Below are 112,913 nucleotides of genomic sequence, written 5' to 3' on the forward strand. Positions count from 1 at the left end.
GGATCCGGTGGTCGACGCGCTGCGCTGGGCGAGTGCGGCCGGGGCGGCCTGCGCCCGCCGGCCGGGCGCGTCCACCGCCATCCCGACCCGGGACGAGATCGACGAGTTGTCCGCCACGACCTACGGAGCGGCACGGTGAACCTGGATCCGAACTTCAACCCGTACGTGCCCCGGCCGATCGACCTGCCGACCGGGGTGCCGTTGGCCCCGGACGCCGACCTGTCCGTGCTGGACGAGGTGAAGATCTTCGCCGCCCCGGAAGATCCGGCGCAGTGGCCCGCGTGGCGGGACCGGATCACCGCGTGGCGTACCGACGCCCGCGCCCGGATCGGCTACGACGGCAGCCACTACGACGAGATCGCCGGCGACTGTTTCAGCGTCTGCCTGGCCTGGCTGTGGGACGAGAAACTGTACGACCACGAGCGGGGCGTCTTCACCGTCGAGGAGTTCCTCGCCGAGGCGGAACGCGACTTCGGTGGTTTCGACGGGGTGGTGCTCTGGCACGCGTACCCGGTGATCGGGCTGGACGACCGTAACCAGTTCGACTACTACCGGCAGGTGCCGGAACTGCCCGCCGTGGTCGCGGCCTTCCAGGACCGGGGCGTACGCGTCTTCGTCGACTACAACCCGTGGGACACCGGTACCCGGCGGGAACCGCGTACCGACGCCGAGGCGGTCGCCGAACTGGCCGGTCGGCTCGGTGTGGACGGTGTCTTCCTGGACACCCTCAAGGAGGGCGCGGGCGAGCTGCGCAAGGCGCTCGACGCGGTACGGCCGGGGATGGTGCTGGAGGGTGAGTCCCGGGTGCCGCTGGCCCGCATCGCCGACCACGGCATGTCCTGGGCGCAGTGGTTCGCCGACTCGACGGTTCCCGGGGTGCTGCGGGCCAAGTGGTTCGAACGGCGGCACATGCTGCACCACACCCGGCGGTGGAACCGTAGCCACCTGGACGAGCTGCACTCCGCCTGGCTCAACGGCGTCGGCATGCTGGTCTGGGAGAGCGTCTTCGGCGTGTGGGTCGGCTGGAACGACCGGGACCGGGCTGTGCTGCGGGCGATGCGCCGGGTGCAGGCCAGCCACGCCGACTGGCTCCGCTCCGAGGACTGGGTGCCGCTGGCCGACCACCCGGGCGCGGACACGCCGGTCCACGCCTCCCGCTGGACGTACCAGGGTCAACCACTGTGGACGGTCGTCAACCGGGGCACGGCCTACGACGGCCCCTGGCTGGTCACCGATGCCCGCCCCGGCCACCGGTTCGTCGACCTGATCACCGGTGCCGAGCTCACCATGACAGCGCTGGCCGACGGCCGGGTGGCGGTCGGTGGCGCACTCCCGGCCGGTGGCATCGCCGCAGTGCTGGCGACGACCGGGCCGACGGTGGATCGGCACGAACCGGCGACCGGTGACCCGAGCTTCCCGGCCCGGGAGGCGGTCCGGACACCCGTGCCGGTCGTGCCCCGGACCGACGTACCGGAAGGGATGGTGGCGGTCGACGGCGGGCGACGGGACCTGGTGGTGCGCTACCGGGTACGGGAGACCGGCCTGTACGGGGAAGCGCCGTACGTGGACGAGTGGAAGCCGCTGCCGCCCCGGCTGCACGGCACCGGCACCCGGCACCGGACCGTGTCGCTCGGCCGGTTCGCCATCGACACCCACGAGGTGACCAACGCCCAGTTCGCGGCGTTCCTGGCCGCCACCGGACACCGGCCGGTACGCCCCGAGCGGTTCACCGGCGGGCAGGGGCCGGCCGACGCGCCGGTCACGTACGTCGAGTTGGCCGACGCGCGGGCGTACGCCGCCTGGGCCGGGCTGCGGCTGCCCACCGAGGACGAGTGGCAGGTCGCCGCCGAGGCGGGACTGATCCAGCGGCGTGACCCGCTGGTGTGGAACCTGACCGAGAGCGAGCACAGCGACGGACGTACCCGGTTCGTGATCCTCAAGGGTGGCATGGACTACCGGGCCGACGGCTCGGACTGGTACTTCGACGGCGGCCCACAGCCGCCGGAGGTCAGCACGAAACTGCTGCTGCTCGGTGCGGGACTGACCCGTTCCCCCTCGATCGGCTTCCGCTGCGCGGCCGACCTTTCCGCCCTCGATTCGGAGGTGGGACCAGCATGATCGCCCCGTTCGCCGATTCCGGCGACACCGCCCCGAGCGTCGGCGACACCGCCCCGAGCGTCGGCGACACCGCCCCGAGCGTCGGCGCCGCCGGCCTGAGCGCCGGCTCCGGCCCTGGCCCGCTGCACGGGGTCAGGGTGGTCGAGTTGGCCACCCTCTTCGCCGGCCCGCTGGCAGCCGCGTTCCTCGGTGACTTCGGGGCCGACGTGGTCAAGGTCGAGCACCCGGCCAAGCCGGACCCGTCCCGGGGACACGGCCCCGCAAAGGACGGGATCGGGCTTTGGTGGAAGGTACTCGGCCGCAACAAGCGCACCGTCACCGCCAACCTCTCCGATCCGGCGGGCGCGGAGCTGCTACACCGGCTGATCGCCGACGCCGACGTGCTGGTGGAGAACTTTCGACCGGGCACCCTGGAACGTTGGGGGATCGGCCCGGCGGAGTTGCACGCCGTCAACCCCCGGCTGGTGATCGCCCGGATCAGCGGCTTCGGCCAGGTCGGGCCGTACGCCCGCCGGCCCGGGTTCGGCACGCTGGCCGAGGCGATGAGCGGCTTCGCCGCCGCCACCGGTGAGCCGGACGGTCCGCCCACGCTGCCACCGTTCGGGCTGGCCGACTCGGTGACCGCGTTGGCCACCGCGTACGCGGTCATGCTGGCCCTGCGTGGTCGGGACCTGACCGGGGTGGGGCAGGTGGTCGACCTGGCCATCATCGAGCCGATCATGGCCATGCTCGGCCCGCAGATCACCTGGTACGACCAGCTCGGCTACGTCCAGCCCCGACTGGGTAACCGGTCGAACAACAACGCGCCGCGCAACGCGTACCGGTGTGCCGACGGGCGCTGGGTGGCGGTCTCCACCAGTGCGCAGAGCATCGCCGAACGGGTGCTGCGGCTGGTCGGCCGCCCCGAACTGATCGACGAACCGTGGTTCGCCACCGGCAGCGGCCGGGCCGCACACGCCGACGTACTCGACGCGGCGGTGGGGGCCTGGGTGGCGAAGCGGGACCGGGACGAGGTGGTGGCCGCGTTCGAGGAGGCGCAGGCGGCGGTCGCGCCGGTCTACGACGTACGGGACATCCTGGCCGACCCGCAGTACGCGGCGCTGGAGACCGCCGTCACCGTCCCGGACGAGGAACTCGGCGAGGTACGGATGCAGAACGTGCCGTTCCGGATGTCGGCGACGCCGGGGCGGATCCGGCATGCGGGTCGCCGGCACGGCCAAGACACCGAGGCGGTGCTGACCGAACTCGGCCTGACCGCCGACGAGATCACCGCCCTGCGTGACCGGGGCGTCATCTGATGACCGAAGTCCCGCCCGGCGTGGCTGCGGTCGTCCCGCCGACCGTTTCGTTGACCTGGCTCTACGTGCCCGGTGACCGGCCGGACCGGTTCGCCAAGGCGGTCGACTCCGGGGCCGACGTGGTCATCCTCGACCTGGAGGACGCGGTGGCGGCCGGTCGCAAGGCGTACGCCCGCGACGCCGTCGCCGAGTTCGTCTCGTCGGCGCACCGGGTGCCGGTGCAGGTACGCGTCAACGAGCTGACCGGCCCGGACCTGCCGGCCGACCTTGCGGCGGTGGCCGGTCGACCCGGCGTGGCCGGGCTGCGCCTGCCCAAGGTGGAGTCCCCGGTCGACGTGGTGACGGTGGCCGGCGAGTTGCCCGGCACCCCACTGCATCCGCTGATCGAGTCGGCGGTCGGGCTGGAGGCGGCGTACGGGATAGCCAGCGCGCACCCGACGGTGGCCTCGCTCGGGCTGGGCGAGGCGGACCTGCGCTCCGATCTCGGGGTGACCGGCGAGGACGGCCTGCTCTGGGCACGTGGCCGGGTCGTGGTGGCGGCCCGCGCCGCCGCCCTGCCGCCGCCGGCCATGTCGGTGTACGCCAACGTCACCGACCTCGACGGGCTGGCCGCCTCCTGCCGGGCCGGTCGCCGGCTCGGCTTCATCGGCCGGGCCGCCATCCACCCCCGTCAACTCCCGGTGATCGCCGAAGCCTTCCGACCGTCACCGGATGAGGTCGACCGGGCCCGGGAACTGCTGGCCGCCGTCGCCGAGGCCCAGGTCCGTGACTCGGGCACCGTGGTACTCCCCGACGGCCGGTTCGCCGACCGGGCGATGGTGGCCGCCGCCCGACGTACCGTCTCCCTCAGCCTCGCCCCATCATCCCCGTCATCAGGGGGCGGCGGATGTCGTACCTGAGTGGAACGATCCCGTGGGCGGATCCGGAGGCTCGGTCCTGCCGGCCGCCCGGTCGATCGGGACGAACAGGAGACATCTGTGGCGAACAGTGACGGGGTGCACGAGCGGGCAGCGGTACCCGAGGACCTGAGTCGGTTCTTCGTCGAGCGGGCCAACGCGGGGAACGTCGACGGACTGGTGGCGCTCTACACGCCGGACGCGGTGTTGGCCGGCCCGGGCGGACAGGTCGCCACCGGCAGCGAGGAGATCCGTCAGGTGTACGAGCGTCTGCTTGCTGACCGCCCCAAGTTCACACCCGGGCAGCAGCGGCCAGCGTTGCGGAACGGCGACCTGGCGCTCACCTCGACCCGACTGGTTGACGGCGGCGCCACCGCCGAGGTGGCCCGCCGCCAGCCCGACGGCACCTGGTTGTGGGTGCTCGACGAGCCCAACGTTCTCGCCTAGCGGGCAGCGGGTCCGGGAGCGTACGGGTTCCGGACGACATGGACGGACAGCCGGCCGGTGTTGCCGCCAGCGGCGATGAATTGTCCGTCGGCGGAGAAGACGACCCGTCGGGTGTCCCCGGTCGCCGATGGCGGCAGCTGGCCGGGCAGAAGTTCCTGGGTGGCGGCATTCCGCAGTTCGATGCCACCGCGTTTCCCGATCGCCAACAGGGTCCCGTCCGGTGAGTAGGTCCACGAATAGCAGGTGCCCCACCGGTCGGTGCGGTACGGATCGTGGATCGCCCAGGCCAACACACCCGATTCGACGGACATCGCCCCGGGTCCTTCGGCGTATCCGGCGTCGGCAACGACGAACCGTTCCGTCGGATCGAAGCCGATGTTGTCCAGGCCGAGACCGCTGGCACTACGGTCGAAGGCGAATGGAAAGCGTCCGCTCCACAGCTTCTCTCCGGTGTCGACCTGCCAGATCTCGGTTTCGAGTTGCTGGTAGCCGAGTACCAGTAGCCGTCCGGACCGGGACAGTGCGCCCGCCTGGCACTCCGGCCGGCCCTGCGTCGGCACCTCCAGCAGGGGATTGCCTGCGGCGTCGAGCACCCGGACGACATCTTCCGCGTCGAAGGCCAGCAGCCGCTTCCTGGCTCGGTCCCAGGACGGCTGTACGCGGAACGGGTTGAACCGCGTGCTCCTGTGCTGCTGGTAGGAGGCGATGACCCGGCTGGCTCCGGTGTCCAGGTCGAGGTGCCGGGTCTCCCCGTCGACGGTGAAGACGAGGCCCTGGCCATCGCCGTCGAAGAGCACCGTATGGATGAACGACTGTTCGCTGGTGGCCGGCTCGGTGTGGATTAGTCGCCGCTGCCCGGTCCAGACGTCGATCAGGTGGATCTCGGCGCCGTACCCCTGGTGGAGCACCGTGCCGACGGCCAGTGTGTGGCCGTCGGGGTGCAGGTCGAACGCATCGGAGGCGTAGCGGTTCGGCACTGCGCACTGCATGACGATCTCGCCGGTGGCGACCTCGTCAGGTTCGCGCAGGAGCACGAATCCCTCCTGCATCCGGCGTGCGGATTCCCGCTCCAGCGCCACGCGTGCGTTGGACTCCGAGGCGTACGTCTTTCCGCTGTGCCGGGGTTTGCCGCTGCCGGCCCAGCTGGCCCGGTCGAACCTCGTCCCATCCACCGACAGCCGTACGTACCTCGGCTTGGGCGGGTCCGGGTGCACCAGTGTGATCTCGTCCTGTAGCACCCGGGCAAGCTAGCCGAGACGTCGGACAGAAATGGGGGCGACCGTCACTCCTCGGGCAGGACCACCGCCTGGGCGGCTATCACCCGTTCCCCGTCGAAGGTCAGTGCCGGGGATCCGTACAACTGGTAGCCATCGGCGAGAGCCTGGCTCACCCGTTGACAGAAGGCCGCGTCGTCCGGGCCGGTCAGCAGGCGGTAGCGCAGCCGCTGTTGCGGATTCTCGTCGGTCACGACCCGACGGTATCCCTCGGTGCACCGCCGGCCCAACCCTTGGTTGATGGTGCACTGGAGAATCGGGGGCCAGGCCCGCCGTACGACCCCGGTCATTCGGCGCTCTCGTCCGGGCAGGACTCCCCGATAGGTCGATGCCGATCGAATATATGATCGTGCCCCTCTGCGGACCTCCGGATCACCCTCGGTCTGCGGAAGACCGGGTTAGAAGTCCGGCTGCCCGGACCCGGGCGGCAGGCTGAGGCTGATCCCGGCGGGAGATCGGTTCAACGAACTGGAGTTTGAGGTGCGACGTTTTTTGATGGCTGCCACGACCGTTGTGGCGCTGACCCTGGGGGTTGCTGGTTGTGGCACTGACGAGGAGAAGCCAGCCGACTCACCGGCTGCCGCTCCGACGACAGCAGCAGCAGCGGCTACGCCAGATGTGAAGGCCGCGACGACGGCTGCCTGCACGGAGGCGGTGCCCCTGGGTGAGACCACTGCTGCCGCCTTCAAGGCTGAGTTCAGCAAGATCCTTGAGGTGGCGATGACTGGCGACGAGGCGAAGGCCAACAAGATGGAGGCTGACCTCCGGGCCAAGCTCAAGGCTTGGTCGGACAAGCTGACGGCGCTGGCCGCTGGGTCGATCGAGCCTGAGGTGAAGGCTGCGTTCACCGCGGGGGCGGCGGAGATCGTGGCGCTCAACAGCCCGGATGACAACACGCCGGTTAACACCGTGACCAAGAAGTTCGCCGACATCGCGCAGAAGGTCAAGACGGCCTGCGCTGCCTGACAGCGATACCCGTAGGGCGAGGCAGCCCACCCCTGGTACGGCCGACTGTGATCGGTCGTACCGGGGGTGGCACGTGGCCTGCGGCTTGTCGTACGGCTGGGACAGAATGACCGGGGACGGCGAGCGAAGGAGTCGGTCGATGCCGAGGACGCACAGCTACGAGTTGACCGTGGACTGGACCGGGGCCGGGGACGCCGGCACCATCAACTACCGCGCCTACGGTCGGGACCACGAGATCAGCGCGCCGGGGCTGCCGCCGATTCCGGGCACCGCCGACCCGATGTTCCGGGGTGATCCGACCCGGTGGAATCCGGAACAGTTGCTCGTCGCCTCGCTGTCGCAGTGCCACCTGCTGTCGTACCTGAGCCTCTGTGCCCGGGGCGGCGTGGTGGTGACCGGTTATGTCGACAACCCGGTCGGCACGATGGAAGAGACCCCGGACGGTGGTGGACACTTCACCGAGGTCGTACTGCGTCCGCAGGTTACCGTCGCAGCCGAGGACCAGGTGGAGAAGGCGACCGCGCTGCACGAGACCGCACACCAGCTCTGTTTCATCGCCAACTCGGTCAGTTTCCCGGTACGCAACGAGCCGGTCATTCTGGTCGCGACCACAGAAGCCGCTGATTGAGTACGTCGGGGCCGTCACGGTATCTCGCTGTGCCGTCCGGTCGGCCGCAAGGGCTTGCGAGGCTGGTAGAAGGTCTCCGAGAGGTCCCAGATGACGAAGGTCGGGCCGGGATGGTTGTCCGGCCCGACCTTCTAACCAGATCAACTTCCGTTCATGATTACTCTGATCTTTGCGGGGTCGAGGATGGTGCCGGAAAAGACCTGCACGTCGTCGATGACACCTGCGAAGAAGCTGCCCTGGGTGTCCATGTACTTGTATCTGCCGATGCTGACGGGGCCGGTGGCGACGATGCCGGCTGGTACAACCTTGGCTCCCTCAAGGTTCCCGTTTACGAAGAGCATCATCTGCGACGTGCCCGCATCCCAGGAGCCGCAGACGTGCGTCCAGGTGTCGGCGGCAACCACCGTGGTGGACTCGACTGAGCTGTAGACGTTGTCGGCGTATGAGATGTCGAACTCCCATTTGTTGCTTGGACTGGTGCGCAGCCAGAAGCCGCTGGACCTGGTGCCCTCCTGGCTGACGACTGCGCGATAGGTGAGGTTGGCGACATTGTCGAGCTTTGCCCAGGCGCAGACCGTGTAGCCGGTTGTGGTGTTGATGGCGTTGGGTGCGGTTGCGTAGCTGCCCGTGCCGTTGAACGTTAGACCCTCGCCGTTCTTGCCGGGGGCGCCGGTGGTCGCGCCGACGAGTGTCAGGTTGCGGTTGTTGCCAGAGGCGTCAATGTTCGGTCCGCTGGCGGCGTCGAACTTCCAGTGGCCGGCGGGAGTGGTCTCGCGGGCGATTTGACCTGCTTCGGTGCCGTTGAGGGCGACGTCGTAGACCTGAACATCATCGATTCCGCCGGTCCACCAGTTTCCTGATGTCGCTGGTGCTGAGAACGCCTTTCCGATCTGGAATGGGCCGGTGCCGCTCCACGCGTCCGGACGGCTGCTTGCTCCACGCAAGACGCCGTTTACGTAGAGCTTGAGCTGTTGGGCGTCTGCGTCGTATACACCGACCAGGTGTGTCCATACCCCGAGCCGGGGAGCGATGGTGTCCTTGGCAGCCCAGTAGCTGACGGTTCCAGTGCTGTCGGCCGAGGGAACGACAAAGGCCCAGGAGTTGAAGGCCTTGCTGTATTGCAGGTAGAAGGCGGAGAGATGCTGGCCGTCCTGGCTGGCGATGGTCTGGTAGGTGGTGGTGTTGTCCAGCTTGACCCAGGCGGCCACTGAATAGCTACGACTTGTTTCGACAATCGAGCGTCCGGCGGTGGCGTAGTCGTTGGTGCCGTCGAATTGGAGGGCCTTGGTGCCAACGACATGACCGTTGTTGTTCCATGCTGGGCCCGAGAGAGAGGCCGGGTAGGAGTCGCCAGCATCGGCCAGGACGGTGCCGTTGCCCTCGTCGATCCGCCAATGAGCGGTCGCTGGACGGGCGGTGGTGGCAGTGGCGTTGCCCCGTATCGTGGCCTGCCCGAATCCGGTGCCGGTGTTGGGGAAGGTCCAGAGTTCCCGGTTTCCGGCCTGACAGCAGTCGACGATGGCAGCAAGGTCGATAGATCCGTTGCCGTCGAAGTCGCCGGTCGAGAATTGCACGGTTCGACGCCAGTCCCAGCCGTCACTGCTTCCGGTGTCGCTGTCCCACCAGGTCGTTGGGGTTGCGAAGGTACTGCCGGCTGCTGTGAGGACCTTGATGGTGGTCTTGGCGCCGTGGTTGTACATAGCGATGATGTCGTCGGCAGCGGTGCCGTCGAGGTTTGCTACGGCGTACTTGGCGGCGGACCCGACGTATGCCTCGGGGTCAGTGTCCGTGTCGCTGTCCCACCACTGACTACCGGCGTCGAACGTGCTTCCGGTGGAGGTGTGGACCCGGAGGGTGGTGCGTGTTCCCGTGCTGTCCTGGGCCACGGCGATGTCGGTCTTGCCGTCTCCGTTGAAGTCTCCGGCGAGTGTCCTGGTGTTGGACCAGGTGTAGGTGCCGGCTGGTTGTGCGTACCAGGTGGCTGCGGGGCTGAACGAGGTGCCGGTAGAGGTGTAGACATATGTGGTCCAGCCACCGGCGCGGTCGTTGACGATTGCGGCGGCGTCGTCGATACCGTCTCCGTTGAAGTCTCCGGCGAGTACCCGGGCGTCGCCGAGCAGCCAGGTCCCAGCAGCGAGCTCCGGCCAGTCGGCCCGGAACTGATTGGTGTCGGAGCGCAGGTTGAACAGTCGTACCTGCCCGTCTCGGTCCTGGCGGAACATCGCCGTGTCGGTGCGTCCATCGTTGTCGAAGTCACCGGTTACGGTCTTGATGCTGCCTGCGGCGTGTCGACCGTTGATGCCACTGTCCCAGTTGATGACGGGCGCATGGAAGGCGCTGGTTGAGGACAGGAACGTCCAGGCAGCGGTACGCCCATCGCCCATGTCCAGTACGGCAGTGACGTCCGCTTTTCCGTCACCGTTGACGTCACCCTGCATGTTGGCGACGGTATTCGCGGAGACAGAAGCAGTAAGAGTACGCGGTCCAGTGACCTCAGCCCGTTCGTTGCCTGCCTTGTCGACGGCCTTGACCCAGAGGTTCGCCGTAGGGGGCCTCGGACGGCTCGGATTGGTCCAGAGGGTAATTGGGACGGTGGCATTGCCGGTGTCGTCAGCAGGCACCCATAGGCTGACGGTGTCGTCGAAGCCGTACCGGTAGCCGGCAATGTCGTCATCGCCAACGGCGGGATTGATCGTGACAGTGCCAATGGTTCCCGCAGCGATCCCCTCGGCACCGTCCGGGTAGTCAGTGGAGGAGATTGTTGGGGTGCCGGGGTCGGTGGCGTCGATGATGAAGTGGCATTTGCCGGTGTACGGACCGTAGGCGCCACCGGTGTCACGGGCGCGTGCCTGGTAGTAGTAGTTGGTGTTCAGTCCAAGGGCGGTGCTGGGCAGGGTGGGCCAGGTGATGACTCCTCCGGCGGGGATGGTGGCGGAGACCACCGGGCCGTATACGACGCTGTCGTCTGCGGTCTTTCGGATTTCGAGATAGCCGGTGAGGTTGTTGGCGTCGGCATCGGAGAGCCCAGCGGTGAAGGTCGGTGTCTTCATGCTCTCGGGCAGCCGGGCGGGATTTGTCACACTGCCGCAGGGGGTTGGCGGATAGGTGGTCAACTCGGTCGGCACGCCGGGGGCGGTGTTCCACTCCACAGTCAGCTTCGCAGTCTGCGGGTGGAACTTCTTCCACTGCTGCGTGGTGCCCTCGTCAGGTGCCCGAAGCCCGAAGGTGAGCTGGTTGCTGGTTCCACCGGCAGCGGCTGATACGGCATTGGTCAAGGCTGTGCTGGCGAAGTCCATGGGCATGTCGGGCTCTCCGCACGATGACCCGTTGGCATGGCCGGATGCCGTTGCCAGCTTGGTTCGCCACTTGTTGGTGTCAGTTACCGAGTTCTTCCAGGTCACGGAGGCCGACCGGGAAATGTTGTCGGTGTGGTAAAGATCGACTGGCGTGCTGGTCGTGCACTGGTAGGAATGGTTGAGCGTGATTGCGAAGGTCGCCTTCGTGACGATCTTTCCGCGGATGGCAGCGATGCTGAACAGGAAGTACGACCGGTAGGTCACTCCTTCGCCTAGGCCCACCTTGGCGCCGTCGTCGCGGTCGTAGTTCCAGTACGACTGGGTTGGGTAGTTCTTGGATATGTGGGTCCAGTCGTACGAGGCGATCGGTGTTGAGCTCGGGTCGAGATACAAGGGCCATTGGACATCCGGGTTCGAGAGCAGTGCTTGGTCCGGGATGACTGTCATAGCCCCCGGGGAAAGCTGAACGTCCATCGGGGCTATGTACTTCGGCTGGGGATCTTCACGGGTCAGGCCCTCGATGCGCTCAAGCTTTGTGAGCGTCGGGGCCACCGGGGTGTCCCACATGAGGGGGGTGTCTGTGGCGAAGACACCGGTGCCAGAGCTGTCGACCGCGTTGACTCCGCCATCAGGGCGAGCCGAGAGTGTGAGACCGGTGGTGGTTACCCCGAACGTGATGGAGTTCAGCGCTGGATTGGCGGCGGCGGCGGGAGTCTTTACGACCAGCCGCTCGTGATATCCCCCCGCTGGGTCGGCGATCACCTGCAGGTCCACGTCCGGCAGCACATTGGCGTAGATGGCGGTGCTGCCGAGGAGGCTTGGGGTGGGAAGGGGGGTCGGCCACGTCAATGACAGGCTCTTACTGCCCTTGCTCACCGTGACCAGTGGTCCGCTTCCGCCTGCAGATATCTTCAGCTCGCCCGGGGTTGCGATCGGGCTGATGGTGCCATCAGGGTTGACTTGTAGCGTGGGGTCGATGTCGACCCAGGTTTCGCCCTTTCTGACATGGATGGGTTGTGCGAAGTTCTCTGTGGAGAACGTTCCGGTCGGGTTCGCGAACAGCCTGCTGTCCTCGGTTCTCTTCTGAAGCACCTCCACCGGTTGACCGGTGCGGATTGCCTCGGCGGTGGCATCGGCGAGGATGGTTATCTCATCGCGCCGGTCCTCTTCGCCAGCGGGTGGTGGCGTGGCCGCTGCCGGTATGGATTGGGGGAGCGAACCAAGCGCTCCAACCGCGAGAGCCAAGGCGAGACCAGCTGCGCCGACGCGTCGGCGGTGCTGGCGTAAGTGCCTTGGAGGGGGCAGGGGGACGGACACGAGGGGTGCCTCCACAGTACGAGGGAACAGGGCGGACAGCGGATCGTATGGATGCGTGTGCCCTCAGTCAAGATCTTGAAATCGAAGATCTTGTCCCTGACGATGATTGTCCCGTCACCCTGCTCGACCACCCCGGTCCGTCTTCTGTGGAGGCACGATGCCGACCCGGCATACTCGCCGTTCACCTCGCTGGTCCGTACGCCAGTGGGTGCCAGCCCGGCTCCGGCGGGCCCGTGCGCTGTCACTCCTGATGGTGATCACGCTGACCACCCTGGGCCTGGGGCAACTACCGGCATCTGCCGCTGACCTGCACAGGCCATCACGGTCGGCACCGAAGGAGCCGTCGGTGTCGGGGACGAAGATGAAACTCCGGGCGGCACCGCCCAACCCTGCGGAGCAGGCTGCCGTACGCGGAGTGCGTGAGGTTGTGTGGCCTGCGGCGTCCTCCAACGACGTGGACCTGGCAGCGCAGCAATCGGCTCGGTCCGGTGTGGGACGGGTGCGTGCTGGGGATTCGCCGGTGTCGGTGGGGGTGGCTACCCGACGGGACGCCCGACTGACGGATGACGTCGCAGAACCTCGCCGGGTGCGGGTACAGGTCCTTGACCGCGCGGCGACGGCGAGGGCCAAGTCGGACGGGCTGCTGTTACGGGTGCAGCGCACCGATGCCGGTCGGTCGAGCGACCGGGTGTCGTTGCAGGTCGACTACAAGTCCTTTGGGCATGCCTACGGGGGAGATTGGGCTGCTCGCCTGCGTCTGGTGGAGTTGCCTGACTGTGCGTTGACCACGCCGGACCGCACTGAATGCCAGGGCCGCCCGGTTCCGACCAGTAACGACACCGTGGCTGGTCGGCTGGTCGCGGACGTTGACGTGAAGACGGACAGCGCGACCACCTACGCGGTGACTGCCGCCGCCTCTGGTGCATCAGGGTCGTACGCGGCGACGCCGTTGTCGCCCTCGGCGACCTGGTCACATGGCGGTTCGTCTGGAGACTTCAGTTGGTCGTACCCGTTGCGGGTGCCGCCGGCCTTGAACGGACCGGCACCCCAGATCGGCCTCTCCTATTCGTCGGGCTCGGTCGATGGCCGAACGGTGACTACCAACAACCAGCCGTCCTGGATCGGTGAAGGCTTCGAATTCTGGCCCGGTCTGGTGGAGCGTAGGTACAAGCCGTGTGCCATGGACACGGAGCCCAAGAACGGCCAAGCAGCCAACAATGTCAGTCGCCCGACTGGCGACCAGTGCTGGGCCACGGACAACGCCACCATCTCGCTCAACGGCAAGGGGTCCGAGCTGGTGCCGGTCGACGCGGCCGGCACGACCTGGCGGATGAAGAACGACGACGGCACCCGCGTTCAGCGGCTCTTTGATACTGGTCGTGGCAACGGTGACGCCGACGGGGAGTACTGGGTCGCGACCACCCCGGATGGCACCCAATACCACTTCGGATACCACAAACTGCCCGGATTCACCGGCGCTGCGGGGCAGGAGACCACGAACTCGGCCTGGACCATGCCGGTCTATGGCAACCATCCGGGCGAGAACGGCTACAAGGCCGGCGACTTCGCAGGTTCGGAGCGTGCCCAGGGCTGGCGGTGGAACCTTGACTACGTCGTGGACGTACACGGCAACACCATGTCCTACTTCTACGGCACCGAAACCAACCGCTATGCCCGCAACGCCGACGTCAACGACGCCGCTGTCTACACACGGGGCGGCTACCTGAAGCGTATCGACTATGGGCAGCGGGACAACGAGATCTATACGGCGAAGCCCGTAGGCCAGGTCGTCTTCGAAGCGGCGGACCGGTGCAAGGAGGGCACCGTCTGCGACTTCGATCATCCGGACAGTTGGCCGGACACCCCGGTAGACCAGAACTGCGCAGCCGCGCCCTGTAACGATGGATTCTCCCCGACCTTCTGGACCCAGAAGAGACTGGCGAAGATCACCACGAAGGTGTGGGACGGCTCCTCTGCGTACCGGTTGGTCGACTCCTGGACGCTGAAGCACCTCTACGCCGACCCGGGCGACTTCACCAGGGCCGGGCTGTGGCTCGACTCGATCTCCCACACCGGGCACGTCGCGCCAGCGGGCCAGGAGATCACCCTCCCCGACGTCAAGTTCACCGGCGAGGCGTTCAACAACCGGGTCGACTCGGCAGCCTCCGACCACGTCGCACCGCACAACTGGTGGCGCATCACGGCGGTCCAGTCCGAGAACGGCGGCCGGATCGCAGTGACCTACGAGACGCCCGACTGCTTCGCCCCGGGTGGCCTACCTGCGAGCCCCGCCACCAACACCAAGCGGTGTCAGCCGGTGCGCTGGTCGCCCGACCCCTCACTCAGCGAGCGGCTTGACTGGTTCCACAAGTATGTCGTGAAGTCGATCACGCAGTCCGACGATCTGGCTGGGACCACACCGATAGAGACGCACTACGAGTACCTGGGCGGCGGGGCCTGGCGTTACGACGAGGTCGACGGGATGACTCCCGAGGACCAGAAGACCTGGAGTCAGTGGCGTGGCTATGGCCGGGTCAAGACCCGTACGGGTAACCAGATCGAAGGCCAGATGGTCAACGAGGTCCGGTACTTCCGGGGCATGGACGGCGACCGCACCGCCAGCGGCGGCCAGAAGGATGTGTGGGTCACCGACTCCCGAGGCGTCGGCTTCGAGGCGGAGGACCACGACCGGCTCGCCGGCACGGTCCGGGAGACCATCGCCTGGCTCGCTGACGAGACCTCGATGCTGTCTCGGAGCATCGACGATCCATGGATTTCCGAGCCGACCGCCACCTCGGTCAAGCCGTGGGGCACCACCAGGGCGACGCTGGTCGACACCCTCCGGTCGCACAAGCGTGCTGCGGTGGAGGGCGGCTGGCGGGACAGCCTGACTGAGAAGACCATCGAGGCCGACGGCACCGTCACCGCAGTCAGTTCGAAGCCGGATGTGGATAAACCCGAGTTCGACACCTGTACTCGGTACGAGTTCGTCTCGAACACCACCAAGCACCTGATCGACCTGCCGAAGCGGGTGGAGACCGTCGCCAAGGCGTGTGACGCAACGCCGGCCCGACCCGCCGATGTCATCTCTGATGCTCTCAGCTTCTACGACGGCAACGCGACGCACGGTGCGGAGCCCACGAAGGGGCTGGTCACCCGTGTCGACGAGTTCTCGGGCTGGGACACCGCCCAGAACAGGGCCACGTACCAGACCATGTCGCTGGCGAAGTACGACGACCCCCACGGCCGGCTGACCGAATCCGTTGACGTCAAGGGCGGGGTTTCCAGGACCGTATACACCCCGGCGACAGGCGGTCCGGTCACCAGCGTCAAGACCATCAACCCGCTGCTACACGAGTCGGTCTCGTACGTTGAACCGGCGTTCGGCGCGCAGACCGCGACAGTCGACGCGAATGGCCTCCGGACCGACATACAACTTGATGCGCTCGGCCGACTGTCGAAGGTATGGGGGCCGGGGCGTACAAAGGGCACGGACACTCCGGATGCCGAGTTCGCCTACCTGATCGCCAACAACGGCGCGGACGTGATCACAACCAAGCGGTTGCAGCCCACCGGCGGCTACCAGACGAAGTACGAGTTGTACGACGGTTTCGGTCGGCTGCGCCAGAGCCAGATCCCAGCCGTGGGCGGTGGCCGTGCCGTCTCCGACATGATCTACGACTCCCGTGGTCTGCTGGTCAAGAAGAACGGCCCCTACTTCAACGCGTCACCGCCCGGCTTTGAGGTGCTGGTGGTGGCCGACAATGCGATCGCCTCCCAGGCACGCACGATCTACGACCTAGCCGGCCGACCGACCAACGAAATCGCCTTCGCCAACGGGGCCGAGAAGTGGCGGACGATCATTCACCACACCGGCATCGACCGCGTCGATGTGGATCCCCCGACCGGCGGTACCGCCACCACGACGATCACCGATGCCCGCGGCAACAAGATCAAGCTGCGTCAGTACAAGGGCTCCTCGCCAACCAGTAGCTACGACGAAACCACCTACAGCTACAACAACAAGGGGCAACTGACCACCGTCACCGACGCCGCCCCGAACGGCGGGAACAAGTGGCAGTACTTCTATGACGTCCGTGGCCGCGTTGAGCGGACCGTAGACCCGGACCGGGGCACGACCCTGTTCACCTACAACCTGGCGGGTGAACAGGAAACGGTCACGGCCCAGGACGGCAAGAAACTGGCCTACGCGTACGACGCGCTCGGCCGCAGCATCGCCCTCCACGACGACTCCCTCAGTGGTACGAAGCGTGCGGAGTGGGTGTACGACACCCTCCACAAGGGGATGCCGACTTCGTCGACCCGGTATGTGGATGGCAACGCCTGGACCACTCGGGTGGTGGGCTACGACAACGTGACGGGCCAACCTACCGGCTCGGAGATTTCGGTGCCGGCGTCGGAGGGGGTGCTGGCCGGCACCTACCGCTTCGATGTGACATACATGCCGGACGGCAGCCCAGCGACGACGAAGATGCCGGCAGCAGGTGGGCTGGCCGAGGAAACCCTGACCTACGGCTACAACACCTACGGGCTGCCGACGACCCTCGCCGGCAGCACAACCAGCGGAACGACCAGCTACGTCGACCTCACGGAGTACACATCCTACGCTGAGCCATCCCTGATCGGCCTGGGTAGTGGAGCGAAATGGGTCGACCAAGAGTTCTTCTACGAGGTCGGCACCCGGCGGCTACAGGGCAGCCGAGTCGCTACCGGTGCCAGTGGTTCCGGCTATATCACCAACAGCTCGTATACCTACGACGCCGTCGGTAACGTCACCGCGATCTCGGAAGTACCTACAGGTGTAACCGCGGACAAGCAGTGTTTCCGCTATGACTACCTGACTCGGCTTTCCCAGGCCTGGACACCGGGCGACGGGAACTGTGGACCGGACCCGACGGTGAACGGGTTGGGTGGTCCGGCGAAGTACTGGCACTCGTGGACCTACGACGAGACCGGCAACCGCACATCTCAGACTGTCCATGCTGCTGGTGGTGACACCACCTCCACCTACAGCTACCCGGCCCCAGGTCAGCCGCAGCCGCACACGATGACCCAGGTGCAGATCACTGACCCGGCTGGGACGAAGACGGTCACCTACGGGTACGACGCGGTCGGCAACACCACCAGCCGGCCCGGGACTGGGGCCGAGCGCCAGACGTTGACCTGGGATGCCGAGGGCCGCCTGGCACAGGTCGTTGAGGGTGGCCAGGTCAGTACCTTCGTCTACGACGCCGACGGTAACCGGATCGCCAAGCGGGACGCTTCCGGTACGACGGTCTACCTGCCGGGTATGGAACTCAACTCGGTTGGTGGGGCGACGAAGACGGCGATCCGTTACTACAGCCACGGTGGACAGACCGTTGCGGTGCGGACGGACGACAACAAGCTGACCTGGCTGTTCGCCGACCACCACGGTACGAACTCGGTGGCTGTCGACGCGGTGTCCCAGGCGGTGCAGCGCCGCTACTCGACTCCGTTCGGCGGTGACCGGGGAGACGTACCGCCGCCGGCGTGGCCGGATGACAAGGGCTTTGTTGGTGGGGTCAAGGATGACACCGGGCTGACGCATCTGGGGGCTCGTGAGTACGACCCACAGACAGGACGTTTCATTTCGGTTGACCCGATCATTGATCCGTCCGATCCGCAGCAGATGCACGGGTACGCCTATGCGGGTAATGCGCCGACCAGTTATGTCGATGCTTCCGGCTTACGCGATGTCTGCGGTACCGGGTCGAATGATTTCACATGTGGTGATACTTCCACTGATGAGACAATGGGCTCGAGGCCGGATACTCCCGCTAAAACACCCCAAGAAATCATCGACGATGCCAAAGCTGAGAAGGAGCGGGCAGAGGCTGTCAAGAAGAAGTCGTTGCTTGATGTGATTATCGAGCAGGGGCTGGCCTTCCTGCTCGACTTCTTCGGGATTACCGACATCATCAACTGCTTCACCAAGGGCGACCTCGGTGCGTGCGTGAGCACGTTGGTCAACATGATCCCGTGGGGGAAGATCTTCAAAGCGGCAAAGTCAATTATCAAGGGAGTGAAGCAGGCCTTCACTGCCTACAAGTCATGGCAGAAAGCGATCAGGCTCGCCGACGAGGCCATCGCACGCGCCGACGAGGCCATCGCCATGGCCAAGCAAAAGGCCGACGAGATCGCCGCCGCCCTGGCGAGCAAGCAGGCCGACGCTGCAGCGGACGCTGCCGATTCCTGCCTCAACAACAGCTTCGTGCCAGGCACCTTAGTGCTGATGGCAGATGGCAGCACGAAACCGATCGAGGATGTCCGGGTCGGAGACGAGGTCATCGCCACCGACCCCGAGACTGGTGAGTCTGGTCCCCGGGTCGTGACCAGGGAGATCACTGGTTCTGGTGACAAGACGCTTGTCGAGATCAACATTGACGTCGACGGCGACGAAGGCGACGCCACCAACACGATTACCGCAACCGACGGTCACCCGTTCTGGGTAACCGACCCCGGCCGTTGGACCAACGCCGCGGCCCTTCGCCCCGGCGACACCCTACTCACCCCAGGCGGCTCCCGCGTACGCGTCATCGACATCGTCGCCTACAACGCCGTCGCCACTGTCCACAACCTCACCGTCGACGACATCCACACGTTCTATGTCATCGCTGGTGATACGCCTGTACTCGCACATAACATCAGCGGGGCGTGCGTCGTGCATGGCCCTACAGCACTTCCGGGCCGCGACCCCGCTGATTGTAATTGCGCTTCAGGTGGTGCGGGTTCACAAGGAAATGGTTTGGATGAGGGGGCTCCGGAAGCTGCGGATCGGCGGATTAGTCATGCGGATGAGGTGTCGCATCAGCGTACGAGAAGCGAATCAGTTGTCCGTGGGGCCAAACAGCAAGTGGATGCTGTAAAAGCCGGGGGTGATCCAATCATTGGTGGGGTTATAGCGGTTGTGGGGGCGTGGGCGCAATGGAAAGCTAAGCGTAGCCGTAGAAGTTGAGCGCCTCGTGGAGTTGAGAGTGTAGAGCGAAGGGGGATCATGTGAACAAAATAGGAGCGACCGCACTGGTGGTGGGTGGTGTCATTCTGGTTGGCGCTGCAATTGCTGTGGCTATCTCGATCCTTCGGAGAAGGTATTCCGAGCATCCCAAGAATGAGGTGATAGAGGCTCGTTCAGTGATCCGGAAAATGGCGAGTGATAGAAATAAGAGGAGTAGAGGGTCTATCCGGGGCAAGGGTGGTGGAGGTGATAACAACACTGCTTATGATGCAGCGTACGGATCGGATACCAGTAGTGGTGCGTGACGCTGTGGCCGTCGTGTATCGAGCATCAGAATGCTTGCCTGGCGGGTCGGCTGGTATGGGTCAATGTTGCGTTGGCAAAACGTCTAGTGCCGCGTGATCCTGATCGGTTTGCTTGGCGTTGTTCACCCCGAGTTTCTTGATGCTGGTCTGGACGAGTTGGACCTTGGCGACTCGGCTGCTGGGTCTGGACGGCCTGGCGGTGGAGCGGGTCGAGTTGGACGCCGAGGGCTGCCCGGTGGTGGACCTGTTCACCGGTGATGAGCAGGCCCGGTGCTGCCCGGGGTGTGGGCAGCGGGCGGTTCGGGTGAAGCAGTGGGCCACGACTCGGCTGCGGGATCTGCCGGTGGGTGGCCGACCAGTGCGGCTGCGCTGGCGGAAGCGACGCTGGTACTGCCCGACGGCTGCCTGTCCGCGCATGTCGTTCACTGAGCAGGTCGCGCAGGTCCCGGCGCGTGCCCGGCTGACCCGGCGTCTGCGGGAGATGGCAGCACGAAGCCGATTGGAGATGTGCGTGGTCGGAGACGAGGGCAGCGCTATCGACCCTGAGAGGGCGTCGATGATCAGGTCGGTGCGCATGTGGTCGGCGATCGCCCGGCCCGCCAGCCCACGATCAACACCCGCGCCACCCCTCTAGGGTCCGATGTGGGACTCTGGCAAGGTCTGCTCCGCAGAGGAGGTGCGCATGCCATCAGACGAGCTGGTCCTGGAGCCGGCACCCGTAAGTCCACTCGCCGCGCGGATAGTGCTGGCCAGAGACCTGCGGCGCCTGCGAGAGGAACACGGCCTTACCCAGGAAGAGCTGGCCGCCCTGGTCGGGAGGGACCGCGTCGCAATCAATCGGGCAGAGCAGTACAAGATCGGAGTCAGCGCTGGCCTGGTCGTGGATATATTGGAAGCGCTCAAGATCAGCCCGGAATCAGCTCTGTACACAAATCTGGTCGGCGTAGCACGATGCGCCGATCGGCCAGGATGGTGGCAACGTCGCACGTACGCGGGCATGGGTCCCGCCCAGGTCACCGCCGCCCGTCTCGAACAGGGCGCAGAGATGTGCGAGTACAACCCGCACGTCCTGACTGGACTCTTGCAGACCGAGGAGTACGCCCGATTTCGCGTACTTGCGACGTCGGATTCAGCATCGGCCTCGATAGAACCAGTGGTCCGTGGACGACTACGTCGACAAGAGGTCCTGCGTGGTCCACACCCGGCCCGGCTTGTAGTGGTTGTCGAGGAGGCTGCCATCTACGACCGAGTGGTCGACACCAGGGTCGCGCTCGGTCAGCTACACCACCTGGTTGACGCCATCAGTCACCAGTCCAACATCGACCTACGCGTGCTGCCAGTCCGAGCCCGGCTTGCCGATGGACCCGCCCCACGAAGCCCGTTTACTATTTACCGTTACAAGGATCTTGACCTGCGGGTTATCGTCGTGGACACGGTTTACAAGGACTATGTCGTCCCGGACGACGGCGATGCGGGACAAGCCGAGGTGAGGGACTACATACAGCTGTTCGACCGGCTGCTCAACGCGGCACACGGCCCGAACGAGAGCCTGCAGCTTCTTCAATCGGCGATCAAAACCCTGACCGCTGAGCTCAATTCTTGAGAGGAGCCAAAGATGATCTACGGCCATGTAAACAGAACCGATCCGCGTTTTACGGGCAACTGGGGCAAGTCGAGCCGAAGTGACGGCAACAACGCCTGCGTGGAGTACCAGCACTCGGAGAAGTACGGACTGATCGGCGTGTGCGATAGCAAGGCCGGCGAGAACGGTCCCGTGCTCGTCTTTTCGGAGGCCGACTTCTCCGAGTTTCTCAACGCACTCCGGATTGGGTACATCGGGCGCCTCTGACCCATACCAACCGGCGAACAGGAGGCCCACCGCTGCGGCGGTGGGCCTCCTGTCTGTAAACAACCGGTCACAGGCATCCTTGTGATCTTGCACTGTTCAGGTTCACACTGGACACAGCACGACACAGCACAGTCCAAATCTGTACAGTGCACCGGAGGGTGGCGTGGTCCCCGAAACGGAGATCGTCCCTGGCCATGGCCGGATGCGCACCGATGACCCGGCACGCGCAGCGCTCGCCGACCGCTATTGGTCGCACCACGTACCGGCTCGGCGGGCGCTTGGCGTGTGGGTGTTCCACCCGTACAACGAACGCCGGTGTCAGGCATGCCACGAATCATGGCCGTGCGCACCACGAGTGTGGGCTCAGCAGGTTCGAGATGAGCGATTGAGGTGGCCTGTTGCCGGCCGCCCGTCGACGATCACGACCGTCCCTGGTCGGTCACCCGTGCCAGGGGCCGCGAAACACGACTGCCTTCCCGGTGTCGCCGACGGGGCGGCAGCGGCACGCGGCAGTGTTTCGCAGGCGGTAGCCGGATCCGGCAAACCGGCACCGCCGAATGTCACCGGGGAGGCGGGCCAAGAAGAGCAGCCTCCCCGGTGACCCGCCGAGGTAATCCAGCAGCGATGGACTTGGAGGTACGTGTGACGAACAACGGTTCGCCGTATTGGGAGCGGGAACGTCGGGAAGAGACGCGGTCCGAGCCGACCGGCCAGAGTGCACCGTCTGAGTCGTACGCTGACTTGTTCGCGGTGCTCGACCGGGCCGACGTGTCCGAGGGGGTGCGGGCGGCGCTGGCTCACGCGCTCAATCCGCCGCCCACTCCGATCGAGCCGATCGAGCCGGTCGAGCCGGCCGACTACGCCGACATCCTGGTCGATCGGATGGTGACGGGTCGGGAGAGCCGGCCCAAGCTGCTGGCTGGCAACAACGACGCGCGCAGCCGATACACCCTGCACCTGACCTTCCCCGCCACCAGCCTCTCGGCGGCCCGGAGTCGGGCTGCCGCCTATGCCGGGGCGCTGGGCGCGCTCCGGCCCGAGCTGAGCTTCTGGCCCGCTCTGCTCTCCCGGGCCGACCAGTGGAACCACATCGAACCGATCACCTGCGGCACACTCGGACCGGAGAACGAGACCTGCGCCCGTACCACCGATCATCTGGGCTGCCACCGGGACACCGCCGGTGGCCTGTGCTGGGGCGATGACGAGTCGACCGGTGACTGGCCCGGTGACGAGGACCGCCACGACGACACCACGGATCGACGGTGAGTACGGCCAGGGCGGGTGCTATCCCGCCGTACCCCCGGGTCCTGCCCAACCCGTCTGTCAGCTTCTGAAGGCTGGCATTCCAGCCAGCGATGTCCTCAACCGCCACGACCTCGACCGTGCCAGCCGGTCGGTCAAGCCATCCGGTTCAGGATCTCGAAATGTAGTACCGGCAACCGAACCTCTCAGACTGTCCATGCTGCTGGTGGCGACACCACCTCCACCTACAGCTACCCGGCCAGCCGCAGCCGCACACGATGACCCAGGTCCAGGTCACTGATCCGGCGGGGACGAAGACGGTCACCTACGGGTACGACGCGGTCGGCAACACCACCAGCCGGCCCGGGACTGGGGCCGAGCGCCAGACGTTGACCTGGGATGCCGAGGGCCGCCTGGCACAGGTCGTTGAGGGTGGCCAGGTCAGTACCTTCGTCTACGACGCCGACGGTAACCGGATCGCCAAGCGGGACGCTTCCAGTACGACGGTCTACCTGCCGGGTATGGAACTCAACTCGGTCGCTGGGGCGACGAAGACGGCGATCCGTTACTACAGCCACGGTGGACAGACCGTTGCGGTGCGGACGGACGACAACAAGCTGACCTGGCTGTTCGCCGACCACCACGGTACGAACTCGGTGGCTGTCGACGCGGTGTCCCAGGCGGTGCAGCGCCGCTACTCGACTCCGTTCGGCGGTGACCGGGGAGACGTACCGCCGCCGGCGTGGCCGGATGACAAGGGCTTTGTTGGTGGGGTCAAGGATGACACCGGGCTGACGCATCTGGGGGCTCGTGAGTACGACCCACAGACAGGACGTTTCATTTCGGTCGACCCGATCATTGATCCGTCCGATCCGCAGCAGATGCACGGGTACGCCTATGCGGGTAATGCGCCGACCAGTTATGTCGATGCTTCCGGCTTACGCGATGTCTGCGGTACCGGGTCGAATGATTTCACATGTGGTGATACTTCCACTGATGAGACAATGGGCTCGAGGCCGGATACTCCCGCTAAAACACCCCAAGAAATCATCGACGATGCCAAAGCTGAGAAAGAGCGGGCAGAGGCTGTCAAGAAGAAGTCGTTGCTTGATGTGATTATCGAGCAGGGGCTGGCCTTCCTGCTCGACTTCTTCGGGATTACCGACATCATCAACTGCTTCACCAAGGGCGACCTCGGTGCGTGCGTGAGCACGTTGGTCAACATGATCCCGTGGGGGAAGATCTTCAAAGCGGCAAAGTCAATTATCAAGGGAGTGAAGCAGGCCTTCACTGCCTACAAGTCATGGCAGAAGGCGATCAGGCTCGCCGACGAGGCCATCGCACGCGCCGACGAGGCCATCGCCATGGCCAAGCAAAAGGCCGACGAGATCGCCGCCGCCCTGGCGAGTAAGAAGGCCGACGCTGCAGCGGACGCTGCCGATTCCTGCCTCAGCAACAGCTTTGTGCCGGGCACCTTAGTGCTGATGGCGGATGGCAGCACGAGGCCGATCGAGGATGTGCGGGTCGGAGACGAGGTCATCGCTACCGACCCCGAGACCGGCGAGTCCGGCCCCCGGGTCGTGACCAGAGAGATCGCGGGCTCGGGTGACAAGACACTCGTCGAGATCAGCATTGACGTCGACGGCGACAAAGGCGACGCCACCGACACGATTACCGCAACCGATGGTCACCCATTCTGGGTAACCGACCCCGGCCACTGGGCCGACGCCGCCGACCTGCGCCCCGGCGACACCCTACTCACCCCAGACGGCTCCCGCGTCCGCGTCATCGACATCGTCGCCTACAACGCCGTCGCCACCGTCCACAACCTCACCGTCGACGACATCCACACATACTATGTGCAGGCAAGCGATTCAATTCTTGTGCACAACTGCGGACTGTCGGACATCGCGGACGAAGTGCACGGGGCGCTTGGGGGTGACGAACGGGCAAAGAATGGTCGAACCGTTGCCATCATGGAGATGGCCAACGGCGAACGCTATGCGGCAAATGCGGGAAAGGGGTTTACTGGTGAGCAGCTCAAGGTTTTAAAAAAGCACGGGATTGCGACGATTGACTTCAGGGAGGGGGTTCATGCAGAGATTCAGTTGCTGGACTTTGTGGATTCTACTCAAAATAGCCTATTTCCGCTCGCCCCTAAGGCTTTAGGGGTGTCACGACCGATATGTCCAAAGACTTGTCGGCCAGCTATTGCGGCAAAGGGTGGTACAATTCTTGCCGGTTTTCGTAATGCTGTTTGGTGACTGGTTGGATTATGGGTGAAGTAGATTACTCTTCCTCTGTCTTGATTCGGAGGCTTTGCGATGAGCGCAGGATATCCGTGTTCGCTATGCTTTGCGCTCAGCGCGTTTCGGTGATTGGCGAGCGCCTGGCATCGTCGGAAGAGGTGCGGCGTGTCGTTGGATCGGCTCTTGAGGTTGGCTGGAGTGGTCTGGGGGTAAGTGTCTCTGATGGCGGTGAAGAAATTGGTCGAGCGATAGCTAATCTTGATGCACTCTTTGAATTGAGTGCCGGCAATTTTGGTCGATATCATGGTTATTTAGATGATGTCATTGCTAGTGTTGCTTATGCGCTGGAAGTGGTAGCGCAGAAGGATGTGGCGTCGGCAGTCAATGCTGCCGATCGAGTTCGCGAAATCTACTTTCAGGTGGCTAAGGAAATTTGGCCACGCTCTTCGGTGTCAGTGATACTGGCATCGCCGATAGTGAGAGCCGAAGTCGATCGTCAGGCGAGAGACTCGAACGACCTTTGTCTGGCGGCTGACGAGGATCTCCCTCATCTCGGGGTGAACATGCGACAGCGGGCAAGTGAAGAAGGGCGCGATCTCGTGAACTTAATCATGGGGTGCCCTGTCGTATCATTTTTGAATGATTCTAAGCAAAGATCTGGCTATGGCCAGCAACCACTTTTCTAAGGGCCGTGGGCGGCTGGTGAAAATTTTCACCTTCACAAACTCATTGAGGTTAAACCGGGGTCATCGGGGCCGTTCCAGGGCACCACTCGTGCCGCGTCCTTCGGGGTGTACGCCTCGCCCCGTACTGCCAGGTGTCACGGGCGGGTTTGAGGGCCATGACGAAACCCCACCCACCCTGCCGCAGTTCGGCGCGTAGGTCATCGTGATAGCCGTAGGAACAGTCGGCCACCACCGCCCGACACGCCATTCCGGCCGTGTGCGCCTTGGTCACCAGGCCGGCGGCGATCACTGGTTCTGGTGACAAAACCCTCGTCGAGATCACCGTTGATGTCGACGGCGACGAAGGGGCGCCCGGCTCGGCGTGGCATCCAACAACGTCAGTCGGTCAGGTCGAACTCGCCGAGCTTCGCGCCGTCGATGAACACATCCCACTCGGCCTGCGTAAACGTCAGGAATGGCCCCTGCCCTCGGGCCTTGGTGTCCCTGACCCCGATCGCGTCCTCACCCAGTCGAGCGACCTCCACGCAAGCGCCGTTGTTGCCGGATCGGCTGGACTTGAACCACTTAACCGGGTCCATCCTTCTTCTCCTGAATCAATCGGAGCGACTCCCTGGGCGACAGCGCCAGGGAGAGCAGGTGCTCGAACACGCCTGTGAGCCGCCGGATCTCCTCGGGCGACTCCAGGAACAATTCTCCCGCCAGGGTCTCGATGTAGCCAAGTGGTGGGTCGCCATCGGCAAACGTCAGGACATCGAAGCCGCCGTGCACGGCGAGGTGGGCGCCGGCGGCAAGCGTCAGGACCTGCACGGTTACGTTGGGCAGCGCAGCGACCTCGATGATGTGATCCAGTTGCTCGCGCCGAACGCCGGCGTCGCCGACCTCCAGCATCAGAGCCTGCTCGGTGATGATCGCATGCAGTCGAAACGGTGACTGGCGCGTCGTCAGCACCTCTTGGCGTTTGAGGCGCGCCTCGACACGTTGAGTGATCTCCTCCTGGTCGGTCTCCCGGCCGATGCGGATCACCTCTTCAGCGTATGCGCGGGTCTGGATGAGCCCGGGGATGAGGGTCGGCTGGAACTCGCGGAGTTCCGCCGCCTAGGCGACGCCGGTAGTGCGTGGCGCGGGACCGGCCAGTTAGCCGGCATGCCCCGGCCACCCCGACCAGCGGCATCAGCTCGTTCCGGGACCGCAGGGACGCTGCGGTGATCGCCCGTTCCCGTGCCGACGGGCAGTTCGTGCCGCTGTCGGCGGCCCTGGAGTCGCTCGGGGTCGATCCTCGTGAGGTTGAGGCGCTGCTGGCTGACCGGGCCGGCGGTGAGGCGGCGTGAAAGTCCAGGTCGACCGGGACGTGCTGGTTTGGCTGCACAAGCAGCCACGCAACGTCTTTCTAGCCGTCCTGGGCGCAATTCTCGGCTTGGTCTCCGATCCCATCCCACAGAACTCGACCGAGATGCGCGACGGATCCGGGCGTCGACTGCGCGTTGGTGACTACCGGGTTCTTTACTGCCTTGACGGCGACGAGTTGACCATCCATGCGGTCGGGCATCGCAAGGACGTCTACGACACCTGATCCGCCCCGGTCCTGTGGCCTTGACTCGGTCAATTTCCCGGTACGCAACGAGCCGGTCATCCTGGTCGCAAACGCGTAGCCAGCCGCTTGACGGCTACCCGCCGTGCCGTTCGACGACCCGTTGTACGGCACGGTAGATCTGGCCGAAGCGCAACGCGTTCGATGTGCTCAGCAGCAGGATCTCCTGTCCGTTGCGCTGCACCCAGAGTTCGTTTATCCGGGCACCCTTGTCGTAGGAGCGGTCCAGCCAGCCGAGCGGCACCTCCAGGAACGGGGCCAGCGCCAGCGCCCCGAGCAGGCACACCGCCAGGATGGTGCCGGCCAGCAGCCACTCGCCCCGGTCATGGGCGGCGTAGGCCAGCGAGACCACGCAGACGATCGCCACCAGTGGCGGGATCGACAGCAGGAAGATGAGTACGCTCCGACCCACCAACCGGCCGCCTTCGCGTACGGAGCCACGACGGCTGACGTGCCAGACGTAGGTCAGCTCCGTGATGGGAATGGTGTGCCCACCGGCCCGGACGGACTCGGAGGTCACCTGTACCGAATCGTCCCGGTAATAGATGGCCACCATTCCAGCTAACCTTGCCTGTCAATGCCGCCCGGTCCCCGGCAGCGGCGGACGAGCAGATACCTGCCACGCTGTACGCGCTGCCGGCACACGACGTGGCAGCCGTACGTGACAAAGGAGGCCTGCCCGGGTGGCCGCGACAGGGTGGAAGAACGCACTTTACGGACTTCTGATCTTTACCGGCCTGGGTGCGCTGGTTCTGGTGCCCGGCCTGGTGTCGTGCGCGCTGCCGGCCGAGGGGCCACCGCTCACCGAGCGGCTGGACATCGGGTACGGCGCGACGATCCAACCTCCGGCCGGCTCCCGGCTCGACCTGGCCGACTCCCGCCCCGGCAGCGGCAACGTGCTGCTGCGGGCCGACGGGGTCGAGATCCGGCTGACCGCCCAGTCGTTCCCGGGCGACCCGGCACCGTACACCGAGCACGTCCGGACCAAACTCGACCGGGACGACGGTCTGCGGCTGCTCGGTCGGCCCGAGCCGATGCGTACCACCTCCGGAGTCACCGGCGAACGGGGTTCGCTGGTCAGCTGGGACAGCGACGAGGGTTACGGCTGCTACGCCGTACTGACCGCCGACTCGGTCGGTGTCGTCGCCCTGGTCACCCCGGTCACCAACTGCGCCGTTCTGCCCGCGTCGGTCAGTGCCGCGCTGGCCAGCATCGAAATCGAGGTCGCGTCATGAGCCGCCCATGGTCCCCGGTCCGGGTGCCGACCTTCTGGCTGCTGGTGGTGTCGCTGGCGATCGGGTCGCTCGGCGCGGTCCTGATCATGGGGCTGTACGCCTTCTTCTCGCCGGTCACGGCACTGGTGACGGCTCCGCTGCTGGTGGTGTACACGGTCGCCTGGCTGCTGCTGGTCCGTTACCTCGACCAGGTGGGACGTCGACCGTGGTGGCTGGTGATCATGGCGTTCGCCTGGGGAGCGACCGTATCCATTCTCTTCGCCAGTTTCTTCAACTGGTTCGCCGACAATGTCCTGGCCAAGCTGTTCTCACCGTGGTTCGCCTCCGACTGGGGCGCGGCGATCACCGCCCCGATCGGAGAGGAGATCGTCAAGGGGGCCGGCGTCGCGCTGTTGATCCTGGCCGCCCGGCCACACCTGCGTACGGTCTTTAGCGGGGCGGTGTACGGCGCGATCATCGGTATCGGGTTCACCATCGTGGAGGACGTCACCTATGCGCTGACCGCCGCGGACGACACGTTGCCGGACAACGTCGCCGAAGGGGCGCGCCTGCTGGTGCTGCGGTTCCTGGTCCCTGGCGCGTTCGGCCATCCGTTCTTCACCGCGCTGGTCGGGGCCGGTGTCGCGTACTTCGCAATCCGTACCGACCAGAGCCGGGGGCGCCGGTTCGCGATGCTGGGCGCCGGCTTCGGCATCGCTGCCCTGGCGCACGCCGCCGTGAACGCGCCGCTGGGCTTTCTCGCCACCACGGCGTTGGACGGGCTGCCCGGGTTCGCCCCGCTGGCCGGCCTGTTCCTGGTCGTCGGCGCACCCTCCGCCGTCGGGGTGGTCTGGCTGGTCCGGCTGCGGCGTACCGAGGCCGAGCGGTTGACCGCCGCGCTGACCGAACCAGCCGAGCTGACCGAACCAGCCGCACGCACTGAGCCTGCAGAGCTGACCGAACCCACTGTGCTTACTGGCCCTGCCGCAGCTGACGGGTCGACCGAGCCTCCCGGACCGGACAGCGTCGTTGCCACCGCCGACGAGGCGTACCTCCTCGCGTCGGCTCGGCGGCGGGCGCGGGTCGTACGCCAGATTCGCCGGGCGCACGGCGCTGCCGCCGCTGGCGCGGCCCGTCGGGTGCAGCGTGCCCAGTTGCGGATCGTCAACCTGCCTGCGGAGCCGCCGACACCACCGCCGGCTCCGGTGCCCGCGCCCGTGGTGTGGCGGCCCGGCCAGTTGCCTCCGTATCCGCAGCCAGCCCAGATGCCGTACCCGCAGCCCTATCCCGGGCAGGTGATGTACCCCGGTCAGGTGATGTACCCCGGGCAGGTGGTCCCGTATCCGCAGCCTGGTCCGGTGGTGCCACACCCGTACCCGGTGCCGGCCCAGCCGACGCCGATCCCACCGGCATCGGGGGGCTGGCCGGTCCAGCCGCCCCTGCACCAGCCCGTCACGGTGTTGCCTCCCGCGCCACCGCCCATGCCCACGCCGTATCCCGCGCACTATCCGATGCAGTGGCCCCCGGTCCCGTACGGTTGGCAGCCCGTACCGATGCCACCGGCACCGCCGACCGCAGCCGAGCGGGCGAGAACCGAACTGGCCATTGCCCGGGACGAGTTGGCGCGGCTGACCGGATCACCCACCATACCGGCGCTCGAAGCTACGCCAGCGGTGGTTCCAGGCTGGCTGACCTGGACAGCCATCGGGCTGGCCGTACTCGGGCTGGTGCACTGGTCGGCGGTGCTGCTGGCCGCGCTGGCGGTGGCGGTGCCGCTGGTCAGGTCCGCGCTGCGCCGGCAAACGAACCCGCGCCTGCTGTCCTGGGCTACGGCTGCGGTGTGCAGCAGCGGTTACATCTGGCTGGTCGGTCTGGTGCTCAACCTGCTCTTTCCGGGGGAGATCTGACTGCCCTTCCCGGGGTGAGCCGAGGTTGGCCCGGTAGGCCCTACGTGGGCTGACGCGGGTTGGCCCGGCGGGTTCTGCGTGGGCCGACGCAGCAGCGCAACGGCCAGCACCAGCAGCCACAGCAGGTACCCGCCGATGTTGATGCGTTCGAACACGCCGAGCCAGGGCGTTGGTTCGTTGGCGGCCAACTCGGGTCCGTCCAGGCCGGCCAGGGCGCCGAAACCGAGCAGCGCCACCAGCGTGACCAGCGAATAGAACCGGAAGATCCGGCCGAACGCGCCGGCTGCGAATCCGACGGCCAGCAGGATGAGGACGACGATCAGGCCGGTGACGACAGCATGCATGGTGTCGGTCAGGGTCGGCTCGACACCCCGGAGGTGGATCGGGAAGAAGACCGGCGCTACCAGGCCGACGACACCGTTGGCGATCAGCAGACCAGCCGTCGTCCGTAACGTCCGCTTCCCGCTGGCGGTTCGCCAGACGCCGAAGGCGAAGGCGATCAGGAGTACGCCGTGCGCGAGGAGGAGCGGCACCACGAGCGGTCTCGCCGGTGCATCGATGGCGAACAGTTCGCTGATGGTCTGTGCGGTGGAGCTGTAACCCTCCCACCGGGCCGACGCGACGATGGTCGTGACGGCGTACACCAGTGGGGACAGGACACCGCAGATGAGCAGGCCGTTGTCGGTCGCGCTGCGGCGGTGGGTCTGCGGCAGGGGGTGCCGCGTCGGCTCCGACGCCCGGTCGATCGTGCCTGACATGCCTGACCTCCCGGGGAGCGTCAGCGGGCGGCGCGATCCTGCGGTCCTCGCGCCCTTCTCAGGATCAGTCTGCTCCGGTGTGGACTGCCGACCAGGGCATCTCGACCCTTGTTCGCCGGGACCTTCGGCAGTGTTGGCTGACGGTTGTGGAAGTGGCGCGGTCGTACCGGTGGCGGCTGACGGTCGTACCGGTGGTGGCGATGCCGGCGGCTGTGGTCAGTGCGGGAAGGCTCGGGGGACGCGGGGCGAGATCGCCTCGCGGAACTCCGCGATGCGCCGGCTGACCTGTCGCATTCCGATCGTGTTCTCCAGCCGGTCGAGATAGAGCGAGTGGCTGGCCAGTCCGTCCAGGTCGAAGCTGAAGTAGATCGCCATGAGCGGGTTGACGAACAGGGCACTGCGTCGGGTGAACTGGACGATGCCGAAGTCGCCACGGGTCGCGGCGGCGATCTGTCCGTTGACGATGCTGGGTCGTAGCGGGGTGGCGGCTGCGCGTGTGCGGCCGCGTCCCGGTACAGGGTGGCCTCACGGCTGTGATTGGGGATGGACAGCGCACCGAGATACGCCCCGTCCCGATCGAGGGCGGCGATGTTCTCCAGCACCTGGGCGTGGTTGACCCCGTGGTAGGCGTCGATGCCGAACCCGAGACAGGTGACCAGTTTGATCGGAACGTCGAGCCCGGCCACCGCGGCCAGGCTCGTCATGTCCTCCTCGGGAGTGCCCAGGCCGGCCTCGTATGATCTGTTCCATCCGGGACAGGTGCCGGTCGGCGAACACCTTGTGCCGGAACCTCGTCACGAAAGCAAGTGGACGTGCATCGCAAAAACACAGTGCCTACCAGTGCACGGGATCGTGGCGGGAAACCCGATGCCGGATGCCTTCAAGGTCTGCCATAGGCCAACATGGGTACGGTGCTTCTCGTGCAGCTCCGGTTCAACTTCCGCGTGTACCCGACGCCGGGCCAGCGGATCGAGCTGGCTCGGGCGTTCGGGTGTGCGCGGGTGGTGTTCAACGACGGGTTGCGCCTGCGACAGGAGGCCCGCGAGCAAGGCTTGCCGTACGTCTCGGATGCCGAGCTGTCCAAGCGGGTCATCACGCAGGCCAAGCTGAGGCCGGAGCGGGCGTGGCTGGGCGAGGTCTCCAGCGTGGTGTTGCAGCAGGCGTTGGCGGACTTGAACACCGCGTACCGCAACTTCTTCGCTTCGGTCTCGGGCAAGCGCAAGGGCCGCAAGGTCGCCCCGCCTCGGTTCCGGTCGCGCAAGGACAATCGGCAGGCCATCCGATTCACCCGCAACTCCCGGTTCAAGATCCTGGACAACGGCCGACTCAGGCTGCCGAAGATCGGCGACCTGACGGTGCGCTGGTCTAGGTCCCTCCCCTCAGACCCGTCCAGCGTGGCGATCATCAAGGATACGGCCGGGCGGTACTTCGCCTCGTTCGTCGTGCGGGTGACGGACGAAGCGTCGCCGCAGGTCGACTCCGAAGTCGGGATCGACCTGGGGCTGACCCATTTCGCGGTGCTCAGCGACGGTACGAAGGTGGCCACGCCGAAGTTCCTGCGTCGGGCGGCCCGCAAGCTCAAGCGGTTGCAGCAGGCTCTCTCACGCAAGCAGAAGGGCTCGGCCAACCGTAGAAAGGCCGTCGTGAAGGTCGCACGGGCGCACGCCCGGGTGGCCGACACCCGGCGGGACTGGCAGCACAAGCTGTCCACGAGGATAGTTCGCGACAACCAAGCGATCTATGTCGAGGACCTGTGCGTGGTCGGTCTCGGCCGGACCCGGCTGGCGAAGTCCGTGCACGACGCGGGGTGGGCCAGCTTTACCGGCATGTTGGAGTACAAGGCTGCCCGGTACGGGCGGACGTTCGGCCGGGTGGATCGGTTCTTCCCGTCCACCCGCATGTGCTCGCAGTGTGGCCGGATCAACGAAAAGATGGCGCTCAACGTGCGAGTATGGGACTGCTCCTGCGGGGCAGCCCACGACCGGGACGTCAACGCCGCCATCAACGTGTTGGCCGCCGGACAGGCGGACAACTCAAACGACCGTGGAGCGCAGGTAAGACCGGGACCCGTCCCGGCACCGCGCGGCGAAGCGGTAACCCACCCGGACGCCGCGCGGTCCACGCGCAGCGTGGAGGGAATCTCCGTCCTTTAGGGCGGAGAGGATGTCAAGTTCGCGGCCAGCCAACTGTCGAGGTCGAGCAGTTCCAGTTGGGTGAAGGACAGATTGGCCAGGTGTACCCGGGTCCCGGCGTCGAGCAGCGCCACGGCCAGGGGCAGGCCGGCGTAGATGTCGAAGCCGCCGCCGGCTCCGGCGATCAGGACGTTGCGGGCCTTGCCCAGCGCCGCGAACAGCGGTGGAGTCGCCAGCGAAGTCAAGGATGCCGCCTTCCTGACAGCAGGGCGAAGCTATGGGCGGGGCCGGACCGGCTGGGTGCTCTCCAGCGCCCGTTGCAGGGCACGGTAGATCTGGCCGAAGCGGAGTGCGTCGCGGGTGTGCAGCAGCAGAACCGTACGTCCCTGGAAGTCGGCCCAGATCTCCAGGTCGTGCGCACCCCGGGCGTACGACCGGTCGAGGCGCTCCAGCAGCAGGTCGGCGATCGGCCCGGCGGCGAGCCCGATCAGGCAGGCGATGCCCACCAGGGTGATCGTGACGGTGAGCGAGGCGTCGATCCCCAATGCGATGACGAGTCCGATGACGGCGGCCACGACCGGGCCGATCAGGGCCGCGCCGAGGGCACCACGACCTGCCAGCGCCCGCCAGGAACGCCGGCCGCGCTGGTGCCAGACCCGGGCCAGCCCGCGCAGCGGGTAGCTGCGTCCCTGGACGCGGATGGCCTCCGAGGTGACCCGTACCGTTCGGTCGTCGTAGTAGGTGATCATCTTCGGTCCGATCGTTCCGCTACCGGACAACCTACCCAACGAACCTGGGACGTTACTGTGACATGCGACTCGACGTGGAGGTGCAGCGTGGGCGAATTCGTCCGACTGGAGATCAATGACGGCATCGGCACGATTCGATTGGACCGGCCGCCGATGAACGCGCTCAACACCCAGTTGCAGGAGGAACTGCGGGCTGCGGCGGCCGAGGCCACCGCCGATCCCGCCGTCCGTGCGGTCATCGTGTACGGCGGGGAGAAGGTCTTCGCCGCCGGTGCCGACATCAAGGAAATGGCCGAGATGTCGTACGTGGACATGGCCGAACGGTCGGCCGACCTGTCCAGCGCCCTCGGTGCCTTCGCCCGGATTCCCAAGCCGGTGGTGGCCGCGATCACCGGATACGCCCTGGGCGGCGGTTGCGAGCTGGCGCTGGCCTGTGACTGGCGGGTCGTCGCCGAGGACGCCAAGCTCGGCCAGCCCGAGATCAAACTGGGCATCATCCCGGGGGCGGGTGGCACCCAGCGCCTGGCCCGGCTGGTCGGCCCGGCCCGCGCCAAGGATCTGATCATGTCCGGTCGGATGGTTGACGCGCAGGAGGCGCTGCGGATCGGACTCGTCGACCGGGTGGTGCCCGCCGCCGACGTCTACGACGCGGCCGTTGCGCTGGTCCGGCCGTACCTCTCCGGACCGGCTCAGGCGTTGCGGGCGGCGAAGCTGGCGATCGACGGTGGCCTGGAGATGGACCTCGCCTCGGCCCTGGCCTGGGAGAGTCAGCTTTTCGCGGCGTTGTTCGCCACCGACGACCGGCGTGAGGGCATGGCCGCATTCGTCGAGAAGCGCAAGCCCAAGTTCACCGGCCGGTGAGTCGCAGCTTCACCCGTCGGTAGGCCGCCGCCCCGTCCCGATCCCCGATCCCCGACTCGCGGACCCGTCGATTCGTCGCCTCGCCGGCCCGGCGGCTCCCGATCGGCGGGTCGGGGTCGGGCCGGCGAGGCGGTGGGTGAATACTTCTCGCATTCTCCAACTGGCCGGTAACATGCCGGCCAATCACCCGCCGACGATGGGAGCGACGATGACGGAGCGGATCGAAGGCAATGGCGGCGACCTGGTCCTCGCGGCCCTGCGGGCGTACGGCGTCCGCGAGATGTTCACCCTCTCCGGCGGCCACGTCTTCCCGCTCTACGATGCCGCACACCGGGCCGGTGCCGACGCCGACGGGCAGCCGGTCATGCGGATCGTCGACGTGCGGCACGAGCAGTCGGCGGTCTTCGCCGCCGAGGCGGTCGCCAAGCTTCAGCGCCGCCCCGGCCTGGCCGTGCTGACCGCCGGACCCGGGGTCACGAACGGCATCTCCGGCCTGACCAGTGCCTACTTCAACGCGTCCCCGGTGCTGGTGCTCGGGGGGCGGGCACCGGCCTTCCGGTGGGGCTCGGGCAGCCTCCAGGAGATCGACCACGTGCCGCTGGTCGCGCCGGTCACCAAGCATGCGGCCACCGTCTTCGCCACCGACGACATCCCGGGCGCGATGCAGACCGCACTGACCGCCGCGCTCACCCCGCACCGTGGCCCGGCCTTCCTCGACCTGCCGTTGGAGGTCGTCTTCTCGACCGCCGAGGTCGACCTGCCGGCACCGCCGGTGATCGCACCCATCGAACCGGACGCCGATGAGGTCGCCAGGGCGGCCCGGCTGATCGCCGCCGCCCAGCGGCCGGTGATCATCGCCGGCTCGGACGTGTACGCCGCCGACGCGGTGGCCGCGCTCCGCGAGGCGGCCGAGGCGCTACAGGTGCCGGTCTTCACCAACGGCATGGGCCGGGGCGCACTGCCGCCCGAGCACCCGCTGGCCTTCGCCAAGGCCCGCCGTGCCGCACTACAGGGCGCCGACGTGGTGGTCGTCGTCGGCACCCCACTGGACTTCCGGCTCAGCTTCGGCGACTTCGGCGACGCGCAGGTCGTACACATCGTCGACGCTCCGCAGCAGCGGGCAAGTCACGTCCAGCCGGCCGTCAGCCCCGCCGGTGACCTGCGGTTGATCCTGTCCGCGCTGGCCGACTACACCGGTGACCGGTCCGACCACACCGACTGGATCGCCGGCCTGCGGGTGACCGAGGACGCGGCCAGGGCCCGGCACGCCGAGGAGATGACGGCCGACAGTGACCCGATCCGCCCGGCCCGCATCTACGGCGAACTGCGCCAGGTGCTCGACCGGGACGCGATCACCATCGGCGACGGTGGCGACTTCGTGTCGTACGCCGGTCGCTACCTGGAGCCGGCGCTGCCCGGCACCTGGCTGGACCCGGGACCGTACGGCTGCCTCGGCACCGGCATGGGCTACGCCATGGGTGCCCGACTCAGCCACCCGGACCGCCAGGTCTGTGTGCTGATGGGCGACGGTGCGGCCGGCTTCTCGCTGATGGACGTCGAGTCCCTGGTACGGCAGAACCTGCCGGTCGTCATCGTCGTCGGCAACAACGGCATCTGGGGGTTGGAGAAGCACCCGATGCAGGCCATGTACGGCTACGACGTGGCGGCCGACCTGCAACCGGGGCTTCGTTACGACGACGTGGTGACCGCGCTCGGTGGTGCGGGCGAGACGGTGGAGAAGGCGGCCGATCTCCAGCCGGCGTTGCGCCGGGCCTTCGACTCCGGGGTGCCGTACCTGGTCAACGTGCTCACCGACCCGACCGACGCCTACCCCCGCTCATCCAACCTGGCCTGACGCCTGACCGGTGCCGGTGGTGGATGGCTGATCGACGGCACCGTCGGTGCCGGTGTCGACCTTGGTGTCGACCTTGGTGTCGGCACCGGCACCGGCACCGGCAGCAGCCTCGTTTTGGGCCTCGCCGTCGGTGATCCGCTGGTCCGGCACGGCGGCCCGGTCGGCCCCGACCCCGTCGGCGGCCACCGGCCCGCTGTCGTCCTCCTTCGGGGGACGTACCACCAGCAGGGGTGTCAGGAGGATGCCGGCCACGAGCGGTGCGGCCATGTACCGGCTGGCCTGTAGGTTGTTCACGGCCAACACGGAGAGCTGGTTGCCGATGATGATGCTGGCCATGGCCAGTATCCGACGGTCCCGGCGACGCCAGGCGGCCACACCGACGGCGACGTACGCGACGTAGCTCCAGGTGGCCCCCCGCCACAGCAGCCACTCCGGTTCGACGGTGTGTCGGTTGAGCTTGACCGCCAGGGTGTTCGCCCGCTGGCTGATCGGTCGGCTGAAGGCCGCGTCACGGAACGGGCTCTGCTGGAACAACGGGTTACGGTCGATGTAGATCGGGAGGCCCCAGGCGGTCGGGTTACGGACGAGGACACCCGACGAGGTGGGCTGCCATGCCAGCGCGCTACGGCAGATCCGCGCGTCCAGGATGGTGCCGGGGGAACGCCGGGTCAGGTCCCACCAGATCCGGAGCAGTTCGCTCTTGTGTTCGTACGCCGCCAGCCGATCGAAGTTGGGGCTGTAGACGGTCGTGTCGACGATCTGGCAGTCTCCCGAATCCCGCCAAAGGGTCAGCGGTGCGACCTTCGTCATGACGGCGATGTCGGATTCCGGGAACGAGTCCGGTGCCTTGCCGTACCCGATGGCGATATCGGAGAAGAATGCCTCGTAGGCGACGATCGACTCGCTCTTGCTGACCCCGAGCGCGGGCAGCAGCATCCAGTTCGTCAGCAACGCTATCGACACCGCGGTCCCACCGACGGCGATTAACCGGAGTGCGATGCCGCGGATCAGCAGTATGCAGAGCGCGATCGTGACGGCCACGACGATGAAGCCGTTCTGCCGGAACAGGCAGAGCAGCGTCAGTTCCACCAGGAGGGCGATGACGAGTGCGCGGGGGAACGCCGGTGCTCCGCCGGCTCGCCGGTGGGCCACCAGCCGGGCCATCGTGCCGATCACGAACATGTGGCAGATGACGAACGCGACGTCCTTCCACAGGCACATCACGAACGTGCCGACCGGCGGCAGCGCGACGATGACGACCGCGACGGCGGACCAGAGCCAGCCCGGCCCGCCCAACCGCCGCAGCCCGGTCACCGCGTACGCCAGCCCGGCCGCCATCGTGATGGTGTGCACCAGGGTGAGCGCACCGACCCCACCGGTGAGCTGTAGCGACAACCAGACCAGAGCGGTGTAGCTGATCGGGTGGTGGGTGTTCCAGTTGCTCGTGGTCGACTGGGCGATGTAGTTCAGCGAATCCGGGGTGAACAGGGCCGGGTAGTAGGCCATCCACCAGAAGAGCAGCACGAGCTGGGCCAGCAGGTAGGTGACCAGGCCGAGCCGGCTCGGTCGCGGCAGTCGCTTCCAGCGCGGTGGAGCGTCGGTGTCGGTGGCCACGTCCGTCGCCGTTGTCGCGGTGTCGTTCTGAGGCTCGGTCCTGGGCTTCCGCCCGATGCGCAGATTCATCGCTATCCCGGTCTGTTAGAGGCCGATCCATCCGCGATCTCCCGGACAGTTGCACACGCGGGACGATCGATAGCCACCGCGATCATAGGGGCACATTCGGCGGTTCGGTCGCTGGGGCCAGTATCCGGCCGGACCGGCATCGGCAGAGGTCGACCATTTCCCGGGTCGGTGGGGCAGTGGGTTCGTGGATGTCCTGTCCCGGAAATCGAGTCGGGTGGCGAGGGAAATGACGGGGGCGATCGATTTACCGTGCGATTCGGCGTCGGGGCCCGGTAGGTCCGGGTCGGTTTTCGACCCTTCCGCTGTTCCCGTACGGGTGCCCAACGGAAGGGCCGGGTGACGTCGGTTGTCCGCTTTTCGGGTCAGGAGCTGAAGGAGTACGGGCCGAACCGACCCCATACGACCGCAGCCGCCAGTACGAGCAGGACGATGTTCATCACGATCGCCTGGACCTCCTTCTGGCGGGCGTGCACGACGATCGCGCCGATCATGACCACGACCAGGCCGAGCGCGGCCAGTGGTACGAGCACCGGGGCGATGTCGAGGACGGCCGGCAGGATCAGTCCGATCGCGGCCAGCACCTCCAGTCCGCCGAGAAGCTTGACCGAGCCGGCGCTGGTCCCCTCGACCCAGTGCATGCCGGAGGCCGCCAGCTTCTCCTTCGGTTGCAGCACCTTCGCCGCTCCGGCGAACAGGAAGGCGACGGCCAGCAGGCCAGCAATGATCCACAGAACGATTTCCACGGGGCCCTCCGGCCGCTAGATGACTTCAAGCTTTGAGTAAAAGCTAGCGCCGATTACTTCAACCTTCAAGTAATCGGTCGGCTGGATCACTTCAGCCGTGAAGTTATGCTGGGGGCATGGAACGCGCGGAGGAGCCACGCTGGCTGGACGACGGGGAGCAGCAGACGTGGATCGCGCTGCTCGGGCTGCTGATCCGGCTGTCCGGCGCGCTGGACGCGCAACTACAGCGCGACGCCGGGATCAGCCACTTCGAGTACCAGGTGCTGGCCGGACTTTCCATGTCCCCCGAGCGCACGATGCGGATGAGTGAACTCGCGGCCTTCGCGGAAGGCTCGCTGTCCCGACTCTCCCAGGTGGTCGGCCGGCTGGAGAGACGTGGCTGGGTGCGTCGCCGCCCCGACCCCACGGACGGCCGCTACACGCTGGCCGTACTCACCGACGACGGCTGGACGAAGGTCGTCGAAACCGCGCCCGGACACGTCGACACGGTCCGCCGCCTCGTCTTCGACCCGCTCACCAAGGGGCAGCAGCGTCAGCTGCGGGAGATCGGTCAGCGCGTCATGCGAGCCATCGATCCCGACGCGGCCTGCCCCGGCAGTCATCCGGGCACCGGGTAGCGCCGCCAGCCGTCGGCGTACCGCAACGTCGGAACCGACCGCTGACGGTCACGGCGTTCCCACCCGGCGTCAGCCCTGCCGGTCCCTGTCGGTCACTGCCGGGTGTGATGTCGCCGGGTCACCCGTTGCTGGGGGTGGTGTCGTCGCGGGGCGGGTCACCCGCCTCCCGGCGACGCAGGTCGTCCTCGCGGCGACGCAGGTCCTCCTCCCACTTCCTGAACATCTCCTGGTCCTGCGTCGACCGCTGGGCGTCGAGTGAACGTAGGAACTCGGGATCGTCGTCCGGAGCGACCGGACGGGTGGGTCGTTTCTCCGGGGAGCCGCCGGTCGCCCGCCAACCGGTTGCCGCCTGGCCGGGTCTGCCGGGCAGGCCGGACGGTACCGGCCGGCCAGCGAGGAACCAGGCGATCGAGCCGATCAACGGGAAGAACAGGATGATCAGCACCCAGACGAGCCGGGGCAGGGCGCGGATGTCACCTTCCTCGGCCGACAGGCAGCTGATCAGGGCGCAGACAGCGAGAATGATCTGCACGATGAAGAGGAGCGCGTACAGGCGGGCCATCCGTCAATCATGACCTACCCGGTCAGCGCAGCCCATCGGTGAACAGGATCAGCGCCAGTCCGAGTACGGCGTAACCGACGGTGACCAGGGCGGCCGTCGGCAGTGCCGGCCCTCCACCGTCGGTGTGTCGCCTGGCCCGGCCGGTGACCCGGGGCAGCGTGACCAGGGCCATGGTGAGCCAGGCGGCCAGCGCGCCAACAGCGATCAACTTTGCCGTCAGTGGTGCCGCTGCGATGCCCTTCGACAGTGCCAGCCGCGCGACCAGCAGGGTCACGACGAGGGTCGCCAGGTTCGTCCGTTGCCAGGCGAGTCGGGTGCGTTCGGCGACCAGGCCGGGCTTGCCGCCCTCCGCCGGCGGCTCCGGCTCGGAGCCGCCGGTCGACGGTACGGGTGGGGGGCTCACCTGCCACCGGAGGACGGGAGCAGCACCAGCGCCAGCAGCACCAGTGCACCCAGGCCCACCAGGGCCGACAGTACGGCGGGCAGGCGTGTCATGGGCAGTTCCTGCCCGAGCCGCATGGCCCGCTCGGTACGGCCCCAGCGGACGACCGCCCCCACCGCCACCGACCCGCCGAGCAGCAGCAGGACCACGGCGATCGCCTCGCGCGCGTGCGCCACCCGCAGTGGCGGAAGGAACTGGGCGACGGCGAGACCCCCGGCGATCAACGCCAGTCCGGTACGCAGCCAGGCGAGGAACGTGCGCTCGTTGGCCAGTGAGAAGCGGTAGTCCGGGGCGGTACCGACCCGGCGTACCTCCTCCGGGTCGAACCATCGCCTGATCGCCGCAAACACGATCCGGAATTATCCGGTCGACGGCGGTCGTAACCTAGCCGGGTGGCTGATCTCGACATTTCCTCCCTCCGGGCCGCGTACGACGCACAACTCCGGCCGGAGGTGCCCGACCCGGTACCGGCGGGTGTCACCGTCGAGCGGGACGGCCCGCTGGTGCGGATCGTCGGCCTGAACCCGGGAGGCTTCATCACCTACCGGGACCTGGCCGGGCTGACCGGTTCCGCGCTGGACGAGCTGATCGTTCGACAGCGGGACGTGTTCGCGGGGCGGGGTGAGGAGGTCGAGTGGAAGCTGGTCGAGCACGACCAGCCGGCCGATCTGGGGGACCGGCTACGGGCCGCCGGGTTCGAGCCACGGGAGCAGGAGACCGTCGTGATCGGCCCGGCCGCACCGCTGGCGGCCGTACTTCCGGTGCTGCCTGACGGCGTACGACTGCGTGAGGTGACCGCCCGGGTGGACCTGGACCGGATCGCGGAGATGGAGGCTGCGGTCTGGAACGAGGACCGTTCGGGCCTGGTCGACGCGCTGGAGAAGGAGTTGGCCGCCCCCGGCGAGGGGCTGACCGTGGTGGTGGCCGAGGAGGTCGAGTCCGGGCAGGTGCTGAGTGCGGGTTGGGTGCGCTACCACCCCGGCACCCGGTTCGCCTCACTGTGGGGCGGGGCGACCCGCCCGCAGTGGCGCGGTCGGGGGATCTACCGTGCGCTGGTCACCCATCGGGCACGGTTGGCGGACCTGCGCGGATTCACCCTGTTGCAGGTCGACGCCTCCGACAACAGCCGACCGATCCTGCACCGGCTCGGGTTCGTCACGGTCACCACGACCACTCCGTACGTCTACACTCCATGACTGTGGATCAACAGCTGACGGACGAGGAGAGGCAGGTCGTCAAGACCGCCGCGTTCGGGGCCGTCTTCCTGGTGTCCAACGCCGACCCCGGGCTGCTTGACATGATCAAGGAGAGCTTCGCCGCGTCCGGCGTGTTCGCCAGTGCATCCGGCCTGGTCCGGGAGGTGCTCACCGCCGGTGGCGTGCCCAGGTTGACCACCGAGTCGCCGGCCGACATCGAGTTCGAGGTGCTGCCCGCGCTGCGGAACGCGGTGGAGATCCTCCGGGCGAAGGCACCGGCAGAGGTCGACAACTACCGCACCACCGTGATCGAGGCGGTCGACCAGGTCGGGCGGGCGGCGAACGGGATCAACGAGGTCGAGGCCACGATGGTGGCGAAGGTACGGACCGCGCTGGGTCTGCCGGCCTGAGCTCGGGTCCTGCCGGACCGCGACGTCCGCTGGAGTGAGTTCGGGCCCAGTTGGACCGTGACGTCCGCTGGACCGTGACGTCCGCTGGACCGTGACGTCCGCTGGACCGTGACGTCCGCTGGACCGTGACGTCCGCTAGTCGACCTGCCAGATCGCCCGTACGGTGTCGCGCAGGCAGAGGTGCCGGAGTCGACCGCAGCCACATCGATGATGCCGTGTCCCGTCGGGGCGACAGCCCGACCCGTTCAGCCCGGCACTCCTGCCCGGGCCGGCGCTGCTTGCCGGGTCGAACCGTTCCTGCGCCGGGTCGGCGGGGGAGAGTCGATCAGGCAGCCGTGCAGATTGTCCCGACATGTCATGACACCTCCCACTCTCAGCACTCTACGCGCCGCAGACTCGACATGGTGAAATGTGTCACTCCGAGGCTCGGCGAAGCGTAATGCTACTGGCAGGTAACATGGCGTCGTGGGCAACTCCACAGCGCTCAAGGTTGACCGAAAGTTAAGGAACGCGGCAGGCTGCGCAGAACCTGGTGCGGACAGCAACACCAACAGGAGGGTCGTCGAAGCGCGATGAACATCGTCGTACTCGTCAAGCAGGTGCCCGACTCGGGCGCGGACCGCAACCTGCGTAGTGACGACAACACCGTCGACCGCGGCTCGGCGAACAACGTCATCAACGAGATGGACGAATACGCCATCGAAGAGGCGTTGAAGATCAAGGAAGCGCACGGTGGCGAGGTCACCGTCCTGACCATGGGCCCGAACCAGGCCACGGAGTCGATCCGTAAGGCGCTGTCGATGGGACCGGACAAGGCCGTGCACGTCGTGGACGACGCGCTGCACGGATCGTGCGCCGTGGCCACGTCCAAGGTGCTGGCCGCCGCGCTGCGTACCCTCAACGCCGACCTGGTCCTCTGCGGCTCGGAGTCGACCGACGGTCGGGTCCAGGTCATGCCGCACATGCTGGCCGAGCGCCTCGGCATCGCCGCGCTGACCGGCGCGCGCAAGCTGACCGTGGACGGCTCGACGCTGACCATCGAACGGCAGACCGAAGAGGGCTACGAGGTCGTCACCGCCGCCACCCCGGCCGTGGTCTCGGTCTGGGACACCATCAACGAGCCGCGTTACCCGTCGTTCAAGGGGATCATGGCGGCCAAGAAGAAGCCGGTGCAGACCCTGTCCCTGGCCGACCTGGGCGTCGCGCCGACCGAGGTGGGCTTCGACGGCGCGACCAGCGCGGTCGTCGAGCACGCCAAGCGTCCGCCCCGCTCCGGCGGCGAGAAGATCACCGACGAGGGCTCCGGCGGCGTGCAGCTGGTCGAGTTCCTCGCCACCGAGAAGTTCGTGTGAGGAGTCTGAGTCATGGCTGAGGTTCTCGTCGTCGTCGAAGCCACCAGCGCCTTCGGCGTCAAGAAGGTCACGCTCGAACTACTCACCCTGGCCCGTGAGCTGGGCACCCCGGCCGCGGTCGTGCTCGGTGGCCCCGGTGCCGTCGCCGCGCTGAGCGAGAAGCTCGGCGAGTACGGCGCCGAGAAGATCTACGCCGCGGAGAGCGGGGAGATCGACGGTCACCTGGTCGCCCCGAAGGCGACCGTGCTGGCCGAGCTGGTCAAGCGGGTGCAGCCGGCGGCCGTACTGCTGGCCTCCACCCAGGAGGGCAAGGAGATCGCAGCCCGGCTGGCGGTCAAGCTCGACAACGGCATCCTCACCGACGTCGTGGGGCTGGCCGCCGACGGCACCGCGACCCAGGTCGCCTTCGCCGGTTCGACCATCGTCAAGTCCAAGGTCACCCGGGGACTGCCGCTGGTGACGCTGCGCCCCAACTCGGTCACCCCGGCCCCGGCCCCGGCGACGCCGGCCGTCGAGCAGCTCGACGTCCAGCTCGGCGAGACCGACCGGCTGGCCAAGGTGGTCGACCGGGTCGCCGAGCAGAAGGGCTCCCGGCCCGAGCTGACCGAGGCTTCCGTGGTGGTCTCCGGCGGTCGTGGCGTGGGCAACGCCGAGAACTTCAAGCTGGTCGAGGAACTGGCCGACCTGCTCGGTGGCGCGGTCGGCGCCTCCCGGGCCGCCGTCGACTCCGGTTTCTACCCGCACCAGTTCCAGGTCGGGCAGACCGGTAAGACCGTCTCGCCGCAGCTGTACATCGCCCTGGGCATCTCCGGTGCGATCCAGCACCGGGCCGGCATGCAGACCTCGAAGACGATCGTCGCCGTCAACAAGGACGGCGAGGCCCCGATCTTCGAGCTGGCCGACTTCGGTGTGGTGGGTGACCTGTTCAAGGTCGTACCGCAGGCCACGGACGAGATCCGCAAGCGCAAGTAGTTCAGTTGGTTCAGTGACCGGTGGCGCGGCTGCCTGCTGCCGCATGAGCCATCCCGCACGTCGCGCCCCCGCCCACCCCCCAGGGCGGGGGCGCGACGTGGTCCGGGTGTGGTCCGCCGGGCAGCGAGTGGTGGCTAGTCTGGTGGGCGATGGCATACCTGGATCACGCAGCGACCACCCCGATGCTCGACGAGGCACTGGCGGCCTACGTCGCCACCGCGCGTGAGGTCGGCAACGCCTCGTCTCTGCACGCGTCCGGCCGCTGCGCCCGTCGCCGGGTCGAGGAGTCCCGGGAGCGGGTCGCCGCCGCGCTGGGTGCCCGACCCTCCGAGGTGATCTTCACCGGTGGCGGTACGGAGAGCGACAACCTGGCGGTCAAGGGCATCTTCTGGGCCCGGCGCTCGGCAGTCGCGACCCGGACCCGGGTGGTGGCCAGCGCGATCGAGCACCACGCCGTACTCGACTCGGTGCACTGGCTGGAGCAGCACGAGGGTGCCTCGGTGGGGCTGCTGCGGGTCGACGACGCCGGGCGGCTGAGCGCCGACGGGTTGCGGGCCGTACTCGACGAGCACGGCGACCAGGTGGCCCTGGTGAGCGCCATGTGGGCCAACAACGAGGTGGGCACGGTCCAGCCGGTGGCGGAGTTGGCGGCGGTGGCCGCCGAGTACGACATCCCGTTCCACACCGACGCCGTCCAAGCCGTCGGCCAGGTACCGGTCGACTTCGCCGCCAGCGGCGTCGCCGCACTGACCGTGACCGGCCACAAACTCGGCGGCCCGGTCGGGGTGGGCGCGTTGCTGCTGGGCCGGGACGTGGCCTGCACCCCGGTGCTGCACGGTGGCGGCCAGGAGCGGGACGTGCGCTCCGGCACACTCGATGCCGCCGGCATCGCCGCCTTCGCGGTCGCCGTCGAGATCACGGTCAAGACCCAGCAGGAGTACGCCGACCGGGTCGCCGCGCTCCGTGACGACCTGGTGGCCCGGGTACGCCAGGCGGTACCCGAGGCGATCTACAACGGTGATCCCGTGAACCGGCTGCCGGGCAACGCCCACTTCTCCTTCCCGGGATGCGAGGGGGACGCCCTGCTGCTGCTCCTCGACGCCCAGGGCATCGCCTGCTCCACCGGCTCGGCCTGTTCCGCCGGGGTGGCCCAGCCGTCGCACGTACTCCTGGCGATGGGGGCCGACGACGACCGGGCCCGGTCCTCGCTGCGCTTCGCCCTCGGGCACAACTCGACGACCAGGGACGTCGACGCGCTGGTGGCCGCCCTGCCCGGCGTGGTCGAGCGGGCCCGCCGGGCCGGCGTGATCAGGTCCGCCCGGGGCTGACCCGGCAGGTGCGGCTACCCTCGACGGATGCGGGAGGTACACCAGTGAGGGTCTTGGCAGCCATGTCCGGCGGGGTCGACTCGGCGGTGGCCGCCGCACGGGCGGCGGAAGCCGGGCACGACGTGACCGGGGTGCACCTGGCGTTGGCCCGTAACCCACAGACCTACCGGTCCGGGGCCCGTGGCTGCTGCACCCTGGAGGACTCCCGGGACGCCCGCCGGGCCGCCGACGTGATCGGCATTCCGTTCTACGTCTGGGACATGGCCGACCGGTTCCATGAGGACGTGGTGGACGACTTCGTCGCCGAGTACGCGGCAGGTCGTACGCCGAATCCGTGCCTGCGCTGCAACGAGAAGATCAAGTTTGCCGCGGTCCTGGACCGGGCCGTCGCCCTGGGCTTCGACGCGGTCGTCACCGGCCACCACGCCCGGCTCGGCGCGGACGGCCTGTTGCGCCGTAGCGTCGACGCGGCCAAGGACCAGTCCTACGTCCTGGCCGTGCTCAACCGGGAGCAGCTCGACCGGTCGATGTTCCCGCTCGGTGACTCGACCAAGGAGCAGGTACGCGCCGAGGCGGCCGAGCGTGGACTGGCCGTGGCCGACAAGCCCGACTCGCACGACATCTGCTTCATCGCCGACGGCGACACCCGCCGGTTCCTGGCCGAGCGGCTGGGCGAGGCGCCGGGTGACGTCGTCGACGTCCGTACCGGTGAGGTGGTGGGGGCGCACGCGGGTGCGTACGCGTACACCGTCGGCCAGCGCAAGGGGCTGGCGCTGGGCGTACCGGCCCCGGACGGCAAGCCGCGCTACGTGCTGTCGATCACGCCGAAGACCAACACGGTGACCGTGGGGCCGGCCGAGGCGCTGGAGGTGACCACGGTCCGGGGCGAGCGCCCGGTGTGGACCGGTGGCCCGACCCCCACCGGGCCGATCGAGTGCGAGGTGCAGCTACGGGCACACGGTGAGGTCGTGCCGGCGACCGTACACCTGGACGGCGGCACGCTGCACGCGCAGCTGCGCCGACCGATGCGCGGGGTGGCCGCCGGCCAGGCGATCGTCGTCTACCGGCCGGATGCCGCCGGTGACGTCGTGCTCGGTTCGGCCACGATCACCGGCTGATCCAGCGGGTGCCCGGTGGTGGCGTCCACGTGATCAGGAACGTCCTCGTGGTGGTCACCGACGCTCGACGTGCCGGTCGGTTCGAACAGCAGGATGGAAGCGCCCCCCGGGGCGAACGGCCGGTGTTCGGTGCCGCGTGGGACGACGAAAACGGACCCCCGGGGTAGTACGACCACGCGTTCCGGGGGCGTTGCCGACGACCCGACCTGGCCGGCTGGATTGTCGCGGAGCGCGATGCTGAGCTCGCCGGAGAGCACCAGGAAGAACTCGTCGGTGTCGTCGTGCCGGTGCCACAGGTGCTCGCCGGCAACCTTGGCGATCCGGACGTCGTAGTCGTTGACCCGGGTGACGATACGTGGGCTCCACAGCTCATCGAAGCTGGCCAGGGCGGCGCGGAGGTCGATCGGTTCGACGGTCATCCTCGGCATCCTGCCAGAGGATTTCGGAAGATCTACGTGCCCGACCCGCCGACCCGGGTCCGTACCCACCCGGTCGTCGGCTAGCCTTCGCCCGTGAACGATCCCGGGAACGACTCGGTACCCGACCTTGTGGACGACCGGACTGCCGCTGCTGCCTGGCCGTGGCCGGCCGGTGCGGCGACCGGCATCGGCTCGCTGCCCGGCACCGACATCGCCGAGGCCCAACGGATCGTCCTGGGCGAACTGCCGGCCCTGCCGCACCTGCCCGAACTGCCCGCCCGGGGACCGGGCGCAGACCTCGTCGGGCGCGGTGCCAGCCTGCTGGTCGACCTACCGGTGGAGTTGTACGCGGCCCGGTGGCGGATCGCCGGCCGCCCGGGGCGGGACCTGCGCCGCGCGCACGACCTGATGGAGCGGGACCTCGACCAGCTCACCGAGCAGGCCGAGGAGTACGCCGGCCCGATCAAGGTCCAGGCAGCCGGCCCGTTCACCCTCGCCGCCAACCTTGACCTGCCGATCGGCGGGCGGATGCTGCGCGACGCGGGGGCGGTACGGGACCTGACCGAATCACTGGCGGAGGGGCTGCGCATACACGTCGCCGACGTACGGCGGCGGCTGCCCCGGGCGACCGTACTGTTGCAACTCGACGAGCCGTCGCTGCCGGCCGTACTGGCCGGGCAGATCCCGACCGAGAGCGGCTTCAGCGTCTACCGGGCGGTCGAGCCGGGCACCGCCCGCGCCATGCTGGCAACGGTGATCGAGGCGGTCGACACACCGGTGGTGGTGCACTGCTGCGCACCGGACGTACCGCTGGAACTGATCCGTACCGCCGGCGCGGTCGCCGTCGCCTTCGACCTGGACCTGGTCAGGAAGCTCGACCCGATCGGTGAGGCCATCGACGCGGGCCTCGGCCTGCTGGTCGGTGCCGCGCCGAGCGTGGCACCGCCGAACGGTCGCCCACCGACCTCGGCCCAGGTCGCCGACCGGGTACGTCAACTCTGGCGTCGCCTCGGGTTCCCCGTCCGCCAGTTGGCCGAACAGGTCGTGGTCACCCCCGCCTGCGGGCTGGCCGGTGCCACCCCCGAGTACGTCCGCGCGGTGCTGACCGCCTGCCGGGACGCCGGTCGCCGCCTGTACGAGGATTAGCCACCGGCCCGGGCGGGCAGAGGTTCGGACATGATAGGAAAACTGCGTACAGTAGTGATCGACTGTCCGGAGCCACGCGCCCTGGCCGAGTTCTACAGCGAGTTGCTGGGGTTGCCGGTGACCTCCGACGACGGTGGGTGGGTGGTGATCGGCGGCCGGAAGGGTGAGGCCCGACTCGCCTTCCAGCAGGCCCCCGGGCTGCGCGAGCCCCGCTGGCCCGACCCCGAACGCCCGCAGCAACTTCATCTCGACGTCATGGTGGACGACGTCGAGGCGGCCGAGGCCAAGGTGCTCGCCCTCGGTGCGAGGCGGCTGCCGGGCGAGGGCGGTGGCTTCCGGGTCTACGCCGACCCGGTCGGCCACCCGTTCTGCCTGCTCTGGGATTCCTGACCGCGACCGGACTTCTGACCGCGACCGGACTTCTGACCGCGACCGGACTTCTGACCGCGACCGGACTTCTGACCGCGACCGGTCCGTACGACGACGGGATGACGATGCGCCAGGAGCCGGAACTCGCGGAACGTATCGGTCGGGTCACGCGGAAGCTGGCGCGGGCGGCGGCCATGCCCGGTGAACCGGTCATGTTCGGTGTGGGGAGCCACCGTTTCCAGCTCGGCCCACCGTTGTCGGAGGACGAGGTCGTCGCCTTCGAACGTCGGCACGGCGTGACGCTGCCAGCCGACTACCGCAGGTTCCTGACGGAGATCGGCCATGGTGGACCGGGACCGTACGGTGGGGCCGGGCCGGGCTACGGTCTGTTGCCGCTGGACGGGTGGAACGAGGCGCTGTGGGTAGCCGAGGACGACGTGCTGGCCACCCCGTTTCCGGCCGAGCCGGGTCGGGGCTACCGGGACTGGTGGGCCGAGGTCGGCCTGTCCGATGACGACGAGCCGTACCGTGGCGTTCTTGCCCTCGGCCACGAGGGATGCGGCCACTTCTCCGTGCTCGTGGTCACCGGAGCAGCCCGGGGACGGGTATGCAGCGTTCCCGTCCACAGCAGCCCGAGCTTCTCCCCGGACCCGGATTTCCTGTCCTGGTACGAGCGGTGGCTGGACGCCGTACTCGCCGGAGAGCAGGGTTTCCGGTAGCCGTACGTCGGACCGTCCCGGTGGCGGGGGTCTGAGATCATGGCCGCCATGATCGAGCAGTCCACCGGACCGGTTGACGGAGTCGTGGCGAAGCAGTCTGCCTCGGGGTCGTTGTTCGGACTGGCCTACGGCGACGCACTCGGCAAACCGACCGAGTTCCTGACCGTCGCGGAGATCGAGCGACGTTACGGCCCGGGCGGACCACGTGAACTGACCGGTCAGCCGGCCCTGGTCACCGACGACACCCAGATGGGACTGGCGGTCGGCTGGGCGCTGCACGAGGCGTCGGCCGCCACGCCACAGATCCTGGAACCGTTGCTCCGAGAGCGCTTTCTGGCCTGGGCAGTCAGTCCGGACAACAACCGGGCACCGGGGATGACCTGCCTGCGGGCGTGCGGGGAGTTGGCCCGGGGTACGCGCTGGCAGCAGGCGACCGTCGCCGGCTCGAAGGGGTGCGGGGCCAACATGCGGGTCACGCCGGTCGGGCTGGTGCCCGACTACGACCTGGATACCCTGTCCGGGGTCGCCCAGCTCCAGGCCGGGCTTACCCACGGTCACCCGACCGGTCTGGCCGCCAGTGAACTGACCGCGTACGCCGTACGGGTGCTCCGGGACGGCGCGAGCCTGACCGAGGTGCCGGCCCTGCTGCGACAGCGGGCGCGTCAGCAACGCACCGTCTACCGGGGCGACTGGCTGGGTGACCTGTGGCAACGGCCCGGCGTCGACCATCCGACGTCGTTCATCGCCCGGGGCTGGGACGAGTGCCTGGCCGCCCTCGACCGGCTCGACGCGGCGCTGGCGGCACCCGACGATGGTGGCGACCCGTGCGGGCGTACCGGTGACGGGTGGATCGCCGAGGAGGCTCTGGTCACGGCGCTGCTCTGTGCGCTGTGGCACCGCGACGACCCGGTGACCGCGCTGGCCCGGGCGGCCACCACCGCCGGTGACTCGGATTCGATCGCCGCGCTGGCCGGTGCGTTCCTGGGCGCGGAGCGTGGCATGTCCGCCTGGCCGACCCACTGGTCGGACCAGATCGAGTACGCCGACCAGTTCGCCACCCTCGGCACCGCCTGGGACTGACCCGACCCGACCCGTCCGGCCCGGTCCGGGGTTCGGGGGCGGTGTTCGCGCAGCTGGGGCGGGGCGGGGCGACGCGTGTCGTACCAGCCGGTTACCGTTCGGGGGTAGCGTGATCACGGAGGTCGACGGTGTCCGAAGAAGCCATCCCCCAGCAGGTCAGCGCCGAGCAGGAGGTGGCGGCGGGTGCCGAGCCCACCACCGAGGCGCGGGAGCGACACACCATCCTGAGCACGGAGATCACCGAGCACCAGTACCGCTACTACGTGCTGGACGCCCCGACCATCGCCGACGCCGAGTTCGACGTCCTGCTGCGCGAGTTGGAGGCGTTGGAAGCCGAGTTCCCGGCGTTGCGTACGCCCGACTCGCCGACGCAGCGGGTCGGCGGCACCTTCTCGACGCAGTTCACCCCGGTCGAGCACGCCGAGCGGATGATGTCGCTGGACAACGCCTTCGACGACGAGGAGTTGGCGGCGTGGGCCGAGCGGGCGGAGCGGGACGCCGGGGGAGCGGTGCCCTACCTCTGTGAGCTGAAGGTCGACGGCCTGGCGATCAACCTGACCTACGAGAACGGCCGGCTGGTCCGGGCCGCGACCCGGGGCGACGGCCGGACCGGGGAGGACGTCACGCCCAACGTCCGCAGCATCCGGGACGTGCCGGAGCGGCTGACCGAGGGCACCGAGCCGATCCCGGAGCTGCTGGAGGTACGGGGCGAGATCTACTTCCCGGTGGCGGCCTTCGCCGACCTCAACGCCAGCCTGGTCGAGCAGGGCAAGGCACCGTTCGCCAACCCGCGTAACGCGGCGGCCGGCAGCCTGCGCCAGAAGGATCCCCGGGTCACCGCCTCCCGGCCGTTGCGCCTGGTGGTGCACGGTGTCGGGGCGCGGGACGGGTTCCAGCCCGTGGCCCAGTCCGAGGCGTACGCCACGCTGAAGGCATGGGGGCTGCCGACCAGTGACCGCTGGCGGGTGGTGCCGGACCTGGCCGGCGTCCGGGACTACATCGCCCACTACGCCACCCACCGGCACGACGTCGAGCACGAGATCGACGGGGTGGTGGTGAAGGTGGATCCGGTCGCCATCCAGGGGCGGCTGGGCTCGACCAGTCGGGCCCCGAGGTGGGCGATCGCCTTCAAGTATCCGCCGGAGGAGGTCACCACCAAGCTGCTCGACATCGACGTGAACGTGGGTCGTACCGGTCGGGTCACCCCGTTCGCCGTACTCGAGCCGGTACGGGTGGCCGGGTCCACCGTCGCGCTGGCGACCCTGCACAACGCCCGTGAGGTGGAACGCAAGGGGGTGTGGATCGGTGACACGGTGGTGCTGCGCAAGGCCGGTGACGTCATCCCCGAGGTACTCGGCCCGGTGATGGACCTGCGTCCGGCCGATGCCCGCCCGTTCGTGATGCCGACCAACTGTCCGGACTGCGGCTCGACGCTGGCCCCCGCCAAGGAGGGCGACGTCGACATCCGCTGCCCCAACACCCGTACCTGCCCGGCGCAGTTGCGCCAGCGGGTGATCCACCTCGCCGGTCGGGGCGCGCTGGACATCGAGGTACTGGGCGAGAAGGGGGCGGCGGCCCTGCTCGACTCGCAGGTGATCACCGACGAGGGTGACCTGTTCTCCCTCGACACCGACAAGCTGGCGACGGCTCCGTTCTTCGTCAACAAGGACGGCACCCTGGGCAGCAACGCCGTGAAGCTGTTGGAGAACCTGACCGAGGTCAAGCAGCGTCCGCTGTGGCGGGTGCTGGTCGCGTTGTCGATCCGGCACGTCGGCCCGACCGCGGCGCAGGCGTTGGCCCGGCACTTCGGGTCGATTCCGGCGATCGAGGCGGCGTCCGAGGAGGAGTTGTCCTCGGTCGAGGGGGTCGGTCCGACGATCGCGGTGAGCCTGCGGGAGTGGTTCACGGTCGACTGGCACCGCGAGGTGGTGCGCAAGTGGGCCGAGGCAGGCGTACGCATGGCGGAGGAGCGGGTCGACGAGGGGCCGCGCCCGCTGGCGGGGGTCACGGTCGTGGTGACCGGCACCCTGGCCGGATACTCCCGGGACCAGGCGGCCGAAGCGGTGCAGACGCTCGGCGGCAAGATCAGCGGATCGGTGTCCAAGAAGACCGGCTTCGTGGTTGTGGGGGACAACCCCGGTTCCAAGGCCGACAAGGCGATCTCGCTCAAGGTGCCGGTGCTCGACGAGGACGGGTTCAGGGTGCTGCTGACCCAGGGACCTGAAGCCGCACTCAAGGTAGCTCAAAGTAGTGAAAAGTGAGCCCTGGGTTAACTCTGGGTGCATGTGAATCTTGGCGGTGAGATGCCGCGTATTCCAAGTTAGTTACGAGTACGTCCGATTCGTGGCTGTCACCCTCCACAATCCTATGGTGGGGGCGTTTGATGGGGGCACGGCGCGGCACCCGGTCGCGCCCGAGACAGCTGCATCGGGAGGTCCGATGGAGGCCGCCGCACTGCGGAACTCCGTTCCCCCTGGCCGGGCCGCAACCTTCTTCAGTTTTATCTGGACGGTTGTCGGCCTGGCGGCTCTGCTCTGCGTCCGACCATTCATGACGTTGCCCGATCAGGTGGCCCAGCTGCCGGCGGCGTTCTGGACGATGGCCGCTCTGGCCGTCGTCTCCGACGCCCGACCATTCACGCCACCGGGACGTCGGCAGAGCCCGGCGGTCTTCCCCTCGGTCTGCTTCACCTTCGCGATCCTGCTGGTCTGGGGCCTCGGACCGGCGGTCGCGGTGCAGGCCGCGGCGGTCGTGGTCTCCAGTTGGCGGCTGCGGCACGCACCCTGGCGGACGGCCTTCAACATCGCGCAGTACGCCTGCGCACTGGCCGCCGCATCGGCGGTGCTGGGGTTCGCGGCCGACAGCGCCTTCCGTACCGACCTGCGCCCGACCTGGGTCGACGTGGTCACGGTGGCCGGTGCCGCAGTGGTCTGGTTCGCGGTCACCTACGGCTGCGTCAGCATCGCCGTATGGCTGCGCTTCGGTGGCGCCTGGTGGCCGACGTTCTGGCAGACGCTGGCCTTCGAACTGGTCTCCACCGGGTCGTTGCTGCTGCTCAGCCCGGTGCTGGTGGCGGCGGCGCGAGCCAGCGCGGCGCTGATCCCGCTGGTCGTCGTGCCGCTGTTCGCGGTCTACCGGATGTCCCAGCTCTCCAGCGAGCAGGAGCGGATCGCCCGGCTGGACCCGCTGACCGGTCTGGCCAACCGGAAGGCACTCCTGGCCCAGGTCGCCGAACAGGTCTCCGTGCACGCCGAGCAGACCGCCAAGGGCGGTACGGACGGACGCATGGCACTTCTGCTGCTCGACCTCGACCGGTTCAAGCACGTCAACGACGCGCTCGGACACGCCGTCGGAGATCGGCTGCTGGTGGAGGTCGGGAAACGGCTGACGGCGTTGGTGCGTACGCAGGACGTGGTGGCCCGGTTGGGTGGCGACGAGTTCGCCATCCTGGCCACCCGACTGCACGGGGTCGACGAAGCCCGGCAGTTCGCCGAGCGGATGGTGGCGGCCCTGGCCGAGCCGGTCGCCCTCGACGGGTTGCCGCTCGACGTCGGCGGATCCATCGGGATCGCGCTCTATCCCGAGCACGGCGAGGACTTCGAGACCCTGATGCGCCATGCCGACGTCGCAATGTACGACGCCAAGCACCAGGGTGATCCGATCGCCGTCTACGCGCCCGAGTCCGATCACAACTCGCCGGAGCGACTCAGCCTGCTGGCCGATCTGCGCCGGGTGCTCGACAACCGGCCGTCGGACAGCGGCGTACCGGGTGTCGGGTCCGGCGGCCAGACGGACCATGCCCCGGCCGGTGCCGCGTCACCTTCGGGTGCCGTTGTCGGTGCCGAGCCCGCCGATCCGGTGATCGGTTCCGGCTTCGACACGCCGAGTGCGGCGGCGATCGTGCCGAGTTCCGTGGCCAGCATCCTCGACTCGCTCGGCGTCGCCCGGGCGGGCGACGGCCCGGTCACTGCTGGCGGCCCGGTCACTGCCGCCGGTTCGGTTGCAGCTGGCGGTCCGCTGGCGGGTAGCGGCCCGGCCAGCGGTGCCGCGTCCGCCAACGGCAGCACCGGCGCACCGACCGGCGGGTCGGCGGGGCGGGACGGCGACATCCTGCCGGTTGGCGGGACCGACACGAAGGTGATCGGCGGTGACGGTGCCGCCGCCGGTGGCGCGTTGGTCAGCGGCGCGGTGATCAGCGGCGACGGCGTCGGCGGCGGTGACGTTGGCGAGATCACCATGTACTACCAACCCCAGATCGCCATCGACACCGGCGAGGTCGTGGGGGTCGAGGCGCTGCTGCGCTGGCGTCACCCCCGCCGGGGCATGGTCGACCCGGAGGAACTGATCCGGGTCGCCGAGCAGAGCGCCGTGATGCGGCTGCTGACCCGGCGCGTCGTGGACGACGTCGTGGAACAGTTGGCGAAGTGGACCGCCGCCGGGGTCAAGCTGCGGGCGGCGCTCAACGTCAGCGTCCGGGACCTGCACACCGGCGAGATCGCCGACCAGATCGCCGAACGGCTCAGCCGGTACGGCGTGAGCCCAGCCCAGCTCCAACTGGAGATCACCGAGGGCGCGTTGATGGCCGACCCGCGTCGGGTGCTGGCGACCATCTCCCGGCTCGACAAGATCGGTGTCGCCATCGCGCTCGACGACTTCGGCACGGGTTACTCCTCGATGCAGCACCTTCGCCGGCTGCCGCTGGCCGAGGTGAAGGTCGACCGTTCGTTCGTACTCGGAATGGCCTCCGATGCCGACGACGCCGCCATCGTGCGGTCCGTGATCGAGCTGGCCGGCGCGCTGGGCCTACGTGTCGTCGCCGAGGGGGTGGAGGACGAGGCGACCTGGCGACTGCTGCATGCGGCCGGTTGCCACGTCGCCCAGGGCTGGTTCTTCGCCCGGCCGATGCCGGCCGAGGACCTGGTGACCTGGCTGGCCCGGTACCGGCCGCTGAAGCCCACGACCGCGCAGGAGCTGTCCGGCCGGCACCGGTCCCGCAGCTAACCGGCCGGGTTCGGGGGAGTCGGCGGCGCGGTGCCCCCGGGCCACAAATAGACTCGCTCAGGTCACGGCGTCCGGGTCGGCTCGCGCCGGCCGGCACGCCAGGTACGACATCCGCACGCTAGGCATGAAGGGGGCACTGATGGCCGCCATCTCCCGCGAAGAGGTCGCGCACCTGGCGCGCCTGTCGCGGCTCGCCGTCACCGAGGAGGAGCTGGCGACCTTCGCCGGCCAGCTCGACGTGATCCTCCAGGCGGTCGCCCGGGTAGGTGAGGTCACCGCCGGGGACATTCCGCCCACCTCGCACTCGGTGCCGTTGACCAACGTGTTGCGTGACGATGTCGTGGTGCCCGGTCTGACCCCGGCCGAGGCGCTCTCCGGTGCACCGGACGCCGAGGAACAGCGCTTCCGCGTACCGCGCATCCTGGACGAGGAGGCCTGATCAGCATGAGCGAGCGTAGCGAGCGAATCAGCCGGCTCAGCGTGACTCATGCTGATGCGGAGCGTAGCGGAGTGTCAGCATGAGCGAGCGTAGCGGAGCGGCAGCATGAGCGACCTGACCAAGCTGACCGCGGTGGAGATCGCGGCCCTCGTCGCCTCCGGTGAGGCGTCGGCCGTCGAGGTGACGCAGGCCCACCTCGACCGGATCACCGCGGTCGAGGACCGGGTGCACGCCTTCCTGCACGTCGACACCGAGGGTGCGCTGGAGGCCGCCCGCGCCGTCGACGCCCGCCGGGCCGCTGGCGAGGAACTCGGCCCGCTGGCCGGGGTTCCGGTCGCGGTCAAGGACGTGCTCACCACGAAGGGCGTACCGACCACGGTCGGCTCGCGCATCCTGGAGAACTGGCGTCCGCCGTACGACTCGACGGTGGTCGAGCGGCTGCGGGCCGCCGGCACGGTGATGCTCGGCAAGACCAACATGGACGAGTTCGCGATGGGCTCCTCCACCGAATACTCCGCCTACGGGCCGACGTACAACCCGTGGGACCTCACCCGGATCCCGGGCGGTTCGGGTGGTGGCAGTGCCGCTGCGGTGGCCGCCTACGAAGCGCCGCTGGCGATCGGCTCCGACACCGGTGGCTCGATCCGCCAGCCGGGTGCGGTCACCGGCACGGTGGGCGCGAAGCCGACGTACGGCGGCACCTCCCGCTACGGCCTGGTGGCGTTCTCGTCGTCGCTGGACACGCCCGGCCCGTGCTCGCGTACGGTGCTCGACGCGGCGCTGCTGCACGCGGCGATCGGCGGGCACGACCCGCGTGACTCCACCTCGATTCCGCAGCCGGTGCCGGACGTGGTCGCCGCCGCGAAGGCCGGTGCCACCGGTGACCTCAGCGGCGTACGGCTGGGTGTGGTGACCGAGTTCTCCGGCGAGGGCGCCGAGCCGGGTGTGCTGGCGGCGTTCCACGAGTCGGTCGACACCCTGCGCAAGCTGGGGGCCGAGATCGTCGAGGTGTCCTGTCCGCACTTCGAGTACGCGCTGCCCGCCTACTACCTGATCGCGCCGAGCGAGTGCTCCTCCAACCTGGCCCGCTTCGACGGCGTCCGGTTCGGCCTGCGGACCGGCGACGACGGTAACCGGTCGCTGGAGGAGGTCATGTCGCTGACCCGGGAGGCCGGCTTCGGGCCCGAGGTCAAGCGGCGGATCATCCTCGGCACCTACGCGTTGTCGTCGGGCTACTATGACGCCTACTACGGCCAGGCGCAGAAGGTGCGGACCCTGATCACCCGCGACTTCACCGCCGCCTTCGAGCAGGTCGACGCGCTGATCTCGCCGACCACGCCGTTCGTGGCGTTCCCGATGGGGGCCCGCACCGACGACCCGTACCAGATGTACCTGGCCGACCTGTACACGATCCCGACCAACCTGTACGGCGGGCCGGCGATCTCGGTGCCCTGCGGCCTGTCGAACGGGCTGCCGGTGGGCCTTCAGATCATGGCTCCGACGATGGCCGACGACCGGATGTACCGGGTCGCCGCCGCGCTGGAGTCCGCCGTCGGCACCCTCACCCCGCCGGCCCTGTAGCCGGCGTCGACGTTCTGACGGCGCTGGCCCGGATACCTGATCCGTCGGTCCGGGCCAGCGCCGTCGGGTCCGGGCCAGCGCCGTCGGGTCCGGGCCAGCGCCGTCGGGTCCGGGCCAGCGCCGTCGGGGCCGGACCAGTGCTGCCGGATCGGCTGCGCCGTCTCGGCTAACGGCCTTCGGTGTCCCGGACCAGCAGCGCCGCCTGGACACGGTTCGCGCAGTCCAGTTTGGTGAGGATCCGGCTGACGTAGGTCTTGATGGTCGTCTCGCTCATGTGCAGCCGTCGGCCGATCTCGGCGTTGGACAGGCCCTCGGCCACCAGACGTACGACCTCCAGCTCGCGGGACGACAGCGCACCAAGTCGCTCGCCGGCGTCCTGCCGGCGTCGGGCGGTTGCCGGCGTGACCATGCCGAGCACCAGGCGGGTCACCGCCGGGGAGAGGTAGGCGTCGCCGACGTACGCCGCCTGGACCGCGCGGATCAGTTCGTCGGGCGTGCAGTTCTTGAGTACGAATCCCGCCGCGCTGTGCTGGAGGGCGTGCAGCACATTCGGTTCCGCGCCGAACGACGTCAGCACCACCACCCGCAGTGCGGGCACCTGTCGTCGTAGTTCCTCGATGGCGCCCAACCCGTCCAGCACCGGCATCTTCAGGTCGAGCAGTGCCACGTCGGCGCGGTGCCGGATCGCCTCCGTCACGGCGGTCCGGCCGTTCTCCGCCTCGGCGACGACCGTGATGTCCGGCGCCGATTCCAGCACGGTACGGATGCCGGCGCGGATCAGCGGCTCGTCGTCGGCAACCAACACCCTGATCACTGCGCCCACCCGACCAGGAAGGTGGCGGGCAGGGCCACGAACATCAGCACCGCGGCGGCGAACCCGACGGCGACCGTGCGGAACCGGTCGACCTGGGCCGGATGGTCGATCTCCTCGCCCGGCCGGTCCGCGACGCCGGGGGGTACGGCGGGCAGCATCGCGTAGAGCCGGAACGCCCCGTCGGCCAGCCGGTGGTCCAGGAACCCGCCGGCCGGCAGTACCCGCTCGGTCAGCCCGGTCAGACCGTGGCCGGCAACCGGTGCGGGCGACGGGGCGGCGACCGGATTGGTGACGGTGAGCAGCAACGCGTCCGCCTCCCACTCGACGTGCACCGTGACCGGCTGACCCGGGGCGTGTTTGACGGCGTTGGTCAGCCCTTCCTCGGCCACTCGGTACGCCGCCTGCCCGGCCGCCGTCGACAGTCGTCGCGGCTCGCCGTGCTGATGCAGTACCACCGACACTCCGGCGGCCTGGAACTCCGTCACCAGTCGGCTGATCGCCGGGACGACCCGTGAGCCGGCGAGCGCATCGGCCGGTTCGCGTAGTGCCCCCACCAGCTGGTACAGCTCGTCCATCGCTCCGCGCGTTGCGGTCGCCAGTTGTCGGACCGCCTGCTGTTGCCGTGGCGGTAGCTCCGACACCTCCAACGCGGCTGCCTGGACCGACACCAGGCTGAGCCGGTGGCCCAGCGAGTCGTGCATGTCCCGGGCGATCCGTAACCGCTCGCTGAGCCGTTCCCGTTCGGCGATGATCTCCTGCTCCCGGCGGAGCTGCTGGTTGTTCCGGCCGAGCGCCGACACCAGCCGTTCGTGCTGCGCGAGGTATCCCCCGACCAGCAGGGGCAGCGCGACGAACACGAGGAACGTGGAGACGATGGGCCCGATTGCCTGCGGTTGCCCGGCCCGGGCCACGAGTTGGGTACCGAGGCCGCCGATCGCCGCGCCGACGATGACGGCGACGCCGGTCCGGGACACGATCGCCCGCCCGGCCTGGTAGGCGGTCCACAGCAGCAGGACGTACGTAGCGCCGGTCAGCGTGGCGAGCACCAGCGCGGCCACGAACGCAGCCGTCGGGCTCCGGTGTCGCAGAGTGACCGTCAGCGCGGCGGCCAGCACGTATCCGGCGATGGCAGCCGGGGGCAGCCCGCCGGAGTGGGTGGCGACCAGTAGCAGGGTGTCGACGACGACCACGAGCGCGGCGGGAAGATGTTTGCCCACGCCTAGCAGGCTAGATGGACAGCGGGACTACTCCGAAGCCAGCGGCGTGAACCGTTCGGTGCCGGTGACCCGCAGCAGGTCGAGGGCCAGGCTCTCGGTCGTGCCCGACGCGGCTGAGTAGACGATGAGCGTCTGGTCGGCGTCCGGCACCAGGAGGGCGTCGCAGTCGAGGGTGAGTGTGCCGAGCGTGGGGTGCAGGATGGTCGTGGTGGTGGCCCGCAACCGCTCCGATCGCGCAGCTCGCCACAGCTCGTCGAACCGTTCACTGCCGGAGCGCAGCTCGGCGATCAGGCGCCTGAGCCGGGGGTCGTCGGGGTAGCGTGACTGGGCGCTGCGCAGGCAGCCGACACAGTGGGCAGCCGTCGCCGCCTCCTCCTGTGGGGTCAACCTCGTCCGGTCCGGCTCGGTGCCGAGGAACCGCTGTCGGATCAGATTGCGGTGGGCGGGTGGCCATCGGGAGAAGTCGCCGAGGAGCGCCACAGCCAGCGGGTTCCAAGCGAGGACGTCGGAGGTGGCCGACAACACCAGAGCGGGCAGGTCCGACATCCGGTCCAGTAGCCTCAGCACGCTGGGACGGATCAGCATCGGTACCCGCCCAGCCTGTGGCGGAGCGGATCCGGCGAGCCGGAACACCAGGTCGCGATCGCTGTCGCTGAGGCGTAGTGCCCGGGTCAGTGCGCCGAGGACCTGGTCGGAGGGGCGAGGGCCACGGCCCTGCTCGAGCCGGACCACGTAGTCGACGCTGACCCCGGCCAGCTGCGCCACTTCCTCGCGGCGTAGCCCCGGCACCTGCCGGCGCCGTCCGGTCGGGAGGCCGACGTCGTCCGGCCTCACCCGGCTACGGGCGGTGCGCAGCACCACGGCCAGCTCGGTTCGGTCCACCTCCCCATCCTGCCGCAGAGCCCACCCTGCGGGGTGGTACCGCCGGTCCCATGCCTTGGCAGCCCTGGCAGGCCGCCGAGGCGGCGGCGACGCTGTCAACATGACATCAACGACGACCGCGCTGGTCACCGGCGCGAACAAGGGTTTGGGGCGCGAGACGGTACGCCGGCTCGCCGGGCTGGGCTGGCGGGTCTTCCTCACCGCCCGGGACACGACGCGTGGCACCGCTGCCGCAGCGGAGTTGGCCGCCGCCGGCCTCGACGTGAGCTTCGTCCCGCTCGACGTGACTTCGGAGGAGTCTGTCACCGACGCCGCTGAACTGGTGCGGGCCAGTGTCGGGCGGCTGGACGTACTGGTGAACAACGCCGGGATCGGTGGTGCGGACGACACTCCGGACAGGACCCGGCCCGAGGATCTGCAGGAGGTGTTCGAGGTGAACGTGTACGGACCGGTCCGGGTGACCCGCGTCTTCCTGCCGTTGCTACGCGCCGCCGAGAGCCCTCGAATCGTCATGGTGTCCAGCGGGATGGGGTCGGTCGCCACCGTTACCCACCCGGAGTTGGGTGCGCTGGTTTCCCCGTCGCTCGCCTACCCTGCGTCGAAGGCCGCACTGAACATGATCACCACCCAGTACGCCCGCGCGTTGCCGGACATAAAGATCAACGCGGTCGACCCCGGCTACACCGCCACCGATCTGACCGACCACAAGGGCTTCCAGACGGTGACGGACGGGACCGACGCGATCGTACGGCTGGCCAGCGTCGGCTCGGACGGGCCAACCGGCGGCTTCTTCGACCGTACCGGCCCGGCCCCCTGGTGACCGGTGGCGTAGGAAAGGAGAGCAGCATGGCATCCGGTGAGTCGCGCAGGGGTGGTGGCATCCTGTCGATCGGGCTGCACCCGAGCGCCGTCGACTATCACCGGCACCCCGGTCTGGACGAGGCGATCCTGACCGCCCGGATCGCGGCCGGCGAGGCCGCGCTGCGCGAGGCCGGATTCGACTTCGTCTCGTGCCAGGTGCCGTCGGCACCCGACGAGGCTGAGGCGAGGGTACGCGAGTGCGCCGCCGCCGGGTCGTTCCGGGTCGCGATGATCGGAGCAGGCGTACGGATGGCCCCGGAGCACACGCTGCTGTTCGAGCGGCTCGTCAACGTTCTGATCGAGATCCAGCCCGGGATCCGTTTCTGTTTCAACACGTCGCCGGAGGGCACGATCGACGCGTTGCGGCGATGGGTGGGACAGGGACAGGGACAGGGACAGGGACAGGGGCCGGGGCCGGGAAGTTAGTTGGTAGCCAGCCCCCGATCACCTGGTGCGGTGCGCGCCTGGGTCAACTTTGGTGACGGCGACCGACAACCTTCGAGGACTGCCCACGCGCGGCACGATCCATAGCGTTGATCAAGTGATCGAAGTCCTCAATCTCAGCAAGAGATACGGGAGCACCGTAGCGGTGGACGACCTGTCGTTTACGGTGCGCCCCGGCCAGGTGACCGGGTTCCTCGGGCCGAACGGCGCCGGCAAGTCCACCACGATGCGGATGATGCTGGACCTGGACCGGCCGACCAGTGGTCAGGTCCTCGTCGACGGTACGCCCTACCGGCGGCTGTCGGAACCGTTGCGCCGGGTCGGCGCGCTGTTGGAGGCCCGGGCGGTGCACCCGGGCCGCAGCGCGTACCACCATCTGCTGTGGCTGGCGCAGAGCAACCGGATCCCGAAGGCCCGGGTGTGGGAGGTCCTGGAGTTGGTCGGCCTGACCAGTGTGGCGAAGAAGCGGGTCAGGGGTTTCTCCCTCGGCATGGGGCAGCGGCTCGGCATCGCCGCCGCGCTGCTCGGCGACCCGCCGGTGCTGCTGTTCGACGAGCCGGTCAACGGGCTGGACCCGGAGGGCGTGCTCTGGATCCGGCACCTGATGAAGGGACTGGCCGCACGGGGGCGCACGGTCTTCGTCTCCAGTCACCTGATGAGCGAGATGGCGCTCACCGCAGCACATCTCATCGTGATCGGCCGTGGTCGGCTTCTCGCCGACACCACCGTCGACGACTTCGTCGCGACCCACGCCCGCTCGTACGTCCGGGTCCGTACGCCGGAGCCGGAGCGGATGCGTGACGCGCTGACGGCGGCCGGCATCCCGGTGCGGCAGGCGGCGGACGGTGCGTTGGAGGCCCATGGGGCGCAGGCCCCGAGGATCGGCGAGTTGGCTGCGGCGAACGGTCTGACCGTCCACGAGGTCAGCACCCAGTCGGCCACGCTGGAGGAGGCGTTCATGCGGCTCACCGGGGACACCGTCGAGTACCGGGCCGTCGGGGGGCAGCGATGAGCGCCGCCGCGGTCCTCACCGCCGAATGGACCAAGATCCGGACTCTCCGGTCGACCAGTTGGCTCCTGCTGTTGGGCTGCGCCCTCTGCGTCGGCCTCGCCGCCCTGTTCGGGTTCAGCTTCCGCACCCCTTCGCCCACCGAGTCGGCGCACTTCGACCCGCTCTTCGCCACGTTCTACAGCCTCACCCTCGGCCAACTCGCCCTGGTGGCGTTCGCGGTGCTGGCGGTCGGTGGCGAGTACGGCTCCGGCACGATCCGTACGTCGCTGGCGGCGGTCCCCCGCCGGGGCGTGTTCTACGGCGGCAAGGTTCTCGTCGCCGCGCTGCTGGTGGCGGGTGTCTCGCTGGTCACCGTACTGGTCACCTTCTTCGTGGCGCAGGCGACGCTCGGCCCGCGCGGTACGACCCTCGGCACGGACGGGGTGCCACAGGCGATCATCGGCGCGTGGCTCTATCTGACGCTGATCTGCCTGTTCGCCATGGGGGTGGCGACGATGCTGCGCAGTTCGGCGCTGTCGCTCGGGATCCTGATCCCACTGCTCTTCCTCGGTGGGCAGGGGCTCGGCAACGTCCCGAAGCTGAAGACCGTGACACAGTTCCTGCCCGACCAGGCAGGTTGGGTGATCATGCACCTGGCCGGGCCGCCGGACGACCCGAGATGGGCCCGCGCCTACGGCGCGTGGACCGGGCTGGGCATTGTCGCGCTCTGGGCCGCCGCCGCCCTCGTCGGCGGCTACCTGGTGCTCCGTCGCCGCGATGCCTGAGGCGACCGCCGCGAACCGGGCCACTGCCGACATGGTCCACGACGGCAGCGTGGCGGCGGCGGGTGCGCTGATGGGTGCGGCCATGAAGAACATTCGGGTGCCGACGATTACGGCTCAGCGTTCCCGGGGCACTTCGATTACCGTGTACGCCGTGACTGGGCCTGGGGAAACGGAATCGATGCGCGAGGTGCTCGGCGCCGACATCGGCTGTCCGTTGGGCTGAGCGTGGCCACCGATCACCGGCTGCGCTACGAGAGCGCTCTCGCTGCCAACCTGGCACCGGGCGAGATCCTGATCGAGGTGCGGGAGGCGAAGCGCCCGCAGGGCCCGGCGCCGGAGAAGCCCGCCCGGCCGGTCGACCCGCCGTCGGGCACCGGCGCGGCGGTCGGGTCGCTGACGGTGGTCGACGTCGTGCTCAGCGGGGTCGACGCGATCGACAACTTCGGCTCCGGTGGCCCGACGGACTGGCTGATGCGGCTGCTCTTCGGCCGGGCCGCGTACGGCCGGCCGGAGTCGGTCGCGGGCAGTTGGGCCATGGTCGTACCCACCGACGACACGCTGGTGGTCGCGGTGACCGACCGGCGGATGCTGGTGCTGAAGCTGACCGGCTTCGAACCGATCGTGGCGTTCGGGGAGCCGCCCGCGCCGGTGACACCCGAGCGGTTGACGCTGCTGTGGTGGGTGTCGCGGGCGCAGGTGACTGGCGTCCGGCGTCGGCGGCACCGGCTACACGGTGCCCGGCTGCGGGTGAGTTTCCGCGACGACTCGTGGCTGGAGCTGACCGGGCCGATCCTGCTGCGACGCCGTGGGGCCGAGGCGCTGCGGGCCGCGCTGACCGGCTGAGCCGGGCGGCACTCAGCACCCGGGCAACCCGCCCGTTACCGTCAGCGCCGGAACGCCCCAAACCCCCGGCAGCCCGGCCGGGGCAAGCCACTAGGCTGGTGCTGGTAAATCCGGTTGCCACGCAGAGCTGGAGTTCTTGATGAGCACGACCGTGCTGCCGTCGTACGACGAGGTTGTCGAGCGTTATGAGCCGGTGATCGGCCTGGAGACCCACGTCGAACTGGGCACGAACACCAAGATGTTCTGCGGTTGCCCGACCGACTTCGGCGGCGAACCGAACACCCGGGTCTGCCCGGTCTGCCTCGGCCTGCCCGGCTCGCTGCCGGTGGCCAACCGGGCCGCGATCGAGGCGACGATCCGGATCGGTCTGGCCCTGAACTGCTCGATCGCCTCCTGGTGCCGGTTCGCCCGGAAGAACTACTTCTACCCGGACATGCCGAAGAACTTCCAGATCAGCCAGTACGACGAGCCACTCTGCGTGGACGGCTACCTGGACGTCGACGTCGACGGCGAGACCGTCCGGATCGGCATCGAGCGGGTGCACCTGGAGGAGGACACCGGCAAGACGCTGCACGTCGGCGGGGCCACCGGCCGGATCCACGGTGCCACCGAGTCGCTGGTGGACTACAACCGGGCGGGCATCCCGCTGGTCGAGATCGTCACCAAGCCGATCCCGGGCACCGGTGCGAAGGCACCCCAGGTGGCCCGCGCCTACGTCACCGAGCTGCGTGACGTCATCCGCTCCCTCGGCGTCTCCGACGTACGGATGGAGGAGGGGTCGCTGCGCTGCGACGTGAACACGTCGCTGAACCTGGTTGGCGCGACCGAGTGGGGCACCCGTACCGAGACGAAGAACGTCAACTCGCTGCGCTCGGTCGAGCGGGCGGTACGTTCCGAGATGCTGCGGCAGGCGTCGGTGCTCGACGCGGGGGGTCGGATCACGCAGGAGACCCGGCACTTCCACGAGGACACCGGCGACACCACCTCGGGCCGGTCCAAGGAGACCGCGACCGACTACCGCTACTTCCCCGAGCCGGACCTGGTGCCGCTGGCACCGGACGCCGCCTGGGTCGCCGAGCTGAAGGCCGCCCTGCCGGAGCTGCCCCGGCTGCACCGTAAGCGGCTCCAGGAGCAGTGGGGCCTGTCCGACCTCGACATGCAGTCGGTGCTCAACGCGGGCGCGGTCGAGCTGATCGAGCAGACCGTGGCCGCCGGCACCACCCCCGCCGGGGCGCGCAAGTGGTGGCTGGGTGAGCTGTCCCGCCGGGCCAACGAGACCGGTGTCGAGTTGGCGGCCGTCGGGGCCACCCCGGCCCAGGTCGCCGAGCTTCAGGGACTGGTCGACGCCGGCAAGCTCAACGACAAGTTGGCCCGTACGGTGCTGGACGGGGTGCTGGCCGGCGAGGGTGACCCGGCACAGATCATGGCGGACCGGGGACTGGAGGTGGTCTCCGACACCGGCGCGCTCACCGCCGCCGTGGACGAGGCGATCGCCGCCAACCCGGCCATCGCCGACAAGATCCGGGACGGCAAGGTGGCGGCGGCCGGTGCGCTGGTCGGTGCGGTCATGAAGACCACCCGGGGCCAGGCGGACGCCAAGACCGTACGGGAGCTGATCCTGTCCCGGCTCGGCGTCGAGGGCTGAGCCTGGTCTCGGCGCTTGGCAGGTGCAACCGCCTGTCTGTCGAGCTGATGTCGTATTCGACTCACGGGACCACGGCCAGCGGGTCGTGGTCCCGTTCCGGTGGAACGGCCAGCGGGTCGTGGTTCCTTACCAGTGGAACGGCCCTTGCGGTGTGGTGGCGGCGGCTGTTGACGAGCGTCAGGCGAATCTCGCGGGCGCTGGTGAGTCGCTGGTGATGTCAGCTCGACAGGTAGTCGTGGGACGGTAGGCCAGTGCGCCCGACCAGCGGGCCACCGGATATGACCGACCTCAGCGAGTGGGGGTCGGGGTGACCGGGGCCGACGGGTTCACACCCGCTGGCTCCCTGATCACGTGCCGCTCCAGGCTGACCTGGGACTCCCCGGTCCCGCCGACCTGGATGTCGTCGTACGCCTGAAGCAGTTTCTGCTGGTCGAAGTAGAGCACGGTCATGGTCAACGGGGTGGGCTTCTCGCCCTCCAGGCCCCGTAGACCGGCGCCGCCGGTGGACCCCTGGATCATGAGCTGGGTCGGCGGTACCCCGGGCTTCTCCGGCAGCGTACGCACCTCGCGGTTGTGGGTGTGCCCGGCCAGCACCAACCGGCAGACGCCGTCGAGCGGGCCGGCCGAGGAGGGGTCGTGCACCATGGCGATGTTGACCGGGGTCGGCGAGGCCTTGACCGTCGCGGCCAGCTGATCCCCGGTGGCGATGAGCTGGTCGGCGGTCTCCTTCGACAGACCGGAGCCCGCCGGTGAGGTCGCCTTGTCGGGGGTGAACCGGGGATCGCCGATGCCGGCGATGGTCAACCCGGCGACCGTGGTGGTCGAGTTGTTCAACACGATCGCGTTGGGCTGGCGGGCCACCGCCGCCGCCGTGGTGGGCGAGTCGTGGTTGCCACGGATGAAGACGTACGGCTTTTTGAGCACGCTGATGGAGCCCACGAACGACGCCTCAGGCTCGCTGCCCCAGTCGGTCATGTCGCCGGTGTCGACCACGACGTCGATGTTGAACTGTTCGACGACGGTACGGATGACCTGCCAGCCGGTGGGGTTCAGGTGCATGTCGGAGACGTGCAGCACCCGGGTTGTGCCGGGGGCCGGCTCGAAGACCGGCAACGCCGAGACGGTGGTGTAGAGCTGGCTGACGTTGCCGACCAGCCGTTGCAGCTGTTCGGCGTACTTGCTGTAGTCGTTGGCGATGCGTCGGGCGTCACCGACGATGGCCGGGGCGTTGACCAGCAGTCCTTCGTACCGGGGCTCCTCGATGGCCTGCGGCCGGAGGGTGAGGGCGGCGAGCCCGAGACTGCCGCCGGTGATCAGCAGGGCCAGCGCCCCGGACCAGGCGACCCGACGCATGTTCCGGAACAGCAGCGCGGCCAGGATCAGTGTGCTGAGTACGGCGACGGCGACCGTACGTAGCCCGACCCGCATCACTCCGTTGGTCACGTCCTCGACGGCCGACTGACTGGCCCGGTTGATGCTGGCCGGGTCGTCGATCAGCGCTTCGACCCGGCGCTGGTCGAGGGAGCCGAGTTGGACGGTCAGCCGGGTCGGCCCCTGGTGACTGTCGAGTTGCAGCGAGCCGAGCGGCGGGATGTTGACCCTGGTCTCGCCGGTGACCGAGGGCGTGATCGCCATTTCGGCCTGGAACGGCCCGATGTCGGTCTGCACCCGGCCACCGAGGAGCATCCCGATGACGATGCCGATCAGGCTGACCGCGAGTACGGCCAGGCCGGTGCCGATCCGGCGGCCGGCGGTCGAGGTGACGGCCGTACGCACGGCGCTGCCCGATGACCGCAGGAGCCGGCGACCCGCCGGGTCCCGTCCGGTCCCGGCGGCCTCGTCTTCGCTGCTGCGCCCGTCCATCTTCAAATCATGACCTGCCCCGCCGGGGATCTCGGCAAACCCGGCAAGGTGAGTTCAGCTTTTGCCAGCTCCACCACCGGAGAAGACCAGCCGGAGGATGCGGTCGTCCTCCGGGGCCGGCTCGCCCCGCCCGTCGTGGTTCGAGGTCGAGATCCACAGCGAACCGTCCGGGGCCAGTACGGCGGTGCGCAGGCGTCCGTACTTGTCGGTGAGCACTGCCCGGGGCTGGCCGAGCACCCCACCCGAGGCGGTGAGTTCTACCAGCCAGACCCGCTCGCCACGCAGGCACGCGGTGGCGATGAGCCGGTCGACGACGGCCAGTCCGGAGCAGGAGGCGTCGGCGGTGCGCCAGTTGACGATCGGGCCGGTGAACCGGGAGTCCGGGTTGCCCGGCCCTTCCACCTCCGGCCAGCCGTAGTTCTTGCCCGGCTCGATCAGGTTGATCTCGTCCCAGGTGTTCTGGCCGAACTCGGCGGAGTACATCCGCTTGTTGGCGTCCCAGCCGATGCCCTGCGGGTTGCGGTGACCGAGCGACCAGACCGGTGAGTTGGGGAACGGGTTCCCGGGGGCCGGTTTGCCGTCCGGCGTGATCCGCAGGATCTTGCCGCCGAGGCTTTTGACGTCCTGGGACAGTCCACGGTCGGAGGCGTCGCCGGTGGTGGCGTAGAGGAAGCCGTCCGGCCCGAAGGCCAGTCGTCCGCCGTTGTGGATTCCCGAACGCGGGATGCCGGTGACGATCGGCGTCGGCTCCCCGCCGAGGGTGAGCCGGGAGATCCGGTTGTCCTGCTCGGTGGAGTAGTAGACGAAGACCGTCTGGTCCTTGGCGTAGTTCGGTGAGACGGCGATGCCGAGCAGTCCACCCTCACCGGCGGCGTCCACCTCGTCCAGGGTCTGCACGGTGGTCACGTTGAGCCCGTCCGGGCTGGACTGCGGGCCGATCTTCAGGATCTTGGCGGTGTCCCGCTCGGTCACCAGCGCGCCGCCGTCGGGCAGGAAGGCGATGCCCCACGGCACCCGTAGCCCCTTGGCCAGGACCGTCACCGCCACCTGCTGGTCGACACCACCACCGCTGCTGGGGGAGACGGACGGGGTCGGGAACCGGGGCGGTTCGCCGGCCGGGTCGGGGTCCGGTGGGCCGAAGGCACAGCCACCGGTGGCGAGCACGGTCGCCGCGCAGAGCGCGACCGCCGCCCGAGCGCGGGTGATCCGAGGGTACGGGGGACGAACGCTCATCCGCCCAAGATAGCCGTACTCCGCCCGCCCGGTGTTCGCTCTCGGGCCCGGTACGACCGACCAGCAGCTGAACGCGGCCCGGTACGACCGGCCAGCAGTTGAACGCGGCCCGGTACGACCGGCCAGCAGTTGAACGCGGTCCGGGTCGACGTCGGGCGGGCTCGCCACCGGGCCCTCGACGGCGGGAGCCCGATTTATGGCTGGATTTACGTTCGGTAGCTGACGGGGCACTCATGAAGTTGTGCGAGACTGCCGGGCGTGGCGATCGCGCTTTCGGCAGAAGCGGCGGAAACCCCGACAACCCGGCCCGTTCGGCGGCATCCCGCCTGGTGGTTCGCCGTTGCCCTCGGGGTGCTCGGCGTCGGCTACCGGCTGGCCGTGCTGCTGGCCGATCTGCCACCGACCAACAGCGACGAGGCGACCAGTGGCCTGGTGGCGATGCACCTGGCCGAGGGGCGGGAGTTCCCGCTCTTCTTCTACGGCCAGTACTACATGGGTGCGTTGGAGTCGTACCTGGCCGCACCGCTGTTCGCCGTGTTCGGCCCGTCCACCTTCGCGTTGCGGCTACCCAACCTGCTGCTCTACGCCGCTTTCCTGGTGCTGATCTGGCAGCTCACCCGGCGGCTCTACACCCCGTGGCTGGCCGCGTTCACCGTCGGGCTGCTGGCGTTGGGCTCGGACCGGATCCTGAAGAACGAGCTGATCGCCGGGGGCGGCTATCCGGAGATGAACCCGGCGGGTGCGCTGCTGTTGCTGCTGGCGGTCAACCTCGGGCTCGGCGTGGTACGGCGTCGCTGGCTGGCGTACGCCGGCTGGGGGCTCGTCGCCGGACTCACCCTCTGGGACGACTGGCTAGTCCTGCCGTACGTCGGCGCGGCCGGGCTGGTGCTGTTGCTGGCGACCGGTTGGCGGGCGGTACGCGGCCGGGACGGTCTGGCCCTGGGCGTCGGACTGCTGATCGGGCTGGTCCCGATCGTGGTGCACAACCTGACGGCAGCGCCGGAGAACCGGTCCCTGGCCATCTATGCCAACCTCAGCGGCGGCGCGGTTGCCTCCTGGCCGGACCGGCTCTTCGGCGGTGTGCTCTTCGGCCTGCCGATGAGCGGGGGCCTCTGCTCGCCCGGCCGGTGTGAACCGTGGCAGATGTGGTGGGGGATCGCCTACCCGATCCTGCTGGTGGCGGCCGGTGTCCTCGCCGTACGGGCACTGCGCCGGGCCACCGGCGACGAGCGGGTACGCCAGGCCGGTCGGCTCGCCCTGGTCGTCGGCGCGGCGTTGAGCCTGTTGGCGTACGCCAGCAGTGGCGCGGCCGGCAGTACGCCGGTGGAGAGTGCCCGCTATCTGCACTGTCTGCTGATCTCCACGCCGGCGGTGCTGTGGCCGCTGTGGGCGGCGGCCGGTGCTGGCCGCCCGTCGGGCGGCCGGACGCGGCTGATCCGGGTCGGTGCGGCGGTGCCACTGGTGGCGCTGACCCTGACCATGCTGGCGGCGACCGGGGCGCTGCTCGTCAAGGCTCCGGAGTTGGCCCGGCCGGTCGACGAGCGACGGGAACTGGTGGCCGCGCTGGACCGGCTGGGGGTCACCCGCTTCTACAGCGAGTACTGGACCTGCAACAACATCACCTTCATGACCCGGGAACGGCTGGTCTGCGCGGTGATCCGGGACGATCTCCAGCCCGGCTGGGACCGTTACCTGCCGTACCGGGAGCAGGTGCGCCAGGCCGATCGCCCGGCGTTCGTACTGCCGACCGGCTCACCGTCGAGCGGCGCGGTCGCCGCGCACCTGGCCGGTGTGGGTGCCCCGACGACGGTGACCACGGTGGCCGGGTACGACATCTACCAGACCGCCGTACCGGTCGACCTACCACTTCGGTGAATCCGGTCCGGCGGATATCGTCGGCCATCGTGAAGGCTTGGATCGCCCATGAACAGGGCCGCGCGTTGCTCGGCGAGATTCCCGACGGCGTGACCATCGAGGTCGTCGACGACCCGGGGCGGCTGCCCTCGGACCCGGCCGGGGTGCAGTTCTGGGCACCGCCGTTCCTGGCGCAGGGAAACGCGGTGCCGCTGGCGGCAGCCCTGCCCGACCTGCGGGTGGTCCAGTTGCTCACCGCCGGTGCGGACGTCTGGATCGATCGACTGCCGGCCGGCGTGGCGCTGTGCGACGCGCGGGGGGTGCACGACTCGTCGACCGCCGAGTGGGCGGTCACCGCGATCCTGTCGCACCTGCGGGCGTTCCCGAGGTTCGCCCGGGCCCAGGCCCGGGACGGGTGGGAACCCGTGGTGACCGACGAGTTGGCCGGCAAGCGGGTCCTGATCGTCGGTGCCGGGGCGATCGGTACGGCGATCCAGCGCCGGCTGGCTCCGTTCGAGGTGACGCTGACCCTGGTGGCGCGTACCGCGCGACCGGGCGAGGGCGTGTACGGCGTGGCCGACCTGCCGGCGCTGTTGCCGGCGGCGGACGTGGTCGTGGTGATCGTGCCGCTCACCGAGCACACCCGGGGCATGATCGACGCCCGGTTCCTGGCTGCCATGCCCGACGGGTCGTTGCTGGTCAACGCCGCCCGTGGGCCGGTGGCCGACACTGCCGCCCTGGTCGCCGAGTTGGCGACGGGACGGATCGGCGCGGCGTTGGACGTCACCGATCCGGAGCCGCTGCCGGCCGGGCATCCGCTCTGGCAGTTGCCCAACGTGCTGCTCACCCCGCACGTCGCCGGATCCGTGTACGGCCTGCTGCCCCGGGCCTATCGGCTGGTCGGGCAGCAACTACGCCGGTTCGTGGCCGGCGAACCGCTGGTCAATCTCGTGGTGGACGGCTACTGACCGGCCTGGTGGTCGGTGTCCTCGTCGAGGCGCTGGCCACTGGCGGCGACCAGTTTGCGCAGATCGGTGGCGCGTACGGCCGGCAGGCGGGTGTTGCTGCCGTCGACGAGCCGGACGACGGCCTGACCATTCTGGTCGGCGGTCAGCTCGGCGACCTGCGTCCAGGGGATGAGCCGCTGACCGAAGAGTGCCCGTAGGCGCAGACCCTGGGAGTCGGCGTCGGTGCCGGCCCGCCACGCCCAGACGCCGACCGCCAGCGGGATGAGCAGCACCGGAAGGAAGTACCACCGGGCGCTGGCCAGCGGCAGGGCACCGATGAACGCGACGACCGCGGCCACCCAGATTGCTTGGTTGTGTCGGAACCGCATGGTGTTGGCGCTGCTCACGCCTTGATTTTTGCACCCTCGTCGGTAGGCGGTGCCGGTGGGCGGGCCCGCTCGCGCCAGGCTGTCAACCTAGGTTGACGGGTGGCGACTATGTCAACTAAAGTTGACGGCATGAGTGATGTGGCGGATTTGGCCACGGCGGCCGGCGGCGCGGATGCCCGGGCCGGGCTACGGGCCACGCTGGCGCTGCGACGCCTGGCCGAGGCCCTGGAGGCGGCGCAGGTCGCCAACGCCCGACGGCAGGGCTGGTCCTGGCAGGAGATCGCCGACGCGCTGGAGGTCACCAGACAGGCCGTTCACAAGAAGTACGCCGGCCGACTGCCGGCACCAGGCTCACGGGAGGGTTAGATGTTCGAACGATTCACCGCTGCGGCCCGCGAGACGGTGATCAACGCCCGACGTACGGCCCAGCAGTTGGACCACGCGAAGGTTGGTACCGAGCACCTCCTGTTGGCGCTCCTGGCCGAGGAGGCCGGTATCGCCTGCACCGTGCTGCACCAGGCTGGCCTGGACCAGGCACGGGTACGCGCGGACGTGGAACGCCTGGCCGGTGCGCAGTCGAAGATCCTCGGTGAGGAGGACGCTGCGGCCCTACAGACGATCGGGATCGACCTCGATGCGGTGCTGGCCCGGGTCGAGGAGTCCCTCGGGCCGCAGGCACTGGCCGTGCCCCCACCGCCGACGTCCCGACGCGAGCGGCTGTGGCCCTGGCAGCGCACCGGACAGGGCGGATCCGGGTCGCCCGGACGCAGCCCCGGGTTCACCCCGCGGGCCAAGAAGACCCTCGAACTGGCGTTGCGGGAGGCCATCCAGTTACGCCACGGCTACATCGGCACCGAGCACATCCTGCTGGGTCTGCTCCGCGACAACGCCGGCCTGGCCGCCACGGTCCTTGCCGGGGCCGGTGTCACCGCCGACGCGTTGCGGGCCGCGACGCTCGCCGAGTTGGCCAAGGCCGGCTGAGCGGTACGCCGTGAAGACGTTGACGCGTACCGCGACGCCGGGACCGGTACCCCGCCGATCCGATACCACGGCCACCCGGCGACTTCTCGGCTGTGGTGTCCTGGCCGGCCCGATTTTCGTCGGCGCACTCCTGATCCAGGGCGTCACCCGGGCCGACTACGACCCGGTACGACATCCGGTCAGCTCGCTGGCGCTCGGCCAACTCGGGTGGATCCAGACCGCCAATTTCCTCGTCGCCGGTATGTTGGCGCTGGCCTTTGCCGTCGGCCTGCGTCGGGCGCTTCGACCGAGCCGGGGCGCGACCTGGGGACCGTTGCTGGTCGGGTGCTGGTCGGTCAGCCTGATCGGGGCTGGGCTGTTCGTCACCGACCCGGTGAGCGGCTTTCCGGCCGGTACACCCGATCAGCTCACCCGCCCGACTCTGCCCGGCACCCTGCACGACCTGGTGTCGATTCTCGGGTTCCTGGCCATCCCGATCGCCTTCGTCGTGCTCGCCCGACGGTTCGCGGCAGAGCAGCGGTGGGGGTGGGTGACCTACTCGGTCACCTCCGTGATCGTCTTTCTGGTGGCGTTCGAGCTCTCCAACCTGGCCTTCGCGCAGGTGGAGAGCCTGGTGGACTACGGAGGGCTGTTCCAACGCATCGCCATCGTCACCGGTTGTGCCTGGCTGACCCTGCTCGGCGTACACCTGCTCAGCCGGAAAGGCACGGCTGGAGGTCACGTCCGGTGATCTCGATCGACGGGTGGGAAGCGGAGTAGCGGGACGGTGGCGGACAGGCGAATCGCCGCCCACGGGACGCGACCCGGACGGGTCACGCCGTGGGCGGCGATTCGTGATGCCGCGAGGGCCGGGGAGGACCCCGGCCGCCGGGTCAGGACCGGGCGAAGCCCGGCATCGGGTACGCGGCCAGCAGGTCCCGCACCTCGCCGGCGATCCGGTCCAGGGTCGCCTCGTCGTTCTTGCCGGCGGCCGTGACCGCCTCGTCCATCCAGGCTGCCACCTGCGGCATCTGCTCCTCGGTGAGTCCCCGGGTGGTCAGCGCCGCGGTGCCGAGCCGGATACCGGACGGGTCGAACGGCTTGCGGGTGTCGTACGGCACGGTGTTGTAGTTGAGCTCGATGCCGGCGCGGTCCAGAGCCTGCGCGGCCGGCTTGCCCGCGATGTCCTTGGGGGTCAGGTCGGCCAGGATCAGGTGGTTGTCGGTTCCGCCGGAGGAGAGCGCGAAGCCGCGCTCGGTCAGGGCGGTGGCCAGCGCCTTGGCGTTGGCGACGACCTGGTGGGCGTAGCGCCGGAAGTCGTCGGTGCCGGCCTCCTTCAGGGCCACCGCGATGCCGGCGGTGGTGTGGTTGTGTGGGCCGCCCTGGAGACCCGGGAAGACCGCCTTGTCGATCTTGGCGGCGTGCTCGGCGGTCGTCATGATCATCGCACCGCGCGGGCCGCGCAGGGTCTTGTGCGTGGTGGTGGTGATGACGTCCGCGTAGCCGACCGGCGACGGGTGCGCCCCACCGGCGATCAGGCCGGCGATGTGCGCGATGTCGGCCACCAGCACCGCGCCGACCTCGCGGGCGATCTCGGCGAAGCCGGGGAAGTCGATGGTACGGGGCACCGCCGTGCCACCGCAGAAGATCACCTTCGGCTGCTCGCGCCGGGCGATGTCACGTACCTCGTCGAGGTCGATCCGACCGGTGTCCTGGGAGACGTTGTAGCGGACCGGGGTGAACCACTTGCCGGTGGCCGACACCGACCAGCCGTGGGTGAGGTGGCCGCCCATCGGCAGTGCCATGCCCATCACCTTGTCGCCGGGGGACAGGAAGGCCAGGTAGACGGCGAGGTTGGCCGGCGAGCCCGAGTACGGCTGGACGTTGGCGTGCTCGACGCCGAAGACGGCCTTGGCCCGCTCGATGGCCAGCGTCTCGATCTGGTCGATGTACTGCTGACCCTCGTAGTAGCGCTTGCCGGTGTAGCCCTCGGAGTACTTGTTGGTCAGGACCGTGCCACTGGCCTCCAACACGGCGTTGGAGACGTAGTTCTCGGAAGCGATCATCCGCAGCTTGTCGTGCTGACGCTGCGCCTCTGCCTCGATCAGGGCGGCGAGTTGCGGGTCCTCGGTGGTCAGGCTGGGGATCGGCGGTACGTGCATGAGCGTCCTCCTGGCAGGCGGCGGTGCCTAGCGGGGGTGCACCCAGGCGCGCGGTGCACTCCTCTTCGGTCGCTCCCCGGTGGTCGTTTCCACCTCGCTGCGCCAGTCGCGGGTACGGCGAAGATGTTATCCGTTGCGTCAACGACGTCATGTCAGTGCCCCGCACAGCCTGCTCATCCGGCCTTCCTGCCCCGGCTCGCGCCTTTCTCCAGCGTGCCGGATTGGTGTAGGTTCCCGTAGTTCACGCAAGGTCAATTGGCATCTGCATCCCGGTGGGCTCTGCCAACGCGACATCGACCGGTATCCGAGGAGCTACATGATCGCGCTGCATGTCCGGGACGCGGCGGCGACCGCCGTCATCTTCGGGTTCTTCGCCTCCAGTTGGTACGGCTGGGCCCAGGAAGCGCCCCCGGCGGCCTGGCGCAAGCGGCTGGCCACCGGCTCGATCCTCGCCATGCTCGTGGCGGTCGCCGGTGGACTGCTGGCCTGGCGACACTGGTCGGACGGTACGGCGTTCGACGCCGACACCAGTCGTACCTTCGGCATCGTGGTCGGTATCGAGTTCGGCCTCGCGGGCCTCGGCGCTGGAATTCTCGCCCTGCTTCGGCAGAGTGAAATGATCTCAGCCTGGATCGCGTTCGTCGTGGGCGTGCACCTGTTCCCGGTCGCCATACTGATCGACTATCCGCTGATCCACGTCGTGGCCGCCCTGATCACGCTGGTCTCGCTGGCAGCGGTTCCGGTGGCCCGCTTCCGTTCGCTGCGGGTGAGCGCGGTCGTCGGGGTCGGCACCGGCAGTGTGCTGCTCGTCGCTGCGGTGTCAACCGTGATCATCGCGCTGGTCGGTTACTGAGCAGGAATCGATCCCCATTAGGAAACAACCCTTTCTAATTTGAGGGTCGTGTCGCACGATGAAGGGCATGGCAGTCCGCGAGCACACTCATCCGTTCGTCGCCTACCAGCCTCCGCGCCGGCCGATCCCGGAGGGACTGGACCGGGTCAGGGCGTTGTACGACCACCTGGAGAGCCGACGCAGCGTACGGTTCTTCAGCCCCGACCCGGTGCCGGCCGAGTGCATCGAATGGGCGGTCCGCTGCGCCAACACCGCCCCCAGCGGCGCGCACCACCAGCCTTGGAAGTTCGTGGCGGTCTCCGACCCGGCGACCCGGCACGCGATCCGGGTGGCTGCCGAGATCGAGGAACGGCGCAACTACGACGGCGGCCGTATCCCGGCCGAGTGGCGGGCGGCGCTGGCACCGTTGGAGACTGACGCCGACAAGGGCTACCTGGACGTGGTGCCCTGGATCGTGGTCTGCTTCGCCGAGAAGCACACGCCGATGCCGGACGGCTCGCTACGCAAGAACTACTACGTCAACGAGAGCGTGGGCATCGCCTGCGGGCTGTTCATCGAGGCGCTGCACACCATGGGGCTGGCCACACTGACGCACACCCCCAACCCGATGGCCTTCCTGTCCCGGCTGCTGGGCCGACCGGCGCACGAACGGCCGTACATCGTGTTCCCGATCGGCTATCCGGCCGACGACTGCGAGGTGCCCGACCTGCGCCGTAAGCCACTGACCGAGGCGTTGGAGTTCTTCGGCTGACCGCCGCTGCCCACGCCCGCGCACGCCCGTCACCGCCCACGTCCGCCGCCGCTCTGGTCAGCGAGGGGTTCGAGGTCCGTCAGGCGGGGTCGCGCGGCCAGGCGACGAGGCGTCGTGGCGCGCACGGGCGGCCCGGATCTCACCGTCGTGTGCCTCGGCCCACCGGCCCACCGCGATCACCAGCGGTAGTAGTGACCGGCCGAGGTCGGTCAACGCGTAGTCGACCCGCGCCGCCACACCGTCGTTCTCGGTACGGCTCACCAGCCCGTCCCTGGTCAGCGTGCGCAACGTACGGGTGAGGATCCGTCGGCTCAGGCCGTGCACCGTACGGTCCAGTTCGTTGAATCCGTACGGCCGTTCGGCCAGCAGCGCCATGATCAGCAGACTCCACTTGTCACCGATGCGGTGCAGTACGTCCGTCGCCGCACACGAGGTGCGTTCCTGCACCGTGACCGGCACCGGGATGACCGGGGACATGAATGTGCCTTCTTTCGCGGCCTGGATTGTCGATCGAGGATCGAGCGTATCCGCGAACGGCGAAGGAGTATCGAGTGCGAACGCTGGTCATCACGGGCGGGACCGACGGCATCGGCAGGGCCCTCGCCCTGCACCATCTCGCCGAAGGCGATCGTGTCGTCGCCGTCGGCACCAGTCAGGCCAAGGGGCGGTCGCTCCTGGCCGAGGCCGCCCGCCTCGGCGCGGGTGACCGCTGCACGTTCGTGGCGGCGGATCTCAGCTCGACGACCGGCACGGTCTCGTTGGCCGAACAGTTGCGTCGGCAGCACCCGGTCATCGACGTCCTGGTGCTCGGTGCCTTTCGTTACCAGCTGACGCGACAGGAGACCGGGGAGGGATTCGAGCGCACCTTCGCGCTCTACGTACTGAGCCGGTTCCTGCTGGTCGAGGGCCTGCGCGACGCGCTGGAACAGGCGTCACGTCCGATCGTCGTGAACCTGTGCGGTACCGGCGGGATCAGGGCCGGGGAGTTGCACTGGGACGACCTCCAGCTACGCGAGGGATACCGCGCCTTCGCCGCCACCATGCAGGGTGCGCGCGCCAACGACCTGCTCGGTGCCGCGTTCGCCGCCGAGCATCCGGACAGCCCGATCCGGTACGTCCTGTACAACCCGATGTTCGTCGACACCGGACTTGCTGACCCGTTCCGGCAGCCGGTTCGAGGTGTGGTGAAGCTGCTGGCGAAGCTCTTCGCCACCCCGGTCGAGCGGGCGATCCGACCGATCACGGAGCTGATCGGTTCACCACCGGAGGCCGTGCTGTCCGCGTACCGGGTCCGCCGGAGGGTCGACGTCGCCGGCCCGGCCTTCGATCCGGTCGATGCGCGACGGTTGACCGCGAGGCTACGGGAGTTGACCGCCCCGTCGGGCAGGATGTCCGAGTGACCCACATTGCGCTGTTCCATTCCGTGTACGGGCTGCGTCCCGCCGTACTCGCCGCCGCCGGGCGGTTCCGCGCCGCCGGGCACCGGGTCGTCGCACCCGACCTGTACGGCGGGGAGGTGGCGACCACCGTCGACGAAGGGTTCGCGCTCATCGGGCGGATCGGCTGGGCGACGATCATGCAACGGGCCCGGGACGCGGTGCGCGACCTGCCCGACGACGCTGTCCTGGCCGGGTTCTCGATGGGTACGGGCGTGGTCAGCGGCCTGTTGGCCGAGCGCCCGGATACGGCCGGGCTTCTGCTCCTGCACGGCACCGGAGGTGAACTGGCATCGGCACGTGACGGCCTACCGGTGCAACTGCACATCGCCGAGCATGACGAGTACTTCGACGATGCGGAGGTCGCCGCCTGGCGGAAGGCCACGGCCGAGGCGGGCGCTGCGGCGGAGGTCTTCACCTATCCGGGGGTCGGTCATCTCTTCACCGATCCCGACACTCCTGACCATGACGAGGCGGCCAGCGTACTCACCTGGCAGCGCAGTCTGGACTTCCTCGACCGTTGCTGAGCCGGCCGCTGCCCCACATTGTGCTCATTGTGTAATTGCGGTTTCGCGTACGGTAGTCGTCGTGTGAGCATATCTATCTACTCCCACCCCATCAGCATCGAAGGGGGAGATATGGCGACGAAGAGCAGGCCAGCTGACAGGAGACGGGGCAAGGGCACCAAGGAAGGCCGTACGGACAACAGCGCGGCCGGGCCGCGGTCGTTCCTGGCTGACCTCGCAAGAGGGGTGACTCGGCTACTCCGTAGCTGATGCTGCGACGGCCACAGTAGAGGCATGGCGGTCCGGTGCGTACGACTGGGTAGTGTGCCATCCGTGACCGTGGAAGCGTTCGACATCTGGACCGGCGACGACATCGCAGACGAGGCCGGAGACCGCCCGTGGCGGCCAGCCGGGTGGGCCGATCCGGCCGGGCCGGGCATCGACGTGCGAACCTGGCCGAGGTCGCCACGGACCGGCCAACCGATGATCCACTGCTTCACGCTCTGGTTGCCCGAGGCGTACCGGCGGCGCGGACCCGACCTGGTCGCCGTCTCGGTGTTCCAGTGGAACGACGACTGCTACTTCAAGGAGCCACTGCCGGAGGTCGAGGCAGCCTTCGCCGGGCGACGCGTCGACGTCGTACAGCCGGACCATCCGTTCTGGGCCGAGCTTGCCGAGTCTCGGCGGCACCCACAGTTGCAGCTCGCCGACGACGGCGTCGCGTCGCTCGTCGCCATGGTGTGGCTGAACGAGACCGAGTTGAACGGGCCGCGCGTGGCCCGCCCGACGGCGGCCCCGGAGTTCGCCGACGGCGAGGCCGAAACCATGCATCTGAGGCAGCGGTACGGCGTCTTCGGGCCCCTGTGGCTGGTGACCCGTGACGACCCGAACGCCGGGGTGGCTCCGGTGCCCTTCCCAGAAGACGGCGGGGCCTACGTCGACGTGCCTGACCGGTGGGACATCTTCCACGACGAGCACCTGGGCGGCAGCGACATGTGCCCCGACGGTGTGCGAGAGGGCCTTTCCCCCTGGTACATCGAGGTCAACCGACTGGGCGGCCTCAGCCACGGGGGAGACCAGGACCTCGCCCTGGACCTCGACGCCAGGGCCTTCCTCGGCGACCTGACCAGCGGGGTGCTGATCCCGGAAGCCTAGCTAGTCGCTGTGGGGCAGGCCGTGTTCGTAGGCCCAGATGACCGCTTGAACCCGGTCGCGGAGGCCGAGTTTGGTGAGGATGCGGCCGACGTGGGTTTTGATCGTGCCTTCCGACAGGTACAGGCGGGCGGCGATCTCGGCGTTCGTCAGGCCGCGGGTGATGAGGCGGAGTACTTCGCGTTCGCGTTCGGTGAGTGGGGCGGATGACTTGTCGGGCGTGGGCAGCGACGGTGCCACGTGGTTGAGTAGGCGGCGGGTTGTGGAGGGGGCGATCACCGCGTCGCCTCTGTGCACGGTGCGGATGGCGTTCAGCAGGTCTGCGGCTGGGGCGTCCTTGAGGAGGAAGCCCGAGGCTCCCGCTCGGAGCGCGGCGAAGGCGTACTCGTCCAGGTCGAACGTGGTCAACACGATGATCTTCGGGCCGCTGTCCCGGCCGCCGAGCAGCGTGCGGGTGGCCTCGACGCCGTCCATGCGCGGCATTCGCACGTCCATCAGCACCACATCGGCGGTGACGGCTCGCAATCCAGCGAGAGCCTGTGCACCGTCGGCTGCCTCGCCGACGACGGTCATGTCCTCTTGAGCTTGGATGACCATGACGGTGCCGGTGCGGACCAGGTCTTGGTCGTCGACGACGTACACCCTGATCGTCACTGTCCATCCTCCCGGTACGGCAGGCGGGCCGTCACCGTGAATCCCCCGGCCGGGCCGGGGCCCACGGTGAGCGAGCCGCCCACTGCGGCCAGTCTCTCGCGCATCCCCGCGAGCCCGTTCCCGCCCGGACGGTGGTGATCGCGTTCCGGGCCGGCTGGATCGGGGGCCGCCGATCGAGCCGGCCCGCTGTCGGTCACGGAAACCACCAGGCCATCGGCGGTCCAGTCGAGCGACACGCCCGCTTCGGTGCCGGGGCCGGCGTGCTTGAGTGTGTTGGTGAGGGCCTCTTGCGCCACTCGGTACACCGTCAGCTCCATCCCTGGGCCGATCGGGTGGGGTCGACCGCGCCTCGCCAGTGCCACCGCAAGTCCTGCGGCGCGCGTCCTGTCCACCAGCGTGTCCAGCTCGGCCAATCCGGGCTGAGGGGCCGGTGGCTGAGGGTCCGGTTCCGAGCCGGGCACGGGACGGGCGGCATCGGGTGAGAGGCTGGTGTCGGTGCGGAGGACGCCGATCAGGCCACGCATCTCCGTGAGCGCCTGGCGGCCGGTCCGTTCCACAGTGGAGAGCACGTCCGCCGCCCGGTCGAGGGCGTACTGGCCGCCTCTGGCCTGGGAAACGATCACGGCGAGGCCGTGGGCGACGACATCGTGCATCTCGCGGGCGATCCTGGCCCGTTCTGCGAGCGTGGCACGGGCGGCGGCGTCACGACCCTGCGCCTCCAGCAGCGCGATGTAGGCGAGTTGCGTCCTACGGTAGAGGCCCAGACTCCAGGCCGTCACCACGATCGCGAGGAGCAGCCCGAGCAGCAGCCACGGGTTCGGGCCCAGGTGAGCGGCTGCCACGCTCGCGTCGGTGGCGAACCTCCAGGCCACCACTGCGGCCCCCGCGATGCCGGCCGCCAGGGGGAGGTACCGCCGGGCGTAAGCGGTGCAGGAATACACGGCGACGGGGAAGACCAGCACGGTCGGCAGGAGCAGGAACAACCCGGTCACGGCGACCTGCACCGCGAAAGCGGCGCACATTGTCAAGAACCCGGCCACGGTACGGCGCCACGCCAGCGCGACATGGGCCGCCACGCCTGCCCCCACCAACACTGCCGCCCGCACGCCGGGCACCGACAGCAACGCGATCATGGCCGCCGAGGCGAGCAACGGGACCCCCGCCACAAAGGCCATCACGATGTCGGCCCGTGGCGGCGCAACCCACCCCTTACTCACGCCTCTCTCCTCGCCATCGAGCCACCCGCGTCCACCATTTCACACACCGTGACGCACCTTCGGGGCGGTGGCTTGCTGGTAGGCCAGGGTGGCACCACCTACGGCCAGCCCGAACAACAGCCACGATCCGTAGATCAGCCCCACCATCACCAGCCCGGCGGTGTCGACGAGGTCGATCGGGCCGTCCGTGACGCCGAGCACATCAGCCAGCACTCCGAACGCCGCCAGGCTGCCCATTGTCGTCAGCGCCGCGGCTCCGGTCCAACCACCCACCAGAACCAGCCGTCGCGGCAACCGCCTTCCCCAACTCTGCACCAGCGCCAGCGACCCAACGGCACCGATTGCCATCGCTGCCAGCTCACCCACGGGAAGCCCCTGGTCGAACCCCGTCGGGCGGAGAATCTCGCCGCCGAGCCACCAGTAGAGCTTGGCCACGGGATAGACGAACGCCAGCCCGAACGCGGTGTACCCGAGCCAGACGCCGCCCGGCGCCCGCGTACGCCTGAGGAGGAGCGCACCGACCAACGCGGTGGCGGCCAGGCTGAGCGCCCGTACCAACATCCCCGCCCAGTCCACCTGCGAAAAGTCACCAGCCGGTATCCCGGTGACCCAGAAGAACGCCCGAAAACAGTCGAGCACCAGCCCCGACGCCGACCAGAGCAACCCCAACGCCGCGATCCAGCCGATCGCGATCGGCCTGGCGAGCACCGTGAAGAGTGCACCCAGCAGCGTGGCCACCACGGTCACCCAGTCCGGCGCGAACCCCCTGGTGTACGGCAGTGCGGGAACGGCAACGGTGGCAAGCGTCGCTACCAACGTCATGAGAGAGGCGACCAGCGCCGCACGATTGATCGTCATGCCATGACGATCCCGCTACCCCACCGAGCACCGCGTCTCGCTCAAGTCCGCACTAGAAGCGACCTCAGAGGTATTGACAACCAGGCCGCAGGGGATGGCACGAACCGACCCGAAGCAGCCGAACGCCTTGGGCCCACCTCGAACGACACGCAAAGGGCGGGGTGCGCTGGGACCAGTTTTCTCCTGTCCCGGGAAACCACCTGGGGACCAAGCCAGGCCTGTTTAGTGGCTTGCCAGCCTGAACGCTGATTGTTTTGGTCTCCGCCACCGAGAGGGATGGTCCTTGTCAGCCTGTCGAGCTGGGTGCGTAAACGGGGCAGGGGGCCGTCGCATCCGGCTGAAGCCGGCGGGAGCGCAGGCGGGGCAGCTCGACAGCCTCCGCAGCAGGAATCCCTGACCGCCGGGAAGCCTCCTGGGTGCGGTCTGGCGACAAGAACGGTTCACAAATCATCGGTGGTGTGCCGGTGGTGGCGGGGGATCCAGCCGAGGAAGCGTTGGTGGAGGGTTCGTGGGTCGGGTCCGGTGTGGGGGTTGATGTCGTGTAGGTCGGTGACGGCTTGTTGGTGGAGGGTGGCGAGGTGGAGGGTGAGTCCGATGTGGTTGTCGGCGTACTGGTGGAGTAGGGCGAGGCGGGCTGGTCCGCAGGGCCAGGGGTGGGCGCAGGTGCGGCAGAGCCAGAGGGGTGGGATGGGTTGGTGTCGGGGTTGGTGGGTCATGTGGGTTTGAGTGGTCGGGTTACTGCGCCGGGGAGGGTGAGGGCGGTGAGTTGTACGGCGGCGGTGCGGGGCCAGCGGCCGGGGAGGAGTCGGCTGGTTTCCCAGCCGGTGAGTTGGACCATGGGGGTGGTGTTGTCGATCTGGAGGATGGTGCCGACGACGGTGACTTCCATGCGGAGTGAGCCGGTGCCGGGGGTGTAGTGGGTTTCGGGGATGGTGATGGTGTCGCCGGGTTGGACGAGGGCGCGGACCCGGGCGGTGAGTTCGCTGGCGGTTGGTGGCACTGGGTTGCTGTTGGCTGGTGTGGTCACGGGATGGACCGCCGGTTGGGCTCTTGCTGGTGAGTGGTGGGGCTGGTGTCTCCGGCCGGTTGTGTTTCCGGTTCGACGGCGTCGCCCGGTTCCGGCTCGGTGGCCGGTTTCAGCTTGGTGGTCGGGTCCGGCTCTGGACGGCGTACGGGATAGGGAATCTGCTCGAAGTCGCCACTGAACACGGGCGGCTCCCTTCTCTCATGTCTTTTATGGAAATTGCACGGACTGGGCCGCCGCCGATCGGGCGCGGGAGATGATTCGACGGCGGCCCCCGTACGGATGTGTCCCTTGTGCAGTCTTGCCGGACTGCCACATCCGATAGCTGCACTTTCCTCGCCGTACCACTAATGTCGGTAGCCATAACGCGGCCACCACCAGCGCGTCTTTGGGGAAAATTCTGCCCGTATCCCGTTTGTACGGAGGATGTACGTGACACCGTCACCCATGCTCGAACACTTCGGAGAAGAATTGAAGGTCGCCCGTGCCGAAGTGGGTATGTCGCAGGCGCAACTCGCCGAAGCGATCAACTATTCACCGGCCATGGTCACCAAGGTGGAGAACGGGGAGCGCCGCCCGAGCGCCGATTTCGCGAAGCGCTGCGATGCGGTCCTCGGCACCAATGGCCTCTTCACCAGAATCCAGCGGCGACTCAGCCGAGAAACGATCATGTCGTGGTTCCAGGAATGGGCCGGCATCGAGGAGGAGGCGACGGCGCTGCGCTGGTTCGAGCCGCTCTATGTGCCGGGCCTGTTGCAGACCGAGGCGTACATGCGGGCGGTGCTGTCCGGGCCGGGGCTGCTCTCCAAGGAGGAGGTTGAGCAGCAGGTCGCGACCCGGCTGGATCGGCAGGAGATCCTCACCCGGGACAATCCACCCCTGCTCACCGTGGTCGTCGACGAGATGGCTCTCTATCGGCGGATCGGTGGACCGGCGGTGATGCGGGAGCAACTGCTGCACCTGGTCAAGGTGGGGGAGTCGCTGCCCCGGGTGCATATCCACGTCGTGCCCCGGTCGGTCGAGGCGTACGTCGGCCTCGACGGGCCGTTCGTGATCGCCACACCACCGACCGGAGAGGATATCGTCTATGCGGAGGGACAACTCCACGCCCGCATCTTCGACTCCGCGCCGGACCTGAAGGCGGCGGTCCGACTGTGGGAGTCGATCCGGAGCGTGGCGCTGTCGCACCAGCAGTCCCTGGAACTGATACTGAAGGCGGCGGAGACATATGGACCTGACCAGCGCGAAGTGGCGCAAGAGCACCCGGAGCAATAGCGCCGGAGGCGCCTGTGTGGAGGTGGCCGACGGTCTGCCGGGCGTGGTCGGCGTACGGGACAGCAAGGATCCGTACGGTCCGGTGTTGGTCTTCGGTCCCGATGCCTGGCGGGCCTTCGTAGCGGACGTAGCCGTCCGAGGCTGAACGCTCGGACGGTCCCCAGAGAAGTCGTCAGTCCGGTTCCGGTAGCTCGGATCCGCGCAGCTCCATGACGTGACTGGTGACGGTGAAACGCGGGCGCGTCGCCCTGAGAGTTACGGCCCGCTGACGACGTTCGCCAGCGGCTCGCCCGCCGTGTACCGCCGGACCTGGTCGACCAGCAGTCGGCGGGCCCGGGGTGCCAACGCGGCGGTCAGACCGCCGACGTGTGGGCTGATCAGGACGTTCGGCGCGGACCACAGCGGGTGGTCGGCGGGCAGCGGCTCGGGTTCGGTGACGTCCAGGGCGGCGTGCAGCCGGCCCGCGTTGAGTTCCGCGAGCAGCGCCTCGGTATCCACCACCCGGCCCCGCGCCACGTTCACCAGCAGCGCGCCGTCGGCCATCCTCGCGAGGAAATCCTTGTTCACCATGCCCTCGGTCTCCGACGTCAGCGGGGTGGCCAGGATGACGACATCTGCCTGCGGCAACATTTCCGGGAGTTCGGAGATCGGTCGTACGCCGGGTCGGGCGCTCCGGGCCACCCGGCTGATCTCCACCTCGAACCCGGCCAGCCGGCGCTCGATCGCGGCACCGATCGAGCCGTACCCGACGATCAGCACCCGGGAGTCGGCCAGCCCGGTCGACCAGCCCAGGGCCCAGCGGCCCTCGCCCCCCGCCCGGACGAAGTCCGGCAGCCGACGCCGGACGGCCAGCGTGAGCGCCACCGCCAGCTCGGCGGTGGCCGTGTCGTGTACGCCCCGACCGTTGGCCAGGATCAGGCCGGGCCGCAGGTACGGCAGGACGTGGTCGTAGCCGGCGGTAACGGTCTGCACCACCTTGAGCCTGGGCATCCGGGCGATCGGCTCGCAGAATCGCGGATCGATGATCCCGTACGGAAGTGCATAGAACTCGACATCGTCCAGGTTCTCGGGCACGGGCTGAGTTCCGTCGTACAGGGCGACGTCGAGATCGTCGAGGTCGGCCACCGCGTCGGGATGAGAGATCAAGTAGCGCACGGTGACAGTCTTGCTGTTTCCACCGCAATCCGACAGCGGTTCGACCCGTACGAGTTGAGTGAGGCAGGCGACACCACGGACCACCGGGTTTGCTAGCCACCGGGTTTGCTAGCCAACGAGCGCATCAAGCTTGCGTGCGGGCTGTTGCCGTTGGCATGCCCCGCTGGCTGCTGGCGTCGGCATGTCCTGCTGGCTCGCTGTCGAGCTGCCTCGTTTGTGCTACCAACTCGACAGTCACCGGGCAAGGAACCCCCGATCCACTCAGCGGAGGGCTCAGCGGCGCGTCGTAGGGGCCGATGGACGAGCACGTCGAACCGGCCGATCGGTCCCCGCTCGTCCTCGAAGAGAAAGCCGTCGTCCTCCTCGCCATGTTGCGCGGTACGCGTTGAAGACATCTCGCAGGACAGCAGGAGCGGCCATGGCTGCGTACCCTACCGTCGCCGATCGGTTCCGGTCGGGCCACCGTAGCTGGCGGGGAGGATGTCATGGCGGGGCCGACACCTGGGCAGGTCGAGCACTGACCGACCACCTCGGTGCGTTGTGCGAACTCCACGATCGTTCGATGTCCGGAACCCACCGGGGTCCGTCCCAGGACTGGGAGACCGCGATGGCCACCGTCGAGTCGTTGACCGGTCTGCGGCTCGACGCTGACTGGTTCCGTCGTCCGCAGTTGCTTGCGAAGGTCGACTCCCGCTAGCCGCGTCCGGCGGTGCCGGGGATGGACCTACCCGGTAACAAATTTCCCTATCGCTCCCTATCCGAGCTAGGTTGGGGAGTGATGAGTAATGAAATGTACTCGGTCGAGCAGGTCGCTGACCTGCTCGGGCTGCACGTGCGTACCGTGCGCGGCTACATCCGTACCGGTCGGCTCAGGGCCGTACGGATCGGCAAGCAGTACCGGATCGCCCGTGCCGACCTCGACGCGCTGACCGGACGGCAGCAGTCGGCACCGGCCCGGCCCGCCGGCATCCCTCCCGTAGAGGTGTCGAGCATCGTGCAGATCGACGCCATCGACCGGGCCGCCGCCGACCGGTTGACCACATTCGTCCTGGCCGGGGCGAACACCGCCAGCGACCCTGCGCATCCCCTGCGCATCCAGACCGTCCATGACGAGGAGCGGAGCCGTATGAAGATCGTGATCCTGGGCGGGGCTGCCGACACCGCCGAGGTGCTGCACCTGGTCGAAGCCGTACTCGACGGCGACAACGGCCTGCTCGCCGGGGAGGTGAACGGTGCCTGACGAAATCCAGGAGCGAGCCGGGGCGTCGGTGCTGGTGTGCGACCCGGACGGCCCGTCGGTGGCCACCGAGCAGGACGCGCTGGACCTGATCGGCGCGGCCTTCCTCGGCGCACAGGTGGTGGCAGTGCCGGCCAGTCGGCTTGACGAGCGGTTCTTCTCCCTGGGCACCCGCGTCGCAGGCGAGATCATGCAGAAGTTCGTCAACTACCGGCTGAGGCTGGTCATCGTCGGTGACATCTCCCAGCACCTCGTCGCCAGTTCGGCGCTGCGTGCCCTGGTCACCGAGTCGAACCGCTCGGACCACATCTGGTTCGTACCCGACCTCGACGCGCTCGACGCCCGGCTGAACGGCATTGATGTGTCCCGGGCGACAGGTTCCTAACCGCCCCACCTCACAAGGTTCCGACGAACTGACTCATGTGGTAGGCGGTGCTTCGGTTGTCGAGGGTCCGGGTCCACTTCGAGACCATCAGGTGGAGATTATTCGGAGCGCTGGTGGACCAGGGGTGGATGAAGCCGCCGTACAGTCCGGGTTCCTGCCAGGGGTAGACCTGGATCTTTTCGCCTGTCCAGACCTGGTCCGGCCCGCCCGCCGTGCGGGTCACGATGCAACCGGTGACACAGTTGAGGTAGGCCATCGCCCAGGTGCCGTCGCTGAGCCGCCGTACCGAGGGCTCACCGAAGCGGCCGGTCAGGATCGGAGTGCACGGTCGACCCCAGCCCCAGTTGCTGCCGTTCCAACCCCAACCCTCGTACGACTCGGGATAGAACAGTCGGTCCCAGCGGACCCGACGCAGCATCATCGGACCGTCCTGGCGACCGGAGCGGACCGAGAACACGTACACCCAGTCGCCGTGGCGTTGCATCGTCCACATCTGGAACGGGTCGGCATTGTTGTCGGTGTTCCACCACTTCAACGGCGTACGGATGAAGTCGTTGCCGTTGTCTGAGAAGGCGAGGCCGGCGTAGCGCGACTTCCAGTGCGGCCCGGCCGGTCCGGCGGAGTTCCAGTTCTCGATGCTCATGTACGAGATCAGCTGGCGGCCGGTCTCCGGGAAGCTGATGCCGTCGTTGGGGATGACGGTGACCTCCCAGAGGCCGTCGATGCCGATCCCGTTGTGGCCGTTGTGCATCAGCTCTGGAGCGCGGCCGTTGCCGGCGACCCGGGCCGCACTGTCGAAGACGACCCCGCCGGGTGCGCCCGGGTGGACGTTGGAGCGCAGCATCACCGGCGACCGCCAGTCGTTCGGCAACGGCGGGCCCTCCGGCCATGGGGTGTTGAACGTGTCGCCGAAGAGGTAGCCGATCGAGCCGTTCTCCAGCACGTACGGGACGCCGAGGTCGGTGCCGGCCACCTGCCATCGGCTGTTGGTGTCGAGGTCCGCGCCGGTGAGGCGCTTTTTCCAGGTCGCCGCCTGGGCGGCACCGGGGCGGATCAGGGAAGGTGCGACCGCGCCGGCCAGGCCGGCGACGGCGACCTTCCCGAGGAACGAACGACGGGCGAGTGCCATGAGCAACCCCTCCACCGGTACGAAGACCGAATGCGGGTCTGTGGATTCAACGGCTCTGTCTCACATACTAAGCGAGACAGAGCCAACAAATACTGCCGCGACATACAGTGGCTTCCGAGGCTGTGTTCGTCCATACAGGACTTGACGGCCTTCGGCCCGCCAGTGATCATTGCGATGAGTTTCCATCAATGGAAGGAAGGTGCGGATGAAGATCCGTCGGTATCTGATGGCGCTGGCGACAGGATTCGCCGTCCTGGTCGGTGGCGTAGTAGTGGCGCCCGCTCCTGCGCAAGCCGCGGTTGACTGGGACCTGACCTACTCTTCCTGGGACGCGGTGGGCTCCTGGGGGTACGGCTCCTGGTGGTCTTGCGGTGATCGAGTGTGCCTGGAGGTCAACGTCAAGGACACCGCTGCGGACGGCAAGGGCGCAGGCGTGTGTTTGAGAGCGAAGTACAATGATGGCGGCCGGCGGGACGAGCAAGTGCACAACAGCGGTGGCAATGGCTCAACGAAGACCGTGACCTACAGCTTCGCCGGCAACGTCTTTGAAATTGATGGCGGGGAATATGTTGGAAGCGCTGCGACCAGCTGCTTCGCCGGGAGTCTTATCTACTGAGCTGTGGCTCGGTGATCGCGCTGCTGCTTGCTTGACCGGGAAACCGGTATGAGTTGTGGTGGCGGCGACGGATTTTCATCCGCGCCTTCCTTTTGTGGATGAAAACTCATCGCCATGATCATTTGGCGTGTCGAGGAACGTCAAATCCTGTGTGGACGAACACAGCCTCGAGAGTCACCGTCTGTCGTGAGCGCTTCGCCAGCACTGCCGGCCATAGTCAGCGATTCCGGTGCGGACCGACCCACTCTCAACGGCTGCCGCATCGGGACCGGCAACGGGTCCTTGCCGCGCTTTAGCCCACAGTGGAACGTCGCCACGGTCGGCAGTTCGGTACCGCCACGTTCGCTGGGCGGTCCAGCCTGGCACGAGCAGGCTCCGCGCGACCCGGATCAGGAACACTTGCCGCCGGTGCGGGTAAATACTGGCCGGTTACCTGGTCCTGGCGGGCCTGTACGACGGCAGCCGGCGGTCGAACTGCACCGCATGGTGGTGCACCCCCGCATCCCACGGCTACGAACATCACCTCGCTCGCCGGGTAAGGAAGGGCCCCTTCTTATGCAAAAACGAGAAGAAGGGGCCCTTCCTTACCTCACTCGGGGACGCGGCGGTACGCGCCGTCGCTGGCCGAGGTGGCCATCGAGGCGTACGCCCGCAGCGCGGCGGAGACCGGACGCTGCCGGTCGACCGGCGTGTACGGCCGGTCGCGCTTCTCCTGGGCGATCCGGCGGGCGTCCAGCACCTCCGGTGCCACGTTCAGCTCGATCGACCGGCCCGGAATGTCGATGACGATCTCGTCGCCGTCCTCCACCAGGGCGATCAGCCCACCGCCGGCCGCCTCCGGGGAAACGTGTCCGATGGAGAGGCCGGAGGTGCCGCCGGAGAACCGGCCGTCGGTGATCAGGGCACAGGCCCGGCCCAGGCCGCGTCCCTTGAGGAACGAGGTCGGGTAGAGCATCTCCTGCATGCCCGGCCCACCCTTCGGGCCCTCGTAGCGGATGACCACCACGTCACCGGCGACGACCTTCTTGCCGAGAATCGCCTCGACCGCGGCCTCCTGCGATTCGTACACCTTGGCCGGGCCGGTGAACCGCCAGACCTCCTCGGGCACGCCGGCGGTCTTGACCACGCAGCCGTCCGGTGCGAGGTTGCCGGAGAGGATGGCCAGCCCACCGTCGGCGGTGTAGGCGTGCTCCCGGTCCCGGATGCAGCCTTCAGCGGCGTCGGTGTCCAGGGTCGCCCACCGGTTGGTGGTGGAGAACGCCTCGGTGGTGCGTACCCCGCCGGGAGCGGCGTGGAACAGCTCGATCGCCTCCGCGGTGGCCGAGCCGCTGCGGATGTCCCAGTCGGAAAGCCACTGGTCGAGGCTGGGGGAGTGTACGGAGTGCACGTCCCGGTGCAGCAGCCCGACCCGGTCCAGCTCACCGAGGATGGCCGGGATGCCGCCGGCCCGGTGCACGTCCTCCATGTGGTACTTGGGGCTGTTCGGGGCCACCTTCGCCAGGCACGGCACCCGGCGGGAGATGGCGTCGATGTCGGAGACGTTGAAGTCGAGTTCGGCCTCCCGGGCGGCGGCCAGCAGGTGCAGCACCGTGTTGGTGGAACCGCCCATCGCCACGTCGAGCGCGACGGCGTTCTCGAAGGCGGACCGGCTGGCGATCGACCGGGGCAGTACGGAGGCGTCGTCGTTGTCGTACCAACGCTTGGCGATCTCCACGATGGTGCGGCCGGCCTCGACGAAGAGCGACTTCCGCGCGGCGTGGGTGGCCAGCGTCGACCCGTTGCCGGGCAGCGCCAGACCGATCGCCTCGGCCAGACAGTTCATCGAATTGGCGGTGAACATGCCCGAGCACGATCCGCAGGTTGGGCAGGCGGAACGCTCGATGGTGTCCAACTGCTCCTCGGTGACCGCGTCGTTCGACGAGGCGATCATCGCGTCGATCAGGTCGATCTTGTCGTGGACGATGCCCTCGATGGCGACCGTCTTGCCGGCCTCCATCGGACCGCCGGAGACGAAGATCGTCGGAATGTTGAGCCGCAGCGCGGCCAGCAGCATGCCCGGCGTGATCTTGTCGCAGTTGGAGATGCAGACCAGCGCGTCGGCGCAGTGCGCGTTGACCATGTACTCGACCGCGTCGGCGATCAGCTCGCGGCTGGGCAGCGAGTAGAGCATGCCGCCGTGGCCCATCGCGATGCCGTCGTCCACGGCGATCGTGTTGAACTCCCGCCCGACCCCGCCCGCCTCGGCCACCGCGTCAGCTACCAGTCCGCCGAGGTCCTTGAGGTGCACGTGACCGGGTACGAACTGGGTGAAGCTGTTGGCGATGGCGACGATGGGCTTGCCGAAGTCGTTGTCGGTCATCCCGGTGGCTCGCCACAGGGCGCGGGCACCGGCCATCGTCCGGCCGTGTGTGGAGGTCTTCGACCGCAGGTCAGGCATTCGCCAAGTGTGGCACCACCGCTGCACCATCGACGAGGCGCAGTCGAGCCGTCCATCCATCGGGACATCTGACGTGAACAGGTACTCCGATACCCGGTCCCCCATCGGCGGGACGGATCCGGCAGAGTTGATTCGTGCAACTCGCCTCGGGAATGGTGGCCGGTGCGGCGACGAGTGGCGTCGCGGCCGTCCTCGGCGCGTCGATGCTGGTCGTGTCGGCGCGCCGGCAGACCGGTCCACGGGTTCCCGCCCAGTGGTTGCTGGCCGTCGGTGGTGGCCTGGCCGCCCTCAGCGTGGTCGTAGGCCTGGTCGGGACGGTGATCCTGGCGGACGGATGGTCGCAGCACCAGGCACAGCGCGGCACCCTCAGCACCGTCGTCGCCACCGGGATGACCCTGGCCGGACTGGTGCTCTGTGTCGGTCTGCTGCGGCTGCCCAGCGTCGCCGAGACCACGGCCTCGGCGGTACGTCTCATCCTCGACGGATTGGTGATCGCCACCGCGCTGTGGTTCGTCGGATGGGTGCTGGTCTCCGAGCCGACCCGACTGCTGGGCGACCCCGTACCGCTGTTCTGCGCACCGGTCCTGCTGGCCACCGTCACCGCCGCCGAAGCGGCCGGCCTGACCGTCATCGTCGCCATCCGGGCACTGCGCCCCAGGTCCGGGCTGACCTGTATCGGCTGCGGCGTCACCGTGGTGACGGTCGCCGGCCTGGGCGTCGCGGCCGGGATCTGCCAGCTCGGGGTGAACCTGACCGTGGTCAGCGCCGTAGTGCTGCCGGTCGGCCTGATGATGATCCATCTGGCCAGCCGTACGGACGAGGCCAGCGGTGGGGTCGCCTTCGACGTCCTGCGGGGGGCCAGCGGATACGCCTTCCTGCCGATGCTGGCCATGGCCGTCTCCGCGATGTACCACCTCATGCGGGGCGGCGACTTCGACCTGCCCGGCATCGTCTCCGGCAGCGCGGAGGGCTTCGCGCTGGTGGCCCGGCAGTACTTCGCCCTGCGCGACGTGCACGGATATGCCGGCCGGTTGGCCGAACGGGAGGCGCACTTCCGCGAACTCGCGCACACCGACCCGTTGACCGGACTGGCCAACCGGCGGGGGCTGCTGCGCGCCCTGCACAACGAGGGGGCCTCCGGCTCGCCCCGGGTGCTGCTCGGTCTGGACCTCGACGGCTTCAAGAACGTCAACGACATACGTGGGCACGATGTTGGCGACGCGGTGCTGGTCGAGGTGGGCCAGCGGCTGCGGGCCAACCTACGCCCCGGTGACGTGGCGGCCCGGCTCGGTGGTGACGAGTTCGCCGTACTCCTGTCGGCCTGTCCGGAGGAGGCGCAGGGCGCGGCGGAGCGGCTGCTCGAAGTGATCGGCCGCCCGTACGACCAGGTGGACGGGCAGATCTTCCTGTCGGTCAGCATCGGCCTGGCCGGTGACCCGGCGACGCCGGACGTGGAGGCGCTGCTGCGCAACGCCGACCTGGCCCTGCGCTACGCCAAGCAGCAGGGCAAGAACCGGATCGAGCGGTACGACGTCGCCTACGACCAGTTGCTGCGTCGCCGTACCACGCTGGAGCACGAGTTGCGCGGCGCGATCGAGCGCGGCGAACTGCGGTTGGCGTTCCAGCCGGTGGTGGCGGTGCCGTCGGTACGGCCGGTGGGGGCGGAGGCGCTGCTGCGCTGGCACCACCCGGAACTGGGCCAGGTACGCCCGGACGAGTTCATTCCGCTGGCCGAGGAGTGCGGAATGATCTCGAAACTCGGGGCGTGGGTGCTGGACCAGGCCTGCCAGCAGCTCTCCCGGTGGCTGGCCGACGGGCACGACGTCTGGGTCTCGGTGAACGTGTCGCCGCGTGAACTGCATGCCCCGGAGTACGTCGTGCAGGTGGCCGAGGCGTTACGGGCCCACCGGGTCCCGCCCCAGCGGCTCGTCCTGGAGATCACCGAGCACGTCGTGGCGACCGACCTCGACGAGTTGATCCGCCGGTTGACCGTGCTGCGGCTGACCGGGGTGCGCATTGCGCTGGACGACTTCGGCACCGGCTACTCGTCACTGGGGCAGCTGCGCCGGCTGCCGATCGACATTCTGAAGATCGACCACAGTCTGGTGTCGGAGCCGGACGGGACCCCCGGGACGACCGACCTGCCCGGCCGACCCGTCGCTCCGATGGTCGACGTGGTGGTACGGCTCGGCCACCAGTTGGGACTGGAGGTGATCGCGGAGGGAGTGACCAATCCCACGGAGTTGGCCTCCGTGGTCGGTGCCGGTTGCCGGTTCGGCCAGGGGCAGCTGTTCGGTTGGGGCGTACCGGCGGAACACCTGGAAGCGATGCTCGACGCGGCGACCTCCCCGGGTGCGCGCCCCGTACCGGCACCCCGTACCGCGTCGCTGGGGGCTGTCGCGCCAGCTGAGACCCCCGACTCGGACAGCCCGGCCGACCAGGACGGCAGCGACACCGCCCAGCAATATCTGCCGCCCAAGATGTGAGATCAGTTGACTCAGGGCGTGAGATGCGTCAGGCTAGCCCCATGTCACCGACCAGGTCGTTCCGAGTACTTCCCTGAGCGCACTCTCCTGTTCGAGAGTGCGCTGACCCCCGTGCATCTGCACGTGGGTCTTTTTTATTGGCATCGTCACACCTCATTCGGGGCGGGCTCTCGCCCGCGTTGCACGTCTACAGAACCACCACCGACCCGAGCCGAAGGCCTGAATCGCCATGACCACCAGACCCACCCCTGAGACACTCGCCAACTCCGTCCGACGGAGTCGGTCCGGCGCCGAGGGCGCCGCCGATTCCGCGAGCCAGCCCAACCCGGCCGTCGCGCCGACCCCCGCCACCGTCGCGGGGGCGGCGGCGCAGGCCCCGGCCGTACGGACCACCGCTCCGCTCCAGGTCTCCGGGGCCGGCTCGCTCGTGAAGTCGCTTGAGGCGCTCGGCGTCGAGGTGGCGTTCGGCATTCCCGGTGGCGCGATCCTGCCGGCCTACGACCCGCTCTACGACTCGTCGCTGCGGCACATCCTGGTCCGCCACGAGCAGGGGGCCGGGCACGCCGCGACCGGCTACGCGCAGGCCACCGGCAAGGTGGGTGTCTGCATCGCCACCTCCGGCCCAGGTGCCACCAACCTGGTCACGCCGATCGCCGACGCCTACATGGACTCGGTGCCGATCGTCGCGATCACCGGCCAGGTCGCCCGCCCCCTGATCGGCTCGGACGCGTTCCAGGAGGCCGACATCCAGGGGATCACGCTGCCGATCACCAAGCACAACTTCCTCGTCCGGAGCGCCGAGGAGATCCCGCAGGTGCTGGCCGAGGCGTTCCACCTGGCGTCCACCGGTCGGCCGGGCCCGGTCCTGGTCGACATCCCGAAGGACATCCTCCAGGCGCAGACGACGTTCAACTGGCCGCCGGTGCTCGACCTGCCCGGCTACCGGCCGACCCTGCACCCGCACGGCAAGCAGATCCGCGAGGCGGCCCGGTTGATCGCCACCGCCAAGCGGCCGGTGTTCTACGTCGGTGGTGGCGTGCTCAAGGCCGGTGCCACCGAGGGACTGCGCCGGCTGGCCGAGCTGACCGGCGTCCCGGTGGTGACCACGCTGATGGCCCGGGGTGCCTTCCCCGACTCGCACCCGCAGCACCTGGGCATGCCCGGCATGCACGGCACGGTGGCCGCGGTCTACGGCCTACAGAAGGCCGACCTGATCGTGGCGCTGGGGGCCCGGTTCGACGACCGGGTGACTGGGCAGGCCGACTCGTTCGCGCCCGGCGCGACGATCGTGCACGCCGACATCGACCCGGCGGAGATCGGCAAGAACCGGGCCGTCGACGTGCCCATCGTCGGCGACGCCCGGCACGTCATCGAGGAACTGATCACGGCGGTCACGGCGGAGCAGTCCGCCAGCCGGAGCAACGACTGCACGGACTGGTGGGCCCAGCTCAACGACCTGCGCGAGCGTTACCCGCTGGGCTACGACGAGCCGGCCGACGGCACGCTGGCCCCGCAGTACGTGATCAAGCGGATCGGCGAGATCGTCGGACCGGACGCGATCTACGCCGCCGGTGTCGGGCAGCACCAGATGTGGGCGTCGCAGTTCATCTCGTACGAGAAGCCGCACACCTGGCTCAACTCCGGCGGTGCCGGAACGATGGGTTACGCCGTGCCGGCGGCGATGGGCGCCAAGGTCGGCAAGCCGGACACCGTCGTGTGGGCGATCGACGGTGACGGCTGCTTCCAGATGACCAACCAGGAGTTGGCCACCTGCGCCCTGGAGGGCATCCCGATCAAGGTTGCGGTGATCAACAACGGCAACCTGGGCATGGTGCGGCAGTGGCAGACCCTGTTCTACGGGGAGCGCTACTCCAACACCGAACTGGGCACCCACAAGCACCGCATCCCGGACTTCGTCAAGCTTGCCGAGGCACTGGGCTGCGTCGGCCTGCGCTGCGAGAGCGCCGCTGACGTGGACAGGACCATCGAGGCTGCGATGGCGATCAACGACGCCCCGGTCGTGATCGACTTCGTGGTGGGCAAGGACGCCATGGTGTGGCCGATGGTGGCCGCCGGCACCAGCAACGACGAGATCATGTTCGCTCGTGGGGTCCGCCCCATCTTCGAGGACGACGATCTCTGATGTCGGGCGGAACTCTGATGTACCGGGTGGAACTCCGAATGACGAGGAAGATGTCCTGATGACGACGCACACGCTCTCCGTGCTGGTGGAGAACAAGCCCGGGGTCCTGGCCCGGGTGAGCGGACTGTTCTCCCGCCGGAGCTTCAACATCGACTCCCTGGCGGTCGGGGAGACCGAGAACCCCGAGGTCTCCCGGATCACGATCGTGGTCAACGCCGACTCCTCCCCGCTGGAGCAGGTCACCAAGCAGCTCAACAAGCTGGTCAACGTACTGAAGATCGTTGAGCTGGACCCGGCCGTCTCGGTCGCCCGTGAACTGCTGCTGGTCAAGGTCCGGGCCGACCGGTCGGCTCGCGGGCAGGTGATGGAGACGGTCAACCTCTTCCGGGCCCGGGTCGTGGACGTCGCGCCGGACACCCTCACCATCGAGGCGACCGGCACCGCCGACAAGCTGGACGCGCTGCTGCGCGACCTCGAACCGTTCGGAATCAAGGAGATGGTGCAGTCCGGCACGGTGGCCATCGGGCGCGGCTCACGCTCGATCACCACCGGTCCGGCGCTGCGTGCCGCATAGGTTCGGCGGGCCGGCCGGGCCGCCGCAGGAAAGGGAAACAATGACCGTTGAGGTTTACTACGACGACGACGCCGACCTCGGGCTCATCCAGGCCAAGAAGGTCGCGGTGCTGGGGTACGGCAGCCAGGGGCACGCCCACGCGCTCTCGCTGCGGGACTCGGGCGTCGATGTCGTGATCGGTCTGCCGGAGGGTTCCAAGAGCCGGGCCAAGGCAGAGGAACAGGGACTGCGGGTGCTGACGCCGGCCGAGGCGGCGGCCGAGGCTGACGTGATCATGGTGCTGGCGCCGGACACCGTACAGCGCTCGCTCTACACCGACGCGATCGCGCCGAACCTCAGCGCCGGCAAGGCGCTGTTCTTCGGCCACGGCCTGAACATCCGGTACGGCCTGATCACCCCGCCCGCCGACGTGGACGTGGCGATGGTCGCCCCGAAGGGCCCGGGTCACCTGGTCCGTCGTCAGTACGTCGACGGCAAGGGCGTGCCCGCGCTGGTCGCGGTCGAGCAGGACGCCTCCGGCAACGCCCTCGCCCTGGCGCTGGCGTACGCCAAGGCCATCGGCGGCACCCGGGCCGGGGTCATCAAGACCACCTTCAAGGAGGAGACCGAGACTGACCTCTTCGGCGAGCAGGCGGTCCTCTGCGGCGGCGCTGCGGCGCTGGTGCAGACCGGGTTCGAGGTGCTCACCGAGGCGGGTTACGCCCCGGAGATCGCCTACTTCGAGTGCCTGCACGAGCTGAAGCTGATCGTCGACCTGATGTACGAGGGCGGCATCGCCCGGATGCGGTACAGCGTCTCCGACACCGCCGAGTACGGCGACTACACCCGTGGTCCGCGCGTGGTCGACGCCCGGGTCAAGGAGGAGATGCGCAAGATCCTCAGCGAGATCCAGTCGGGTGAGTTCACCCGCGAGCTGATCGCCGAGGACGACGCGGGCCGGCCCAACTTCGCCAAGATGCGGGCCGAGGGCGCGGCGCACCCGATCGAGGCAACCGGAAAGAAGCTGCGGGACATGATGAGCTGGGTCGACCGGCCCATCACCGAGACCGCCTGATCTTCTTTCGTCAGCCCGTACCCGAAGTGCCCCGGTGCTTCGGGTACGGGCTTTCCCGTTCAATTCCCGAGCCTCTCGAACGGTGGGCGGACCTGTTGCCCAGGTGAGTCCAGTGGGTGGACGAACGGGCGTGAGAGGCGACACCTTCGAGGGCGTTCCGCCGCGTTGAACAGGGTATTAGGTCCTGTTTGTGAGGGCACTCACGCGGCGCTGAGAGCACATCATGCGCAGCGTTACGCCTACGATCGCGGGGTAGGTCGAATCCGGCTCCAGTCGGACCGCCGCACGGAGGAGCGTAGGGCGCAGCGCCGCGTCCCTTCGCAGCAGTACTCGCCACTGCCGAAATCTACGAGGACCAATGAATCCTGTCGTATTGATCGCTGAAGAACTCGCTCCCGCCGCCATTGACGTATTGGCGCACGATTTCGACGTACGCCACGTCGACGGCACCGACCGTCCGGCTCTGCTCTCCGCCCTCGCCGAGGCGGACGCGGTCATCGTTCGTAGCGCCACCCAGATCGACGCCGAGGCGGTCGCCGCCGCGCCGAAGCTGAAGGTGGTCGCCCGCGCCGGCGTGGGTCTGGACAACGTCGAGGTCCCGGCCGCCACCGCCCGTGGCGTCATGGTGGTCAACGCCCCGACCTCCAACATCGTCTCCGCCGCCGAGCAGGCCGTCGCCCTGCTGCTGGCGGTCGCCCGGAACACCGCCAGCGCCAGCGCCGCCCTCAAGGCGGGGGAGTGGAAGCGGTCCAAGTACACCGGCGTGGAGATCCAGGGCAAGACCGTCGGTGTGGTCGGCCTCGGCCGTATCGGCGTGCTCTTCGCCCAGCGCATCGCCGCCTTCGGCACCCGCCTGATCGCCTACGACCCGTACATCCAGCCGGCCCGTGCGGCCCAGCTCGGCGTACGGCTGGTCGGCCTGGAGGAGCTGCTGCGGGAGAGCGACTTCATCTCCATCCACCTGCCCAAGACCCCGGAGACGGTCGGCCTGATCGGCGAGAAGGAACTGTCGATCGTCAAGCCGGGCGTACGGATCGTCAACGCCGCCCGCGGTGGTCTGGTCGACGAGCAGGCACTGGCCGACGCGATCGCCGAGGGCCGGGTGGCCGGTGCCGGTGTCGACGTGTACGCCAAGGAGCCGTGCACCGCGTCCCCGCTGTTCGCCTTCGACAACGTGGTCGCCACCCCGCACCTGGGTGCGTCGACCGCCGAGGCGCAGGACAAGGCCGGTCTCGCCGTGGCCCGTAGCGTGAAGCTCGCGTTGCAGGGCGAGTTCGTGCCGGACGCGGTCAACGTCCAGGTGGGCGGGGTCGTCGCGGAGGACGTACGGCCGCTGCTGCCGCTGGCCGAGAAGCTGGGCAAGGTCTTCACCGCCGTGGCCGGCGGGGTCGCCGCCAGCGTCACCGTCGAGGTGCGGGGCGAGATCGTCGCGCACGACGTGTCGGTGCTGAAGCTGGCCGCGACCAAGGGCCTGTTCTCCTCGGTCGTCGAGGAGCAGGTGACCTACGTCAACGCGCCGCACCTGGCCGCCGACCGGGGCGTCGAGATCGAGCTGACCACGAACTCCGAGACGGTCGACCACGGAAATCTGGTCACCGTACGGGGTGCGCTGCCCGACGGTCGTACGGTGAGCGTCTCCGGCACGGTGGTCACCACCGGCACCCGCGATGTCGTCAAGCTCACCGAGGTCGACGGCTTCGACCTGGAGATCGGTGCCGAGGGCATCCTGCTGTTCTTCCGGTACGCCGACCGGCCCGGCGTGGTCGGCGCGGTGGGTTCCACCCTCGGTGAGGCCGGTGTCAACATCGCCTCGATGCAGGTGGCCCGGCGGGAGGCCGGCGGTGAGGCGCTCATGACGCTGACCGTCGACTCGGCGGTCGGTGCGGACCTGCTGACGTCGGCCGCCGACTCGATCGGTGCGGTCGCGGCCAGCGCCGCCGACCTGCGTGACGAGTAGTCGCAACCGGCGGTAGGCGGTACGCAACACGAAGGACGGGGCTCGGCCGGTAGGCCGAGCCCCGTTTTGGTCAGGGGTTCGTTGTCCTTGCTCAGCGGATCGTCGTCGACGACCGGTCAGCGTGCCACCGGTGTCGGGGGTGGATAGACCGAGCCGTCCTGGGGGTCGAACAGCAGCAGCCCGTGGCTGCCGGCGAGCTGTTCGATGTCCAGCAACACCTGATCGGGGCAGGTCTCGGTCAGCTTCATCTCAACGTGGTCCGTGGTGCAGTGCAACGGTGCAGCCCACGGGGAGGCCGGCGACGGGCCCCGGTCCGGGTAACGTGCGGTGACCGCTCGGTAGAAGGCAACGAGCCGTGGGTCGGGTACACCCTCGACGTGCTCACCCTGCCGGCACAGTTCGTGGGCCGCCTGTACGTCCGCTGCCGAGGCCCCGTTCTCCAGAGCCCATACGACCAGATCGAAAGTCACGGGCGACAGCGTGCCATCTTCCGTTCCCGGTTGAGCACCTACCCTGGGCAACACGCGGACACGATCGATTCTCGCGTCCATTCGCGCGCCGGGGCAGCTTATCGGGTGGCGGGATCAGCCTATCGGGTGGTCGCCTCGGTGAAGCGCTGGGCCAGCCGGCGAACGTGTCGGGCGAGTTCCGGTGGCGACTCGACCTCGAAGTCGACGTCGAGGATCGCGGCCACGAATGCGACCGCCGCGTACGAGTCCGAGGCGAGTTCCAGCAGACAGGTCCGATCGTCGATGGGGGACACGATCCCGTCGATCCGCCCGGCGATCTCCGATGCCGGAGCGTGCACCTTCAACCGGGACCGGTACGCCCACATCTCGAATCCCATCGTCCGTCGCAGGTAGACGGTCACGTCGCCGTCGGGTGGCCGGCGAGGGGTGAACCGTGGCCCGTTGGGGGTACGCAGCCGGATCCGGTCTACCCGGAAGGTACGCCAGTCCGTCCGGTCGACGTCCCAGCCGACCAGGTACCACCGGTGTCCCCAGAAGACCAGACGGTGTGGCTCGACGGCGCGGCGGGATCCGGTTCCGTGGTGGTCGACGTAGTCGAACCGCAGGGCCTCGGCTGCGCGGATCGCCGCCGAGATCGAGGTGAGCCCGGCCGGGTCGACGGTGGGGCCGGGTCTCGGCGGCATCGCGACCATCGCCTCGGCCAGCGTGCCCACCCGGTGCCGTAGCCGCGCCGGCAGTACCTGTTCCATCTTGCTCAGGGCCCGCGCCGACGCCTCCTCGATGCCCGCCACCGGGCCCGTCGCCCCGGTGTGCAACCCGACCGCGACCGCGACCGCCTCCTCGTCGTCCAGCAGCAGCGGGGGCAGCGTGGAGCCGGCCCCGAGCCGGTAGCCACCGGTCACCCCCTTGGCGGCCGAGATCGGGTAGCCGAGTTCGCGTAGCCGGTCGACGTCGCGCCGGACCGTCCTGGTCGTGACGTCCAGGCGCTCGGCCAGTTCCGTACCGGACCAGTCCCGATGCATCTGGAGCAACGACAGCAGCCGTAGCAGCCGGGCGGAGGTCTCCAACATCCCTCCACGATCGCAGAGAACTAGGAACGCCCCTGTCCTACATCGCCCCGAGGCTGACCGGCATGGAGAAACCAGAGCCCTTCCGGGTCGACATGGCCCAGGCCGATCTCGACGAACTCGACGACCGACTGGCGGGGACCCGCTGGCCCGACGAACTTCCCGGCGTCGGTTGGTCGTACGGGGTCAACCGGGACCACCTCCGGGAACTCGTCCACTACTGGCGTACCGGCTACGACTGGCGTCGACACGAGGCCCGACTCAACTCGTACCCGCAGTTCACCACCACCATCGACGGCCAGAACATCCATTTCCTGCACGTACGCTCGCCGGAGCCGGACGCGACCCCGCTGGTCGTCACCCACGGTTGGCCGAGCACGGTGTACGAGTTCCTCGACGTCATCGGTCCACTGACCGACCCGAGGGCGTACGGTGCGGACCCGGCCGACGCCTTCCATCTGGTCTTGCCCTCGGTGCCCGGGTTCGCGTTCTCCGGCCCGACCCGGCAGACCGGTTGGGGGGTGAACCGGACCGCGCGGGCCTGGGCCGAGTTGATGCGCTGCCTGGGCTACGAGCGGTACGGCGCCCAGGGCGGTGACTTCGGCAGCCTCGTCTCACCGGAACTCGGCCGGGTGGCCCCGGACAACGTCATCGGGGTGCACGTCAACGCGTTGGCCAACGCCTCGGTGCCGACCGCTCCCGGGGATCTGGACGGGCTCGACGAGGCCGAGCGGGAGCGGGCCCAGCAACAGGAGATGTGGTGGTACGCGCATTCCGGTTACGCCACGCAGATGTCGACCCGGCCGCAGACCCTGGCGTACGCGCTGAACGACTCACCGGTCGGGCAGCTCGCGTGGAACCTGGAGTGGTATGTGGACTGGGACCCGACGCAGACTGGGCAGACCCCGATCGACCGCGACGCCATCCTCACGAGTGTCACGATCCTGTGGCTGACCGGCACCGCTGGTTCGGCGGCACGGATCTACCTGGAGGGCGGGGAGGAGGGCTGGGGCGAGCGGCCGGCACCCTCACCGGTGCCCACCGGGGTGGCCAACTTCCTTGGCGACAAAGCGATCCGCGGCCTGGCTGAGTTGTCCAACAGGATCACCCACTGGTCTGAGTTCTCCCGGGGCGGGCATTTCGCTTCGTTGCAGGCGCCCGAGCTTCTGGTCTCTGATATCCGGGAGTTCTTCCGAAAGGTGCGATCCGCGGGCTGATTCGATGCCAGGAATTCTGCGTTACGTTGCCGTGAATCTTGCGCCTCGTCACTGCTAATCGATAGCGTGTCGGTGAGGTTACCCGGTGAGTTCCCAGGCGCGGGCTTGTCTTCGGGTGATGAGATACGGCGTCGGTCGGGTGACCAGAACCCTCGGGTGCGCGAGCCACGCGTACGCATTGATGATCGACCCCCACGGTCGTTGCCGCAACCGTGGGGGCCGATCTCGATTCTTCGATTCAGGTAATCGGTGCGTCGTCCGGTCCGATATGGACCGGGGCTACCTGCTGGCGGCGAAGAGCACCCGGTATCCGTCGACGGTGGGGAACCAGTCCAGTCCGGTCGGGCCGGCAGCGAACAGCGCGGTGGCGTAGCCGTCGGCTACGGCGAGGTCCGGGCCGGTCACGGTGGCGGCGAGGAACTGGTTGGCCGGCTCGCCGGTGTGCGGGTCGACGACGTGGTCACGTCGCCCGGCGACCCCCGAGGTGCCGACCGCGCCCGACGTCATCTCCAACATCATCGGCGGCCGGTGGCTCTGGGTCGGGTGATGTACGGCGATCCGCCACGGGCCGCCGTGCGGCGCGTGTCCGTGTACGACGAGATCCGCTCCGCTGAAGACCGCGTAGTCGTCGATGCCGGCGGCGCGTAGTCGCGCGGCGGCCCGCTCGACAGCCCACCCGTTGAGCAGGCCGCCCGGGTCGAAGCCACCGGGCACCGCCCAGGCGTCGAACCAACCGTCGGTGGCGGCCCGCATCGCGGCGCACCGCGCGACGATGTCGGCCAGCGGGGGATAGGAGTCAGCGGTGATCTCGCCCCGGCGCAGCCGGGAGACGAGGCTGCCGGCCCGGGCCGGGCTGTATGTGATGTCGATCGCCCGCAGTTCGGCGACCGCGTCGCGGATCGCCTCGCCGAGGCCGCGTCGGCCCAGGTCGGCTGGCGCGCTGAGCAGTAGGGAGTACTCGTTGGTCGAGGTGGGGACGGTGTGCCGGGCCACTATCCGGTCTGCCGGTACGCTGACCGGCCGGTCGTTCTGCCGTGCTGATCTTGCGCCCAGCCGCAGGTCGGGACGTTTTCCCCGATATGCGGCTAGCGCTGGCCGGCCCTTCGTGGGGGGCCGGTTCGCCTGGTGGATGAGCATTTCCACGCCCTCTCTGGCAACCTGTTCCGTTCGGGAGCGGTGGTGCGTGAGTAGCTCCGGAACGGTCACGTCCACCATAAGACGGCAACATGACTGCCCCATGAATGTCGACTGGCAGAGTCCTGTACGCGACACTTCCCACATGTCGGGAGAAACGTACCGAGACCCGGGATAACCCCTTAACGTTCACTAGACAGGCGGAACGAATGGAGTGGGTGAACGTGTCGGTGGCGCGGATCGCGGTGGTGGCCGGCGACGGCATCGGATCTGAGGTGGTCGCGCAGGCCCGCAAGGTCCTTGACGCGGTGCTGCCCGGAGTCGAGGCCACCGAATACGATCTTGGTGCAGCCCGTTACCACCGTACCGGTGAGGTGTTGCCGGACTCGGTGCTGGCCGAACTGGCCGGGCACGACGCCATCCTGCTCGGCGCGGTGGGCGACCCCACCGTCCCGCCGGGCGTGTTGGAGCGTGGCCTGCTGCTGCGCCTCCGGTTCGCCTTCGACCAGTACGTCAACCTGCGCCCCTCCCGGCTCTGGCCCGGTACCGCCGGCCCGCTGGGCGAGGTCAAGCCCGGCGAGATCGACCTGGTGGTCGTCCGGGAGGGCACCGAGGGCCTGTACGCCGGCGCCGGCGGATCGCTGCACCGGGACACCCCCGCCGAGGTGGCCACCGAGGAGAGCCTCAACACCCGGCACGGTGTCGAGCGGGTCATCCGGGACGCCTTCGCCCGCGCCCGGCGGCGTGAGCGGCGCAAGGTGACCCTGGTCCACAAGACCAACGTGCTGACCCACGCCGGGTCGCTGTGGGCGCGGACCTTCGCGGCCGTCGCCGCCGAGCACCCCGACGTCGAGACCGAGTACCAGCACGTCGACGCGGCGGCGATGTTCCTCGTCACCCAGCCGCAGCGCTACGACGTCGTGGTCACCGACAACCTCTTCGGTGACATCCTCACCGACATCGCCGCTGCCGTGACCGGCGGCATCGGCCTGGCGGCCAGCGGCTGCATCAACCCCGAGCGGGCCTACCCGTCGATGTTCGAGCCGGTGCACGGCTCGGCCCCGGACATCGCCGGCAAGGGTCTGGCCGACCCGGTCGCCGCAGTGCTGTCCGTATCCCTGTTGCTCGACCACCTCGGTCACCCCGAGGCCGCCGAGCGGGTAACCGCGGCGGTCGCCGCCGAGCTCGCGTCCCGTACCTCGGGCGCGGCGGGCAGCACCGCCGAGATCGGTGACCGGTTGGCCGCGCACGCGGCATCCTGACCGGTCGTCCCCACTGCGGCCCGGTCCCGCCGCCCGGGCGACACCTTCAGTGCCGCCCCTGGTCGGTGCGGGCCGCAGTCCCTGGCCCGGCCGGTCCGACCCGGACGCACGTAGCGCCCTGACCGGTCGGTCCGGTTCCAGCGACGGTGACCGACCCGCGTACGTCCCGGTGGCGGCAACGGCGGTGACCGACCCGCGTACGTCTCCGCGACAGCCCGGTACCGGCTTACGGGCGACCAGGCTGTCGCCGTCACGGTGGCCCGTCTTCGCCCACCCGGCGAACTGACCGCCGTTCCCCCGGCTGCCCGACCACCTCGCCCACCCGGCGCGCACCGTCCCGGTCCGGCTGCCTCCCGTCGACCGTCCGATCCGGCCGATGGCATGATCACTCACCGGCGCGGTTCGCCGGTCGAGCCGAACGACGTGACCGCGTTGGCCCCGGCCGACCGGATGGCCCCTGGCCCGTCCGGCCAACCGGAGGTTCCCGCTGAACGACCGTTCGGGGTAAGTTTCAGGCACCAGTTTCCTGGCATGCCCGTTTGTGCATGTCGCTTGCATGGAGGTCAACGCTATGAGCGGTGGTGACAAGCTCGACTTCGAGATTCGCCCGAATCCTCAGCCGGTAGCCGCCGCCGAGCGCGCCGCGCTGATGGCCAACCCCGGATTCGGACGGATCTTCACCGACCACATGGTCACCATTCGGTACGCCGATGGCAAGGGCTGGTACGACGCCCGGGTGGAGGCACGTGCCCCGATTCCGATGGACCCGGCCAGTGCCGTACTGCACTACGCGCAGGAGATCTTCGAGGGGCTGAAGGCGTACCGGGCCGCCGATGGTGGGGTGACCCTGTTCCGGCCCGACGCCAACGCCGCCCGCTTCGTCGAGTCGGCCAAACGGATGGCGATGGCCCCGCTGCCGCCGCAGGCCTTCCTCGACTCGCTGCACCACCTCATCGAGATCGATCGGGAGTGGATTCCCGACACCGACGGTGGCAGCCTCTACCTGCGCCCGTTCATGTACGCCAGCGAAGTGTTCCTCGGTGTCCGCCCAGCCAACGAATACCTCTACGTCCTCATCGCCTCGCCGGTCGAGTCCTACTTCACCGGTGGGGTCAAGCCGCTGACGGTCTGGGTCTCGCCCGACTACACCCGGGCCGCGCCCGGTGGCACCGGCGCGGCCAAGTGCGGTGGCAACTACGCCACCTCGTTGATCGCGAAGGCGGATGCGGTCGCCCAGGGGTGCGACGACGTCGTCTTCCTCGACGCGGTGCAGCGCCGCCACGTCGAGGAGATGAGCGGCATGAACATCTTCTTCCGCTACGACGACGACACCCTGGTCACCCCGCCGCTCACCGGTACGATCCTGCCCGGCATCACCCGGGAGTCGGTGATGATGCTGGCCCGCGAGCGCGGTCTCACCGTGGCCGAACGTCCGGTGAGCTTCGACGACTGGCGGGCCGACGCCGCCAGCGGTCGGCTGCGTGAGGTCTTCGCCTGCGGGACGGCAGCGGTGATCACCCCGATCGGGCAGGTCCGCTACCCCGACGGTGAGTTCACCATCGCCGACGGCCAGCCGGGCGAGGTCACCACCCGGATCCGGCAGACCCTGGTCGACATCCAACGGGGGCGGACCGCCGACCCGCACGGCTGGGTCCACCGGATCCTCTGACCCCACCGCCGGGTTCGCTGACGGCCGGATGGGTTGCGGTACCCCGGGTCGGGACGGCGGCTGCTGCCCCGACCCCGGTGTACGGCGAAGTGACGACTAGCTGCTCAGCAGGTGGGCCCGCAGCGCGGTGACCTGTGCCGGTTCGAGGCCGGCGCCCAGCAGGTAGCGCTCCACCGAACCGTGCCGCTGCCGTAGCTCGCTGAGGAACAGCAGCATCGCCTCCGCCGGCGAGGCGTGGTAGGCCTTCGGGGCCGCCGCGTGCTCGGGGAGGTGCTCACGGAGGTAGGCGTTGAACCGCTCGGCTGCCGCGCTGCTCAGCGCGTAGTCCGTGGCGATGTCGGCGTCACTGACCCCCAGCAGCGACAGGGTCAGGGCACACACCACACCCGTACGGTCCTTGCCCGCGACGCAGTGCACCACCACCGGGGCGGAGTCGTGGTCGGCGATCACCCCGAGCGCCTGGGCGAGGCCGGCCGCTCCGCTCTCGGCCAGGTCCCGGTACCGGTCGGCCAGGTAGCGGGCCACGCCGAGCCGTTCCTCGTACGGGATCTCGTCCCACTGCTGGTGTTTCGGATGGATGTGCTGGTAGGCCAGTCCGCCGCAGTCGGGGATCCGGCCGTCCCGGGCCACCTCGGTCGGCCGGCGCAGGTCGATCACCGTACGGACAGCCAGCGCCGTGAACGCCGTCTGATCCGCACCGGCCAGCCGGTGAGGTGAGTCCGACCGGTAGAGGCGCTGCCAGCGCACACTCCGGCCGTCGAGGCCGGCGTATCCGCCGACATCGCGGAAGTTGAAGAGGGTGGAGAAGTTCGTCACACGGTTGACCGGCATCAAGTCCACCAGGCCACGGTAACCGCTGCGCCATGGTTGTCGACAGCTCGTCACCGAGACGGCGATGGCCGGCGGGGCGTACCCCACCGGCCATCGAAGATGCCCTGCGTCGACACTCCCGGTCGACGCTCGACCCGTCTACACCATGCGGTCCGGCGGGAGCATCGTGCCGTACGTGCCGCCGTACGTGCTGTCGTACGTACTGCCGTAGTAGCCACCGAGCCGGTCCCGGTACGCCGGGTCGGCGTGGCTGATCTCGTCGTACTCCGGAGCGGCCTTGATCTGGTCCTTGCTCCGGTCGAGATAGACCTTCTCGTCATCGTGGTCGACGCGGTTGACCACGCCGGCCGGCAGCATGACCTTCTTACCGAAGATCCACGGGCCGGTGTCGACCACCAGGTAGCTGCCGTCCACGTCGTGGCTGGCACTGTCGATTTTGCCGATGCCGCCATCGGTCGCGACCGCCTTGTAGCCGGTCAGGTCGCCACCGGTCACTCCGGCGTCGTCCCGGTAGCTCCACGGCTGGAACGACCCACCGGGGGTAGCCGGGGCCGGCGTCTGCGGCTGGGACATCTGAGGATCAAGCCTGTCCATTCGAGTCTCATCTCCTCCGCTCGACGTCTGGGCTGTCCCGAATAGACCTACCCAGGCTCGTCGAGCCCCACACCCGCCGCCGCCGGCCCCCTGCCGCCGCCCTGGTCAGGCCAGTGCGGCCTCCGCGTCGAGGGTCACCGCCGCCGCGTGTACGACAGCGGCGATCCGCAGTGCCTCGTGCACCTGCTCCCGGGTGAACCCGGTACCGCGCAGGGTCTTCTCGTGCGACTCCAGGCACACCCCGCAGCCGGTGATCGCCGAGACCGCCAGGCACCACAGTTCGAAGTCGCCCTTGTCGACGCCGGGCTTGCCGATGATCTGCATCCGCAGCCGGGCCGGCATCGAGGCGTAGTCCTCGTCGCCGATGAGGTGCTTGGCCCGGTAGTAGATGTTGTTCATCGCCATGATCGCCGCAGCACCCTTGGCTGCCTCGATCGCCTCGGGCTTGAGGTGACCGGCTGCCTCAGCGGCGATCTCCCGCAGCACGACCGGGTTCCGGGCGGCCACGGCGCAGGCCAGGGCGGTACCCCAGGCCTGCTCGACGCCGAGCGTCGAGGTGCCGACGGTCGAACCGAGGTTCAGCTTGATGTCCTTGGCGTACTCGGGCAGAGCCGCCTTGATCGCATCGAGACCCATGGCTCAGGCTCCGGCAAGCAGCTTCTTGGCGTCGAGGGTCTCGCCGCCCTTGTTCCAGTTGCACGGGCACAGTTCGTCGGTCTGCAGGGCGTCGAGCACCCGCAGCACCTCGGAGACGTTCCGGCCGACCGAGCCGGCGGTGACCATGGCGAACTGGATCTCGTTGTCCGGGTCGATGATGAAGGTCGCCCGCTGCGCCACGCCGTCCTCGCCGAGCACGCCGGCGGCGGCGGTCAGCTCGCGCTTGATGTCGCTCAGCATCGGGAACGGCAGGTCACGCAGGTCCGGGTGGTCCTTGCGCCACGCGTAGTGGACGAACTCCGAGTCGACGGAGACGCCGAGAACCTGGGCGTCCCGGTCGGCGAACTCGCCGTTGAGCCGGCCGAACTCGGCGATCTCGGTCGGGCAGATGAAGGTGAAGTCCTTCGGCCAGAAGAAGACGACCCGCCACTTGCCCTGGTGGCTCTTGTTGTTGATCGTGGCGAACGCGTTGTCGGCGTCGAGAGAGACGCACGCGGTGAGTTCGTACTCGGGGAAGTGGTCACCGACAGTGAGCACGGGTCCTCCTTGTGGGCGGCACGAGGCCGGTAACTGGATTCATTCCAGATGATGGCGCAGGCGGGTTTCGCCTAGTTGACAGCCCTGGTGAAGTGTGAAGCTGATCACCGACGGCGCGTTGTGCCGGGCGGGGGTGCCCGGATGCGGTAGCGGACGCTGCGTCACCATCCCGCGATGTGGATTATCGCTGCCGACCGCCGGTCAGGAGTGGCAGAGTACGAAACGTGGCACCCCGAGTGATCATTATTTGCAGTTAGCGCGCCGGCATTCCGTCAAGCCGAGCGCGCAGACCTCCCGCATCCGCGGGGGGTCTTTTTGTTGTTCCGACCTCCCTGCCCGTTGCCCCCACGAAGCCCCGTCCGTTGCTCCGCAAAGCTGCCCGTTGCTCCGCAAGGCCCGTTCGTTGCTCCGCATAGCTGCCTGTTGCTCCCGGGAAGGACTCCGATGACATTCCAGGTCTACGACACGACGTTGCGCGATGGAGCGCAGCGTGAGGGGATCAGCTACTCCGTCGCCGACAAGCTGGCGGTCGCCCGGCTGCTCGACGAGTTCGGGGTCGGCTTCATCGAGGGCGGCTGGCCGGGCGCGATGCCCAAGGACACCGAGTTCTTCCAGCGGGCCCGTACCGAACTCGACCTGAAGCACGCCGTCCTCGTGGCGTTCGGCGCCACCCGCAAGGCCGGCCTCGCGGTCGCCGACGACCCGCAGGTACGGGCGCTGCTCGACGCCGAGACGTCAGCGGTGTGCCTGGTCGCCAAGTCCGACATCCGGCACGTCGAGCGGGCACTGCGCACCACCGGGGCGGAGAACCTCGCCATGGTCGCCGACACCGTCGCCCACTTCGTCGCCGAGGGCCGCCGGGTCTTCCTCGACTGCGAGCACTTCTTCGACGGCTACCGGTACGACCCGGCGTACACCGCGGCGGTCGCCTCGGCGGCCCTCGAAGCCGGCGCGGAGGTCGTGGTGATGTGCGACACCAACGGCGGGATGCTGCCCTCCCAGGTCACCACGGCCATCGGCGAGCTGACCGAGCGGCTCGGGGTCTCGCCGGCCCGACTCGGCATCCACTGCCAGAACGACACCTCGTGCGCGGTCGCCAACACCGTCGCCGCCGTCGAGGCCGGCGTACGGCACTTCCAGGGCACCGCGAACGGCTACGGCGAACGCCCCGGCAACGCCGACCTCTTCGCCGTCGTCGGCAACCTGCAACTCAAGCTCGGGCTGCCCGTCCTACCGGAGGGCTGCCTGGAACAGATGGTGCGCGTATCGCACGCCATCGCGGAGATCGCCAACATCGCCCCCGACACCCACCAGGCGTACGTCGGGGCCGCAGCCTTCGCCCACAAGGCCGGGCTGCACGCGAGCGCGATCAAGGTGGATCCGGTGCTCTACAACCACGTCGACCCGAGCGTGGTGGGCAACGACATGCGGATCCTGGTAACGGAGATGGCCGGCCGGGCCAGCATCGAGCTCAAGAGCCGTGAGCTCGGCCTGGACCTGGCCGGCCATCCCGAAGCGGCGACCCGGGTCACCAAGCGGGTCAAGGACCTGGAGGCCGGCGGCTGGTCGTTCGAGGCGGCCGACGCCTCATTCGAACTGCTGGTCCGCTCCGAGTTGCCGGGCGCCGCCGCGCCCCTGCCGTTCGCGCTGGAGTCGTACCGGGTGCTGGTCGAGCACCGCGAGGACGGCGCGGTGGTCTCCGAGGCCACCGTCAAGGTCCGGGTACGCGGTGAGCGGGTCATCGCCACCGCCGAGGGGAACGGCCCGGTCAACGCCCTGGACGAGGCGCTGCGGGTCGCGCTGTCCCGGCACTACCCGGAGCTGCGCAGCTTCGAGTTGGCCGACTACAAGGTGCGCATCCTGGAAGGCAGCCACGGCACCGGCGCGATCACCCGGGTGCTGGTGGAGACCGCCGACGCCGAGGGCGGCCGGGACTGGACCACCGTCGGGGTGCACGAGAACGTCGTCGAGGCGAGCTGGCGGGCCCTGGTCGACGCCCTCACCTACGGCCTGGCCCGTACCAAGGTCTGAACGCGAGGTGCGACCGTAAGGAAGGGCTTCTTTCTGTCGCTTTCTGCATTGGAAGGGGCCCTTCCCAACATCGGAGCGGGGGTCAGCCGGCGGGAGGCAGCACCAGCTCGGCGAGAACCGCCCGATGGTCACTGCCGGGCAGCGGGTGTACGGCTGCGGCGCGTACCCCGACCCGTCGGTCGGCCAGCACGTGGTCGATGGCCACCGGTGGGATGGGATCACCGTCGTACGGACCCCAGGTGCCGGTCAGCCCGGCCCCGGCGGCGGCTGCCGCGTCGACGTACCCGGTTTCCAGCAGCGCCCGTACCGGGGTGTGGTCGAGGGTGGCGTTGAAGTCACCGGCCAGGATGCGCAACGGCCCGTCCGGGGTGGCCGCCGGCTGCCGGGACAGGTCGGTGTGCCAGCACCGCAGTTGGGCCCGTTCGTACGGGGCACACGGATGCGCCGACTCGACCAGCACCGGCGGGGCACCCGGCACCGCGACCGTCGCGTACGCCTGGGTGAAGCCGCCGTAGTTTCGCCGGGTACCGCCGTCGCTCAGCGGGAACCGTGCGTACAGGCCGGAGCCGGTGGTACCGATCTCCGCGTTGAGCTGGCGATGCGGCAGCAACTCGGCCAGGCCGTGCCGGTCCAGCGCGGCCTGGGCCCCGGGGGTGAACTCCTGCACCGCCAGCACGTCGACCCGGTGGGTGCGGACCAGCGCGACCACGGCTGCCGAATCGGCGACACCGGCCAGCAGGTTCGCGGTCATCACCCGCAGCGTCGGGCCGTCCGGGACCGGCACGTCGTCGGCCACCGCGCGGGGGGCGACCACGCCGACCAGCGCGACGGCGGTCAGGACCGCGA

At 68.6% G+C, this 112,913-nt stretch carries 107 protein-coding genes, 4 pseudogenes and 1 riboswitch (1 of these 112 running past the window's edge); of the genes and pseudogenes, 68 read left to right on the top strand and 43 right to left on the bottom strand.

Translation table 11 applies throughout. The annotated features are described in order from the left end of the window. From ACFQ4H_RS10040 to ACFQ4H_RS10060, 5 genes and pseudogenes are all read left to right on the top strand, one after another. A pseudogene (locus tag ACFQ4H_RS10040) lies at window positions 1-139 on the top strand (ribokinase); the annotation flags it as partial. After that, window positions 136-2,118, top strand: a complete 1,983-nt coding sequence (locus ACFQ4H_RS10045) for an SUMF1/EgtB/PvdO family nonheme iron enzyme (RefSeq protein WP_377569493.1) — start codon at window positions 136-138, stop codon at window positions 2,116-2,118. The pseudogene ACFQ4H_RS10040 and the gene ACFQ4H_RS10045, both read left to right, overlap by 4 nt. Continuing rightward, window positions 2,115-3,416: a CaiB/BaiF CoA transferase family protein gene (locus tag ACFQ4H_RS10050; protein ID WP_377569495.1), complete on the top strand. Its 1,302-nt coding sequence runs from the start codon at window positions 2,115-2,117 to the stop codon at window positions 3,414-3,416. The genes ACFQ4H_RS10045 and ACFQ4H_RS10050 overlap by 4 nt, the downstream gene beginning before the upstream one ends. Continuing rightward, window positions 3,416-4,315, top strand: a complete 900-nt coding sequence (locus ACFQ4H_RS10055; RefSeq protein WP_377569497.1) for an HpcH/HpaI aldolase/citrate lyase family protein — start codon at window positions 3,416-3,418, stop codon at window positions 4,313-4,315. Before ACFQ4H_RS10050 ends, ACFQ4H_RS10055 begins: the two co-directional genes overlap by 1 nt. A 78-nt stretch (window positions 4,316-4,393) precedes the next feature. Beyond that, window positions 4,394-4,759 (top strand): YybH family protein, encoded by a 366-nt coding sequence (locus tag ACFQ4H_RS10060; protein ID WP_377569499.1) that lies wholly within the window; start codon window positions 4,394-4,396, stop codon window positions 4,757-4,759. Here ACFQ4H_RS10060 and ACFQ4H_RS10065 read toward each other — a convergent pair. Further along, the gene (locus tag ACFQ4H_RS10065; protein ID WP_377569501.1) at window positions 4,756-5,997 is read right to left on the bottom strand and encodes a WD40 repeat domain-containing protein; all 1,242 of its coding nucleotides are present in this window, start codon (window positions 5,995-5,997) and stop codon (window positions 4,756-4,758) included. The genes ACFQ4H_RS10060 and ACFQ4H_RS10065 overlap by 4 nt on opposite strands. 44 nt (window positions 5,998-6,041) lie before the next feature. Continuing rightward, window positions 6,042-6,227 (bottom strand): DUF1737 domain-containing protein, encoded by a 186-nt coding sequence (locus ACFQ4H_RS10070; protein WP_377569502.1) that lies wholly within the window; start codon window positions 6,225-6,227, stop codon window positions 6,042-6,044. Between the two features lie 301 nt (window positions 6,228-6,528). On the opposite strand from ACFQ4H_RS10070, the gene ACFQ4H_RS10075 reads away from it, so the two are divergent. Further along, window positions 6,529-6,999 carry a hypothetical protein gene (locus ACFQ4H_RS10075; RefSeq protein WP_377569504.1) on the top strand — a complete coding sequence of 157 codons (471 nt, stop codon included), beginning with the start codon at window positions 6,529-6,531 and terminating at the stop codon, window positions 6,997-6,999. Window positions 7,000-7,138: 139 nt separating this feature from the next. Next, window positions 7,139-7,627 (top strand): OsmC family protein, encoded by a 489-nt coding sequence (locus ACFQ4H_RS10080; RefSeq protein WP_377569505.1) that lies wholly within the window; start codon window positions 7,139-7,141, stop codon window positions 7,625-7,627. 140 nt (window positions 7,628-7,767) lie between these two features. Here ACFQ4H_RS10080 and ACFQ4H_RS10085 read toward each other — a convergent pair whose 3' ends face one another. Then, the gene (locus ACFQ4H_RS10085; RefSeq protein WP_377569507.1) at window positions 7,768-12,168 is read right to left on the bottom strand and encodes a LamG-like jellyroll fold domain-containing protein; all 4,401 of its coding nucleotides are present in this window, start codon (window positions 12,166-12,168) and stop codon (window positions 7,768-7,770) included. Between the two features lie 2,389 nt (window positions 12,169-14,557). On the opposite strand from ACFQ4H_RS10085, the gene ACFQ4H_RS10090 reads away from it, so the two are divergent. The 7 genes and pseudogenes from ACFQ4H_RS10090 (at window position 14,558) to ACFQ4H_RS10120 (ending at window position 25,568) form a co-directional block, all read left to right on the top strand. Then, the gene (locus tag ACFQ4H_RS10090) at window positions 14,558-19,237 is read left to right on the top strand and encodes a polymorphic toxin-type HINT domain-containing protein (RefSeq protein ID WP_377569509.1); all 4,680 of its coding nucleotides are present in this window, start codon (window positions 14,558-14,560) and stop codon (window positions 19,235-19,237) included. Window positions 19,238-19,681: 444 nt separating this feature from the next. Next, a pseudogene (locus tag ACFQ4H_RS10095) lies at window positions 19,682-20,029 on the top strand (transposase family protein); the annotation flags it as partial. 195 nt (window positions 20,030-20,224) lie between these two features. Then, on the top strand, window positions 20,225-21,145 hold the full coding sequence (locus ACFQ4H_RS10100; RefSeq protein ID WP_377569513.1) for a helix-turn-helix domain-containing protein: 921 nt from the start codon (window positions 20,225-20,227) through the stop codon (window positions 21,143-21,145). Between the two features lie 12 nt (window positions 21,146-21,157). After that, window positions 21,158-21,391, top strand: coding sequence for a DUF397 domain-containing protein (locus ACFQ4H_RS10105; protein ID WP_377569515.1), 234 nt, complete (start codon window positions 21,158-21,160; stop codon window positions 21,389-21,391). 642 nt (window positions 21,392-22,033) lie between these two features. Further along, the gene (locus tag ACFQ4H_RS10110; protein ID WP_377569517.1) at window positions 22,034-22,657 is read left to right on the top strand and encodes a hypothetical protein; all 624 of its coding nucleotides are present in this window, start codon (window positions 22,034-22,036) and stop codon (window positions 22,655-22,657) included. A 254-nt stretch (window positions 22,658-22,911) separates the two neighbouring features. After that, on the top strand, window positions 22,912-24,897 hold the full coding sequence (locus tag ACFQ4H_RS10115; protein WP_377569519.1) for a polymorphic toxin-type HINT domain-containing protein: 1,986 nt from the start codon (window positions 22,912-22,914) through the stop codon (window positions 24,895-24,897). A gap of 77 nt (window positions 24,898-24,974) precedes the next feature. Continuing rightward, the gene (locus ACFQ4H_RS10120; protein WP_377569521.1) at window positions 24,975-25,568 is read left to right on the top strand and encodes a hypothetical protein; all 594 of its coding nucleotides are present in this window, start codon (window positions 24,975-24,977) and stop codon (window positions 25,566-25,568) included. Window positions 25,569-25,617: 49 nt separating this feature from the next. On the opposite strand, the gene ACFQ4H_RS10125 is transcribed toward ACFQ4H_RS10120, so the two are convergent. From ACFQ4H_RS10125 to ACFQ4H_RS10135, 3 genes and pseudogenes are all read right to left on the bottom strand, one after another. Next, the gene (locus tag ACFQ4H_RS10125; protein ID WP_377569523.1) at window positions 25,618-25,890 is read right to left on the bottom strand and encodes a transposase; all 273 of its coding nucleotides are present in this window, start codon (window positions 25,888-25,890) and stop codon (window positions 25,618-25,620) included. Window positions 25,891-25,945: 55 nt separating this feature from the next. Continuing rightward, window positions 25,946-26,146, bottom strand: coding sequence for a DUF397 domain-containing protein (locus ACFQ4H_RS10130; RefSeq protein ID WP_377569525.1), 201 nt, complete (start codon window positions 26,144-26,146; stop codon window positions 25,946-25,948). Further along, window positions 26,133-26,651, bottom strand: a pseudogene (locus ACFQ4H_RS10135) (DUF5753 domain-containing protein); the annotation flags it as partial. The pseudogene ACFQ4H_RS10135 and the gene ACFQ4H_RS10130, both read right to left, overlap by 14 nt. A gap of 86 nt (window positions 26,652-26,737) precedes the next feature. Here ACFQ4H_RS10135 and ACFQ4H_RS10140 point away from each other — a divergent pair. After that, a pseudogene (locus ACFQ4H_RS10140) lies at window positions 26,738-26,896 on the top strand (prevent-host-death family protein); the annotation flags it as partial. Further along, window positions 26,893-27,138: a type II toxin-antitoxin system RelE family toxin gene (locus ACFQ4H_RS10145; protein WP_377569527.1), complete on the top strand. Its 246-nt coding sequence runs from the start codon at window positions 26,893-26,895 to the stop codon at window positions 27,136-27,138. The pseudogene ACFQ4H_RS10140 and the gene ACFQ4H_RS10145, both read left to right, overlap by 4 nt. A gap of 94 nt (window positions 27,139-27,232) precedes the next feature. Here the strand turns inward: ACFQ4H_RS10145 and ACFQ4H_RS10150 are convergent, their stop codons facing one another. Beyond that, complete coding sequence (locus ACFQ4H_RS10150; RefSeq protein WP_377569529.1) at window positions 27,233-27,712, bottom strand: DUF6232 family protein; 480 nt, start codon at window positions 27,710-27,712, stop codon at window positions 27,233-27,235. Window positions 27,713-27,839: 127 nt separating this feature from the next. Here ACFQ4H_RS10150 and ACFQ4H_RS10155 point away from each other — a divergent pair, with 127 nt between their 5' ends. Both ACFQ4H_RS10155 and ACFQ4H_RS10160 read left to right on the top strand, forming a co-directional pair. Then, window positions 27,840-28,391, top strand: a complete 552-nt coding sequence (locus ACFQ4H_RS10155; protein WP_377569531.1) for a hypothetical protein — start codon at window positions 27,840-27,842, stop codon at window positions 28,389-28,391. Beyond that, on the top strand, window positions 28,388-30,277 hold the full coding sequence (locus ACFQ4H_RS10160) for a PrsW family intramembrane metalloprotease (protein ID WP_377569532.1): 1,890 nt from the start codon (window positions 28,388-28,390) through the stop codon (window positions 30,275-30,277). Before ACFQ4H_RS10155 ends, ACFQ4H_RS10160 begins: the two co-directional genes overlap by 4 nt. On the opposite strand, the gene ACFQ4H_RS10165 is transcribed toward ACFQ4H_RS10160, so the two are convergent. Continuing rightward, window positions 30,223-31,035: a DUF998 domain-containing protein gene (locus ACFQ4H_RS10165; RefSeq protein WP_377569534.1), complete on the bottom strand. Its 813-nt coding sequence runs from the start codon at window positions 31,033-31,035 to the stop codon at window positions 30,223-30,225. The two genes, ACFQ4H_RS10160 and ACFQ4H_RS10165, sit on opposite strands and share 55 nt — an antisense overlap. Window positions 31,036-31,251: 216 nt before the next feature. Then, window positions 31,252-31,410, bottom strand: a complete 159-nt coding sequence (locus ACFQ4H_RS10170; protein ID WP_377569535.1) for a hypothetical protein — start codon at window positions 31,408-31,410, stop codon at window positions 31,252-31,254. A 545-nt stretch (window positions 31,411-31,955) separates the two neighbouring features. Between ACFQ4H_RS10170 and ACFQ4H_RS10175 the strand changes: the two genes are divergently transcribed. Then, the gene (locus ACFQ4H_RS10175) at window positions 31,956-33,188 is read left to right on the top strand and encodes an RNA-guided endonuclease InsQ/TnpB family protein (protein ID WP_377569537.1); all 1,233 of its coding nucleotides are present in this window, start codon (window positions 31,956-31,958) and stop codon (window positions 33,186-33,188) included. Here ACFQ4H_RS10175 and ACFQ4H_RS10180 read toward each other — a convergent pair. Next, window positions 33,185-33,412, bottom strand: coding sequence for a hypothetical protein (locus ACFQ4H_RS10180; protein WP_377569539.1), 228 nt, complete (start codon window positions 33,410-33,412; stop codon window positions 33,185-33,187). The genes ACFQ4H_RS10175 and ACFQ4H_RS10180 overlap by 4 nt on opposite strands. 30 nt (window positions 33,413-33,442) lie before the next feature. Continuing rightward, window positions 33,443-33,916 carry a DUF6232 family protein gene (locus ACFQ4H_RS10185; protein WP_377569540.1) on the bottom strand — a complete coding sequence of 158 codons (474 nt, stop codon included), beginning with the start codon at window positions 33,914-33,916 and terminating at the stop codon, window positions 33,443-33,445. 87 nt (window positions 33,917-34,003) lie between these two features. On the opposite strand from ACFQ4H_RS10185, the gene ACFQ4H_RS10190 reads away from it, so the two are divergent. Together ACFQ4H_RS10190 and ACFQ4H_RS10195 are read left to right on the top strand one after the other, a co-directional pair. Beyond that, complete coding sequence (locus ACFQ4H_RS10190; protein ID WP_377569542.1) at window positions 34,004-34,777, top strand: enoyl-CoA hydratase/isomerase family protein; 774 nt, start codon at window positions 34,004-34,006, stop codon at window positions 34,775-34,777. Window positions 34,778-34,985: 208 nt separating this feature from the next. Beyond that, entirely contained in the window at window positions 34,986-36,632 is a 1,647-nt protein-coding gene (locus ACFQ4H_RS10195; RefSeq protein ID WP_377569544.1) for an acetolactate synthase, read from the top strand. Here the strand turns inward: ACFQ4H_RS10195 and ACFQ4H_RS10200 are convergent. Together ACFQ4H_RS10200 and ACFQ4H_RS10205 are read right to left on the bottom strand one after the other, a co-directional pair. After that, window positions 36,615-38,315 carry a DUF6020 family protein gene (locus ACFQ4H_RS10200; RefSeq protein WP_377569546.1) on the bottom strand — a complete coding sequence of 567 codons (1,701 nt, stop codon included), beginning with the start codon at window positions 38,313-38,315 and terminating at the stop codon, window positions 36,615-36,617. The two genes, ACFQ4H_RS10195 and ACFQ4H_RS10200, sit on opposite strands and share 18 nt — an antisense overlap. A gap of 362 nt (window positions 38,316-38,677) precedes the next feature. Next, window positions 38,678-39,058 carry a DoxX family protein gene (locus ACFQ4H_RS10205; protein WP_377569547.1) on the bottom strand — a complete coding sequence of 127 codons (381 nt, stop codon included), beginning with the start codon at window positions 39,056-39,058 and terminating at the stop codon, window positions 38,678-38,680. Between the two features lie 116 nt (window positions 39,059-39,174). On the opposite strand from ACFQ4H_RS10205, the gene ACFQ4H_RS10210 reads away from it, so the two are divergent. Then, window positions 39,175-39,675, top strand: a complete 501-nt coding sequence (locus tag ACFQ4H_RS10210; protein WP_377569548.1) for a MarR family winged helix-turn-helix transcriptional regulator — start codon at window positions 39,175-39,177, stop codon at window positions 39,673-39,675. 118 nt (window positions 39,676-39,793) lie between these two features. Here the strand turns inward: ACFQ4H_RS10210 and ACFQ4H_RS10215 are convergent, their stop codons facing one another. Genes ACFQ4H_RS10215 through ACFQ4H_RS10225 form a run of 3 tightly spaced genes read right to left on the bottom strand, consistent with a single transcriptional unit; the run spans window position 39,794 to window position 41,029 of the window. Next, on the bottom strand, window positions 39,794-40,237 hold the full coding sequence (locus tag ACFQ4H_RS10215; protein ID WP_377569550.1) for a PLD nuclease N-terminal domain-containing protein: 444 nt from the start codon (window positions 40,235-40,237) through the stop codon (window positions 39,794-39,796). A gap of 22 nt (window positions 40,238-40,259) precedes the next feature. After that, entirely contained in the window at window positions 40,260-40,640 is a 381-nt protein-coding gene (locus ACFQ4H_RS10220) for a DUF202 domain-containing protein (RefSeq protein ID WP_377569551.1), read from the bottom strand. Continuing rightward, window positions 40,637-41,029: a YidH family protein gene (locus tag ACFQ4H_RS10225; RefSeq protein WP_377569552.1), complete on the bottom strand. Its 393-nt coding sequence runs from the start codon at window positions 41,027-41,029 to the stop codon at window positions 40,637-40,639. Before ACFQ4H_RS10225 ends, ACFQ4H_RS10220 begins: the two co-directional genes overlap by 4 nt. Before the next feature lie 42 nt (window positions 41,030-41,071). Between ACFQ4H_RS10225 and ACFQ4H_RS10230 the strand changes: the two genes are divergently transcribed. Continuing rightward, window positions 41,072-41,875, top strand: a complete 804-nt coding sequence (locus tag ACFQ4H_RS10230; RefSeq protein ID WP_377569554.1) for a GNAT family N-acetyltransferase — start codon at window positions 41,072-41,074, stop codon at window positions 41,873-41,875. Next, the gene (locus ACFQ4H_RS10235) at window positions 41,872-42,285 is read left to right on the top strand and encodes a hypothetical protein (RefSeq protein WP_377569555.1); all 414 of its coding nucleotides are present in this window, start codon (window positions 41,872-41,874) and stop codon (window positions 42,283-42,285) included. Before ACFQ4H_RS10230 ends, ACFQ4H_RS10235 begins: the two co-directional genes overlap by 4 nt. 135 nt (window positions 42,286-42,420) lie before the next feature. Here the strand turns inward: ACFQ4H_RS10235 and ACFQ4H_RS10240 are convergent, their stop codons facing one another. Further along, window positions 42,421-42,639, bottom strand: a complete 219-nt coding sequence (locus tag ACFQ4H_RS10240; RefSeq protein ID WP_377569557.1) for a hypothetical protein — start codon at window positions 42,637-42,639, stop codon at window positions 42,421-42,423. Between the two features lie 218 nt (window positions 42,640-42,857). On the opposite strand from ACFQ4H_RS10240, the gene ACFQ4H_RS10245 reads away from it, so the two are divergent. The 4 genes from ACFQ4H_RS10245 (at window position 42,858) to mnmA (ending at window position 47,055) form a co-directional block, all read left to right on the top strand. Further along, a complete protein-coding gene (locus tag ACFQ4H_RS10245) occupies window positions 42,858-43,637 on the top strand; it encodes an electron transfer flavoprotein subunit beta/FixA family protein (RefSeq protein WP_377569559.1) in 780 nt (259 codons plus the stop codon). 12 nt (window positions 43,638-43,649) lie between these two features. After that, window positions 43,650-44,609 carry an electron transfer flavoprotein subunit alpha/FixB family protein gene (locus tag ACFQ4H_RS10250; RefSeq protein ID WP_377569561.1) on the top strand — a complete coding sequence of 320 codons (960 nt, stop codon included), beginning with the start codon at window positions 43,650-43,652 and terminating at the stop codon, window positions 44,607-44,609. 149 nt (window positions 44,610-44,758) lie between these two features. Then, the gene (locus ACFQ4H_RS10255) at window positions 44,759-45,937 is read left to right on the top strand and encodes a cysteine desulfurase family protein (protein WP_377569562.1); all 1,179 of its coding nucleotides are present in this window, start codon (window positions 44,759-44,761) and stop codon (window positions 45,935-45,937) included. A gap of 44 nt (window positions 45,938-45,981) precedes the next feature. Beyond that, entirely contained in the window at window positions 45,982-47,055 is a 1,074-nt protein-coding gene (mnmA, locus tag ACFQ4H_RS10260) for a tRNA 2-thiouridine(34) synthase MnmA (protein ID WP_377569564.1), read from the top strand. Here the strand turns inward: mnmA and ACFQ4H_RS10265 are convergent. Continuing rightward, window positions 46,998-47,474, bottom strand: a complete 477-nt coding sequence (locus tag ACFQ4H_RS10265) for a cupin domain-containing protein (RefSeq protein WP_377569565.1) — start codon at window positions 47,472-47,474, stop codon at window positions 46,998-47,000. The two genes, mnmA and ACFQ4H_RS10265, sit on opposite strands and share 58 nt — an antisense overlap. Window positions 47,475-47,603: 129 nt before the next feature. Here ACFQ4H_RS10265 and ACFQ4H_RS10270 point away from each other — a divergent pair, with 129 nt between their 5' ends. The 8 genes from ACFQ4H_RS10270 to gatA all read left to right on the top strand — a co-directional run bounded on the left by ACFQ4H_RS10270 (window position 47,604) and on the right by gatA (window position 57,809). After that, window positions 47,604-48,620, top strand: coding sequence for a methionine synthase (locus tag ACFQ4H_RS10270; protein ID WP_377569735.1), 1,017 nt, complete (start codon window positions 47,604-47,606; stop codon window positions 48,618-48,620). Window positions 48,621-48,650: 30 nt separating this feature from the next. Beyond that, a complete protein-coding gene (locus ACFQ4H_RS10275; protein ID WP_377569567.1) occupies window positions 48,651-49,010 on the top strand; it encodes a VOC family protein in 360 nt (119 codons plus the stop codon). Window positions 49,011-49,108: 98 nt separating this feature from the next. Further along, window positions 49,109-49,708, top strand: coding sequence for an SMI1/KNR4 family protein (locus ACFQ4H_RS10280; RefSeq protein WP_377569569.1), 600 nt, complete (start codon window positions 49,109-49,111; stop codon window positions 49,706-49,708). A 39-nt stretch (window positions 49,709-49,747) separates the two neighbouring features. Further along, window positions 49,748-50,788, top strand: a complete 1,041-nt coding sequence (locus ACFQ4H_RS10285; RefSeq protein WP_377569571.1) for an ADP-ribosylglycohydrolase family protein — start codon at window positions 49,748-49,750, stop codon at window positions 50,786-50,788. A 128-nt stretch (window positions 50,789-50,916) separates the two neighbouring features. Then, window positions 50,917-53,049 (top strand): NAD-dependent DNA ligase LigA, encoded by a 2,133-nt coding sequence (gene ligA / locus ACFQ4H_RS10290; protein WP_377569572.1) that lies wholly within the window; start codon window positions 50,917-50,919, stop codon window positions 53,047-53,049. A gap of 178 nt (window positions 53,050-53,227) precedes the next feature. Beyond that, the gene (locus tag ACFQ4H_RS10295) at window positions 53,228-55,789 is read left to right on the top strand and encodes a putative bifunctional diguanylate cyclase/phosphodiesterase (protein ID WP_377569574.1); all 2,562 of its coding nucleotides are present in this window, start codon (window positions 53,228-53,230) and stop codon (window positions 55,787-55,789) included. Window positions 55,790-55,928: 139 nt separating this feature from the next. Beyond that, window positions 55,929-56,228 (top strand): Asp-tRNA(Asn)/Glu-tRNA(Gln) amidotransferase subunit GatC, encoded by a 300-nt coding sequence (gene gatC / locus ACFQ4H_RS10300; RefSeq protein ID WP_184533776.1) that lies wholly within the window; start codon window positions 55,929-55,931, stop codon window positions 56,226-56,228. A gap of 105 nt (window positions 56,229-56,333) precedes the next feature. After that, complete coding sequence (gene gatA / locus ACFQ4H_RS10305) at window positions 56,334-57,809, top strand: Asp-tRNA(Asn)/Glu-tRNA(Gln) amidotransferase subunit GatA (RefSeq protein WP_377569576.1); 1,476 nt, start codon at window positions 56,334-56,336, stop codon at window positions 57,807-57,809. Between the two features lie 166 nt (window positions 57,810-57,975). Here gatA and ACFQ4H_RS10310 read toward each other — a convergent pair whose 3' ends face one another. The 3 genes from ACFQ4H_RS10310 to ACFQ4H_RS10320 are packed head-to-tail and all read right to left on the bottom strand — an operon-like array spanning window position 57,976 to window position 60,722. Continuing rightward, complete coding sequence (locus tag ACFQ4H_RS10310) at window positions 57,976-58,623, bottom strand: response regulator (protein ID WP_377569578.1); 648 nt, start codon at window positions 58,621-58,623, stop codon at window positions 57,976-57,978. Beyond that, complete coding sequence (locus ACFQ4H_RS10315) at window positions 58,620-59,840, bottom strand: sensor histidine kinase (protein ID WP_377569580.1); 1,221 nt, start codon at window positions 59,838-59,840, stop codon at window positions 58,620-58,622. The genes ACFQ4H_RS10310 and ACFQ4H_RS10315 overlap by 4 nt, the downstream gene beginning before the upstream one ends. 27 nt (window positions 59,841-59,867) lie before the next feature. After that, a complete protein-coding gene (locus ACFQ4H_RS10320) occupies window positions 59,868-60,722 on the bottom strand; it encodes a helix-turn-helix transcriptional regulator (RefSeq protein WP_377569582.1) in 855 nt (284 codons plus the stop codon). 100 nt (window positions 60,723-60,822) lie between these two features. On the opposite strand from ACFQ4H_RS10320, the gene ACFQ4H_RS10325 reads away from it, so the two are divergent. From ACFQ4H_RS10325 to gatB, 7 genes are all read left to right on the top strand, one after another. Continuing rightward, entirely contained in the window at window positions 60,823-61,542 is a 720-nt protein-coding gene (locus ACFQ4H_RS10325) for an SDR family NAD(P)-dependent oxidoreductase (protein WP_377569584.1), read from the top strand. Between the two features lie 26 nt (window positions 61,543-61,568). Next, complete coding sequence (locus ACFQ4H_RS10330) at window positions 61,569-62,009, top strand: hypothetical protein (RefSeq protein WP_377569586.1); 441 nt, start codon at window positions 61,569-61,571, stop codon at window positions 62,007-62,009. 115 nt (window positions 62,010-62,124) lie between these two features. Then, window positions 62,125-63,039, top strand: a complete 915-nt coding sequence (locus ACFQ4H_RS10335; protein ID WP_377569588.1) for an ABC transporter ATP-binding protein — start codon at window positions 62,125-62,127, stop codon at window positions 63,037-63,039. After that, window positions 63,036-63,803 carry an ABC transporter permease gene (locus ACFQ4H_RS10340; protein ID WP_377569589.1) on the top strand — a complete coding sequence of 256 codons (768 nt, stop codon included), beginning with the start codon at window positions 63,036-63,038 and terminating at the stop codon, window positions 63,801-63,803. The genes ACFQ4H_RS10335 and ACFQ4H_RS10340 overlap by 4 nt, the downstream gene beginning before the upstream one ends. Continuing rightward, window positions 63,796-64,026, top strand: a complete 231-nt coding sequence (locus ACFQ4H_RS10345) for a hypothetical protein (protein ID WP_377569591.1) — start codon at window positions 63,796-63,798, stop codon at window positions 64,024-64,026. The genes ACFQ4H_RS10340 and ACFQ4H_RS10345 overlap by 8 nt, the downstream gene beginning before the upstream one ends. Window positions 64,027-64,028: 2 nt before the next feature. Continuing rightward, window positions 64,029-64,646: a hypothetical protein gene (locus ACFQ4H_RS10350; protein ID WP_377569593.1), complete on the top strand. Its 618-nt coding sequence runs from the start codon at window positions 64,029-64,031 to the stop codon at window positions 64,644-64,646. 139 nt (window positions 64,647-64,785) lie between these two features. Continuing rightward, a complete protein-coding gene (gene gatB / locus ACFQ4H_RS10355) occupies window positions 64,786-66,291 on the top strand; it encodes an Asp-tRNA(Asn)/Glu-tRNA(Gln) amidotransferase subunit GatB (RefSeq protein WP_377569594.1) in 1,506 nt (501 codons plus the stop codon). A gap of 288 nt (window positions 66,292-66,579) precedes the next feature. Here gatB and ACFQ4H_RS10360 read toward each other — a convergent pair whose 3' ends face one another. Continuing rightward, entirely contained in the window at window positions 66,580-68,154 is a 1,575-nt protein-coding gene (locus tag ACFQ4H_RS10360) for a metallophosphoesterase (protein ID WP_377569596.1), read from the bottom strand. Between the two features lie 54 nt (window positions 68,155-68,208). Continuing rightward, the gene (locus tag ACFQ4H_RS10365) at window positions 68,209-69,387 is read right to left on the bottom strand and encodes a PQQ-dependent sugar dehydrogenase (protein ID WP_377569598.1); all 1,179 of its coding nucleotides are present in this window, start codon (window positions 69,385-69,387) and stop codon (window positions 68,209-68,211) included. A gap of 258 nt (window positions 69,388-69,645) precedes the next feature. Here ACFQ4H_RS10365 and ACFQ4H_RS10370 point away from each other — a divergent pair, with 258 nt between their 5' ends. Further along, window positions 69,646-71,262, top strand: a complete 1,617-nt coding sequence (locus ACFQ4H_RS10370; protein WP_377569599.1) for an ArnT family glycosyltransferase — start codon at window positions 69,646-69,648, stop codon at window positions 71,260-71,262. A 29-nt stretch (window positions 71,263-71,291) separates the two neighbouring features. Further along, window positions 71,292-72,209, top strand: a complete 918-nt coding sequence (locus ACFQ4H_RS10375; RefSeq protein ID WP_377569601.1) for a 2-hydroxyacid dehydrogenase — start codon at window positions 71,292-71,294, stop codon at window positions 72,207-72,209. Here the strand turns inward: ACFQ4H_RS10375 and ACFQ4H_RS10380 are convergent. Beyond that, the gene (locus ACFQ4H_RS10380; RefSeq protein WP_377569602.1) at window positions 72,203-72,595 is read right to left on the bottom strand and encodes a PH domain-containing protein; all 393 of its coding nucleotides are present in this window, start codon (window positions 72,593-72,595) and stop codon (window positions 72,203-72,205) included. The genes ACFQ4H_RS10375 and ACFQ4H_RS10380 overlap by 7 nt on opposite strands. A 111-nt stretch (window positions 72,596-72,706) precedes the next feature. On the opposite strand from ACFQ4H_RS10380, the gene ACFQ4H_RS10385 reads away from it, so the two are divergent. The 3 genes from ACFQ4H_RS10385 to ACFQ4H_RS10395 are packed head-to-tail and all read left to right on the top strand — an operon-like array spanning window position 72,707 to window position 74,288. Next, window positions 72,707-72,943 carry a helix-turn-helix domain-containing protein gene (locus tag ACFQ4H_RS10385; protein WP_377569604.1) on the top strand — a complete coding sequence of 79 codons (237 nt, stop codon included), beginning with the start codon at window positions 72,707-72,709 and terminating at the stop codon, window positions 72,941-72,943. Further along, complete coding sequence (locus tag ACFQ4H_RS10390; protein ID WP_377569606.1) at window positions 72,944-73,558, top strand: Clp protease N-terminal domain-containing protein; 615 nt, start codon at window positions 72,944-72,946, stop codon at window positions 73,556-73,558. A 10-nt stretch (window positions 73,559-73,568) separates the two neighbouring features. Beyond that, window positions 73,569-74,288, top strand: a complete 720-nt coding sequence (locus ACFQ4H_RS10395) for a DUF998 domain-containing protein (protein WP_377569607.1) — start codon at window positions 73,569-73,571, stop codon at window positions 74,286-74,288. Between the two features lie 142 nt (window positions 74,289-74,430). On the opposite strand, the gene ACFQ4H_RS10400 is transcribed toward ACFQ4H_RS10395, so the two are convergent. Next, window positions 74,431-75,699: a serine hydroxymethyltransferase gene (locus ACFQ4H_RS10400; RefSeq protein ID WP_377569609.1), complete on the bottom strand. Its 1,269-nt coding sequence runs from the start codon at window positions 75,697-75,699 to the stop codon at window positions 74,431-74,433. Window positions 75,700-75,732: 33 nt separating this feature from the next. Further along, window positions 75,733-75,819, bottom strand: a riboswitch (ZMP/ZTP riboswitch). A 196-nt stretch (window positions 75,820-76,015) separates the two neighbouring features. Here ACFQ4H_RS10400 and ACFQ4H_RS10405 point away from each other — a divergent pair. After that, complete coding sequence (locus ACFQ4H_RS10405; protein WP_377569611.1) at window positions 76,016-76,552, top strand: hypothetical protein; 537 nt, start codon at window positions 76,016-76,018, stop codon at window positions 76,550-76,552. A 67-nt stretch (window positions 76,553-76,619) separates the two neighbouring features. Next, entirely contained in the window at window positions 76,620-77,303 is a 684-nt protein-coding gene (locus tag ACFQ4H_RS10410; protein ID WP_377569613.1) for a nitroreductase family protein, read from the top strand. Window positions 77,304-77,360: 57 nt separating this feature from the next. Here the strand turns inward: ACFQ4H_RS10410 and ACFQ4H_RS10415 are convergent, their stop codons facing one another. Then, entirely contained in the window at window positions 77,361-77,780 is a 420-nt protein-coding gene (locus tag ACFQ4H_RS10415) for a winged helix-turn-helix transcriptional regulator (RefSeq protein ID WP_377569614.1), read from the bottom strand. Window positions 77,781-77,854: 74 nt separating this feature from the next. Here ACFQ4H_RS10415 and ACFQ4H_RS10420 point away from each other — a divergent pair, with 74 nt between their 5' ends. The 3 genes from ACFQ4H_RS10420 to ACFQ4H_RS10430 all read left to right on the top strand — a co-directional run bounded on the left by ACFQ4H_RS10420 (window position 77,855) and on the right by ACFQ4H_RS10430 (window position 80,400). Continuing rightward, window positions 77,855-78,703 (top strand): SDR family NAD(P)-dependent oxidoreductase, encoded by an 849-nt coding sequence (locus tag ACFQ4H_RS10420; RefSeq protein WP_377569615.1) that lies wholly within the window; start codon window positions 77,855-77,857, stop codon window positions 78,701-78,703. After that, window positions 78,700-79,266, top strand: coding sequence for a dienelactone hydrolase family protein (locus ACFQ4H_RS10425; RefSeq protein WP_377569617.1), 567 nt, complete (start codon window positions 78,700-78,702; stop codon window positions 79,264-79,266). Before ACFQ4H_RS10420 ends, ACFQ4H_RS10425 begins: the two co-directional genes overlap by 4 nt. A 312-nt stretch (window positions 79,267-79,578) precedes the next feature. Continuing rightward, the gene (locus tag ACFQ4H_RS10430; protein ID WP_377569619.1) at window positions 79,579-80,400 is read left to right on the top strand and encodes a hypothetical protein; all 822 of its coding nucleotides are present in this window, start codon (window positions 79,579-79,581) and stop codon (window positions 80,398-80,400) included. Here ACFQ4H_RS10430 and ACFQ4H_RS10435 read toward each other — a convergent pair whose 3' ends face one another. From ACFQ4H_RS10435 to ACFQ4H_RS10460, 6 genes are all read right to left on the bottom strand, one after another. Beyond that, on the bottom strand, window positions 80,401-81,051 hold the full coding sequence (locus tag ACFQ4H_RS10435; protein WP_377569621.1) for a response regulator: 651 nt from the start codon (window positions 81,049-81,051) through the stop codon (window positions 80,401-80,403). After that, a complete protein-coding gene (locus ACFQ4H_RS10440; RefSeq protein ID WP_377569622.1) occupies window positions 81,048-82,268 on the bottom strand; it encodes a sensor histidine kinase in 1,221 nt (406 codons plus the stop codon). Before ACFQ4H_RS10440 ends, ACFQ4H_RS10435 begins: the two co-directional genes overlap by 4 nt. A gap of 39 nt (window positions 82,269-82,307) precedes the next feature. Further along, window positions 82,308-83,126, bottom strand: a complete 819-nt coding sequence (locus ACFQ4H_RS10445) for a hypothetical protein (RefSeq protein WP_377569623.1) — start codon at window positions 83,124-83,126, stop codon at window positions 82,308-82,310. A 440-nt stretch (window positions 83,127-83,566) separates the two neighbouring features. Continuing rightward, window positions 83,567-83,842: a hypothetical protein gene (locus tag ACFQ4H_RS10450; RefSeq protein WP_377569624.1), complete on the bottom strand. Its 276-nt coding sequence runs from the start codon at window positions 83,840-83,842 to the stop codon at window positions 83,567-83,569. Then, complete coding sequence (locus ACFQ4H_RS10455; RefSeq protein WP_377569626.1) at window positions 83,839-84,153, bottom strand: hypothetical protein; 315 nt, start codon at window positions 84,151-84,153, stop codon at window positions 83,839-83,841. Before ACFQ4H_RS10455 ends, ACFQ4H_RS10450 begins: the two co-directional genes overlap by 4 nt. Then, the gene (locus ACFQ4H_RS10460; protein WP_377569628.1) at window positions 84,150-84,335 is read right to left on the bottom strand and encodes a hypothetical protein; all 186 of its coding nucleotides are present in this window, start codon (window positions 84,333-84,335) and stop codon (window positions 84,150-84,152) included. The genes ACFQ4H_RS10455 and ACFQ4H_RS10460 overlap by 4 nt, the downstream gene beginning before the upstream one ends. A gap of 247 nt (window positions 84,336-84,582) precedes the next feature. Here ACFQ4H_RS10460 and ACFQ4H_RS10465 point away from each other — a divergent pair, with 247 nt between their 5' ends. Both ACFQ4H_RS10465 and ACFQ4H_RS10470 read left to right on the top strand, forming a co-directional pair. Next, window positions 84,583-85,425, top strand: a complete 843-nt coding sequence (locus tag ACFQ4H_RS10465; protein WP_377569629.1) for a helix-turn-helix domain-containing protein — start codon at window positions 84,583-84,585, stop codon at window positions 85,423-85,425. Further along, on the top strand, window positions 85,379-85,570 hold the full coding sequence (locus ACFQ4H_RS10470; protein WP_377569631.1) for a DUF397 domain-containing protein: 192 nt from the start codon (window positions 85,379-85,381) through the stop codon (window positions 85,568-85,570). Before ACFQ4H_RS10465 ends, ACFQ4H_RS10470 begins: the two co-directional genes overlap by 47 nt. Window positions 85,571-85,680: 110 nt before the next feature. Here the strand turns inward: ACFQ4H_RS10470 and ACFQ4H_RS10475 are convergent, their stop codons facing one another. After that, the gene (locus tag ACFQ4H_RS10475) at window positions 85,681-86,580 is read right to left on the bottom strand and encodes a 2-hydroxyacid dehydrogenase (protein ID WP_377569633.1); all 900 of its coding nucleotides are present in this window, start codon (window positions 86,578-86,580) and stop codon (window positions 85,681-85,683) included. A gap of 562 nt (window positions 86,581-87,142) precedes the next feature. Here ACFQ4H_RS10475 and ACFQ4H_RS10480 point away from each other — a divergent pair. The 3 genes from ACFQ4H_RS10480 (at window position 87,143) to ACFQ4H_RS10490 (ending at window position 88,202) form a co-directional block, all read left to right on the top strand. Further along, window positions 87,143-87,277: a hypothetical protein gene (locus tag ACFQ4H_RS10480; protein WP_377569635.1), complete on the top strand. Its 135-nt coding sequence runs from the start codon at window positions 87,143-87,145 to the stop codon at window positions 87,275-87,277. A gap of 81 nt (window positions 87,278-87,358) precedes the next feature. Then, on the top strand, window positions 87,359-87,820 hold the full coding sequence (locus tag ACFQ4H_RS10485; protein ID WP_377569637.1) for a helix-turn-helix domain-containing protein: 462 nt from the start codon (window positions 87,359-87,361) through the stop codon (window positions 87,818-87,820). Then, the gene (locus tag ACFQ4H_RS10490) at window positions 87,813-88,202 is read left to right on the top strand and encodes a DUF4180 domain-containing protein (RefSeq protein WP_377569639.1); all 390 of its coding nucleotides are present in this window, start codon (window positions 87,813-87,815) and stop codon (window positions 88,200-88,202) included. The genes ACFQ4H_RS10485 and ACFQ4H_RS10490 overlap by 8 nt, the downstream gene beginning before the upstream one ends. Before the next feature lie 10 nt (window positions 88,203-88,212). Here the strand turns inward: ACFQ4H_RS10490 and ACFQ4H_RS10495 are convergent, their stop codons facing one another. After that, the gene (locus ACFQ4H_RS10495) at window positions 88,213-89,331 is read right to left on the bottom strand and encodes a DUF4185 domain-containing protein (RefSeq protein WP_377569641.1); all 1,119 of its coding nucleotides are present in this window, start codon (window positions 89,329-89,331) and stop codon (window positions 88,213-88,215) included. Between the two features lie 205 nt (window positions 89,332-89,536). Between ACFQ4H_RS10495 and ACFQ4H_RS10500 the strand changes: the two genes are divergently transcribed. Continuing rightward, window positions 89,537-89,947: a hypothetical protein gene (locus ACFQ4H_RS10500; RefSeq protein WP_377569643.1), complete on the top strand. Its 411-nt coding sequence runs from the start codon at window positions 89,537-89,539 to the stop codon at window positions 89,945-89,947. A gap of 589 nt (window positions 89,948-90,536) precedes the next feature. On the opposite strand, the gene ilvD is transcribed toward ACFQ4H_RS10500, so the two are convergent. Then, window positions 90,537-92,384, bottom strand: coding sequence for a dihydroxy-acid dehydratase (ilvD, locus tag ACFQ4H_RS10505; protein ID WP_377569645.1), 1,848 nt, complete (start codon window positions 92,382-92,384; stop codon window positions 90,537-90,539). Between the two features lie 152 nt (window positions 92,385-92,536). Here ilvD and ACFQ4H_RS10510 point away from each other — a divergent pair, with 152 nt between their 5' ends. From ACFQ4H_RS10510 to serA, 5 genes are all read left to right on the top strand, one after another. Beyond that, window positions 92,537-94,870: a putative bifunctional diguanylate cyclase/phosphodiesterase gene (locus ACFQ4H_RS10510; RefSeq protein ID WP_377569736.1), complete on the top strand. Its 2,334-nt coding sequence runs from the start codon at window positions 92,537-92,539 to the stop codon at window positions 94,868-94,870. Window positions 94,871-95,099: 229 nt separating this feature from the next. Beyond that, window positions 95,100-97,013: an acetolactate synthase large subunit gene (locus ACFQ4H_RS10515; RefSeq protein WP_377569647.1), complete on the top strand. Its 1,914-nt coding sequence runs from the start codon at window positions 95,100-95,102 to the stop codon at window positions 97,011-97,013. Between the two features lie 58 nt (window positions 97,014-97,071). After that, window positions 97,072-97,587 carry an acetolactate synthase small subunit gene (ilvN, locus tag ACFQ4H_RS10520; protein ID WP_377569648.1) on the top strand — a complete coding sequence of 172 codons (516 nt, stop codon included), beginning with the start codon at window positions 97,072-97,074 and terminating at the stop codon, window positions 97,585-97,587. A 40-nt stretch (window positions 97,588-97,627) separates the two neighbouring features. Then, entirely contained in the window at window positions 97,628-98,641 is a 1,014-nt protein-coding gene (ilvC, locus tag ACFQ4H_RS10525) for a ketol-acid reductoisomerase (RefSeq protein WP_377569650.1), read from the top strand. A gap of 358 nt (window positions 98,642-98,999) precedes the next feature. Beyond that, window positions 99,000-100,598: a phosphoglycerate dehydrogenase gene (serA, locus tag ACFQ4H_RS10530; protein ID WP_377569652.1), complete on the top strand. Its 1,599-nt coding sequence runs from the start codon at window positions 99,000-99,002 to the stop codon at window positions 100,596-100,598. Window positions 100,599-100,714: 116 nt separating this feature from the next. On the opposite strand, the gene ACFQ4H_RS10535 is transcribed toward serA, so the two are convergent. Beyond that, on the bottom strand, window positions 100,715-101,068 hold the full coding sequence (locus tag ACFQ4H_RS10535) for a hypothetical protein (RefSeq protein ID WP_377569653.1): 354 nt from the start codon (window positions 101,066-101,068) through the stop codon (window positions 100,715-100,717). Window positions 101,069-101,187: 119 nt separating this feature from the next. After that, a complete protein-coding gene (locus ACFQ4H_RS10540; RefSeq protein WP_377569654.1) occupies window positions 101,188-102,138 on the bottom strand; it encodes a helix-turn-helix transcriptional regulator in 951 nt (316 codons plus the stop codon). Between the two features lie 62 nt (window positions 102,139-102,200). Between ACFQ4H_RS10540 and ACFQ4H_RS10545 the strand changes: the two genes are divergently transcribed. Continuing rightward, the gene (locus ACFQ4H_RS10545; RefSeq protein ID WP_377569656.1) at window positions 102,201-103,352 is read left to right on the top strand and encodes an epoxide hydrolase family protein; all 1,152 of its coding nucleotides are present in this window, start codon (window positions 102,201-102,203) and stop codon (window positions 103,350-103,352) included. A 279-nt stretch (window positions 103,353-103,631) separates the two neighbouring features. Here ACFQ4H_RS10545 and ACFQ4H_RS10550 read toward each other — a convergent pair whose 3' ends face one another. After that, window positions 103,632-104,489: an FAD:protein FMN transferase gene (locus ACFQ4H_RS10550; RefSeq protein ID WP_377569657.1), complete on the bottom strand. Its 858-nt coding sequence runs from the start codon at window positions 104,487-104,489 to the stop codon at window positions 103,632-103,634. A gap of 227 nt (window positions 104,490-104,716) precedes the next feature. Here ACFQ4H_RS10550 and ACFQ4H_RS10555 point away from each other — a divergent pair, with 227 nt between their 5' ends. Together ACFQ4H_RS10555 and ACFQ4H_RS10560 are read left to right on the top strand one after the other, a co-directional pair. Continuing rightward, entirely contained in the window at window positions 104,717-105,748 is a 1,032-nt protein-coding gene (locus ACFQ4H_RS10555) for a 3-isopropylmalate dehydrogenase (RefSeq protein WP_377569738.1), read from the top strand. Window positions 105,749-106,319: 571 nt separating this feature from the next. Continuing rightward, the gene (locus tag ACFQ4H_RS10560) at window positions 106,320-107,417 is read left to right on the top strand and encodes a branched-chain amino acid aminotransferase (RefSeq protein WP_377569659.1); all 1,098 of its coding nucleotides are present in this window, start codon (window positions 106,320-106,322) and stop codon (window positions 107,415-107,417) included. A 96-nt stretch (window positions 107,418-107,513) separates the two neighbouring features. Here ACFQ4H_RS10560 and ACFQ4H_RS10565 read toward each other — a convergent pair whose 3' ends face one another. The 4 genes from ACFQ4H_RS10565 to ACFQ4H_RS10580 form a co-directional block, all read right to left on the bottom strand. Next, entirely contained in the window at window positions 107,514-108,248 is a 735-nt protein-coding gene (locus ACFQ4H_RS10565; protein ID WP_377569739.1) for a tyrosine-protein phosphatase, read from the bottom strand. Window positions 108,249-108,386: 138 nt separating this feature from the next. After that, window positions 108,387-108,842: a PRC-barrel domain-containing protein gene (locus ACFQ4H_RS10570; RefSeq protein WP_377569661.1), complete on the bottom strand. Its 456-nt coding sequence runs from the start codon at window positions 108,840-108,842 to the stop codon at window positions 108,387-108,389. Window positions 108,843-108,947: 105 nt separating this feature from the next. After that, window positions 108,948-109,478 carry a carboxymuconolactone decarboxylase family protein gene (locus ACFQ4H_RS10575; protein ID WP_377569662.1) on the bottom strand — a complete coding sequence of 177 codons (531 nt, stop codon included), beginning with the start codon at window positions 109,476-109,478 and terminating at the stop codon, window positions 108,948-108,950. 3 nt (window positions 109,479-109,481) lie between these two features. Beyond that, the gene (locus ACFQ4H_RS10580) at window positions 109,482-110,036 is read right to left on the bottom strand and encodes a peroxiredoxin (RefSeq protein WP_377569664.1); all 555 of its coding nucleotides are present in this window, start codon (window positions 110,034-110,036) and stop codon (window positions 109,482-109,484) included. Window positions 110,037-110,480: 444 nt separating this feature from the next. Between ACFQ4H_RS10580 and cimA the strand changes: the two genes are divergently transcribed. Beyond that, window positions 110,481-112,067 (top strand): citramalate synthase, encoded by a 1,587-nt coding sequence (gene cimA / locus ACFQ4H_RS10585; protein WP_377569666.1) that lies wholly within the window; start codon window positions 110,481-110,483, stop codon window positions 112,065-112,067. Window positions 112,068-112,149: 82 nt separating this feature from the next. On the opposite strand, the gene ACFQ4H_RS10590 is transcribed toward cimA, so the two are convergent. Beyond that, window positions 112,150-112,913, bottom strand: partial view of an endonuclease/exonuclease/phosphatase family protein gene (locus ACFQ4H_RS10590; RefSeq protein ID WP_377569668.1) — the 3' portion only. Its footprint extends 247 nt past the window's final position; 764 of the gene's 1,011 nt are visible here — the last part of the coding sequence; its start codon lies beyond the right edge, outside the window; its stop codon occupies window positions 112,150-112,152.

This window comes from Micromonospora sonneratiae (assembly GCF_042679305.1).
Lineage (GTDB): Bacteria > Actinomycetota > Actinomycetes > Mycobacteriales > Micromonosporaceae > Micromonospora_H > Micromonospora_H sonneratiae.

Excerpts from the sequence above, each read along its gene's own strand:
- gatC (WP_184533776.1), top strand. The coding sequence starts at position 55,929 with ATGGCCGCCATCTCCCGCGAAGAGGTCGCGCACCTGGCGCGCCTGTCG.
- ACFQ4H_RS10560 (WP_377569659.1), top strand. The coding sequence starts at position 106,320 with ATGAGCGGTGGTGACAAGCTCGACTTCGAGATTCGCCCGAATCCTCAG.
- ACFQ4H_RS10470 (WP_377569631.1), top strand. The coding sequence starts at position 85,379 with ATGGACCTGACCAGCGCGAAGTGGCGCAAGAGCACCCGGAGCAATAGC.
- ACFQ4H_RS10075 (WP_377569504.1), top strand. The coding sequence starts at position 6,529 with ATGGCTGCCACGACCGTTGTGGCGCTGACCCTGGGGGTTGCTGGTTGT.
- ACFQ4H_RS10170 (WP_377569535.1), bottom strand. The coding sequence starts at position 31,410 with ATGGCGATCTACTTCAGCTTCGACCTGGACGGACTGGCCAGCCACTCG.
- ACFQ4H_RS10130 (WP_377569525.1), bottom strand. The coding sequence starts at position 26,146 with ATGGACCCGGTTAAGTGGTTCAAGTCCAGCCGATCCGGCAACAACGGC.
- ACFQ4H_RS10245 (WP_377569559.1), top strand. The coding sequence starts at position 42,858 with ATGAACATCGTCGTACTCGTCAAGCAGGTGCCCGACTCGGGCGCGGAC.
- ACFQ4H_RS10515 (WP_377569647.1), top strand. The coding sequence starts at position 95,100 with ATGACCACCAGACCCACCCCTGAGACACTCGCCAACTCCGTCCGACGG.
- ACFQ4H_RS10360 (WP_377569596.1), bottom strand. The coding sequence starts at position 68,154 with ATGGACGGGCGCAGCAGCGAAGACGAGGCCGCCGGGACCGGACGGGAC.
- ACFQ4H_RS10495 (WP_377569641.1), bottom strand. The coding sequence starts at position 89,331 with ATGGCACTCGCCCGTCGTTCGTTCCTCGGGAAGGTCGCCGTCGCCGGC.
- ACFQ4H_RS10210 (WP_377569548.1), top strand. The coding sequence starts at position 39,175 with ATGGAACGCGCGGAGGAGCCACGCTGGCTGGACGACGGGGAGCAGCAG.
- ACFQ4H_RS10280 (WP_377569569.1), top strand. The coding sequence starts at position 49,109 with ATGACGATGCGCCAGGAGCCGGAACTCGCGGAACGTATCGGTCGGGTC.
- ACFQ4H_RS10480 (WP_377569635.1), top strand. The coding sequence starts at position 87,143 with ATGTCCGGAACCCACCGGGGTCCGTCCCAGGACTGGGAGACCGCGATG.
- ACFQ4H_RS10255 (WP_377569562.1), top strand. The coding sequence starts at position 44,759 with ATGGCATACCTGGATCACGCAGCGACCACCCCGATGCTCGACGAGGCA.
- ACFQ4H_RS10215 (WP_377569550.1), bottom strand. The coding sequence starts at position 40,237 with ATGGCCCGCCTGTACGCGCTCCTCTTCATCGTGCAGATCATTCTCGCT.
- ACFQ4H_RS10445 (WP_377569623.1), bottom strand. The coding sequence starts at position 83,126 with ATGACGATCAATCGTGCGGCGCTGGTCGCCTCTCTCATGACGTTGGTA.
- serA (WP_377569652.1), top strand. The coding sequence starts at position 99,000 with ATGAATCCTGTCGTATTGATCGCTGAAGAACTCGCTCCCGCCGCCATT.
- ACFQ4H_RS10160 (WP_377569532.1), top strand. The coding sequence starts at position 28,388 with ATGAGCCGCCCATGGTCCCCGGTCCGGGTGCCGACCTTCTGGCTGCTG.
- ACFQ4H_RS10450 (WP_377569624.1), bottom strand. The coding sequence starts at position 83,842 with ATGACCCACCAACCCCGACACCAACCCATCCCACCCCTCTGGCTCTGC.
- ACFQ4H_RS10055 (WP_377569497.1), top strand. The coding sequence starts at position 3,416 with ATGACCGAAGTCCCGCCCGGCGTGGCTGCGGTCGTCCCGCCGACCGTT.
- ACFQ4H_RS10345 (WP_377569591.1), top strand. The coding sequence starts at position 63,796 with ATGCCTGAGGCGACCGCCGCGAACCGGGCCACTGCCGACATGGTCCAC.
- ACFQ4H_RS10330 (WP_377569586.1), top strand. The coding sequence starts at position 61,569 with ATGGCATCCGGTGAGTCGCGCAGGGGTGGTGGCATCCTGTCGATCGGG.
- ACFQ4H_RS10485 (WP_377569637.1), top strand. The coding sequence starts at position 87,359 with ATGAGTAATGAAATGTACTCGGTCGAGCAGGTCGCTGACCTGCTCGGG.
- ACFQ4H_RS10100 (WP_377569513.1), top strand. The coding sequence starts at position 20,225 with ATGCCATCAGACGAGCTGGTCCTGGAGCCGGCACCCGTAAGTCCACTC.
- ACFQ4H_RS10240 (WP_377569557.1), bottom strand. The coding sequence starts at position 42,639 with ATGTCGGGACAATCTGCACGGCTGCCTGATCGACTCTCCCCCGCCGAC.
- ACFQ4H_RS10540 (WP_377569654.1), bottom strand. The coding sequence starts at position 102,138 with ATGTTGGAGACCTCCGCCCGGCTGCTACGGCTGCTGTCGTTGCTCCAG.
- ACFQ4H_RS10250 (WP_377569561.1), top strand. The coding sequence starts at position 43,650 with ATGGCTGAGGTTCTCGTCGTCGTCGAAGCCACCAGCGCCTTCGGCGTC.
- ACFQ4H_RS10105 (WP_377569515.1), top strand. The coding sequence starts at position 21,158 with ATGATCTACGGCCATGTAAACAGAACCGATCCGCGTTTTACGGGCAAC.
- ACFQ4H_RS10390 (WP_377569606.1), top strand. The coding sequence starts at position 72,944 with ATGTTCGAACGATTCACCGCTGCGGCCCGCGAGACGGTGATCAACGCC.
- ACFQ4H_RS10575 (WP_377569662.1), bottom strand. The coding sequence starts at position 109,478 with ATGGGTCTCGATGCGATCAAGGCGGCTCTGCCCGAGTACGCCAAGGAC.
- ACFQ4H_RS10325 (WP_377569584.1), top strand. The coding sequence starts at position 60,823 with ATGACATCAACGACGACCGCGCTGGTCACCGGCGCGAACAAGGGTTTG.
- ACFQ4H_RS10295 (WP_377569574.1), top strand. The coding sequence starts at position 53,228 with ATGGAGGCCGCCGCACTGCGGAACTCCGTTCCCCCTGGCCGGGCCGCA.
- ACFQ4H_RS10115 (WP_377569519.1), top strand. The coding sequence starts at position 22,912 with ATGACCCAGGTCCAGGTCACTGATCCGGCGGGGACGAAGACGGTCACC.
- ilvC (WP_377569650.1), top strand. The coding sequence starts at position 97,628 with ATGACCGTTGAGGTTTACTACGACGACGACGCCGACCTCGGGCTCATC.
- ACFQ4H_RS10265 (WP_377569565.1), bottom strand. The coding sequence starts at position 47,474 with ATGACCGTCGAACCGATCGACCTCCGCGCCGCCCTGGCCAGCTTCGAT.
- ACFQ4H_RS10400 (WP_377569609.1), bottom strand. The coding sequence starts at position 75,699 with ATGCACGTACCGCCGATCCCCAGCCTGACCACCGAGGACCCGCAACTC.
- ACFQ4H_RS10080 (WP_377569505.1), top strand. The coding sequence starts at position 7,139 with ATGCCGAGGACGCACAGCTACGAGTTGACCGTGGACTGGACCGGGGCC.
- ACFQ4H_RS10200 (WP_377569546.1), bottom strand. The coding sequence starts at position 38,315 with ATGAATCTGCGCATCGGGCGGAAGCCCAGGACCGAGCCTCAGAACGAC.
- ilvN (WP_377569648.1), top strand. The coding sequence starts at position 97,072 with ATGACGACGCACACGCTCTCCGTGCTGGTGGAGAACAAGCCCGGGGTC.
- ACFQ4H_RS10565 (WP_377569739.1), bottom strand. The coding sequence starts at position 108,248 with ATGCCGGTCAACCGTGTGACGAACTTCTCCACCCTCTTCAACTTCCGC.
- ACFQ4H_RS10340 (WP_377569589.1), top strand. The coding sequence starts at position 63,036 with ATGAGCGCCGCCGCGGTCCTCACCGCCGAATGGACCAAGATCCGGACT.
- ACFQ4H_RS10235 (WP_377569555.1), top strand. The coding sequence starts at position 41,872 with ATGACTGTGGATCAACAGCTGACGGACGAGGAGAGGCAGGTCGTCAAG.
- ilvD (WP_377569645.1), bottom strand. The coding sequence starts at position 92,384 with ATGCCTGACCTGCGGTCGAAGACCTCCACACACGGCCGGACGATGGCC.
- ACFQ4H_RS10550 (WP_377569657.1), bottom strand. The coding sequence starts at position 104,489 with ATGCTCATCCACCAGGCGAACCGGCCCCCCACGAAGGGCCGGCCAGCG.
- gatB (WP_377569594.1), top strand. The coding sequence starts at position 64,786 with ATGAGCACGACCGTGCTGCCGTCGTACGACGAGGTTGTCGAGCGTTAT.
- ACFQ4H_RS10545 (WP_377569656.1), top strand. The coding sequence starts at position 102,201 with ATGGAGAAACCAGAGCCCTTCCGGGTCGACATGGCCCAGGCCGATCTC.
- ACFQ4H_RS10385 (WP_377569604.1), top strand. The coding sequence starts at position 72,707 with ATGAGTGATGTGGCGGATTTGGCCACGGCGGCCGGCGGCGCGGATGCC.
- ACFQ4H_RS10405 (WP_377569611.1), top strand. The coding sequence starts at position 76,016 with ATGATCGCGCTGCATGTCCGGGACGCGGCGGCGACCGCCGTCATCTTC.
- ACFQ4H_RS10150 (WP_377569529.1), bottom strand. The coding sequence starts at position 27,712 with ATGGTGGCCATCTATTACCGGGACGATTCGGTACAGGTGACCTCCGAG.
- ACFQ4H_RS10185 (WP_377569540.1), bottom strand. The coding sequence starts at position 33,916 with ATGATCACCTACTACGACGACCGAACGGTACGGGTCACCTCGGAGGCC.
- ACFQ4H_RS10410 (WP_377569613.1), top strand. The coding sequence starts at position 76,620 with ATGGCAGTCCGCGAGCACACTCATCCGTTCGTCGCCTACCAGCCTCCG.
- ACFQ4H_RS10365 (WP_377569598.1), bottom strand. The coding sequence starts at position 69,387 with ATGAGCGTTCGTCCCCCGTACCCTCGGATCACCCGCGCTCGGGCGGCG.
- ACFQ4H_RS10275 (WP_377569567.1), top strand. The coding sequence starts at position 48,651 with ATGATAGGAAAACTGCGTACAGTAGTGATCGACTGTCCGGAGCCACGC.
- ACFQ4H_RS10165 (WP_377569534.1), bottom strand. The coding sequence starts at position 31,035 with ATGTCAGGCACGATCGACCGGGCGTCGGAGCCGACGCGGCACCCCCTG.
- ACFQ4H_RS10570 (WP_377569661.1), bottom strand. The coding sequence starts at position 108,842 with ATGGACAGGCTTGATCCTCAGATGTCCCAGCCGCAGACGCCGGCCCCG.
- ACFQ4H_RS10195 (WP_377569544.1), top strand. The coding sequence starts at position 34,986 with ATGACGGAGCGGATCGAAGGCAATGGCGGCGACCTGGTCCTCGCGGCC.
- gatA (WP_377569576.1), top strand. The coding sequence starts at position 56,334 with ATGAGCGACCTGACCAAGCTGACCGCGGTGGAGATCGCGGCCCTCGTC.
- ACFQ4H_RS10415 (WP_377569614.1), bottom strand. The coding sequence starts at position 77,780 with ATGTCCCCGGTCATCCCGGTGCCGGTCACGGTGCAGGAACGCACCTCG.
- ACFQ4H_RS10050 (WP_377569495.1), top strand. The coding sequence starts at position 2,115 with ATGATCGCCCCGTTCGCCGATTCCGGCGACACCGCCCCGAGCGTCGGC.
- ACFQ4H_RS10285 (WP_377569571.1), top strand. The coding sequence starts at position 49,748 with ATGGCCGCCATGATCGAGCAGTCCACCGGACCGGTTGACGGAGTCGTG.
- ACFQ4H_RS10500 (WP_377569643.1), top strand. The coding sequence starts at position 89,537 with ATGAAGATCCGTCGGTATCTGATGGCGCTGGCGACAGGATTCGCCGTC.
- cimA (WP_377569666.1), top strand. The coding sequence starts at position 110,481 with ATGACATTCCAGGTCTACGACACGACGTTGCGCGATGGAGCGCAGCGT.
- ACFQ4H_RS10510 (WP_377569736.1), top strand. The coding sequence starts at position 92,537 with ATGGTGGCCGGTGCGGCGACGAGTGGCGTCGCGGCCGTCCTCGGCGCG.